Consider the following 114,642-nt stretch of genomic DNA (forward strand, 5'->3'; position numbering starts at 1 on the left):
GGATGGCCTCGGTGCTGCACGTCTCCGCGGCCGACTGTCCGCCGACGCTGTCGCCCTGGGAATTGCGCACGTACGAGAGCACCCAGAGTGCCTTGCACCGTTCCTTGCTGGGGCTGGGGTTGGCCTCGAGCGCCCGCTCCAAATACAGGCGCCCTTCGCGGGCGAACCCGCAGCAGACCCACATGAACCACAACGACGACAGCAGGACCAGCGCCAGCGGCTCCTTGCCCGGGGTCTTGAGCGCGTATTCCAGGGCCACCCTGACGTTGTCGTGCTCCTGGCGCATGCGGACGAACCAGTAGATCTGCCGTGGCCCTGACCAGGCGTCCTCGCCGCGCTGGGCCAGGCTCAGGTAGTAGTCGAGATGGCGTTGCCGCATCTGTTCGGCCTGCCCGAGTTTGTCGAGCCATTCCTCGCCGTATTCGGCCAGGGTGTCGATCAGCTTGTAGCGGACGCCGGCGTGGTTGCTCCTGATCAGCAGGATCGACTTCTCGACCAGCCCGGTGACCAGGTCCGTGATGTCCTCCGACGGCAGCCGCTCGTCGGAGCAGACGAACCGGGCCGCGTCGAGCTCGAAGTCGCCGGCGAAGACCGACAGCCGCGCCCACAGCAGGCGCTCGGCCGGCTCGCACAGCTCGTGGCTCCAGCCGATGGCCGCCCGCAGGGTCTGGTGGCGGGGCAGGGCCGTGCGGCTCGCCCCGGCCAGCAGGCTGAAGCGGTCGGTCAGCAGGCCGAGGATCTGCTTCACCGAGAGGGCGCGCAGCCGTACCGCGGCCAGCTCGATGGCCAGCGGGATGCCGTCGAGCCGCCGGCAGAGCTCGGCCACGGCTTCGATGTTGTCCTCGTCGAGCTGGAAGTCGGGCACGCTGGCCCCGGCCCTGACCGCGAACAGCTGCACCGACTCGTTGGTGAACAGGCTCTCGGCCGGGTCGTCGCCGGGCACCTGAAGCGGCGGCACGGGCACCACGTGCTCGTACGGCAGGTGCAGCGACTGCCGGCTGGTGGCCAGCACCTTCAGGTTGGGAGCGGCCTCCAGCAGCTCGTGCACCAGCTCGGCGCACCCCTGCACCAGATGCTCGCACGTGTCGATGATGAGCAGCATGTCGCGCTCGCCCACCCATTCCGACAGCGACTCCGACTCCGCCCGCGAGGACTGGTCGGCGATGCCGAGGGCGGAGGAGATCGTGTGCTTGACCATGCCCGCGTCCTGCAGCCTGGCCAGGTCGGCGAACCACACTCCGTCGGGATAGTGGGCGCGCACCTGGTGCGCCAGCCGCAGCACCGTGCGCGACTTGCCGACACCCCCGATGCCCGTGACGGTCACCAGGCGCGACTCGGCGAGGTGCCGTTTGAGGTTGGCAAGCAGGCGCGTGCGGCCGATGAAGCTGGTGAGCTCCGCCGGCAGATTGCCTTCTCGCCGCCATCCTGTCGGGGTGGCCATGGGCAGCCTCACGGGGGGTAGGCGACACCTGCACTGGCATCGTACCGCCGTGCCTGCGGCCTGTCCTGGAGCCGGTGGACACGTCGGGTAAGGCTTTGTATGCCTAGGTAGCATGTTGGGCGTGAAAGATTTCCTACCTGAGCAGACGGCGGACGACACGGACGAGGGCTGGGGCGAGTGGCGCTCCGACGACCCCGACGCGTTCTATCTCGACAACAGGCCGCCGCACTGGGGCTAGCCTCCGGATCAGCACATGACAGGACACGCGCTGCGCGCCGCGACCCCCGGCGACTACGACGCCATCGCGGCCGTCGTCGATGACTGGTGGGGGCGGCCCGTCCTGCCCTCGTTGCCCAGGTTGTTCCTCGACCATTTCCACGGGACGAGCCTGATCGCCGAGGGCCCCGAGGGCCCCGGAGACATGGCGGGGTTCCTGATCGGCTTCGTCTCGCCGTCGCAGCCCGGCGAGGCGTACATCCACTTCGTCGGCGTCGCGCCCGGCGCCAGAGAGAGCGGGGTCGCCCGCTCGATGTACGAACGCTTCTTCGGCATCGCCCGCGACCACGGCCGGCACGTCGTCAGGGCCATCACCGCGCCGGTCAACGAGCGCTCCATCGCCTTCCACCGCCGGATGGGCTTCGAGGCCGGCGATCCCGTCCCCGGCTACAACGGCCCGGGCACGAGCCTGGTCACCTTCGTACGCACGCTCTGATCCGAGACGGCGCCCACCGCGCGTCCGTCCAGGCCGCCGCCCGTTCCTCACTTAATGTTATGTGTCATATACAGCCCGTATGCATTGCCTGATTACGGGAATGGCACACAACGGGTACGCGAGAGGAAGGGGATGGCCGTGGCCGGGCGTCTCGACCGCAGAGGGCTGGCCGGCGAGCTGCTCGCCGAGTTCGCCGGGACAGCGGTGCTCATTCTGTTCGGCTGCGGCGTGGTCGCCTCGGTCGTCGCCGCGGAGGTCGGCGATCACGACAGCATCGCCTGGGCCTGGGGGCTCGGGGTGGTGCTCGGCGTCTACACCGCGGCCAGGACCTCGGGCGCGCACATCAACCCCGCGGTCACGCTGGGGTTCGCCGCCTTCCAGGGCTTTCCGTGGTGGAAGGTCCTGCCGTACGTCCTGGCGCAGACCGTGGGGGCCTTCGTCGCCGCACTGATCGTGCGCTGGAACTTCACCGAGATCCTGGCGATGGCGGACCCGGGGCACACGCTCAAGACCCAGATCGTCTTCTCGACCCTGCCGGGCAACGGCACCCTGCCGGTGGGCTTGTGGGGCGGGTTCCGCGACCAGGTCATCGGCACCGCGATCCTGCTCTTCCTCGTCTTCGCGCTGATCGACACGAGAAACATGGCGCCCGACGCCAACATGGGGCCCTTCGTCATCGGCCTGATCGTCGTCGCGATCGGCATGGCGTTCGGCACCAACGCCGGTTACGCGATCAACCCCGCGCGCGACTTCGGGCCGCGCCTGGCGAGCTGGCTCACCGGATACCACGACGCGTGGCGAGATCAGTACGGCAATCTCTACTTCTGGGTGCCCATCGTCGGCCCCCTGATCGGCGGCCTCATCGGCGCGGGGCTCTACCAGGCGCTCATCTCCAGGTTCCTGCCGAGGCCCGAAGATCGTGACATCGTCAGACCGGCGGACCCTGACAAACGCGAAGGAGAATGACATGCCCGATTTCGTCGGCGCGGTGGACCAGGGCACGACGAGCACCCGCTTCATGGTCTTCGATCACGACGGTGGCGAGGTCGCCAAGTTCCAGCTCGAACACGAGCAGATCCTGCCCAGGGCGGGCTGGGTCGAGCACAACCCCATCGAGATCAGGACGCGGACCGCGGCCGTCATCCAGAGCACCCTTCAGCGCGCCGGGCTGCAGCCCACCGACCTCGCCGCGATCGGCATCACGAACCAGCGCGAGACCACGGTCGTGTGGAACCGGCGCACCGGCCGTCCCTACCACAACGCGATCGTCTGGCAGGACACGCGCACCGACAAGATCGCCGCCGCGCTGGAGCGCGACGGCCGCGGCCAGGTCATCCGCGACCGGACGGGGCTGCACCCGGACGCGTACTTCTCCGGCGGCAAGATCCAGTGGATCCTGGAGAACGTGGACGGCGTCCGCGAGGCGGTCGACCGGGGTGAGGCCGTCTTCGGCACCACCGACACCTGGACCCTGTGGAACCTGACCGGGGGCGTCGACGGCGGCGTGCACGCCACCGACGTGACCAACGCCAGCCGTACGATGCTCATGGACCTGGACACCCTCGACTGGGACGACGAGCTCCTGTCCTTCTTCGGCATCCCGCGCCAGATGTTGCCGGAGATCCGGCCGTCGTCCGATCCCGCCGCCTACGGCGTCACGACCCCGTTCGGACCGGCCGCGGGGGAGGTGCCGATCGCCGCGATCCTGGGCGACCAGCAGGCCGCCACCGTCGGGCAGGTCTGCTTCTCACCGGGCGAGGCCAAGAACACCTACGGCACCGGCAACTTCCTGCTGCTCAACACCGGCACCGAACGGGTGCGCTCGCAGAGCGGGCTGCTCACCACGGTCGCCTACAAGTTCGGCGACCAGCCCGCCGTGTTCGCGCTCGAAGGCTCGATCGCCGTGACGGGCTCGGCGGTGCAGTGGCTGCGCGACCAGCTGCACATCATCACCTCCGCGCCGCAGAGCGAGACCCTGGCCAGGCAGGTGGACGACTCGGGAGGCATGTACTTCGTGCCCGCCTTCTCCGGCCTGTTCGCCCCCTACTGGCGGGCCGACGCCCGCGGCGCCATCGTCGGCATGTCGCGCTTCAACACCGACGCCCACCTCGCCCGCGCCACGCTGGAGGCCATCTGCTACCAGAGCAGGGACGTGGTGGAGGCCATGCAGCAGGACTCCGGCGTGGTCCTCGACGTGCTGCGGGTGGACGGCGGCGTCACGGCCAACGACCTGTGCATGCAGCTCCAGTCGGACATCCTCGGCGTGCCGGTCAGCCGGCCGGTCGTCGCCGAGACCACCGCGCTCGGCGCCGCCTACGCCGCGGGGCTCGCGGTGGGCTTCTGGCAGGACACCGACGAGCTGCGCGCCCACTGGGCGGAGGACCGCCGCTGGGAGCCCGGCTGGAACGAGGAGAAGCGCGAGAAGGGGTACGCGGGCTGGAAGAAGGCCGTGACCAAGGCGTTCGACTGGGCGGAGACCGGCTGACGCCCGAGCCCGCGACCGGCTGACGCTCAGCTGACGACGTCCTTGCGGCGGAACCGGCGGAAGGCCACGGCGATGAGGATCGCCGCGTACGTGATCGACACCGAGGCGCCCTTGATCATGCCGCTCCATTCGAGCTCGGGCGCGAGCGCGTCGAGCCAGGCGTTGTTCCAGAACGTCGGCAGGAACTCGCGCAGCACGCCCAGCGCCTCGACGGCCTGCAGGATGGTGCAGACGATCCACAGGCCGACCGCCCCGCCGACCGCTCCGAGCGGGGAGTCGGTCATGGTGGAGACGAGGAAGGCCAGGGCGGCCACGACGAGCTGGCTGACCAGCGCGTACGCGATCACGATGCCGAAGCGCGGCAACACGTCGAGCGCCGGGATGGTCTCGCCCGTGCCGGGCACCTGGATGTCGTTCCAGCCGAACGCCAGCGTGCCCGCCACCAGCGCCATCACGGGCAGGCAGATCACGGCCGCCGCCGAGTAGCCCAGCGCCACGATCAGCTTCTGCCGCAGCAGCCGGTCGCGGGGCACCGGCGCGGCCAGCAGGTAGCGCAGGGAGGACCAGTTGGCCTCGCTGGCCACGGTGTCGCCGCAGAACAGCGCCACCGCGACCACCAGCAGGAAGCTGGCCGACACGGACAGCGCGAAGGCGGCGAAGTTGAGGCCGCTCTCCGTCGCCAGGTCGGAGATGCGCAGCGACTGGTCACGGTCGCCGCCCTGCGGCCCGAACTGGAACGCGATCACGAGGATCCACGGCAGCGCCAGCAGCAGCCCGAACATCGCGATCGTGCGGCGCCGCTTGAACTGCCGGACGATCTCCACCCGCAGCGGCAGCGTACGGCGGGGCGCGTAGCCAGGCGCGGCGGTCATGCCTTGTCTCCGATGAGGTCGAGGAACACGTCTTCCAGGCGCGTGCCGTTCCCGTTGCCGGCGCGGGCCGCCCGGGGAGCCGAGCTGAGCAGCAGCGACACCGGGCCGGCGGAGACCAGCTTGCCGCGGTGCATGACCACGACGTGGCTGCAGGTCTGCTCGACCTCGGCCAGCAGGTGGCTCGAGACGATCACGGTACGGCCGTCGCGCGCGTAGCGCTTGAGCACCTCGCGCATCTCCCGGATCTGGGGCGGGTCGAGCCCGTTCGTGGGCTCGTCGAGCACGAGCAGGTCGGGCAGCCCGAGCATGGCCTGGGCGATGGCGAGCCGCTGGCGCATGCCCTGGGAGTAGGTGCGTACGGCACGTTCGAGGGCCTTGCCGAGGCCGGCGATCTCCAGCGCCTCGTCGAAATGGGCGTCGGCGACGGGCCGTCCGGTGGCGGCCCAGTAGAGCTCGATGTTGTCCCGGCCTGACAGGTGCGGAAGGAATCCCGGCCCTTCGACGAACGACCCGAGCCTGGACAGCACGGGGGCGCCCGGCGTCACCCGTTCGCCGAAGATGCGGATCTCGCCGCCGTCGGGCTGGATGAGGCCCATCATCATCCGCATGGTGGTCGTCTTTCCGGCGCCGTTCGGCCCGAGCAGGCCCAGCACCTGGCCCTGCTCGACGCGGAACGACAGGTTGTCGACGGCGAGCTCGCCGTTCCTGTAGGCCTTGGCCAGCCCGCTGATCTCCAGCGGCACGGCCGGATCGGGCGCGGGCGCCTCGGCCGCGGTCCCGTCGGCGGTGAGGGGGGCGGCGGGTTCGGGGCCGGGGCGGGTGCCCGTACGGCGGCGGTCCCGGGCGCGGCCGGTCACCAGCAGCGCGGCCGCGACCACCACGGCGGCCAGCGGCATCGCCCACACCCACCACGCCACCCCGCCCGGGGCGGCGGCAAGCGTGCCGACCGTCGGGACGGTCAGCGTGGGGGAGACGAGCGAGACCTGGTACGTGGCGGGCTCGGCGGGCGTCGCGAACCCCATGTCCGTCGTCGTCAGCACCAGCCGCAGCCGGTGGCCGGCGGCGAAGGCGTGGTCGACGGCGGGCAGCGTGATCGTGGCCTCCGCGCTGGTCGCGCCCTCGGGGATGGCCACCCGGATCGGCGCCACCAGCCCGGCGGGCAGGGTGGGCGGCTGCATGCTGTCGGCCACGTCGTAGAGCTTGGCGAACAGGGTGGCCTCGGTCCCGCCCTGGCCCGACACCCTGATCGTGGCCGTCGAGCTGCCGGTGAGCTGCAGCGGGGCGGTGAGCGGCCGGGACTCGAACGCGGCGCTCTGGCCCGGCATGTCGATCGCGACGCCGGGGCTGTTCTGGCCGCCGAGCAGGCCGCCGATGCCGGGCACCGACGAGATCGAGGCGGGCGCGCCGCCGGGCGGGTTGGCGATGTTCTGGGCGGGGCCCGCCAACTCGACGGTGCTGGTGGCGGTGCCTCCGAGGCCCGGGTAGGAGCCGGTCTCGGGGTGCAGGCGGATGCGCTGGCGGGTGCCGGGGTCGCGACCGCCGTCGCGGGTCACCGTGAACGCGCTGACCGGCGGCGCCGTCTCCCCGTCACCCTCGCCCTTCAGATAGCGGGCGAACCAGGCCGACGACTGCTCGAACACCCAGTCGCTCTCGCCGTCGCCGCCGTCGTGCCCGCCGTCGAACCAGGCGAGGCTGACGGGCGTGCCCCCGGCGGCGATGGCCCTGGCGTTGGCGTCGGCGTGGCTGAGCGGGAACAGCGAGTCGCGCTGGCCCTGGATGAGCAGGGTCGGCGCCTTGATCTGGCCCGCCACGGTGATCGGGCTCGACTTGCGCAGCAGGTCGACGGCCTGCTGGGTGGGCCTGCCCGTCTTGGCGACCTCTTCGTAGACGGCGCAGATCTCGGGACGGAACCTGCCGCACCTGGCCTGCTGCGGCGTGAGCGGCCGGGCGGCCTCGGGCCGTCCCCGCAGCGCGAGGCTGTCGAGCGAGACGCCCTGGCCGAAGAAGATGCCCGCCCACATGCGCTTGAACACGCCGTTCTCCGCCTCGGGCAGGCTGCCCGCGGCGGAGCTCTGGCCGGCGTCGCCGACCGCGGAGAGCGGGGCAACCGTGTTGGGGAAGAGCGCGTCGGCCAGGTCCGACCAGGTGATCCGCGGGACGATGGCGTCGACACGCTGGTCATGCGCCGCCGTCATCAGCGCGATGGCGCCGCCGTACGAGCCGCCCGCGATGCCCACGCGCGGGTCGTCGGAGGCGTCGAGCAGGACCTCGGGACGCTTGGCCAGCCAGTCGATGAGCTGCTTGACGTCCTTGACCTCGTAGTCGGGCGAGTTGAGCGCGATCTCGCCCGTCGAGCGGCCGAACCCGCGCGCCGACCAGGTCAGCACGGCGTAGCCGTCCTGGGCGATGCGGATCGCCTCGTCCCTGACGCTCTGCTTGCTGCCGCCGAAACCGTGGCCGAGCAGCACGGCAGGCGCCTTCCCTCCGCCCGGCGGCGGGAAGAACGTCGTGTCGAGCTCGACCCGCTGATCGCCGGCCGGCCCGTCCACGACGGTGATGGTCTGGTCCTGTCCCCGCACCTCGGCACCCGACGGCCACACCAGCCACGTCGTCACGGTGAGGAGGGCGAGCGCCGCCGCCGACGCGGCCACACGCTTCATGGCGGTGAGCCTACTGACCGCACCTGAGAGATCGCTGAGACGCGCCGCCCGTGCCTAGGCTCTGACACCATGGACTATCTGGAGATCAACAGGGCCAACTGGAACTCCCGCGTGCCCATCCATGTCGGCAGCGACTTCTACGACGTCGACGGCTTCGTCGCGGGCCGGAGCCCGCTGCGGCCGTTCGAGCTGGAGGAGGTCGGCGACGTGTCCGGCCGCCGCCTGGCCCACCTCCAGTGCCACATCGGCCTCGACACCCTCGCCTGGGCCCGGCTCGGGGCGGAGGTGACCGGCCTCGACTTCTCCGGCGCCGCCGTCGCCCAGGCGGAGACCATCGCCGCCGCGTGCGGCCTGCCGGCGAGGTTCGTCACGGCCGACGTGTACGACGCGGCCGAGGCGCTGGGCCGGGCCGCGTACGACATCGTCTACACCGGTGTGGGGGCGCTGGTCTGGCTGCCCGACCTGACGCGGTGGGCGCGGACGGTCGCCGCGCTGCTCAAGCCGGGCGGCTTCCTCTATCTCGCCGAGTTCCATCCCTTCCCCGACATCCTGGACGAAGCCACGGGCACCACCGTCACGCACGACTACTTCGACCGCGAGCCGCAGGTCTGGGTCGAGCCGCACACCTACACCGGCGGGGAGGCCCTCGAACACCAGACGTCCGTGCAGTTCCTGCACGGCCTCGGCGAGGTCGTGAGCGCGGTGGGCGCGGCGGGGTTGCGGGTGGAGTTCCTCCACGAGCACGACTTCACCCTCTTCCAGCGCTTCGCCACGCTGGAGGTCGCCGACGGCCGCTACCGTGTCCCCGGCGGCGCCCCCAAGCTCCCCCTCATGTACTCCCTGCGCGCCTCGGCCGGCGGGTGACCGGCGCCCACTCCCGGCCGACGTCCTGGAGGGGTGACCGTAAGATTCTCTTCCGTGAAGTCTCCAGCATCGATCAAGAAGGCCGCCGAGTGGGCCTTGCCCTACTGGACCAGAGGCCAGGCGGGGCGCGAGACGCCGCACGACCTGTTCAGGGTGCTCTATTTCGGATGGCTGGTGGCGTTCACGCTCAAGCTGCTCGGCTCGGCATGGGACGTCTCGTGGCACTTCAAGTGGCTGCGTGACGACCTCGCCCCGCCCCACCTGCTCAACTCCGCGGGCACGGCACTCGCCCTGGCCCTGACCGTCATCCACGGCTACACCGGCTACGGCGTCGACAAGGCCGCGCTGCGGCTGATCCAGTGGGGCACCGGGATCTTCCTCGTCGCGGTCCCGCTCGACCTGATCAACCACCGCGTCAACGGGCTCGACATCACCTCGTGGAGCCCGTCGCACATCATGCTCTACCTTGGAACGTTCTTCATGATCGCGGGCGTGGTCAGGGGCTGGTTCATGGGCGCGCCGCCCGGCAGGGAGCGGGTGGTCGTGCTCGGCGCGTTCCTCGCGTTCTTCCTGGAGAACGTGCACTTCCCCGAGCAGCACCAGGAATACGGCATCCTGTCGATCGGCGCCTGGGACAACGGCGTCGTCTACGCCGAGCCGATCCTGCTGCAGTTCGCGGCCGACCAGATGGGGCGGCCGATCGACCGTACGATGATGACCGGGTTCGCGCTGCCCGTGCCCGACTTCCTCTACCCCGTCTACGCGGTGGTCGTCGGCGTGGCGGTGCTGGTGGTGGCCAGGATGCTGATCGGCAGGTTCGGCGCGGCCACGCTGGTGGCGGCCTCCTACGTGGGGGTCCGCACGCTGATCTGGCCGCTGCTGACGTACACCGGGTTCCCGCCGTCGGCGGTGCCGTTCTTCCTGGTGGCCGCCGGGCTGCTGGTGGACGTCGCGTTCCTGGTACGGATCCCCGCCGTACGCGCCCTGCTGGGGGCCGCGGGTGCGACGGCCGGCGCGTACGCCGCGCTGACGGCCCAGAACGCGGTCATGGGCGGCGTGTACGACCTGCTCAAGGGCCAGGAGGGGCTGCTCGGGGCGCCCCCGCCGGTCATGTCGTCGGCCGTCTGGGCCGGGCTCGGCCTGCTGGCCGCCTGGCTGGCGGTGGAGTGGGTCGCCGGCAGGCGCCGCCCGCGACCGGCCACGGCCACCGCGCCCGTGATCGCGCCCGCCACCCCGTAGCGCCGGCCGGCCCCACCCGTTCCCGTGGCCCGGGGGCGCCTCGGCGCGGCCGTCAGACGATCGAGGCGCGGGTGATCGCCACCGCCACGCCGTACGCCAGCCCCATCACGCCGACCTCGGCCGCCGCCCATCCCACGAGGGCGGTGGCCCGGCCCTTGCGGACGGCGGGCAGCAGGCGGAAGCGGATGTGCGCCGCCAGCGGCAACAGCAGGGTCACCAGCGTCGCCTTGGCCACGACCAGGAGCCCGTAGTCGCTGGTCAGGAGCGCGTCGGGCAGTGTCACCCCGGGAGTGAGCGCCATCGTGCCGAGCCCTGTGATCAGCCCGGACAGCGCCACCGTGAGGAGGCACACCGAGGCGATCCTGGAGAACTTGGGCAGCGCCATGGCCAGCAGGCCCGGGTGGGGTGCGACGAAGATCGCGGTCACCAGCAGCCCGCCCGCCCACGCCGCCGCCCCCATCACGTGGATCTCCATCGAGATCATGATCGGGTCGTGCCAGACGGAGTTGACCGCGTGCCCGGTGACCGGGATGGGGAGCAGCCCGAAGAGCGCGACGATCACGCGCAGCTCCGCCGGCACCTTCTCGCCGAACCGCACCGCCATCAGCCCGATGCCGGCCGCCGCCAGCGCGCACGCCGCGCTGAACAGCAGCCCCTGGCCCGTGCCGACGGTCCCGACATAGTCCGCGATCATCCCGAACGTCGGCACGGCCCCTGGGTTGAGCTCGGCCGCCTGGAACACGATCGTGAGCAGCGCGCAGATCGCCCACGCCCAGGCCGCGATCACCGCAAGGGGCCGGACGCGGACCATCACCGGCTCGGTGTACTCGGGCCGGTCGAACCCGAGCAGCTTGGCCACCAGGCTGAGCCCCACCAGGGCGACGGCGGACACGTCGAGCAGGGCCCGCACGACGGGCAGCCCGACCGACACCAGCGGCCCCGGCATGGGGATGCCGGGCACGGCCTCCTGCTCGGCGAACGAGCTGGCGGCCACGGCGGCGACGACGGCGCACACGGGGAACGCGCCGGCGACGAGCCGTCCGCCGACGCGTCGCCCGGAGAGAGGGGGAGCAGGGGGAGCGGTGACGGTCACGCCTTCGTCTCCTCGGCCGCGGAACCCGCCACCCCGCCGCCCGCGGGACCCGCCGCGGGACCCGTGGTGGCGCCGGGCGCGGGGTCCGTGGTGGGGTCGGGCGTGGCGCCGGGCGAGGGGTCGGGCGTGGTGCCGGTGGCGGGTGCGGGATCGGTTGGGGTGCCGGGCGTGGCGGTGGCGGGCGGGCTGGTCAGGGCGGTTTCCTCAGCGGGTTTCGCGCGGCGGAGGGCCACGGCGGTGCCCAGGGCGAGGAGCAGCAGCGCCCCCACGATCCACACCACGGCCATCCCGGCCCCGCCGTTGGCCGCGGCCTCGGCGGCATCGGGGTCGGCCGCGGCCTCGGCGGCATCGGGGTCGGCCGCGGCCTCGGCGGCATCGGGGTCGGCCGCGGCTTCGGCGGCATCGGGGTCGGCCGGGGCTTCGGCGGGGTCGGCGTTCGTGCCCTGGTCGGCGGTGGCGTCCGCGGCCAGGCTGAAGCCGATCTTCCCGGTGACCGGGTGCCCGTCGGCCGACAGGATGCGGTAGCCCACGACGTACGAGCCGCCCGCCGCCAGCGGCTTGACCTTGACCGACACCCGTTCGGCGGCGATCTCGGCGGCCCCGTCGGCCCAGGCTGACCCGTCGGCCCCGGTGACGCCCACCTGCGCGTATCCCTGGCGTACCGGCTGGTCGAACACCAGGGTCACCCGCGCGGGGGAGGACGTCAGCGTGGCTCCGTCCTCGGGGTCGCTGCCGATCAGCACGTTGTGCGCCTCGGCTGGGGAGAGGGCGATCCCGGCCGCCGCGAAGGCGAGCAGCAGGACCGTGAGTAGCCGCCTCACAGGGGAAACCTTCCATCGTCGCGTCTCGAACCTGTATATGGTCCCATCCATGGCGGACCTGTTCGGCGGCGCGGCTCCCTACTACGCCAGATACCGGGCCGGTCACGGTGAGCCGGCCATCGAGCACCTGGCTATGACGTTCGGTGACGACTGCACGGTGCTGGACCTCGGCTGCGGTCCCGGCACGGTGGCGATCCCCCTCGCGCGGCGCGTGCGGGGGGTCCTGGCCGTCGATCCCGACGCGGAGATGCTGGCGGAGGGCCGCCGGCTGGCGGCGGGGGCGGGCAACATCCGCTGGTTGAGCGGTGATTCGACGCGGTTGCGGGAGTTGCCCGGGTTCGACCATGTCGTCATGGGCAGGTCGTTCCACTGGATGGACCGCCGCGCGGTGCTGCTGGAACTGGACGGGCTGCTGCCTCCGCACGGCGTCGTGGCGCTCGTCGGACCGTCCCGCGCGAGTGAGGAGCTGCCGTGGGAGCCGGCCATGCGGCGGGTGCGCGACGAGTTCGGCGTCAACACCTTCACGGCCACCAACTCCTACCAGGCCACGGGGGAGCACCACGACGACGTGCTCGCCGCCTCGCCGTTCAGCGACCTCGACGCGACCGCGTACGAACACCGCCAGGTGTACGACCTGGAGGCGGTGATCGGCCTGCAGCTGTCCTACTCCTACACCTCTTCCGCCAGGCTCGGCGACCGGGTGGAGTCCTTCACCCGGTCGGCCAGGCGCGCCCTGCTCGCGCACAACCCGCGGGGCACGTGGGAGCAGGTGACGGTGACCGAGGTCCTGGTCGCCAGGCGGCCGCCCGCCTAGGCGCGCCCTGGCTCCGCCCAGATGCCCATGAGCCGCCAGATCCGCCGGGTCAGCGGGTTGACCAGGCCGATCTCGGCGCACAGCTCCCGCGTCTTGCCGATGGAGTCGCGGATCTCCTGCCTGGCCGCCGGGTTGCGCAGGTAGATCTCCGACACGACGCTGAGGGGGATCTTGAAGTGCCTGATGAGCGCTCCGGGGGGCGCCAGCATGATGCGGGCCATCACGCCGAGGATGATCGGGGAGGCGATGCCGAGCAGGAGCCGCCGGTGCGCCGGCATCCGCGGCACCCGGTTGCGCAGGTAGTGGCGGGCGAAGGAGATGTGCCTGGCCTCTTCCGCGATGTGGATCCGCATGATCGTCTCTTCGAGCGGATGGTGCGCCCTGTCGTCCTTGAGCACCTTGCGCTGCACGTGGTCGATCGGGTCCTCGCCGCCCAGCACGAACACGAAGAACAGCTCGGTCGAGATCAGCGGGATCAGGGGCGCCGCCTGCGCGATCGCCGAGAGCGGGCCGGGCATGCCACGCACGGGCAGCTTTGTACGGTTCACGAACTCCTGGAACATCATCCCGTGATGTCCCTCTTCGATGGTCTCGTGGTAGACGTACCGGAACTCGGGGGCGCCGTTCGGCAGCCGGTAGGCGTAGTTGAGCAGCCCGCGCTTGAGCAGGTTCTCGAACTGCAGGCCGATCTTCATGGCGGTGGCCACCCGCCACAGCCCGATCGCCGCCCGCGTCTCCGGGGGCAGGCCGCGGTACCACGGGTGGCCGCCCAGCTTGTCGACCGTGGGCAGCTCCCAGCGCGGGTCGGCCGGGTCCACCTGGAACTCGGGGTCGTCCCAGGGAATGTCTCGATAGGGCTCCCAGTGCTTGTCGACCGACGCCTTCGAGAGGCGTTCGATGACCGCTTCGTAGGCCTTCCTGTTCGCGACCTGCTCGTCGCGTTCCCTGGCGGCGGTAGAGCTCGGTGCCTGTGTCATCGCGTGCGCTCCTCTCCTCGCCCGTTATTGTACGAAGCATCCAATAGCGCGGGAAGGTCAGGACCGCAGGTTTCGTCACAGCTTTTCCGGGGCGACTCCGATCTCGTTGGCGGCGGCCGTGCGGATGAGCGTGCCGGCCCGGCGCCGCGACAGGGCCCTGGGGTGCACGTGCATCTGGACCGCGAGCCCGTCGACCAGCGCCAGGATCCGCCACGTCGCCCCTTCGGGGTCGGCGCACGTGAACTCGCCGGATGCCACGCCGGCCTCGATGATCTCGCGGAGGAGGAGCCGGCCCTGGGCGTCGATGCGGCGCGAGATGTCCTCCAGCTGGGAGCTGCGCATCGCCTCGGACCACGCGTCGATCCACAACCTCCAGCCCTCGGTGGGGACCGCGGGGGAGCAGAGCCGCAGGAGGGTGCGCAGTCGTTCGAGCGGCGTGCCGGGGGATCGCCCGATGTCGTTCAGCGCGTCGAGGTGCAGGCGGGCCACGTAGGTGAAGGCCTGGGCGAACAGCTGGTCCTTGGTCTCGAAGTGGTAGAAGAGCAGCGCCTGGCTGACGCCGGCGGCCCTGGCGATGTCGATGGTCCTGGTATGCCCGAACCCCTGTTCGGCGATCACCTCGCAGGCCGTCTTCAGAAGATCCTCGCGCCGTAATCGGCTGAAACCAGATGCCACAGCAGGTAACTCTAATTTCTCGCTATAAGGGTTTTTATTGGACAAACTGGGCGCGCGCCGTCTGTTCTGTCATCTCGCGGTGATCATGGTACTGGTGGATCTCCGGGCGTTCTAGGCAGGGGGTCGAAAACCATTACTACCCACCTTTACTCCTCCCTTACCGGCATCCGTAGGACGAATCGGGCACCGGCGTGGGAATCCTCGATCCTCAGCGTGCCGCCGTGCGTGCGCGCGATCTCGCGGGCGATCGGCAGGCCGAGCCCCGTCCCGCCCGCGTCGCGGCTGCGCGAGGCGTCCAGCCGGGTGAAGCGCCTGAAGACCATCTCGCGGTGCTCGGGCGCGATGCCCGCCCCGTCATCGAGCACCTCCAGCACGGCCTCGCCGTCGCGGCGCACGATCACGGCGACCGCACGCTCCGCGTGGCGCTCGGCGTTGTCCAGGAGGTTGGTCAGCAGGCGGGCCAGCCTCAGCCGGTCGCCCGTCACGACCACGCCGGGTTGCACCGAGACCCGGACGTCCTTCGTGCGCGGCCTGGCGACCTCGGCCGTGACCAGTTCGCTCAGGTCGACCGGTCCGAGCCGGGCGGGGGCGCCCGCGTCGAGCTTGGCCAGCGTGAGCAGGTCGGTGACGATGTTCTGCAGCCGGTCGAGGCTGGTGAGCAGCTTGCCGCCGACCTCCTGCCAGTCGGACTCGCCGGGGGCGAGCAGGGCCTCCTCGACCTCGGCGCGCATCGCCGTGATCGGGCTGCGCAGATCGTGCGAGGCGTCGGAGGCGAACCTGCGCTGCTGCTCCATCGCGTCCTCCAGCCGCGCGAGCGTGCGGTTCGCGGTCTCCGCGAGCGCCCGGATCTCGTCGGCGTTCTCGGGCACGGGAACGCGCATCCCCCCGCCGCCGGCGGTGATCTCGGCCAGCTTGCCCGTGATGCGGTTGACGGGTGCGAGCGTCTTGGCCACCACGTGCGAGACGCCGTACCAGGTCAGCACGACCAGTGCCCCGGAAGCGAGGACGAGGAAGGCGATCGCGCCGGGCGAGGCGTACCAGGGCGGACGGGGGCGGAAGGCGTAGACGAGCCAGTCGCCGTCCGGCTGGTACACGCGGTAGATCGCCACGATGTGGCAGCCGCCGGAGAGGTACGGCAGGTCGCAGGCGTGGACGACGCGGTTCATGGTGCCCGGCGGAGGTGCCGCGGTGGTGAGCCGCGGCCCGCCCGCCAGATCGGCCGTGGCGGACACCACCTGCCCGTGCGGGTCGACGACCTGGACGCCTCGCACGTCGAGATGTGCCAGGAGCGCCAGCTCGGATTCCCTGACCAGGTGGGCCACCGTCAGGGTGGTGCCGGCCGCGTCCTGGGTGTGGATGTCGACGGTCGTGTTGTAGACCATCCACAGCAGCGCGGAACTCGTCGTCAGGCAGAGCAGGGCCATGGCGACACTGGCGAACAATGCCAGCCGCGCGCGTATGGAACGGCCCAGCCGTGCGATCACACCTTCCCCCCGTAGTCAGGTGATCACACCAAGTGCCTCTTACTCTAATTTACGGAGATTCCGCCGTTGATTCGAGTTGAGCCCGTACAGAGCAATGCTCTGTACGGGCTCCGGCGCCCTGGCTAGAGTAAGTGAACACTGATGCCAAGGAGTCGATGTGAACCTCGCTGACTACCGGCGTGCCGCCAGGGCGTGGCTGCAGGAGAACGCCCCCCACAACGACGCGCAGGACGACTCTCAGGAAACGGACGCGGTCACCCGGGCCAAGGACTTCATGGCCAGGCTTCACGACGCCGGCTACTCCGGCATCACGTGGCCGCGCCGGTGGGGCGGCCAGGGGCTGACCCAGGCGGAGGAGCGCGCGTTCGCCGAGGAGGCGCGCGACTACGCCCTGCCCACCTACGTCTTCTCGATCGGCCTCGGCATGACCGGCCCGACCCTGGTCGACCGGGGCACCGACGCGCAGCGCGAGCGCTTCGTCCGGCCCCTGCTGCGCGGCGAGGAGATCTGGTGCCAGCTCTTCTCCGAGCCCGGCGCCGGCAGCGACGTGGCCAGCCTGCAGACCAGGGCGGTGCGCGACGGAGCCCGCGGTGACCAGTGGATCGTCAACGGGCAGAAGGTCTGGACCTCGGTCGCCCACCACGCCGACTGGGGCCTGCTGCTGGCCCGCACCGACGTCGACGTGCCCAAGCACCAGGGCCTGACCATGTTCGTGGTCGACATGCACCACCCGGGCGTGACGGTCAGGCCGCTGAAGGACATGTCGGGCAGGGCCAACTTCAACGAGATCTTCTTCGACGACGTGACCATCCCCGACGAGCACCGCGTGGGCGAGGTCAACGACGGCTGGAGCGTGGCCGTCACGACGCTGCTGCACGAGCGGCTGTCGATCTCGGCGGGCGTCGGCATGGGTGGCCGGCGCGACCACCCCGCCTCGGTCGAGGCGCTGCGCCGGTCCGTCGACACCGGTGACCCGCTGGTCCGCGACCAGCTCGTCGAGCTGCACATCCGCACCCGCGCGCTGGCGCTGTTCAACCAGCGGCTGGCCCAGGAGACCAGGGCCGGCATCTTCCCCGGGGCGCGGGGCAGCGCGGCCAAGCTGCTGCTCGCCGAGCTGACGATGTTCCAGGCCGACCTCGCCACGCAGCTGGTCGGCCCCGAGGCCGCGCTGGCCGGCCACCCGCTGGCGCAGGCGATCTCGATGGCCCCGGGCATGGCGCTGGGCGGCGGCACGAACGAGATCATGCGCAACATCGTCGGCGAGCGCGTGCTCGGCCTGCCGCCCGAGCCCCGCGTGGACAAGACCGTGCCGTTCAAGGATCTGAAGGTGGGGACCCAGGCGTGAAACTCGTACTCAGCGAGGAGCAACAGCAGCTGCGCGAGGCCGTACGCGCCTTCCTGCGCGCCGCGTCCCCGCTGCCCAAGGTCCGCGAGGGTTACGACCCGCAGGTGTACGCCCGGCTCAACGGCGAGCTCGGCCTGTCCGGGCTGATCGTCCCCGAGGAGTACGGCGGCGCGGGCGCCGGCATGACCGAGCTGGCCGTCGTGCTGGAGGAGACGGGCGCGGCCCTGCTGCCGGGGCCGTTCCTGGCCACGGCCTTCACCACCGTCGCGCTGGCGCGGGTGCCCGACAAGGAGCTGCTGACCGGCATCGCCGAAGGCCGCGTCCTGGCGGCGCTCGCAGAGCCGGCCGGCGAGGCCGTCCTGGCCTACGACGGTTCGGCGGTGCGCGGCACGCTGGCGCAGGTGATCAGCGGCATGGAGGCCGGCGTGCTGGTGGCGCCCGCGCAGGGCGGGGACGGCGTGGTCCTCGTCGCCGTCGACCTGGCGGGGCCCGGCGTGACCAGGACCCCGCTGGACACGCTCGACCCCACCCGCGGCCAGGCCCGCGTGGAGCTGGACGGCGCGCCCGCGCGGGTGCTGGGGCCGCGCCAGGACGTCGGCGACCTGCTGTGCGTGGCGCTGGCGGCCGAGCAGCTGGGCGTGATGCGGGCCGCGCTGGACAACATCGTCGCCTACGCCAAGGTCCGCGTCGCCTTCGGCCGCTACATCGGCTCCTACCAAGGGGTCAAGCACAAGCTCGCCGACATGCACGCCAAGCTCGAACAGGCCGAGTCCATCGTCCGCTACGCCGCCTGGGCGGCCGACGGGTCGCCGGACGAGCTGCCGGAGGCCGCCGCCCTCGCCCAGGCGTACGTCGGCCGCGCCTGCTTCGAGGTGGCCCGCGACCACCTGCTGCTGCACGGCGGCATCGGCTACACCTGGGAGCACGACGCCCACCTGTTCTACAAGCGGGCCAAGGCGGACGAAGTGCTGATGGGGCCCCCGCGCATCCACCGTGCCCGCCTCGCCGCACTGCTGGAGTTGTGATGGACGTCAGCACGATGCCCGGCTTCTACACCATCGCCGCCGCCGACCCCGGCCGCCTGGCGCTGATCGACGCCGACGGCGCCCGCACGTCGTACGGCGAGCTGCTCGCCCTGGTCAACCAGGTGTCCCACGGGCTGCGGGCCCGCGGCCTGCGCGCCGGCGACGTGGTCGCGGGCGTGCTGCCCAACGGGATCGACCAGGTCGTCATGGTCATGGCCACCTGGCAGATCGGGCTCTACTACGTGCCGATCAACTGGCATCTGACCGCGTCCGAGGTGGCGTACATCCTGGCCGACTGCGACGCCAAGGTGGTCGTCACCGGGCCCGCGCACGCCGTGCCCGGCGGGGAGATCGGCGCGGCGGGACTGGCCGAAGGGCAGCCGGCCGGCGCGCCCGCTGAGCGGACCGCCGGGGCTGTGATGTGGTACACGTCCGGCACCACCGGCGTCCCCAAGGGCGTGCAGCGGCCGCTGCCCGGCGCCGAGCCGGAGGCCATCGTGCCGCTGTACGTGTGGTTCCTCGGCGAGGTCGTCGACCTCCGGCCGGGCGCGGAGACCCATCTCGTGACCTCGCCGATGTACCACTCCGCGCCGTGCGCGCACACGCAGTTCGCGCTGCACCTCGGGCACACCCTGGTGATCGCGCCCAAGTTCGACCCCGAGGTCATCCTCGAGCTCATCGACCGGCACCGGGTCTCCAACGCGATGATGGTGCCGACCATGTTCCACCGCATGCTGCGCCTGCCCGAGGAGGTCAGGGGCCGCTATGACCTGTCGAGCCTGCGCCAGGTCATCCACACCGCCGCCGCCTGCCCCGTCACGGTCAAGCAGCAGATCATGGACTGGTGGGGGCCGGTGCTCTACGAGTACTACGGCTCCACGGAGTCCACGATCGCCTTCTCCGTCAAACCGCACGACTGGCTGGCCAGGCCGGGCACCGTGGGCCGGCCCGCGCCCACGTTCGAAGCCAAGATCTTCGACGACAAGGGCGTGGAGCTGCCGCCGGGCGAGCCGGGCCTGGTCTACGTCAAGTCCGCCATGGGCTCCTTCGAATACCGCAAGGACCCGGCGAAGACGGCCGCCAGCATGCTGGGGGAGTGGTACGCGCCGGGCGACATCGGGTTCATGGACGACGACGGCTACCTGTTCCTGTGCGACCGGCGTACCGACCTGATCGTCTCCGGCGGGGTGAACATCTACCCCGCCGAGATCGAGGCCGCCCTGCTCGACCATCCGGCGGTGGCCGACGTGGCCGTCATCGGGGTGCCCGACGAGGAGTGGGGTCACAGCGTGGTGGCCCTGGTCCAGCCGTCCGACGGGGCCACGCCCGGCTCCGGGCTCACCGCCGAGCTGCTGGCGCACTGCGGGCCGCGCATCGCCAGGTTCAAGCATCCGAAGGTGATCGAATACCGTTCCGAGCTGCCGCGCACTCCCACGGGGAAGTTGTCGCGGTCGAAGGTGCGCGAGGCCTATCTCGCCGCGGCGGGGAACACCAGCTCCTCCGAATAGCGGCCGTCGCCCAGGTAGAAGCGGGTCGACAACGTCCGGTCCGCGGTGTCGAAGACGGTGCTCCACAACGTGCGGAACGGCACGGCCGGATCCTCGGCCGGCCGGACCGCCCGCAGGCTGTCGCGCAGATCCTGCGGTGACAGGGTGACGCCCTTGCTGCGCTCGTACAACGTGCGCAGCCGCTCGTACGTGCCGAAGCTGGCCTCGGTGTCGCCGGGCAGGTTCATCGGGTCGGGGTTGCGGTGCAGCAGGTGGTTGGTGACGCAGAGCGGCCCGTCACCGAACTCGATGATGTGCTCCCTGCCGTCCAGGCCCCGCTCCCACACGAACGCCTGCCCGTGGGCGTCGGCCACCAGGTAGTGCAGGGGCGTGCCGTGGTCGTACTGCTTGGCCAGCAGCAGCGCCTGCTTGGCCTGGTCGGCGTTCTCGCAGGTGTCGACCAGGAACCGGGGCAGCTGCACGCTGCCCACCCCGACCTGCGGCGAGACGTGCTCCGGCGGCTCGGCGCTCTCGAAGTCGGCGATCAGCAGCATGACCGCGAGCCCCGCCGAATTGATGGCGTCCATGCAGCCGTCGAGGTCCGACATGGTGATGACGGTCGAGGACAGCCCTTCGTCGGGGATCGTGGTGATCACGTAGGGGCGCGAGGCCATGGGCAGCTCGCCGGGCTCCGGCGCCGAGCCCATGACCTCGCTGGTGGTGAGGCGGAAGAAGTCGTAGTTGCGGCCCACCCGGCCGTGACCGTCGGTGGATGCCTGCGGCGGTACCCACAGGGCCGAGCAGCCGGAGCCCGCGGGGACCACGTCGAGGCCGTCGAGGGCCAGCTCGTCCTGGTCGGGGTCGAGGCCGAGGGCGGCCGCGGCGCCGTCCATGCGGGCGTTGTGCTGCGGCCAGTGCCGCTCGAACCAGATCCTGCGGGCCCGGTTGACCTCCGGCGAGGCCGGCGTGGGGGACCAGCCGAGCCTGCGGGCCTCCTCGGTGAGGGCTCTGCCGATCTCGAACTGGCTTCCTGCGAGGGTGAGGTGGCGGACCAGCTGGAAGTCGCCGGCGCCGCCCGCGACCTGCGTCAAGTTCTTCATGACGGCAGCCTCGCCGCGCCTTCTGACGGCCCGCTGACCGCGACCTTACCGACCGCTGACGGCGCGCCCGTAGCGCTCGGACAACCGCAGCACCTGCTCGGCCAGCTCGGGCGGGTCGAGCACCTCGAAGTCCACCCCGAGGAACCCGATCCACGCCGCCATCCCCTGCGGGTCGTCGCCGCGCAACTCGATCCTGCAGGTCGTCTCGCCGACCGGCTCGACTTCCACGCCAAGCCGCATGGCCTCGATCTGCCCGGCGGGCGCGTGCAGCAGCACCGTCGCGCGGAAGCGCGCCATGGCCGTGCTGACGCCCTTCTCCACGTACGCCGCCACGTCGCCGCCCTCCGGCATCTCGCGCGGGGTGAACCGGGGCCCGCCTGGCGTGCGCGGGCGCATCCGGTCGACCCGGAACGTACGCCAGTCCTGCCGCTCGACGTCGTAGGCCACGAGATACCAGCGACCCCGCCGGTGCACCAGGCGGTGCGGCTCCACGTCGCGCACGCTGGAGGAGCCGTCGTGCCCGGTGTAGTCGAAACGCAGCCGCTCGTGGTCGCGGGCCGCGCCGGCGATCGTGGTGAGCACCTCGGGGGAGACCATCGCCCGCGTGACGCCGGGAATCTGCACGGTGTAGGCGTTGAGGGTGCCGACCCGGCGGCGCAGCCGGGACGGCAGCACCTGCTCCAGCTTGGCGAGGGCGCGCACCGAGCTCTCCTCGATGCCCTCCACGCCGCCGCCGGCCGCCCTGCCGAGCCCCACCGCGACGGCCACGGCCTCGTCGTCGTCGAGCAGCAGCGGCGGCAGCGCGGCCCCCGCGCCCAGCCGGTAGCCGCCGGCCACCCCGGGCCGGGCGTGCACCGGGTAGCCGAGCGTGCGCAGGCGCTCGATGTCGTTGCGGATCGTTCTGGTCGAGACCCCGAGCCTGGCGGACAACTCGGGGCCCGACCACTCCTTGTGCGCCTGGAGCAGGGACAGGAGCCTGAGCAGCCGCGCCGAGGTTTCCAGCATGCGCCCAGTGTGCCCGCCATCGCGGAAGGCGCGCTTCCGCGATGGCTCCCTAACCGCCGAAGATCTTCTGCGCCTGCTGGATGACGACCAGCACGGTCAGCGTCCCGAAGAAGGCGACCGACCAGATCAGCGCCCCCAGCCGGTAGGAGCGGACCTTGATGGCGTCGGGCAGCGCCCGCCGGTTGAGCACGATCAGCAGGATGGAGTAGACGAACATCATCACGGCGGCGAAGCAGGCCGAGAACACCAGCAGAATGAGCGGCTGGTCGAAGCCCAGCAGCAGGATGACGGTGCCGATCAGCGCGATCGCCCAGACGGTGATGAAGTAGACCTTGTTCTCCGAGATGGACGACTTTTTCAGGTAGACGGTCTTGAGCGTGTCGGACGCCAGCCGCGAGGTGTAGTCGACGATTCCCATCGCCGCCGCGAACAGGGCCAGCGCCCCGATCACCCAGAACAGCACGCCGAACCAGGTGCCCACGGTCTCCTGCAGCACCTGACCCTCGACGCGCAGGAACTCGATGCTGTTCTCCAGGCCCGGCCGCCCGAAGACGGTGGAGTAGGCCAGCATCGACATGAGCGCGATCGTCACGAACGTCACCAGGCCGAACGTCCACGCCTGCTCGAGGTTGGCGAACCGCCACCACCGCTGCCACCGCGCGAGGTTCTCCTTGGTGGGCGCGAACTGGAAGCCCGTCGACGCGGCCGCCTCCTCCTGCCCGGTGACCGGGCTGACCAGGCGGGGCACGTAGAGGCCCATGCCGAAGCCCTTGTCGCGGATCCAGTTGCTCTGGCACAGGTTCTGGCCGCCGCCGGCGCCGGCGTAGGCGATGGCGCCCATCAGGACGGCGAAGTCGAGCGGGGGCACCGGGAACTGGGCGCCGACGGTCAGGCCCTTGCCCAGCTGCAGCCAGCTGTCGGCGGTGATCGCGACCACGATCGCCACCCCGATCAGGATCGCCACCAGGGCGACCTTCACGAAGATCACCCGTTCGAGCGCGATGTAGATCACCGGGGCCAGCGTCAGCCCGAAGGCGATCAGGAGCAGCATGCCGATGGCGATCCAGCGTACGGACCCCTCGCCGGCTCCGGTCAGATAGGTCACCATGGTCGCGGACGTGGTGACCCAGCCCGGCCAGAGGTTCGAGGCGAGCGTCATCAGCACGAACACCAGGCCCCAGTGTTTCCACATCCGGCTGAATCCGGTCAGCGCGGTCTCGCCGGTGGCCAGGGTGTAGCGCTCGATCTCCATGTTCAGGAACCACTGCGTGATGATCCCGATGGCCGCTCCCCAGATGAAGACGAGCCCGACCTGGGAGGCGATGTACGGCCAGAGGATGAACTCGCCCGATGCCAGCCCGACTCCGGCGCCGACCAGTCCCGGGCCGATGAAACGCCAGGTCGCTCGGGGAGGCTCGGGCAGGTCGCGGACGGTGACGGGTGGTAGGACTCGCGCAGGAACGGTGGGGGTGAATTCCGTCATGCGGATCTCCTTTTCGGCGTGCTTACGTGCCACATTACAGAGCGGCGAAACCCCGGTGGAATAGCCGACGAACAGTCACCACATACTTTCCATGATTCGTCAATGTCACGACATGCCCGCCTGCCTCCATCAGCCCGCCGAGCACCTCGCGCATGGCCGCCCGCCAGGTCCGTGCCGCCGCCGGATCCTCCCGTCGCAACCGTTCGATGTCGGGTGGTGTGCCCACCAGAACGACGTCGCCCTCGGCCTTCCTGACGACGGGCCACCCGTCATCGCCCGCCTCCAGCAACACGGGGAGGTTCGCGAGACCGGGTACGGGGGAGGCGGTGACGGATTCTCGTATGCGCCAGACGGCCAGCACACGGTCGGAGGCGTCCCCCTCGTTGATGGCGTCGGCCATTTCCCCGTAAAAGTCAGGCAAATATTTTTCAGGCAGCGCACCTAGCTTTAGCAGGTTGAAGCGCGCATTTCGCCGTACGAGCGGATCGAACGTCCAGGTGATCGTGTCGAGACCGTTCCTCCTGCACCATTCCCGCTGATGGGTCTTGAGCGCGTAGCCGATGCCCCGACCCGGCACGGCGGCGCCGGTCACGTGCGAGTGCAGCGACCGCCCACCGCCGCGGAACCCCACGGAGGCGCCCACCAGCCGCTCTCCCTCGAACGCCCCGGCCACGTAGTTGCCGGTGTGCGCGAAGCCGATCATCAGCTCCACGGGCATGGGCACGTTACGCGGCCCGGGGTGCCAGATGCCCTCGAAGAGCGCGTAGACCTGCTCGAACTCCGGGACCTCGCGCAGCTCTCTGATCACCACGCCGGTCCTCGCCTCGCCGTGTCCGGTCACCTCCCCATTCAGCCACGACGCCCCCGCGCCGCGGCAAGCCGGGGTCCATCGCCGGGCGCCGAGGCGTCGAGTTGCTGGCGGGGCCGCGGGCTAGTACTCCAGTGACACTTCGCGATCTTGAGGCGTTGGGGTCACATGGCGACGGCCACCGCGTGATCATTCAGAGTTTGTGAGGACTACAAAAGATCGTGCGGTGGCCGCGAGCCACAGCGTAGACCCTGATGGCTGGATGGTCATCTTCAACGAGCTGATGGCCCGGATCGCCTCTCGGTTCGGCCGGGTCGAACCGCGTCACGCTGCTGGGGCTTACGTGCGCGGGCTGTTGGCCGACATCGACCGCAAGAACTGCTGGAACTTGGCCGAACATGCCGCGCTGATCGGCCCGCAGAGGCTGCAGCGGCTGCTGCGCACCGCCCGCTGGGACGCCGACGCCGTACGCGATGACGTGCGTGCTTTCGCCGTCGACCGGCTCGGCCCCGGCGGTGTGCTGATCGTGGATGAGACAGGGTTCGTCAAGAAAGGCGTTCGCTCGGCCGGGGTGCAGCGGCAATACAGCGGGACAGCGGGCCGGATCGAGAATTGCCAGGTCGGGGTGTTTCTGGCCTATGCCACCCCGGCCGGGCGGGCGCTGCTAGACCGAAGGCTCTACCTGCCCGAGCACACCTGGCTGGCCGACCCCGGCCGCTGCCAGGCCGCCGGTGTCCCGGACGAGAGCGCCTTCGCCACCAAGCCCGCCCTGGCCACGGCGATGCTTGTGGCCGCGCTGGAGGCCGGCGTGCAGGCGGCCTGGGCGACAGGTGATGAGGTCTACGGCCAGGACCCGCGTCTTCGTGCCGCACTGGAAGCGCGCCGGACGGGCTATGTGCTGGCCATCGCCGGTAACCGGCGCGTCGAACTGCAAGGCGTTGTTCTGAGCGCGGCTGAGGTCGCGGTGCGGGTGGCCGATCGGCACTGGCACCGCTATCGCGCAGGTCAGGGAGCCAAGGGACCGCGCTGGTATGCCTGGGCCTGGGCCCGCATCGACGAAGGCCAGGCCGACGGTTACCGGTGGCTGCTGATCCGACGCAACCTGACCACCGGTGAACTGGCGTTCTACCGCTGCTACGCCCCCGACCGGCAGCCGCTCATGGCCCTGGTCAAGATCGCGGGTATCCGGTGGGCGGTGGAGGAGTCCTTCCAAGCCGCCAAGGGACAGGTCGGCCTGGACCACTACCAAGTACGCGGCTGGACGCCCTGGCACCGGCACATCACTCTGGCCATGCTCGCCCTGGCCCTGCTGGCCGCCATCGCTGCCGTCCAGCCACCCACCACCGACGACCGCATCCCGCTCACCATGCCCGAGATCCGCCGGCTCCTGGCCTCACTCGTCCTGACCCGGCGCCCCTCAACCACGCACGTTCTGCGCTGGTCAGACTGGCGCCGCCGCCACCAAGCAACAGCCCGACACTGCCACTACCAGCGCAGATCCATACCATGATCGCAAAGTGTCACTGGAGTACTAGCGGACCGCCTCGATCAGCGCCCGCAGCAGCGCGGCACGCCGGGGCATCTCGGCGACGGCGACGTGCTCGTGGTCGGCGTGCGCCCCGCCGCCCACCGCGCCCAGCCCGTCGAGCGTGGGACAGCCCACACCCGCCGTGAAGTTGCCGTCGGAGGCGCCGCCCACCGACGCCGAGCTCAGCGGGCCCACCCCGAGGTCCGCCGCCAGCTTCTGGGCCAGCGCGTAGAGCGAGGCCGACATCGCGCTCTCGAGAGGTGGCCGGTTGGGCCCGCCGAGGATCTCCAGGCGGGTGCCGGGCACGGCCGGCGCGAGCGCGCGTACGGCGGCGTCGACCCGCTCCTGCTCGGCGACCTCGGCCACCCGTACGTCCACCCCGACGGAGGCCTGCGCCGGGACGGTGTTGAGTGACGTGCCGCCCGACAGCACCGTCGGCGTGACCGTGGTGGCGCCCGCGCCCATACCGGCGACGGCCAGGATCTGGTGGGCGAGCTCGATTCCGGCGTTCGCCCCCTTCTCCGGCTCCAGCCCGGCGTGCGCCGCCCTGCCGTGCACGTGCACGGTGTAGAGCGAGGTGCCCTTGCGGGCGGTCTTCAGCGCCCCTCCGTCGGCGCTGGCTTCCATGACGAAGGTGGCGGCCAGGCCGCGCGCGGTCTCCTCGATCAGCCGGGACGAGGTGAGCGAGCCGACCTCCTCGTCCCCGGTGACCAGCAGCGTGACGCCGTCGAGCGAGCCGAGCCCGGCCAGCGCGTGGAACGTCTGCACCAGCCCCGCCTTCATGTCGAACACCCCGGGCCCGCGTGCCACGCCGTCCACCACCGACCACGGGTGGGTGGCGAGCGAGCCGATCGGCCAGACGGTGTCGTGGTGGCCAAGGAGCAGCACCTTGGGGGTGCCGAACGTCCAGCGCAGGTGTGTGACGCCGTCGATGACCAGGAACTCCGGCTCGGCGCCGAGGTGGCGGGTCCCCATGGCGGCCACGACCTCGGCGCTGCGGGCGACGGCGGCCAGGTCGCTGGAGAACGACTCGCACAGGACGAGCTCCTCGAGGTCCGCGATCATGCCAGCAGCTCCCCGAGGAACCGGTGCACGTTGCCACCGATGATCTTCGTGACGTCCTTCTCCGGCAGGCCGCGGGCGAGCAGGCCCTCGGTGACCATGGGCAGCCCCGACGGCCCCTCCAGACCGGGGATCGCGGACTTGGGGTCGACGCCGCGGTAGTTGAGGCCCTCGCAGCACGGCCGCGTCAGGTCGGACATGACCTCGTGGATGAAGTCGGGGCCGAGGCCGACGTGGTCGACGCCGGCGACCGCCGCGATGTGCTCGACGTGGTCGAGCAGGCGGTCGAGCGTCATGTCCCCGGGGCGTTCCGCCAGGAAGGGCGCGAAGAAGTTGACGCAGATCACGCCGCCGGTGGCGGCCACGGCGCGGAGCTGGTCGTCGGTGAGGTTGCGGTGGTGGTCGCGCAGGGCGCGGGCGGAGGAATGGGTGGCGAGCAGGGGCTTGGTGGCCAGCTCCAGCACGTGCGCGACGCCGGAGGCCCCGAGATGGGAGACGTCGAAGACCATGCCGAGCCGCTCCATCTCGCGCAGGGCGGCGACGCCGTGGGAGGTCAGCCCGCTGCCGGTGGCGTCCTCGCCGCTGCCGTCGGCCAGGGGCGTGCGGCCGAAGTGCGCGATCGAGGCCACCCGCACGCCCAGGCGGTGCATGGTCGAGATCAGCTCGACGTCGGCGTCGAGGCCGGGCATGCTCTCCAGCGCGAGCACGAGGGCGATCGTGCCGTCGTCGAGCGCCCGGTCGATCTCGGCAGCGTCACGACATATCCGTACATGCTGTTGGTTGCCCTCGGCCAGCACGTGCGCACACTCGATCATCCGCAACGTCTGGCGCAGCGCGCCCTCAGGACGGTGGTCGTCCTCGATGAAGACCGGCAGGATCTGCAGGTTGACGCCGCCCTCGATCAGCTGCGGCAACCACCGCTCGCGGAAGAAGGCCGCCCACTGCTCGGGCGGGCGGGCCGCGACGGCCATGAGCAGGTCGTTGTGCGTGTCGGCCACGACAGCGCGCTGGTGCAGGGAAGACGTCATATTCCGGACGCTATCGTGCGAGCCGGGCCGCTCCAATGTGCCAGTGTCCGAACGGCGAGCTCGTCGTTCGTGCGTCACCATCATGCGCAGGCCCGCTTCTTGACCTTCTCGTTACGTCAACTTCTACCGTGGTGAACGAGCCGGGAAAGCACCGGCTCGGCGATGGGTGAGGACGGGTGGGCCGGTCATGGCATGGTCGATCGCACAGGTGGCCCGGATGTCGGGAGTGACGTCCCGGACGCTGCGCCACTACGACGAGATCGGGCTGCTGCCGCCCGCACACGTCGGCGCGAACGGCTACCGCTACTACGAGGAGAGCCAACTGCTGCGCCTGCAGCAGGTCCTGGTACTGCGTGAGCTGGGCCTCGGCCTGCCCGAGGTCAAGGAGATCGTCGAGCGGCACACCGACCCCGTCGCAGCGCTGCGGGAGCACCACCAGCGGCTGCTGACGGAGCGTGACCGGCTGAACGAGGTCGCCCGCATGGTCGAGCGCACCATCGCCGAACTGCAGGAGAACGAAGGGAAGACGACCATGTCCAAGATCAGCAGACCGGAGAACCTGTTCGAGGGTTTCGACAGCGCACGCTACGAGGCCGACGCCCGCGAGCGGTGGCAGGAGCACTGGCAGCGGAGCGGGCAGCAGGAGGTGCTGGCCGGTCGCACTCCACAGGAATTGAAGCAGATGCAGCGGGAGGCGACCGCGGGGATGATACGGATGGCCGAGCACATGCTCGCCGGCGCCCCCGTCGACGCTCCGCAGGTCTTCGCCGAGCTCGACCTCCACTACCGGCATCTGAACGAGTCCTGGGCGCCGACCAAGGCGCAGTATCTCCATCTCGCCCGGATGCAGGCGCAGGAGGAGCAGTTCCGGACGAACTACGAGCAGGTCGCCGAAGGCCTGGCCGAGTACATGCGCGACGCCATGATCGCCTACGCGCACGCCCGGCTGAGCTGAACGTGTGATCGCGATTTCCGGGGGGCAGGAGGGCCGCACCTGGCCGGCGGGCAGGCGCAGGCCGGTGACGGCGCGTGGCCCTAGGGCGATCCGGCGGGCCGGTAAGCGGGGATCGGGGGTCTCGCCGTCAGCCTGCGGTAGAGCGTTGTGGGGCCGGGCCAGTTGTTCGTGACGCGGCCTTCAGCGGTTTTGTACCAGCTCTGGCAGCCGCCGCCCCACACCATCCGCTCCATCGCCGCGTCGAGCCGCCCCCGCCACGCGGCCATCGCCTCGGGCCGCACCTCGATCGGGCCGTTCAGCGAGAGGTGCGCCAGGCAGGCCATGATGTGCTCCACCTGGCACTCGAGCATGAAGACGATGGAGTTGTGCCCGAGATTGGTGTTGGGGCCGTACAGGAGGAACATGTTCGGGAAGTTCGGCACGGAGATGCCCAGATACGCTTCTGCGCCGTTCTTCCACTGCTCCTCCAGCGAACGCCCGTCGCGCCCGCTGATCTCCATCGGCGCGAGGAACTCGGTGCTTGCGAAGCCGGTGGCGTAGACGATGGTGTCGGCCTCGCGCAGACCCTCGGCGGTCTCGACGCCCTTCGGCGTGACCCGGACGATCGTGTCCGTCACCACGTCGACGTTCGGCCTGGTCAGCGCCGGATAGAAGGAGCTGTCGATGATCATCCGCTTGCAGCCGGGAGGGTAGGCGGGGGTCAGCTTGGCGCGCAGCGCCGGGTCGGGCACCTGGTCGCGCAGGTGGCGCAGCGCCCGCTTCCTGAGCAGGTCGGCGCTCCAGCCCTGGGCGAGCGCCGGGTAGAGGGTGGCCTCGGCGTAGCGGTAGATCCACTCGCGGTAGGCCCGCTGCAGGCCCGGGACCAGGCGGAAGGCCAGCCGGGCAGGCGGGCCGAACGCGGCGTCCGGCTTGGGGATCACCCAGTTGGGGGTGCGCTGGAAGACGTCGAGGTGCTCGGCCTGCTCGGCCACGCGCGGGATGAGCTGCGCGGCCGACGAGCCGTTGCCGATGACCGCGACCCGCCGGCCGGTGAGATCGTGGTCGTGGTTCCAGCGGGCGGAGTGGAAGGAGACACCTTCGAAGTCCGCCATGCCGGGAAGGCCGGGCAAGCGCGGGCGGTTGAGCTGGCCGACGCTGACGACGACCACGTCGAACGCCTCGGTGTGCTCGCCGCCCTCCGGGAGGGCCGTGGTGACCTGCCATCTCGCGTCGTCGAAGGTGGCTCTGCGGACCTCGCTGTTGAAGCGGATTTTTCGCCTGACGTCGTATTTATCGGCGCAATGCTCTAAATAGGCGAGGATTTCGGGTTGTTCGGGGTAGCGGCGGGTCCAGCTCGCGTACTTCTCGAACGAGTACGAATACAGGTGCGAGGGGATGTCGCAGCCCGCACCCGGATAGGTGTTGTCCCGCCAGGTGCCGCCCAGGCCGGCGGCCTTTTCGAAGACCGTGTAGGAGCGGATGCCGGCCCGTTCGAGCTGGATGGCCATGCACAGTCCGCCGAAGCCCGCCCCTATGATCGCGACGCTTGGTGCCATGCCGTCCTCCGCAGGTCAGGATTCACTTACATTACGCCCGGCCTGCGTTCCCGCGACAGCCCTTGTCACGTGCGCCGCCACCCCGCCGGTCACCGGTAGTCTGCGCAGGTGGCTGCTGTGACGTTGACGAACGTGATCGAGGTGCTCGAGGCGGCCTACCCGCCCGCCCGAGCCGAATCCTGGGACGCGGTGGGGCTGGTCAGCGGCGACCCGGCCCAGCCGGTGCGGCGGGTGCTGCTCGCGGTCGATCCCGTCGCCGCCGTGGCCGAGGAGGCCCTGGAGTGGCAGGCCGACCTGATCGTCACCCACCACCCGCTCTACCTGCGCGGCACCACCAGCGTGGCCACGACCACGCCGAAGGGCCGCCTGATCCACACCCTGATCAAGAACGACATCGCCCTCTACACCGCGCACACCAACGCCGACGTCGCCAACCCCGGCGTGTCCGACGCTCTGGCCAGAGCCGTCGGGCTCGCCGGCGACCTGGTGCCGCTCCAGCCGTTCCCCGACGACCCCTGGCGCGGGCTGGGCCGCATCGGCGAGACGGCGGAGGAGACGACGCTGGAGGACTTCGCGGCGAGGGCGGCCAAGGGCCTGCCGCGCACGTCGTGGGGGATCCGGGTCGCGGGCGATCCGTCGCGCCGGGTCAAGCGCGTGGCGGTCAGCGGGGGAGCGGGCGACTCCCTCCTCGGCGCGGCGAGGGCCGCGGGCGTCGACGTGTTCCTGACGGCGGATCTACGCCACCATCCGGCCAGCGAGTTCATGGAGACGGGCGGCCCCGCGCTCATCGACGCCGCGCACTGGGCTACCGAGTGGCCCTGGCTCGACAGCGCGGCGTCCATCCTGCACGCGAGTGGCGTTACCGTTGAAACACGTGTCTCCGCCACGGTCACCGATGCTTGGACAAGAGGATATTGATCATGAAAGCAGCCCCTGAGGCCCAGAAGCGACTGCTCGACCTGGCAGAGCTCGACTCCGTGATCGACCGGCTGGCGCACCGCCGGCGCACCCTGCCCGAGCTCGCCGAGATCGACGAGCGTTCCAAGCTGTACGCCCGGCTCTCGACCCAGGTGATCGAGGCCGAGACCGAGGCGGGCGACCTGACCCGCGAGCAGACCAAGGCGGAGGCCGACGTCGACGCCGTGCGCACGCGTGCCGAGCGCGACCAGAAGCGTCTCGACTCCGGCGCCGTCTCCTCGCCGCGCGATCTGGCCGGCCTCCAGTCCGAGATCGCCTCGCTGCAGAAGCGCCAGGGTGACCTCGAGGAGATCGTGCTGGAGATCATGGAGCGCAAGGAGGCCGCCGACACCAAGGTCGCCGACCTGGTGAGGCAGCGCGACGAGGTCGCCGCCGAGCTCTCTGCCGCCGAGGGCCGCCGCGACAGCGCGCTCGGTGAGATCGACAAGGAGGCGGCCGAGGTCCAGGGCCGCCGCGCCGCCGTCTCCGGCGAGATCCCCGCCGACCTGCTGGCCCTCTACGAGAAGCTGAAGGACCAATACTCCGTGGGCGCGGCCATGCTGCGCGGCGGCCGGTGCCAGGGATGCAAGGTGGCCCTGTCCATCGCCGAGATGAACAGCATCAAGGCCGCCCCGCACGACGAGGTGATCCGCTGCGACGAGTGCCGCCGCATCCTCGTCCGCACACCAGAGTCCGGCCTGTGACGTCCTACATCGTCGAGGCCGACGGCGGCTCGCGCGGCAACCCGGGACCGGCGGGCTACGGCGCGGTCGTCAAGGACGCCTCCGACGGCCAGGTGCTGGCGGAGGCGGCAGAAGCGATCGGCGTCGCCACCAACAACGTCGCCGAATACCGCGGATTGATCGCCGGGCTCACGGCGGTGCTGGAGCTGGCCGGCGACGGGGCCTCGGTGGCCGTGCGCATGGACTCGAAGCTGGTCATCGAGCAGATGGCGGGCCGCTGGAAGATCAAGAACGAAGGGCTGCGCCCGCTGGCCCTTGAGGCGGGGGCGCTGGTCAGGCGGCTGCGGGTGTCGGAGTGGACCTGGATCCCCCGCGAACGCAACAAACACGCCGACCGCCTGGCCAACGAGGCCATGGACGCCGCAGCCAAGGGCCTGACCTGGAAGGCGGGCGGCACCACCCCACCGGAGCCGTCCTCCGGGTGGCGGGAGCCGGACGGCGCGGACCTGACGGACGCGGGAGATCCCTCCGACGCGAGCCGGAAGGCGGGCTCGCGGGCTCGGGCCTCGGCGCCGCCGGTGGCGAGGCAGACGGATCTCCTCGACGTCAGCGACATCTCCGAAATGTCGGCCCCCACTGCCTCCATCGCCACCGCCCAGCGGCTCGGCAAGAACGCCGGTTGGGTCTCGTCCACCAAGGTGGCGACCTCGCTGCTCCTCCTCCGGCACGGCGAGACCGAAATGTCCCTGGAGCGCAGGTTCTCAGGTCGCGGCGACGCCGAGCTCACACCCAACGGCCTGGCCCAGGCGTCGGCGGCGGCCGATCGGCTGTCGCGCGAGCCGTACCGGCTGGACGTGATCGTCACCTCCCCGCTCAAGCGCGCCAGGCAGACCGCGGAGGTGGTCGCCCAGCGCACCGGCCGCGATGTCGAGGTGGACGAAGACCTCAGGGAAGCCGATTTCGGCGTCTGGGAGGGGCACACGTTCACCGAGGTGCAGCGCCGCTGGCCCGCCGAACTGGCCGCCTGGCTCGCCGACCCCACGGTCGCCCCGCCCGGCGGCGAGAGCTTCGCCGTGGCCGCGCTCCGCGTGCAGGCGGCGGGTGAACGCCTGGTCGAACGGTACGAAGGCAAGACCGTGCTGGCAGTCTCGCACGTCACCCCGATCAAGATGCTCCTGCGACTCGCCCTCATGGCGCCGCTGGAGTCCCTCTACCGCATGCATCTCGACCTGGCCTGCCTGTCGCTCATCGACTACTACGCGGACGGGCCCGCCGTGGTGAAGTCGTTCAACGACATCTCCCACCTGCGCTGATGAGCGTGTGCCGGGCCGGATGCCGCCAGAACACCCGGCACGGCACGTCACCTCCGCACGGGCGACGACCAGCCTCGTTCCACCGGGACGATCTCGCCACGGGGCTGGGAACGCGGGAGATTTGGTAACCTCATTCCGACGAGTCGGCCGGGCGGCCGCGTCGGGCTTTCGGGCCCGCCGAGGAAGGTCCGGGCTCCACAGGGCAGGGTGGTCGGTAACGCCGACCCGGGGTGACCCGCGGGAAAGTGCCACAGAAAGCAGACCGCCTCCCGGTCAGCCGGGAGGTAAGGGTGAAAGGGTGGTGTAAGAGACCACCAGCGCCCACGGTGACGTGGGCGGCTCGGTAAACCCCACCCGGAGCAAGGTCAAGAAGGGCGCTCCCCGGAGCGCCCGCGCGCGACGTTCGAGGGCTGTCCGCCCGAGCCGCGCGGGTAGACCGCTTGAGGCCGCCGGCAACGGCGGTCCTAGATGGATGGCCGCCCCTTCGCACGAAGGACAGAACCCGGCCTACAGGCCGGCTCGTCACTCTCCGCCCTCGTGACCAGGGGCCGGACCATGGTGGGAGCGACGTCAAGGAGCTCTCGGAGTCCGGGACGAGGTTGGCCGTACAGGTCAGGGGTGGGCAGTGCTGCCGGCGTTCGAGGCGTGCTCGGGCCCCGGGTGCCGGACAGGCGTGGTCGCGGCGGCGATGGCGGCGGGATCCCAGTAGAACGGCCGGCATTCGAGCATGCGCCCGTGCCGTACCCGGATCAGCTGCATGATCTGCGTGTCGATCTCCTGGCCGGTCGCGCGAGAGCGGAACCGTACGCGGTTTCGCACCACCACCGTGTCCCTGTCGCCCCAGTGTTCCTGCTCCAGGAACTCCATGGATGCCCAGGTCTGGCTGAAAGCGGCCAGGAACCGCTCCATCCCGTCATGTCCTCGCCACGTGCCGGTCCCCGTGAAGGGCAGGCCGGGAGCCTGGTACAGGACGACGTCGGGGTCCAGATACGCGGCTACCTCGTCATAACGGGCGTTGCCGAACCCGCCCGCGGCGACGTACGCGGCCTCGGCCCGGTAGAAGTTCTCCATGACCGCCCAGGCGTCCTGCGATCGCTCCTCCGAGGGGGAGCGGTCAGTCTGCCTCTCGGTCGTGTTCGCTGTGCTCATGACTCCAGTGTCACGGAGGGTGAAGGGACGCGCTGGCGGTCATCGGACGACGCGGCGAGAGCGGTGGTGTCCGAGCTGGCGACATCGGGTTGCCCGCCGGAAGTTCGGCGATCATGGCAGGCCCGTGAGGCGTGACGTCACCGCCGGGCGGAGGCTCTGGCGAGGGCCTGGGTGACGAGCCTGCTCACCCGCTCGATCGCCTTGATCCCCACCCCCATCGAGCTGTTACGCCGGGAGATGACCGCGATGAGAAAGGTGTGACCGCGATCCCGCACCCTGCCGATGCTGTTGACCGTCCACCGCCCTCCGTCCCGTTGCCTGGGCAGCCAGCCGTTCTTCAGCGCGACGTCGGCCTCGCCGCGCCCGGCCGCGCTGACGCCCCACGCCTGCTCCGGAACCACGTTCCGCATCAGGCCCAGCACGTAGCGGCGGTGTTTAGCGGACAAGGGGCTGGTGGTGGACGAGAGCGCCTTGAGCAGCCGGACCTGGTCGGCGGCGCTGGTCGTGGTCGAGCCCCATGCGCCGCCAGGACCGGGACGGGTGTGGCGCAGGCCGAGTTCCTTGTTGGCGGCGGCCAGCCCGGACGACCCGCCGATGGCCGCCCAGAGCGCGGACGCGGCGGCGTTGTCGCTGACCTTGATGGCCTGAGCCGCCGAGCGCCGCTCCCAGGCCGTCAGGCCGCGTCCCTGGCGCTGGGCCCTGAGGAGGAGCGCGATCACGATGTCCACCTTGACGATGCTGGCCGCGGCCGCCCTGAGCCCCCGGTTGTAGGAGTAGGACAGGCCGGTCGGAAGATCCAGTACGGACACCGCGAGCTCACCCGAGACGTCGTCCAGGTAACGGTCCAGCGACCTGGTGAGCGGCTTCCGGTTGGCCGTCGGCGACGGTTCCCTGTCCGGCGCTTCGCTCTCCGGGCGGTCCCTGTCCGGAGGTTCCCTTTCCGGGTGGTTCTGCTCCGGAGCTTCGGCAGGCGGCGACCCCACCGTCACGGAGGCGGGCGTGAGGGTGACGGGCGTGGCGCGTACGCCGCTCGCCGTGAGCACGGCCGGCAGGGCGAGCGCGGCGAGGAGGGGGAGGACGCGGCGGCGCGGCGACGCCCCGGGCTTCGCGGGCACGGCTGCCTACGCGAGAACCGGCGGAAACGACGGTGGGGAAGGGGAAGCGCGGAGAACCATGAGAGGCAGCGTCCCGGAGCAGGTGTTTCCACCGCGTTTGCGATCCGGTCACAGCCTGACAGGCAGGGAACCTCCCGTCCGGGGAGCCAGGGCCGGTGCCGCAAGGCCCGGTGCGAACCTCGCCGGCACCGCCGCGACCCCTGACCCCGGCAGGCCGTCCCGTCAGCGCGGGATCACGCAGAACGGGCCGCCCACGCGGCGAGGATGGCGGCCTCCTTCTCCGGCGCCATCCCGTGCGGGGTCATCTTGCCGTAGGTGCGCTGGTCCTCGGGGATCTCGCGCAACCACGCCCACGTGTCCCGCACGGTCTCGGCCACGGGACGCGTACGCAGCCCGGCCGCCTCCGCCTTGGCCGTCGGCACGGTCCAGAAGTGGCTCGTCTCCGGCGACGGCGGCCCGACCCACAGCGGGAGCTCCACGAACACCCCCGCCCCCTGCTCCACCAGGAATTCGCTGTCCACCCAGACGAACTCCGCGTCGGACCCCGTCGCCTCCTTGCACAACCCCAGCCACTCGCCGAAGGTGGTGTTGCCCGCCGGCCCCGTCACCGTGAACAGAGCCGGCGCGCCGGCCTCGGCCCGGTCGAGGGTGAACGCCGCCACGTCGCGAGCGTCCACCAGCTGCATCGGCGACCCGGGGTCGCCGGGGGCGAGGACCCGCCCGCCGTGCGAGATCCTGGTCAGCCACCACGGCAGCCTGGCCACGTCTTCGTGCGGCCCCAGGATCAGACCCGGCCTGATGATCAGCACGGCGCCGTCGAAGCCCTGCTCGACCGCCCGCTCGCAGCCCGCCTTCAGCTCGCCGTACTCGCCGTCGTCGGGCCCGGCGCCGGGCTCGCACGGCCATCTCGCGGAGTCTTCGGCCGGCCCTGCGGGAAAGCCCTCGGCGGCCGAGATCGTGGACACGAACACGTACGTCCCCGCCCGTCCCGACAGCGCCCGGACCGACTCGCCCACGACCCGCGGCACGTAGCCGGACGTGTCGATGACGGCGTCCCACGACCGTCCGCTCGTCAGCCGTTCGAGGTCGGCGCCCACATCCCTGTCGCCGTGCACGGCCTCGACGCCGGGCACGTCGGCCCCGCTGCGGCCTCTGTTGAACGTCGTGACCTGATGTCCACGGGCCAGCGCCGCCTCCACGACGGCCCGCCCGAGGAACTTCGAACCACCCAGGACCAGAAGTTTCATGGGGTCAATCTTCGCGCGCCATCACCACGTCGCCGGACGTCTTCACGGAGAGCGCAGGACGCAGCGGCGGCACCATGTGCACCCTGGCCGAGCCGATGTCGAAGAAGAGCCCCACCAGTTCGAGTTTCCCGGCCCGCACCTGCTCGTCGACCTTCCGGTACGTCCGCAGGTTCTCCAGCTGCTGCTGCACGTTGACCCGGCACAAGACGTCCAGCGCCCCGCTGTGCAGCCGGTCTCCCTCTCGTTCGATGAACGCGGCCAGGCTGTGGTTGCCGTGCCGCAGCCACCTGCGCAGCCCGGGCAGGCTGCCCGCCTGTACGCCGCCGCTCAGCAGTCCCGCCATCGCGCCGCAGCCCGAATGGCCGCACACCGTGATCGTGTGCACTCCCAGCACCTGCGTGGCGTACTCGATGGCGGCCACCACCGAGTCGTCGTGCGGCTCCGTGCCCCTGCGCGGCACCAGGTTGCCGATGTTGCGCACCGTGAACAGGTCTCCTGGGCCGCTCGCCGTGATCAGCGAGGGCACGATCCTGGAGTCGGCGCACGTGATGAACAGGTGCGACGGCTGCTGCTTGCGGGCCAGCTCGGTGAAGATGGGCCGCACCAGCGGAGCCGTACGCCGGTGGTACTCGCGCGCGCCCTCCGTGAGCCGGCACTCCGACGGTTCGGACGCGTCGGACGGCGACACGGTGGGCAGCCCGGGACGGCTCCGGTGCGCCCATGGCAGCCACCACCGGTCAGGCGCCTTGGGGGGCGACTTGACGGGGAACATCCGCGCGCCGCTGGCCGCCAGCGCGTACCACTCGTCGTGCAGCTCGTCGATGTGGACCGTGCCGCCCATGCGCTCGTGGTCGAGCCGCCAGGAGTGGATGGCCTCGAAGGCTCCGTTGTCCATGAAGTCGATGTTCAGGTCGAGGTCGACGTCCGTGCCCGCGGGGATCGCCCGCAGCTCGTGCGTCAGCCTGGGGACGCCGAGGAACGTGAGCGAGCCCGAGATCGTCACGTGCAGCCGCCCCGGGCGATCCTCGCGCTTGAGCACGGTGACCCATGTCAGCCGGCGCAGCGCTAGCAGCGCGGCCAGCGCGAGCCCTGCCAGCACGCCCTCGGCCAGGCCGAGCAGGATCACCGCGACCATGGTCACGAGGTAGACCGGCACCTCGCCGTGGCCGTGCACCTTCTTGATGTGACCGAGGTTCACCATCTGCACGCCGATGAACACCAGCAGCGCCGCCAGCGCCTCCAGCGGGATCAACCGGATCGACCAGCCGAACCCGAGCGCGAAGACGAGCACCCACACCCCGTGCAGGATCGTCGAGCAGCGAGTACGCGCGCCCGCCCGCACGTTGGTGGTGCTGCGCACGATCACCCCGGCGACGGGCAGGCCGCCGAGCGCGCCCGTGACCATGTTGGCCACGCCCTGGCCGGTCAGCTCCTGGTCGAGGTCGGCGCGCTTGCCTCCGTGCATCTTGTCGGCCGCGACGGAGCACAGCAGCGACTCGCAGCCGGCCAGCAGCGCCACCAGCAGCACCGCCGCCACGACCAGGTGCCAGTCGCCCTGCGGCAGCACGGGGAAGGCCCACTCGCCGACGCTCTCGGACAGGTCGACGCGGGTGACGTCCCAGCCGAAGGCCCAGGCGGTGCCCGCCGCCGCGAGCAGCGCGGCCAGCGGCGCGGGGACCGCCTTGACCGGCCCCGGCAGACGGGTCCACAACGCCAGCACCGTGATGGTGAGCAGGCCGACCGCCACCTTGTGCCCGTGCAGGTCGGCGATCTGGCCGGGCAACTCGATGATGTTGGCCACGGCCGAGCTCTGTGACGTGCCGCCCAGCACCACGTGGAGCTGGGCGAGGGCGATGATCACGCCGACCGCCGCCAGCATGCCGTGGATGACGGCCGGTGACACCGCCAGCGCGGCCCTGGCCGCCTTGAAGATGCCGAGCACGAGCTGGACGGCGCCCGCCAGCAGAGTGATCATGCAGGTGGCCCGCCATCCGTACGTGTGCACGAGATCGAGGACCACCAGGGACAGGCCGGCGGCGGGCCCGCTGACCTGTACGGAGGAGCCGCCCAGTGTGCCTCCCACGATCCCGCCCACCACGGCGGCGATCAGCCCGGAGACCAGGGGGGCTCCGGAGGCCATCGCGATGCCCAGCGAGAGGGGCACCGCGACGAGGAAGACCACGAGCGACGCCGGCACGTCATGCCGGAGCGTGCTCAGCCGGATACGGTGCGTGTCGCGGATCATGGAGCAAACCCTATTGCTCCGTCGACCGCGCTTTAGGCGTGTCTCACGTGGGTTTTACCCATTAATGAGGGCTGCCATCACCGGTAATAGTCGTGCGGGTAGTCCTGTTCCGGGCTCTTCCTGCGGTGGCTGCCTCGGCCGTTGCCCGGGGTGGCCTGGGGTCGTGCTTGCGCGTCGCCGCCGAACGCCTGCCACGTGGTGTCGGAGCCGGCGGCGCCGCCCGCCGGCGGCTCCGGCCATGCCCCTGCGGCGGGGCTCGTGGTGATGTCGCCCGTCTCGTACGCGAACGAGGACGGCTGCGGAGCAGGGGCGGGTGTGGGCGTGGGAGCGGCGAGCACGTCGTCGTAGGCCGAGACCGTCCTGCCGGGCGCCGTCGGGGTGCCGGTGGCGGGGGAGGGACCGGTGAGGGGGGCGGAGTCGTCGGCCACGGCCCAGCCCGCGCTCACTTCGTAGGAGGCGGGGTAGGCGGCACGCTCGGCGGGCTGATCGAACGCCGGCCACGAGCCGACAGCGCCGAACGAGGTCGCCGGGGAGGGGCCGTCGAGGACGTCGGGCGTGGACGCCGGCCACGAGCCCGACGACGGGCCGGATGACGGGCCGGTCGCGGGCGGGTTGGTCCAGGTGGTGTCGAGCGGGTCGGCCACGCCGTTGTAGGCGGGGAACGGGTCGCTCGTCGGCGCGCCGTGGATGGGGGTGGGCTGCGCGGCCGGGAAGTTGCCGCTCGAGGTGGGGCTGACGGCGGGGAACGAGCCGCTGCCACCGGCCGGGGTCGCGGGGAACGAGCCGCTGCCCAGGGGGCCGCCGCTGTTGGTGGAGAGCGAGCCGTTGCCGCCGGTCGCGGGGAACGAGCCGCTGGTGGTGGGCGCCGGATAGGTGGTGTTGGACGACACCGGGACCGGGGACGTGGAGGGAGCGGGGTCGGCGGGCCGGGCGGGGGGAGGCACCGGCTGGGCGCCCGGGGCGAGGATGCTCATCACGTCGCCTGGAGGCGCCGAGAAGGTCACGGTGCGCTGGTCGGCCAGCTCGGCCTGCGCAGGGACGGCTGGCTTGGCCGGTTCGACCAGGTCGGCGAGGCCGGAGGGGTGATGGGAGGAGTGGTTGGAGGCGGCCGGCTGGCGCTGCGGCAGCGGGCCCTGGACGGTGGTCGCGTCGGGGTCGACGGAGGCCGCCACGGGCCGCGGCTTGGCGGCGCGCTTGCCTGGACGCTCCGAGCGGCGCTCGGCGGGCCGGCTCGCCTGCCGCTCCGCGGGACGCTCGCCCCCGGACGCGGCGGGACGCTCGGCGCGGCGCTCTGCCCGGCGCCCGGTGGGACGCCCGGTCGGATTCCCGGTTGGATGCTCAGCTGGATGCCCGGTGGGGTGCTCGGTGGGGTGCCCGGTGGGGTGCCCGGTGGGGTGCCCGGTGGGGTGCTCGGTGGGACGCTCGCGTTCGACGGGGCGGGAGGCGCCCTTCCTGGCCGCCACGGTGCCACCCGCGCCGAAGCCGCCCTCCTCCGCGTCGCTGCGGATGTTGGCCCAGAACTCCTCGTCCTCGTCGTCGGACGTCGGGTTGCCCCATTCGTCGACGCCACGCCGGCCACGCTGACCGGTGCGCACCGGTTTCGGCGCCTTCGGCTGGTCGATCGGGCTGAAGTCGGGGCTGAAGTTGTTCATCCGCGGTTCGTGCGCGGCGAACTCGTCCGTGGACCGAGCGTGGGTCGACTCCTCCTTCTCGGCCATCTCCTTCAGCCGTTCCGGAGGAAGCGAGCTCTCCCGGCGGTTCATCGAACGCATGCCCAGTGCCACGACGACGAGCACGAGGAGCACGACAGCGACCAAGCTCACTACGACCGCGATCATTGCACCACCCTCAAAGCCATGGCCTCCCTTTGGCACCGATGAGATCGCGCGGCCATCGACGCGATCTGCCCCCTTTGATCACCAGTGCCTAACGATTGGATCTGATTCTGTCGGACCACTATGAGCGTTGTCACACCCTACGTGAAGAATTGGTACATCAGTGCTACACGTCGTGTTCGACCCCTTACTGAAGGTCGACCGCGGTGAGCCGCCCCCGGGCTATGGTCTGGTCCGCGATCTGCTTCAAGATCTCGGGAAGGTCGAGGGGAGGGGCTCCCTCCCGCCTTTTGACCTTGCCGTTCAGCGTGTAGACGGTGAAGCGGTAGCTGCCCGCATCGCAGGGGGGATCGTAGCCCGCCTTCCCACTCGGCAAGGGCGCCTGCCCGACCCCTTCCGGGGGCTCTTCGGCGGCGTTGGGGCCCAGCTCCGTCGTGGTCGCCGGGATGTTGTAAAGCACCCAGTGCACGGTGGACGTCGATGATGTATGGCTGTCGACCACGATCGCGATCGACTTCGCCTTGGACAGCGGCTGGCTCGACCAGCGCAGCGGCGGGCTGCCCTGGGTGCCCTTGCAGGAGTAATCGCGCGGCAGCGGCTCGCCCTCGCGCAACTCCGGGCTCGAGACATTGACCTCCGCGATGTCCTCGGCCTGTGATCTGCCGATGAGGCTGCTGCAGCCCGACAGCGCGAACGCGACGGTCACCGCTGTCACACTGACAACGATGCGGCGCACGCGTGTCGCCGTGTTACACAGCCCCATGACGGACGATGCTACGCGGGTCTCGGCGGTGTGCAGACCGTTTCCCGATGGTCGGTGGCCGGTAAAGGATCCGAAACCGGTCAGAATCACGGCATCCCGGCCGTGAGGTTGGACACAAGGACGCCCCTCCACTTCTGGAGGGAACCGAATCGGGCTACCCTGCGGGACCCTTTCTGGCCTGCTGGTTCACTGTGACGGGACTTGGGGTGCAATCTCGTACGGTGATCCGACAAGACGGACATCGTGCCGGTTGCCGCCCACGTGGAAAAATCAGGTGCGCCAGATCGTTCCTGACGGTAAAGAGAAGGGCGATCAGGCGTCGCGGTGCGGGCGCGAACGGCGGCCGCCACGTGCGTGAGGGCGCTCGCGCTGAGGTGCGGTCCTGCGCTCGCCGGACCTGGCTGGCACGTACGTGGCGCCGCCGACGTGGCCAGGCTCGACAGCCTGCGGCCGGCCGCCACCGAGCATGGCACCTGCCCATGAAGGCCGTCGGCAGACACGCCGGGACGGCCGGTCGATCTTTACCGCCCGCGAGCCGATCTCCATGCCTGATTCGCGCCCTAAGCTGGTCTTGTGACCTCATCAGGCCCGATCCGCGATCCGGCGAATCGCGTTTCGCCCAAGGCCATCCGCCTGTGGCTGTTCGAGTCGTTGATCGCGTTCGTGTTCTTCCTCGGCGGCTCGCTCCTGGTGTCCGGGTGGCTCGACGGCAGCCAGTGGTGGTGGGTCCCCGGCTGGTACGCCGACAACTCCTGGCTGCTGCCGACCGCGGTGGTGGTGCTGCTCCTGCCGTTCCTGGTGGCCGAGCCGTTCGTACGGTACGCCGTGCACCGCTGGGAGCTCTCAGGCGACGTCGTCTACGCCAGGTCGGGTTTCCTGACCAGGGAGTGGGTGTTCGTGCCCGTGAGCCGCATCCAGACGGTCGACAAGGGGCAAGGGTGGCTGGAGCGGATGCTCGGTCTGGCCACGCTGGAGATCCGCACCGCGTCCCATGCCGGCTCCTCGACGATCAAGGGTCTCGACCACGGCGTGGCGGCCGGGCTCGCGGAGCAGCTCGCGCACCGGGCGGAGCAGCTCAGGGACGACGCCACATGACCGTGCCCGGACGGCCAGAGGAGATGCGATGACCGGCCACGGCGCGCCTCACGACGGTCCCGAGCCCTCGCCCGGCGGCCCGCCTCCGCCGGACGAGGCCACAGCGCCGGACGCGCAGGGCCGGCCCGCGCCCGAAGGCGGCGTCCACCCCCGACCGGCGTCCTCCCGGCCCTGGGCCGAGGGGCCGCACCCGGAAGACGGTCCTCCCGCGGCCTCTGGCGGCGGTCCTCGGCCCCCGGCCCGCGCGCCGCTGCGGCTGAGCCCCAAGGTGCTGCTCATCGATCCGGTGCGCATGCTGCCCTCCCTCCTGCTCCCCCTGGTCGGCGTCCTGTTCGTGGGCGGCTTCTCGGCCCGCTCGTACGGATGGGCGGCCATGGGCGTGGTCGGCACCGTGGTGTTCGCGATCATCAGGTGGGCCACCTTCACGTACGAGATCGTCGGTGACCGCCTGGAAACGAAACGTGCATTGATCAGCCGGTCCGTCCGTACCATCCCGCTGGAGCGGATCCGCGGCGTCGACGTGTCCACACCGCCCATGCACCGGCTGCTCGGCCTGTCCGTACTGAAGATCGACACAGGGGCGAGCGGCGGCGACGAGGAGGCCGAGCTCAACGGGGTCTCCCTGGCGGAGGCCGAACGGCTCAAAGCGGTTCTCCTGCGCCGCGCGGCCCGCCCCGTCGGCCGCGAGCCCGGCGTCCAGGAGGCGGAGCAGGCCGAACGGGAGATCATCCGCATCCCGCGCAGGTGGCTGCTGTACGGGCCGCTGTCCGGCGCGTACCTGCTCACGCCCTTCGCGCTCCTCGGCGGTGCGGTGGGGCTGGCGTTCCAGTGGGGGGACGACCTGGGATTCGGCCGGGACGCCGCCCTGACCGTCGGGGAGTGGTTCTGGCAACGCCCCTACCTGCTGCTCGTCGCGGCGCTGCTGCTGGTGCTGGCGATGCCGTTCGTGGGCGGGCTGATGTACGCCGTCTTCAACTGGGACTTCTCCCTCAAACGGCGCGGTCGCCACCTCGTGGCCGAGCGAGGGCTGATCAACCGGCGGAGCGTGTCGCTGGAGTCGGCGCGCGTACGCGGCTACGAGATCGTCGACGGCCTCGCCGAGCGGTGGGCCCGCGTCGTACGCGCCTGGGCCATCGTGACCGGGCTCGGCGACTCGGAGACCCGCGGGCAGCTCCTGCCCGACGTTCCCCGCGCCGTGGCCTTCCAGGTGACCGGCGACGCGATCGGCCCCTTCCGCGCCCGGCTGCGCCCCCACCCGCCCGTGGCCCGCCGGCGGCGCCTCTTCCGCGCCGTCGCCCCCTGGCTCCTGCTGGTGGCGGTGAGCCTCGCAGGCATCTGGGCGACCGGCTCGGTGGTGTGGCAGATCCTTCTGGTGCTGGCGTTTCTGCTGGCCGCCGCGGGGGTTCCCCTCGGGCTCGACCGGTACGCGTCGCTCGGGCACGGCTACGACGGGGCGCGCCTGTCGGTGCGTTCAGGATCGCTGCGGCGCTCCCAGGCCGTGGTCGAACGCCGGGCGGTGGTGGGCTGGCGGCTGCGCCAGACGTGGTTCCAGCGGCGAGCCGGCGTCCTCACGCTGATCGCCGGGGTGGGAGCGGGCAAGGGCGGTTACTCGGCGCTCGACGTGTCGGAGGCGCAAGGGGCCGGTTTCCCCGCCGAGGTGACGCCGGAATGGCTCGCGCCCTTCCTCGAACCACCACCCCCACCCACCCGCTGACCGCCACCCACCCGCTGACCGCCACCTGCTCGCTGGCCGCCGGCGTGCCCACCCGCGCGCGGCCTGATCAGTCCTGGCGGCGGGCGCCGAACATGATCTCGTCCCAGCTCGGGACCGAAGCCCTGCGGCCCCTGGAGCCCTTACGCGCCGGGCGGGCGGCCGGAGCCGGGGGCGGGGACGGTATCGGCACGGCCGGCTCGTCCTTGCCCTTGCCCTTGTCGGTGTCCTTGCCCGCGCGGGCCGCCGGCACCGACGGCTTCGGCTTGGGGCTCGGAGCGGGTTTCGGCTTGGGCGCCGGAGGCTTCGCCTCCCTGGCGGCCTCCTCGGCCTCGTCCGTCCTTCCCTCGGCCTCGTCCGTCCTTCCCTCGGCCTCCTCGGTCCGGGCCTCGGCCTCGGTCGCGGTCCCGGTCTCAGGGGCGGCGGGCTGAGCACTCGACGAGCGAGCATCCGCCGACCCCGATTCCTCGACCTCCGCCTGGGCGTCGGCCTGGACACTTGCCTCAGTGCCGGCCTGGGTCTCCGGCCGGGTGCCGCTCTGCGGGTCGGCGGCCTTGGCGCCGGTGGCTTCGGTGGTGGTGGGCTCGGTGGTGGTGGGCTCGGCGTCTCCGCTGCCGGGCGTCTCGGTCTCGGCGACCGCCGGCCCTTGGGCATCCGAGGTCGTGGTGTCGGTCGTGCCGGGCGTCGCGGTCGTGTCGGCGTTCGATGTTGTGGCAGCGGTGGCGCCGGAGGTCGTGGCTTCCGTGGTGTCAGGCGTTTCGGCTTCCGCGACGCGCGGCGTCTCAGCCATCGTGGTTGCGCGCGTCCCGGCTTCCGTGGTGCCTGGTGTCTCAGCCTCCGCGGTGCGGGGCGTCTCGGTCTCCGTCGCGGCCTTCGCGGCGTCGGTGGGCGTCGCGTCCGAGCCGCTGGGTGTTTCAGCCGGGGTTTCGGCAGGCTCCGCGGCGTCCGCGGCGGTCGCCCTGTCCGCGGCGGCGGTCGCCGCGGCCGGGCCTGCCGGGATCGTCGGGTCGGCCGGGCCCGCCGGGCTCGTCGGGTCCGTCGGGTCCGTCGGGATCGTCGGGTCCGTCGGGATCGTCGTATCCGTGGCGGCCGTCGGGTCGGCCGGGTCCGTCAGGTTGGTCGTGTCCGTGGCGGTCGGTGCGGACGTCGTGTCCGCGCCGGACGGTGCCGTTTCGGCAGGTGCGGGAGCCTCCTCGGCGGCGACGGACGGTGCTGTGGCCGTTGCCGCCACGGTGCTCGGCTGGACGGTTTCCTCTGTGAGGGCCGACTTGTCGGACCCGGCGGCCGGTGAAGGCGTGGCGCCGGACTCCACGGTGGCGGCCGGTGCGGTGCCCGGCTCCGTCGTGGCGGCCGGCGCGGCGCTCGGCTCCGGCGCGGCGGCCGGTGCCGTGGCCGAACCCGGTGCGGTGGCCGAACCCGGAGTCGGTGCGCTGGCCGGCGGGGATGCCGGTTCGGCGGCCCGCTCTGGCGCAGGGACGTGCGTGACGGCCCCGTCCTGGGCCGCTGCGGGCCGGTCGGCAACCGTCGTCTCGCCGGGCCCGGCAGGAGACGCCGTCTCCGCCTCCTGAACCGCCGTCTCCGCCTCCTGAACCGCCGTCTCCGCCTCCTGAACCGGCGTCGCCGTCTCCGCCGGCGGAACCGCCGCTTCCTGGGCGGCCTGCGGGAACGCTTCCTGGGTGGGCTGCGGGGCCGCTTCTGGGCGGGCACTCCGCTCCGGGGAGGTCTCGGCCTCGACGGAGGCAACCGTCTCCGCGGAGGGCCGGGTCTCCGCAACCGGCCGGGCGGACGGTTGCGCCTCCCAGGTCGGCTGGGTGGCGGGCTCGTCCGGGGAGACCGGCTGGGCCGTCGCCTCTTCGGCGACCTCCGGGTGCGGGGACGCCGGTGGTGGCGTGGCGGAAGCGGGCGCGGCGGGTGCGTAGATGGCGTCGGTGTCACGCTCACCCGCGCGCCCGGGGCCGAAGTCGGGCCGCCACGTCGAAGACCCGCCGCGGCGGGAGGAGGTGTCGCCGGGGCGGGTGTGGCCGGTCTCGCGAGCGGGAGGCTCGGGACGGAAGGACTCCCGAGACGGGGGCTCCTGGCGGTGGCCTGGGTCCCGCAACGGAGGACGGCCGGGCTCGGGCGACGGCTCCCGCCGAGGGCTCGCCTGCCCGGCGGGGTCGTGGCCGAAGGCGGGCTCGCGCGAGGGCGGGGCCTGGCGGTGGCCGGGGTCGTGGGCCGGTTCGTGGCGATGGGCCGTCCCGCCCGGCGGATCGTGACGGGAGGAGGAGCCGTGGGTGTCGGACGGCTCCCACACCGGGGCAGGCTCGCGCGGAGGAGCGGCCCGGTCGAAGGGCGTCCCGGGCGGGGGCGCCTCACGGGACGCGGCGTCGCGCGACGCCGTGCCACGGGAAGGCGTCTCGCGGGACTGCGGCTCCGAAGGCCGCGCGTACGCCGTCTCGGACGACCTCGGCGGCGGGTTGTAGCCGACCGCGGGCTCCTCCGGCTCGCGCCGCGACACTGGGGGGAACGGCAGCGCGTCGGAGGACAGTGGCGGCACCGGCTGCAGCTTGGCCACCCGCGGCGCGAACGGCGTCACCGTGGTGTCCTCGACCACGGTCGGCTCGGGGTCGAAGTCGGCGGACGACAGGCGCAGGGCCTCGTCGTCGTGGGGGGTCACGTGGCGCTTGCGCGGGTCGAAGAGCCATTCGGCGTGACGGGTGTGACCGTTCCACACGTAGCCGAGCTTGACCCGCCACAGGCCGTCGTCGCGCTTGGCGGAATCCCAGTCGATCTCGTCGGTGGGCACGCCGCGCCTGGTCAGGCGCTCGGCGACGAGGTCGCCGAGGGTCGGGCCGGGCGAGGACTCGCCGGGCATGCGCACGGACACCCGCTGCGCCTGCTGGGCGACGTATTCGCGCTCCTGCAGCACCGGCCCCTCGAACCAGCGGACTCGCTCGACCGGGATCCCGGCGGTCGCGGCTATCTCCTCCGCCGTCTCTCCGGCGCGGATGCGGGCCTGGATCTCCTTGGGGCGCAACGGACTCTCCACTTCGATCTCGTACTGGCCGAGACGGGAGAAGTTGCCGCGGACGGCAGCACGGAGCCGGTCGTCCACGGGAAGCGTGAAGCGCGTACCCCGCCCGGCAGTAGCCAGCACGAGATAGGTGCCGTCCTCACTCACCGCGACGAGTCGGAGCTCCTGCATGCGAGTCCTTTCGTCAGCGTCGCCATTCTTCCCCCGGACCCTTGAGTCTCTCGCGTGTGCCGGTTGCCTGCCAGCACCGTACCCGGCATGTCCGAACATCGCCTTCCTGGGATAGTCCCGAGGCGATGTGACGCCGGTCACATTCGTGGAATCCATCCCTCTAGAACCCGCCGTCGCGCATGAGGAGGTTAGAGGCCCTCGAGGGATTCTGGCGAATCTCGCCGCGCGCCGGAGCGCACTTGAGCCAAGAGGCCACAACGGACGGGTGGACGGCCGGATGGACGTGCAGGTGCCGGGCGGCGGCTCCGGCGATGTACGGAGCGTAGGCGGAGTACGCGACTCCGGCCTTGGTGACCTGACAGGTCCGGGAATGCCCTGTTCCGACGACGAACACGCCCGATCGCACCAGAGCGCGTACGGCGGCGCGGAGAGCGGGGGAGTCGGCGCCGTCGATGGACAGGTTCGCGACGGAGGGCCCGCGCGCGTGCCTGCGGATCCAGTCGAGCCCCGCCAGCGCGTCGGCCAGCGTGCCCGAGCCGCCGCAGCCGAGCACGCGTACGGAGGCGATGCGGGCCCTGGGGGCGACGGCGTGGACGCGGCCCGCGGTGCGCGTGCCGTTGCCGGCGCAGTCGTGCCCGGTGCCGCCGGTGGCGTCGAAGGCCCGCCACGTCCGGTCGCCGAACTCGGGCCGTCCGGGGTCGAGGCCGCTGTCCACGACGTACACGGTGGTGCCCGCGCCGGTGGCCGCTGCGACTGCCGGGCCGGCCGGAGGGGGCTCGGCCCTCCTGCTCGTCATGGGATGGATCTGCCGGTCGGCCTCGATCGCGCGTACCCGCGGGTCGGCCCGGAGCCCGGCCAGTTCGGCGGCGGTGAGGAACGTGGCGAATCCCGGCAGCGCCGCGGTGTAGTAGCGGCGCACCCGCCACCGCGCCTCGCCGACGAGGGCGCGGGCGGCGCCTCGGCCGCGGGCGGTGACGATGTAGGGCCGGACGGGTTCGGTCACGGCGGGGCGCAGGGCGGTTCCCGAGGCGGGCGTCATGGCCAGCGGGATGGCGGTCGCGGCGGCCGTGGCCACAGCCGCGGCGAGGTAAACGGAGGGCAGGCCGAGTCGTCGGGGCACGAGCTACGAGGGTGCCTGTCGCGCACGTCACAAGAACATCGGGACACGCCGTCGCGTCTATTCCCGGGAAAGTTTTTACCGAACAACAACATGAGGGGACTGATCCGGGGGATGAGCGGCGAGCAGCGGACTTTTGAGCTGACCGTCCCACAGATCATGGGGAGCGCCCTGGCCGCGGTGACCGCGGCCGTGGCCGCCTCCTATCTCGGCGTCGCAGGGACAGTGATCGGCGCCGCGGTCGTCAGCGTGGCCAGCACGATCGCGGGCGCCGTCTACACGCACTATCTCGCGCGTACGTCAGACCGGGTCAGGCAGCGCACGCTGGTCGGGCGGAAGGTCGAGGGCGAGCCCGCAGGAGACGGGCCCGCCGGGCACGAGCCCGCGCAAGAGGCGGGCGACGAGGGGTCCACGCTCGTCATGCCGGCCGTCGGACCGGTCTGGCGCCTGCCGTCGTGGACGCGGTTAGGGGCGGCCTCGGCCGTGGTGTTCGCCCTCAGCATGGGCGGCATCCTGGTCTATCAGGCGGTGACCCGGCAGACGGTGCACGAACAGGTCACCGGCAAGCAGCCGAAGGGCGCGGACGAACGCCACGCGCCGATCGACCAGCGAGAGGAGGAGGACCGGCCCACCCGGGAGCCCGCGTACCAGCGCAGCAGGGTGACCCGCGAGCCCGCCACGCCGACGCCCACGCGGACACCCACGAGAACCCCGTCCCGGCGGCCCGAGCCCACGAAGACGGTCACGGTGAAGCCGTCCCCCACGGCCTCCACCACCACGCCGCCCGCGGTGGACGACCAGCCCGGCGTGGAGGCGCCGTCCGACGAGCCGCCGCTGACCCCGCCGGCGCTGGAAGAGGGCCCGGAACGCCCCGATCAGGCCGACCAGGTGGACACGCCCTCCGGCTATCCGAGCACGACGTCCAGGTAGGCGTTGCCGAACAGGCGCCGCGGGTCGAGCCGGTCGCGCAGCGCCTGGAAGTCCGCGAAGCGGGGGTAGGCCCCGGCCAGGGAGGCGGCGTCCCTGGTGTGCAGCTTGCCCCAGTGCGGCCGCCCGTCCAGCCGGGTCATGATCTCTTCGACGCCCGCGAAGTACGCCGGGTTGGGCGTCGGACGGTAGACGTGGCAGGCGACGTACGCCGACGGGCGGCCGTACGCGGTGGACAGCCAGGCGTCGCTGGGCGGCGTGACCCGCACCTCCACCGGGAAGGTGATCTTCCAGTCCATGCGTTCGACGAGGTCACGCGTCTCGCGCAGGGCCTGGGCCAGGCGCTCGCGGGGCACCGCGTACTCCATCTCGAGGAAGCGCACGTCGCGCCGCGCGGTGAAGATCTTGTACGACGTGTCCACCGACTCCGAGTCGCCCAGGACGGCCGCGCTGACCTCGTTGATGCGCGGGATGAGACGGGGGACACGGGCCCCGAGCGCGCAGGCCGCGCCGAAGACGGTGTTCTCCAGGAACACGTTGTCCAGCCACCACCTGACGGCGCCGGGCGGCCGGGCCGGGCCCGCGTCCCTGTTGCCCGTCTTGACCAGGCAGGCGTCGGTGTGCGGCAGCCAGAAGAAGTCGAGGTGCTCGTTCGCGGAGGTGAGCGCGTCGAGCGAGCCGAGGATCTCGCTGAGCGGTAGCTTGCGCCGCCGGTGGCGCAGCAGGAACGCGGGCTCCGCCCGGAAGGTCACGGCGGTCAGCACCCCGAGGGCGCCCAGCCCCACCCGGGCGGCGTCGAACAGGTCGTCGCCGGGCGAGACGGTCGCGACCGAGCCGTCGGCGAGCACCAGCTCCAGCTCGGCGACCTGGTCGGCGAGCCCGCCGCTGTCACGTCCCGTGCCGTGGGTGCCGGTCTGGATGGCGCCCGCGACGGTCTGCTCGGTGATGTCGCCCATGTTCGCGAGGGCGAGGCCGCGTTCGTCGAGGAGTTCGTTCAGCACCCGCAGCGGCGTGCCCGCCAGCACGGTGACGCGGTCGCCCGCGCATGACCTGATCCCGGTCAGCGCGGCCGGGCGCAGCATGATGCCGTCGGTGAGGGCCACTCCGGTGAAGGAGTGGCCCGTGCCGACCATGCGGACCCGCCGCCCGGAGGCGGCGGCGTCACGCACCGCGCGTACGACGTCCGCGACGGAGGCCGGCGTACGCACTTCCGCGGGGGTGCCCGACTGGTTGCGCGCCCAGTTCACGAAGGTCACGAGCACCCCTTCACCGTCTCGCCGGGTCAGTCGCGGGCGGGACTCACTTGTTCTCCCAGCCCGCGGGGACGGGGAAGACGTCGCCGGGCTCGAGCTTCACGTCCTGGCCCTTGAGCACCTCGGACACCGTCACGAGATGGTAGCCCTTCTTCTGCAGCGACTTGACGATCGCCGGCATCGAGTCGACGGTCTGCTTCACCCAGTCGTGCATGAGGACGATGCTGCCCGGCTTGGCCACCTCCATCGACTTCTTCTTGATGGCGGTCGCGTTCTTGGAGCTCCAGTCCTCGTTGCCGCCGGTCCACAGGATGATCGGCATGCCGAACTCGACGGCCACGTCGGAGACCGTCAGGTCGACCATGCCGTACGGCGGCCGCAGCAGCTTGGGCTCGACGCCCGCCGCCTTCTTCACCGCCTCCTGGGTCTTCTTGATCTCGGCCCTGACGTCCCACTTCTCGACCTTGCGGAAGTCGGGGTGGGTGTAGCTGTGGTTGCCGAGCTCGTGGCCCTCGGCGACCATGCGCTTGACGTAGGACGGGCGGCTCTTCACGTATTGGCCCTCAAGGAAGAACGTCGCCTTCGCGTCGTACTTCTTGAGCGTGTCGAGCAGCTTGCCCGCGTACTTGCCCGGTCCGTCGTCGAAGGTCAGGGCGACGCACTTGACCTGCGAGCAGTCGACCTCCTTCTTGGGGGCCTGGGCCAGTGCGGGCGTCGGTGCGAGGGTGACGCAGACAGCCGCGATAGCTAGCAGTGAACTGATTTGTCGGGACATAACTCGTAGCTTCCAGTGTGATGGGTGTTGCGAGGGATGTCCCGACGGTAGCGGATCAGCTCTTCGCGGGTGAAGGAGCCTCGGGAATTCTCAGCAGACCCGAACCTCCCATTCCCACGAGCGCGGCCAGAGCCGCCGCCCCCAGGGCGAAGCCGTAGGCGTTGGACGCGCCGTACGCCTCGGTGAGCCGCCCGCCCGCCCACGCGCCGACCGCCACGCCGAACCCGATGGAGGTCGAGACCCACGCCATACCCTCGGTGAGCAGCGACGGAGGCACCAGCCGTTGGGTGAGCGAGAAACCAGTGATGATCGTCGGCGAGATGGCGAAGCCGGCCAGGAACAGCGCGACCCCCATGATCCACGCGTTGCCGATGAACATGATCGGTGTCAGGCCCAGCACCAGCAGCCCGAGGGCGCTCACGAACCGTCCGCGCAGCGAGATCCTCCAGCTGCGCGACCCGAACCAGAGCGCCGACACCATCGACCCGCCCGCGAACGCCCCGACCAGGAACCCCGCGGCCGCCTTCACCCCGTGCTCCTCCGCGAAGGCCACCGTGACCAGGTCGACCGACCCGAACACCGCGCCCATCCCCAGGTAGACGCAGGACAGCAGGGCGATGCCGGGGATCAGGATGGGCGTGCCCGACGATGATGCGAGCCGCTGCACGGGCGGCTGGGTGTGCCGCTGCGCCGCCAGCGCCAGGCAGCCGAAGAGCATGCAGAGCAGGGCCACGGTCAGCCCGGCGAACGGGTTGACGCCCGTGGCGAGCATCGTGACGAGCACGGGGCCCGTGACGAACGTGACCTCGTCGACGACGGACTCGAACGCGAACGCGGTGTGCAGCTTGCCGGAGCCGCCGTGGATCAACGACCAGCGGGCCCGCACCATCGAGCCGATGGACAGCGAGGTGGCCCCGACCAGCAGGCCCGTGACGTAGAGGGTCCAGTGGGGCAGCCCGTAACCGGCGCACACCATGAGGCCGGCCAGCGCGAGGGCGTTGACGAGGGCGAACGGCGGGATCACCCGGTTCTGGCCGAACCTGTCGACGAGGCGGCCGGACAGCGGGGCGGCGATCGCGAACGACACGTTGGTGGTGGCTGCCACGGCGCCCGCGACGGCGTACGAGCCTGTCAGGGTCTGGACCAGCAGCACGACCCCGATGCCGAGCATCGACATCGGCATCCGCCCGACGAACCCCGCCAGCACGAACCCTGCGGTGCCGGGCCTCTCGAACAATCCTCTGTAAGGCCCGACCACGCCGTTTCCCCCTTACTTCAAGGACCTAACCATTGCGCACCGAGTGTCCGGACGGCAAGTGATATTTCCGGCGGGTGGGTTAACGTGTGCCGAGTGTCCGGTCTTCCCTCGTTCCGCGCGGTCATGCTCATGGTCATCGCCGTGCTCGTGGTCACCGTCGCGGCGGGTGGAGTCGTGGTGATCCTCGGCGACGACCTCGTCAGCACCAGTGGTCCGGCCGGCGAGCCCGGACGCGGCCCGCGCCCGCAGCAGCCCCGCCCCACATCCTCGCCCACGCCCCGCCTCGACCAGATCGTGCCCTCGGCCGAGCCGGTCAAGGACTTCGGCGAGGGAGGCCCGAGCGTCACGCCGACCCCGCCGCGCGTGCTGGCGATCACCCCGGCCGCCGTGCCCAAGCAGACGCGGTTCCGCCTCGGCGAGCTCGCGCACGTGCAGAAGGTGATCGTGGTGGACGCGGGCGCGGTCAAGGTGTCGGGCACCGGGCTGAACCTGCTCGCCGTCGACCCCTCCCACTTCCGCTCGTGGACGCCGGAGCCCGTCGCCGACCAGCCGGGCGTCTGGAGCGCGCTGACCAGGGGAGAGCTGGTGGCCGACGCCGGCACGATGCGCAAGTACGGGATGGTCCTCGGCGCCATGTACCAGGTGGACGGCGGCCCGAGGCTGCGCGTCGCCGCCTCGGCCACGCTCGGGCTCAAGGGCGTGGACGGGCTGGTGAGCGCCGATCTGGGCAGGTCGCTGGGATTCGCGCCCGGCGTGGCCGTGCTGCTGCACGGCAAGCCGGGCAAGATCAGCGAGTCGGGCGTGCGCAGGCTGCTCGGCAAGGACGCCCAGATCGTCCTGCTGGACGCCGCCGACCGCACCGCGAAGAAGCGGGTCCCCGAGCAGCAGCAGCCGAAGAGCGTCAACGTGGGCAGGCCCGGCAGCTACCTCGAGCTCTACAAGGCCTCCGCCACCCGCTGCCCCGGCCTGTCCTGGACGGTGCTGGCCGCGATCGGCCAGGTGGAGAGCAGCCACGGCCGCAACAACGGCCCGTCGAGCGCGGGCGCGCTCGGGCCCATGCAGTTCATGCCCGCCACCTGGAAGCACTACGGCGTCGACGGCGACGGCGACGGCAAGGCCGACATCTGGAGCCCGTACGACGCGGTGCCCGGCGCCGCCAACTACCTGTGCGCCAACGGGGCGGGCAAGGGCGGCGAGAAGTTGCGCAAGGCGATCTGGTTCTACAACCACTCGTGGGACTACGTGAACAAGGTCATGGGCATCGCCGAGGCCTACGCCCGCACCTACGCCTGAGGCCTGCGGCGGGGCGGCGGGCAGCAGGTCAGGGGACAGGGCTGCGGCTCCGGCTCGTCCATCAGCTCGCGCACCATCCAGACGAACCGCGGATGCGTGCCGGCCGTCGCCGCCCGCTCCATCGGCAGGCCCCGCTCGGCGGCCACCTGCCTGGCCTCCGTGTCGAGGTCGTAGACGACCTCCATGTGGTCGGAGACGAACCCGATCGGCACGAGCACCACGGACGGCGCGTCGGTCTTGCGCAGGAAGTCGCAGACGTCCGGCTCCAGCCACGGCACCTGCGGCGGGCCGCTGCGCGACTGCCACACCAGGTCCCACGGCTGGGTGCGGCCGAGCGCCTGGCTGACCAGTTCGGCGCTTCTGCGCAGCTGCGCTTCGTACAGGCCGCCGGACGGGCCGGCGGTCTCGGCCATCGAGACCGGGATGCTGTGGGCGGTGAACACCAGCCTGGCGTCGTCGTGGCCGCGGAGCCCGAGCCGCTCCAGCGCCGCGCGCGTGTGGCCGGCCATCGCGGCCACGAACCCCGGGTGCTCGCCGTAGTGGCGCATCTTGACCAGCTCGGGGCCGCCGTCGACGGAGATCCTGGCGATGTCCTCGTAGTATTGGCGGCAGCTCGAATAACCCGCGAACGCCGACGTGGCGAAGACCGCCGCCTTCTCGACCCCGTCGGCCTTCATCTGCCGCACGACGTCCTCGCCGAAGGGGCGCCAGTTGCGGTTGCCCCAGTAGACCGGCACGCCGGCGACCGGGCGCAGCGCCTCGACCAGGTCGCGGTTCTGCTGGTTGATCGGGCTGATGCCGCCGAAGCTCTGGTAGTGCTCGGCCACCTCGAGCAGCCGCTCGCGCGGCACGCCGCGCCCGCGCACCACGTTCTCCAGGAACGGCAGCACGTCGTCAGGACCTTCTGGACCGCCGAACGACAGGACCAGCAGGGCGTCGTAGTCTCCCACGAGACAACCCTATGAGGAGATGCCGCCGGTCCCCTCTTCAACCCGCGAGGGAGCGCCGTTGCCTGGACTGAGGAGCGGCGGGAGCGCAGCGACCAGAGCGACGAGGGAAGGCAACGGATATCAGCGACCGAGCCGCCTCACGCAGTGAGGCCATGGAAACGGACATCGGCGAGCGAGCCGCCTCACGCGGTGAGGCCATGGACAGGTAGGTTCGATCGGGTGAGCGCATTTAACGACATACGTGACTATGTGGCTATCCCTCGGGTTCTCTCGCTGCGGCTCTCGCCCGACGGCTCCAGGCTGATCTCCGCGGTCCAGTCCCTGAACGCCGACGGCAAGTCGTACGGCACCGCGCTCTGGGCGATCCCCGTCGACGGGGAGCCGCACCGCCTGACCCGCTCCGCGAAGGGCGAGTCCGGCGCCGTCTTCACCGACGCGGGCGACGTGCTGTTCACCTCGGCCCGCCCCGACCCCACCGTCAAGGACTCCACCGACGAGGTCGCCTCGTTGTGGCTGCTGCCCCGCGCGGGCGGCGAGGCCCGCCAGGTCGCCACCCGGCCCGGCGGCATCGCCGCGGTGCGCACGGCGGGCGACGTCGTCGTGTTCGCCGCCGACGTGCTGGACGGCGAGGCGGCCACCGAGGAGGAGCGGCGCAAGGCCCGCAAGGACGCCGGGATCAGCGCCGTCCTGTTCGAGAGCTACCCGGTCCGCTACTGGGACCACGACCTCGGCCCCGGGCGCACGCGCCTGTTCGCGGCCCGGCTCGGCGACGACCGGCTGGAGGACGTACGCGACCTGACCCCCGACGCGGGCGAGGCGCTGCGCGAGTGCGGCTTCGAGCTGACCCCCGACGGCGCCACCGTGATCTCCACCTGGCGCACCTACCTGCCGAAGGGGGAGTGGCGCACCGACCTCGTGGCCATCGATGTCGCCACGGGTGAGCGGCGGGTGCTGGTCAGCGAGGACCGTCACGACTTCGCCGGCCCGCTCGCGATCTCGCCCGACGGCCGCCGGATCGCCTGCTCCCGCGAGCGGTTCACCGGCCTGGAGGTCTCGGCGCGCAGCGAGTTGTGGATCGCCGACCTCGCCACCGGGCAGGGCCGCGCGTACGCGCCCGACCTGTTCCCCTCGGCCGTCGAGTGGGCGCCCGACTCCTCGGCCGTCTACCTCGCCGCCGACCACCAGGGACGCCGGCCGGTCTTCCGCGTCCCCGCGGCCGAGCCCGGTGCCGTGGTCAGGCTGACCGAGGACGACGCCTCCTACTCGAATCTGACCGTCTCCGCCGACGGCCACGCCGTCTACGCGCTGCGCAGCGGCGTCGGCATCGCGCCCGGCCCTGCCAGGATCGACGTGGCCACCGGCGAGATCGCCGACCTGCCCTCGCCCGCGCCGCGCCCCGAGGTGCCCGGCACGCTGACCGAGATCTCCGCCACCGCCGACGACGGCACCACGATCCGCGGCTGGCTCGTGCTGCCGGAGGGCGCCTCGGCCGACGCGCCCGCGCCGTTCCTGCTGTGGATCCACGGCGGTCCGGTCGCCTCCTGGAACGACTGGCAGTGGCGCTGGCAGGCGTGGATCATGGCCGCGCACGGATACGCCGTCCTCATGCCGGACCCGTGCCTGTCCACCGGCTACGGCCAGGAGATGATCGACCGCGGCTGGGGCAACTGGGGACCGCGCACCCAGGCCGACCTCGACGCGATCGTCGACGTGGCCCTGGCCAGGGACGACATCGACGCCGAGCGCATCGGCGCGATGGGCGGCTCGTACGGCGGCTACATGGCCAACTGGCTGGCCGGCCACAGCGACCGCTACCAGGCCATCGTCACCCACGCCTCCCTCTGGAACCTCGACCAGTTCGCCGGCACCACCGACGCCGCCATGTACTGGCAGCGCGAGTTCGGCGAGCCCGGCTCCGAGCGTTACTCGCTGCTGTCGCCGCACAACTCGCTCGACAAGATCACCACTCCGCTGCTCGTCATCCACGGCGACAAGGACTACCGCGTGCCCATCGGAGAGGGCCTGCGGCTCTGGTGGGACCTGCGGCGTACGGAGGTGGACGCGAAGTTCCTGTACTTCCCCGACGAGAACCACTGGATCCTCAAGCCGGGCAACGCCGTCGCCTGGTACGAGACGGTGCTCGCCTTCCTGTCCCAGCACGTGCTGGGACAGGAGTGGAAGCGTCCGGACTCGGTGGCCTGATGACCGACTTCCTGCGGCTGGCCGAGGACATCGCCCGCGAGGCGGGCGACATGCTCCTCGCCAAACGGCCCACCATGTCCGGAGAGATCGAGACCAAGTCCAGCCCCACCGATGTCGTCACCATCCTGGACAAGGCCTCGGAAGAGCTCATCCGCGAGCGCGTCCTGGCCGCCAGGCCGGACGACCGCATCCTGGGGGAGGAGGGCGGCGAGGCGCCCGGGGAGTCCGACGTGCGCTGGATCGTCGACCCGATCGACGGCACCGTCAACTTCCTGTACGGGCTGCCCGACTGGGCGGTGTCGATCGCCGTCGAGGTCAACGGCCAGGTCGTGGCCGGGGTCGTCAACGCGGCGCAGCGCGGCGAGGTCTACACCGCCGCGCTCGGCGAGGGCGCCTGGCTCGGCGGCGAGCGGCTGCGCTGCACCACGGGGGTGCCGCTCGCGCAGGCGCTGGTGGCGACCGGCTTCGGCTACTCGGTGAGCAGGCGCGCCGTCCAGGGCGAGGTGGTGGCCGCGGTGCTGCCGCGCGTGCGTGACATCAGGCGCGGCGGCTCGTGCGCGATCGACCTGTGCTCGCTGGCCGCCGGCCGCCTCGACGCGTACTACGAGCGCGGCATCAACCACTGGGACTTCGCCGCGGCCGGCCTGGTGGCGACGGAGTCGGGGGCCAGGCTCGGCGGGCTGCACGGCAGGCCCGTGAGCCCGGACTTCGCGCTGTGCGCCGCGCCCGGCCTGTTCGAGGAGTTGCACGACCTGCTCGCGCCGCTCGACCCCGAGCGGGATGCCTGAACGACAGGGGCGGGACGGGCCAGGGAACGACGAAACGGCCGGAGCGAAAGGCTCCGGCCGTTTTCGATCGGGTCAACGGGGCAAGGGAATGCCATGATCGTCGGCCAGCCGGCGCAGATCCTCGATCTCGGCGGTGAGCGTGTCGGCGAGGTAGTCGTCGCCGACGCTGCGGGCCTCACGGAGGCCCTCGTAAGCCTGGTCGAGGCGGTGTTCGATCGTGGTCGTGAACTCGCCCATCTCACCTACTCTCTAGGGGTTCGACTCGTGTGGGAGCGACGCACGCCCATTGCCGGTTGATGTCCGGGCGATGGGTGTCCCGCAGGCATACCCCGGGTCATCCTCCCCCGAAACATGAATTTCGCCGTGCTCTGCCTCACCCTGGCGTCACCAACCCCTTGACATGCCTTACCGTGCGCTTATCGACGCTGTGGACAGAATGTGGGACCGGATCCGGAAAGAGGTGTGCCAGGCGTGCGGGTGCTGGTGGTTGAGGACGAGCGTGTGCTCGCCGACGCGATCGCGACAGGGCTCAGGCGCGAGGCCATGGCGGTGGACGTGGCCTATGACGGCGGGGGCGCGCTGGAACGCACCTCGTACATCGACTACGACGTGATCGTGCTCGACCGTGACCTGCCGGTCGTGCACGGTGACGAGGTGTGCCGGCGGCTGGTGGAGCAGCGGAGCGCCTCGCGCATCCTCATGCTGACCGCGTCGGGCGACGTGGACGACAAGGTGGAGGGGCTCGGCCTGGGGGCCGACGACTACCTCGCCAAGCCGTTCGTGTTCGTCGAGCTGGTCGCCAGGGTGCGCGCGCTCGGCCGCCGCTCCGCGCCCGCGCTGCCCCCCGTCCTCGATCGGGCCGGGATCCGGCTCGACCCGGGCAAGCGGCTCGTGCAGCGCGACGGCAAGGAGATCGTGCTGACCAAGAAGGAGTTCGCGGTCCTCGAGGAGCTGATGCGCGCCGAGGGCGCCGTGGTCAGCCAGGAGGACCTGCTGGACAAGGCATGGGACGAGAACATCGACCCGTTCACCAACGTGGTCCGCGTGACCATGATGACGTTGAGGAAGAAGCTGGGCGAGCCTCAGGTGATCGAGACCGTCCCAGGGGTGGGGTACAAGTTGTGACTGAACGGCCAGAGCGGCAGGCGGGGCCGACGCATCCGATGATCAGCCCGCACTCCGCCAGGAAGGCGACACGCGTGCAGGAGGCGCCGCCGCCCAGCGGGCCGCCGTCCTGGGACGGCCCGCCCCCGCCGGCGCAGAGACCGGTGCAGCGCACGCCGATGGAGCGGATGAGGGACCTGCCGGGCAGGGTCAGCATCCGGTGGCGGCTGACGCTCACCTACGGCGCGCTCGTCTTCGTGGCCGCCGCCGTGCTGCTGCTCTCGGTCTATGTCATCGTCGGCTCGGCGATCGACTACGCCTGGCCCTCCATCGAATGGGGGCTCAATCCCGTCCAGAACGCCCAGCTCGACGCCGCGTGGCAGGAGTCACAGCGGCAGGCGGTGCAGGACGCCCGCGACGCCCTGTTCGGCAGCGCCTTCCTCGCGCTGCTCGGCGTCGGCATCCTCGCGCTCATCATCGGCTATTTCGTCGCCGACCGGGCGCTGCGGCCGGTGGCGCAGATGACCGGCACGGCGCGCAAGCTCTCCGAGAGCACCCTGGCCCACCAGCGCATCGCCCTGGAGGGCCCCAACGACGAGCTGAAGGAGCTGGCCGACACCTTCGACGCCATGCTCACCAGGCTCAACATCGCCTTCGACACCCAGCGCAGATTCGTGGCCAACGCCTCCCACGAACTGCGCACGCCGCTCACGATCAACCGGACGGTCCTGGAGATCGCCCTGTCGGATCCCGAGGCGTCGGAGGACCTCAAAGCGCTCGGCCGTACCCTCCTCGAAGTCAACGCGCGTAACGAGAAGCTCATCGAAGGCCTCCTGCTGCTCGCCAGGAGCGAGCGGGAGCTCGCGGTGCGCAAGCCGCTGGACGTTCAGGAAGTCGCTCAGACGGCCGTGGAACAGGTCGTGCCCTTCGCCCAGGAACACGGGGTCACCGTGACGACCGAACTGGTCAGCGCGCCTACCATAGGCGACCCGGTGCTGCTGGAACGCTCCGTCAGCAACCTGCTCGAGAACGCCGTGAAGTACAACATTCCCGAAAACGGAAAAGTATGGATCCGGACGGGAATGGCGGACGGTGGCTTGGTTGTTCAGGTGGCCAACACGGGACAGCACGTCCCGGCGTACGAGGTGAACAGCCTGTTCGAGCCGTTCAGGAGGCTCCACTCCGACCGGGTGGATTCGGCCAAGGGATCGGGTCTCGGGCTGTCCATCGTCCGTGCGGTCGTACAGGCCCACGGCGGAAACGTGACCGCCGTGCCGCGTGATGGTGGAGGGCTGGTCGTGACCATTCGGCTTCCGAGACGCTGACCCGCGCGTCGCCGCGTCGCGTTCGTGCGCGTGTTGAGGAGCGGGGGGCGTCTCATTGGTGCCGCACATGTGGTTGGATGTGCCGTCGAACACGGTGGTGCATGACGCCAAGGCTGTGGGTTTCGCCATATTTGGCTAACCATTGCCCTCGGCAGCAGGCCCTGACGTGTTGGGAGGTTCGTTGTCCGTTTCCTCGGGGTACCGATGGGAAATCTCTCCGGCGGAACGGGCACAAGACGGGCCTCCCGGACGTTAGAAGACGCGCGACGAGCGCGAAGACATATGGATGAGGGGGATGGAGTAAGCACAATGGCTACCGACTACGACAGCCCGCGCAAGACAGACGACGACCTGGGGGAGGACAGCCTCCAGGAGCTCCAGGCGCGGCGCACCGACAAGTCGTCCGGCAGCATCGACATCGACGAGACCGACCTGGCCGAGTCGCTGGAACTGCCCGGTGCCGACCTGTCGAACGAAGAGCTGTCCCTGAGGGTGATCCCCCGCCAGGCGGACGAGTTCACCTGCTCGCGCTGCTTCCTGGTGCACCACCGAAGCCAGCTGGCCTCCGAGAGGAACGGCCAGCAGGTCTGCCGGGAGTGCGCCGCCTAGTCAGAGGAGGCATCGCGTGGCCGAGACCGAGAGAGAACATCATGAGGGCAACGAGATCGCCGACCCCGATCGCGAGGTCGGCGAGCTCGTAGGCAAGCTCACCAGGCCGGGTGAGCTCGAGCCGGCCGAGCGGCGCAGGTTGCTCGGCCGTCTAGCCCAGGCCCTGTCCTCCGGGGCGAAGCGGGCACGCGTGACCGGCGCGGGCCGTGGCCGCTGGCTGGCGGACGTCTTCCTCAACATCGCGCCCCGCATCCCGATCAGAGACCTGCACACCCTCTCCGACCACCACCACGGCCTCACCGGCGAGGAACTCGCCGACGACCTCGTACGCACCGCCCAGAAGGCCACGATGACCGTCGGCGCCATCGGCGGGGCGCTCGCGGCGGCCGAGTTCGCAGCACCACCTCTCCTGCTCTCCGCCCCCGCCCAGCTCGTCGCCGAGACCATCGTCGTCGCCGCCGTCGAGGTCAAGCTCCTGGCCGAGCTGCACGAGGTCTACGGCGTTCACGTCCAGGGCACAGGAGCACAGCGCGCGGTCGCCTTCACGGCCGCCTGGGCCAAGCAGCGTGGCATCGACCCCCTCACTCCCGCCTCCGTCTCGATCGCCCTCGGCGCCGCCACGAAGACCGCCCTGCGCAACCGCCTGCTCCGCACGCTCGGCCGCCACCTGACCACGCTGGGCCCGTTCCTCACCGGAGCGGTCGCCGGCGGCGCGCTCAACCGCATGGCGACCAAGAAACTCGGCCAGGCCGTACGCGACGACCTGCGCGTCAAGCGGACGTTACCCGCAGGCGAGCAGCCCGAGCTCCGCAAGCCCCACGAGCTCCGCGAGCTCGGCCACGGCAAGCGCGACGAGCTAGACCCTTAACCCGGTGAACGCCATCGTGAGCAGGGCGTCGGCCACGTCGTCCGACGAGGCCCCGCGCGACGGCTGATACCAGTCGGCGATCGAGTTGACCGTCCCGAACAACAGCCGCGTCACGAGCCCCGGATCCAGGTCCGGCCTGATGCTCCCCTCCGCCGCCGCCTCCTTGACCAGGCGGCTGATGAAGGCGTCGAACTCCCGCCGCCGCTCCAGCGCCACCTGCTCCGTCCGGCTGTTGCCGCGCACCCTCAGCAGCAGCGTCACGTAGGGCAGCCGGTCAACCAGGATGCGCACGCTCTGCCGCACGACCCACTCCAGGCGCTCGATCGCGGGGCCGGAGGTGGCCCGCTCGTCGGCGACCATCTCGGACAGCCCGTCGAGAGCCCGGTCGAGAGCCCGGCCGAGCAGCTGCTCCTTGCCGGGCACGTGGTAATAGATGGCCGACTTGGTGACGCCGAGCGCTCTGGCCAGATCTTCCATGCTCGTCCCGTCGTAGCCGCGCTCGTTGAAGACGCTCACGGCGATGGAGAGCACGGACTCGGGGTCGTGCCCCCGCCGGCGCTGGCGGGTGGGGGTCGGGATGGCCATGTCGTTAATTATCGCTGGTTATCCGCTGGTCAATGACGCGTTTGAGTTTGCCGGCCGACCGCTCCAGCGTCTCAGGGTCCACCACCTCGACCTCCACGCTCACGCCAACGGTCGCCTTGACCAGGTGGCGCAGCGCCTCGCCCGCCTCCGGCCCGCCCGCGAAACCGGGGCGGGCCTCGACCCTGACCGTCATCACGTCGAGCCGTCCCGGGCGGGTCAGGTGGAGCTGGAAGTGCGGGGACAGGCCGGGCGTGCGCAGCACCAGCTCCTCGATCTGGGTGGGGAACACGTTCACGCCCCGCAGGATGATCAGGTCGTCGGTGCGTCCGGTCACCTTCTCCATGCGGCGGAAGGCCGGCCGGGCGGTGCCCGGCAGCAGCCTGGTCAGGTCCCGGGTGCGGTAGCGGATGACGGGCATGGCCTCCTTGGTCAGGCTGGTGAGGACCAGCTCGCCCGACTCGGCCTGCTCGCCGGTGTGGGGATCGACCGTCTCGGGGTAGAAGTGGTCCTCCCAGACGTGCAGGCCGTCCTTGCTCTCCACGCACTCGTTGGCCACGCCGGGCCCCATCACCTCCGACAGCCCGTAGATGTCGACGGCGTGCAGGTCGAAGCGGTCCTCGATCTCCTCGCGCATCCGCTCGGTCCACGGCTCGGCGCCGAAGATCCCGATCCGCAGGGAGGACTCTCGCGGGTCCAGCCCTCGCGCCTCGAACTCGTCCAGCAGGGCCAGCATGTACGACGGCGTGACCATGACGATGCCGGGCCGGAAGTCGGTGATGAGCTGGACCTGCCGCGCCGTCATCCCGCCGGAGACCGGCACCACGGTGCAGCCCAGCCGCTCGGCGCCGTAGTGCGCGCCCAGGCCTCCGGTGAACAGGCCGTACCCGTAGGCCACGTGCACGATGTCGCCGGGCCGCCCGCCGGAGGCGCGGATCGAACGGGCCATGACCTCGGCCCACACGTCGATGTCGTTCCTGGTGTAGCCCACCACGGTCGGCCGGCCGGTGGTGCCGCTGGAGGCGTGGATCCTGACCACCTGCTCCCGCGGCACGGCGAACATGCCGAACGGGTAGCAGTCGCGCAGGTCCTGCTTCGTGGTGAAGGGGAACCGGCCCAGGTCGGCGAGCTCCACGCAGTCGTCGGGGTGCACGCCCGCCTCGTCGAACTTCCTCCGGTAGAGGGGGACGTTGCGGTAGGCGTGGTGGAGGGCGCCGCGCAGCCGTTCGAGCTGGAGCGCCATGAGCTCGTCGCGCGAGACCCGCTCGACAGGGTCGAGCTCGTCCTGGCCGGGGGGATCTCCTCGTCTCACGTCAACTCCCGGCTCCGGCCGCGGAACTCCGCGACCACCTGACCGTCCGGCCTGCTCACGGTGATGTCGTAGATGCCGCTGCGGCCGTAGCGGGTGCGTTCCGCGGCCGCGGCCACCAGCTCGTCGCCCGCGCGGGCGGGGGAGACGAACGTGATCTCCGCGCCCGCCGCCACCGTCACCGGGCCGTGGCTGTTGCACGCGCAGGCGAACGCCGTGTCGGCGAGCAGGAACACGTATCCGCCGTGGCACAGGTCGTGCCCGTTGATCATCTGGCCGGTCACGGTCATGCGGCACACCGCGCGTCCCTCGCCCAGCTCCATCAGCTCGATGCCCAGGGCGGCGGAGGCGGTGTCGGCGTCCATCATGCGACGCGCGCTCTCCAACGCAGGTCTCCCTTGTCAACTGACCGAATGTTCGGTAAACACTTCACCGTCCGGACGATCGCTGTCAAGAGGGTGAGCACCATGTTCGAACAGCACCGCGAGACCCTGGAGAAAGCCCTTTCCGCGATCGCCGGACGCGGTTACTGGAGTGCCTACCCCGAGTCGCCCAGTCCGCGCGTCTACGGCGAGGGCGCGGCCGAGCGCGGCAAGGAGGCCTTCGAGTCGTACCTCGGCAAACCCTTCCCCCTCGACCAGCCGGGCACCGGGGCCTGGATCGGCGCGGAACGTTCGCCGTACGGGATCGACCTCGGCGTCACCTACCCGGAGCCGGTCGCCGGCGATCTGATCGAGGCCGCGAAGGCGGCGCTGCCCGCCTGGCGCGACGCCGGGCCCGAGGCGCGTGCGCTGGCCTGCGTCGAGATCGTCGACCGGATCAACAAGCGCGGGTTCGAGCTGGCCAACGCGGTGCAGCACACCACCGGGCAGGCGTTCGTGATGGCCTTCCAGGCGGGTGGGCCGCACGCGCAGGACCGCGCGCTTGAGGCCGTCGCCTACGCCTACGCCGCCATGACCTCCTCGGCCGCCGCCGCCCGCTGGGAGAAGCCCGCCAAGGGCGAGCCGCTGGTGATGGAGAAACGCTTCACCGTCGTGCCCAGGGGCGTCGCGCTCGTGATCGGCTGCAACACGTTCCCGACGTGGAACGCCTACCCGGGGCTGTTCGCCTCGCTCGCCACCGGCAATCCGGTGATCGTCAAGCCGCACCCGCGCGCCGTGCTGCCGCTCGCGATCACGGTCCAGATCGCCCGCGAGGTGCTGGCCGAGGCCGGGTACGACCCCGCGCTCGTCACGCTGGCCGCCGAGGAGGGCAACGGCCTGGCCAGGACGCTGGCGACGCACCCCGACATCCGCATCGTGGACTTCACCGGGTCGACGGAGTTCGGCGACTGGCTGGAGCGGAACGCCACGCAGGCGCTCGTGCACACGGAGAAGGCCGGGGTCAACACGGTGGTCATCGACTCCACCGATTCCTGGAAGGGCATGCTGGGCAACCTGGCGTTCTCGTTGTCGCTCTACAGCGGCCAGATGTGCACGGCGCCCCAGAACATCCTCGTCCCCTCGGGAGGCATCGAGACCGACGAGGGGCACAAGAGCTTCGACGAGGTCGCCGCCGGGCTCGCCGCCGCCGTCGGGAGGCTGCTCGGCGACGACGCCCGCGCGGTCGAGCTGACCGGCGCGCTCGTCAACCCCGACGTGCTGGCCAGGGTGGAGGCGGCGCCGTCGCTCGGCGAGGTGGTGCTGGAGTCGCGGGCGCCCGCGCATCCCGCGTTCCCCGACGCCGTGATCAGGACGCCGGTGATCGTCCGGGTCGATCCCGATCGGCCGGACGTCTACGGGCACGAGCACTTCGGCCCCGTCTCGTTCGTCATCCCCACGGGCTCGACGCGGGAGAGCCTCGACGTGCTGCGCCGCACGATCAAGGCCCGCGGCGCGCTCACCGCCTCCGCCTACTCCACCTCCTCCGACGTGCTCGACCAGGCCGAGCGCGCGGCCCTCGACGCCGGCGTCAACCTGTCGTGCAACCTGACCGGCGGCGTCTTCGTCAACCAGTCGGCCGCGTTCAGCGACTACCACGGCAGCGGCGCCAACCCGGCGGCCACGGCCTCGCTCACCGACCCCGGTTACGTCGCGGGCCGCTTCCATGTGGTGCAATCCAGGCGACCGGCATAATCCCCGTGCGCGAGGAGTGACATGACTGAGGTGTACCTGGTCGGTGGCGTGCGCACCCCCATGGGAAGGTACGGCGGCGCGCTGGCCGGCGTCCGCCCCGACGACCTGGCGGCGCTGGTCGTCGGCGAGGCGGTGCGCCGCAGCGGCGCCGATCCGGAGGCGTTCGACGAGGTGATCCTGGGCGCCGCCAACCAGGCGGGCGAGGACAACAGGAACGTCGCCCGCATGGCCACCCTGCTGGCCGGGCTGCCCGCGACGACGCCCGCGTACACCGTCAACCGGCTCTGCGCCAGCGGCCTGACCGCGATCGTCTCGGCCGCGCAGGCCGTGCGCGCGGGCGAGGCGGACCTCGTGGTGGCCGGCGGCGTCGAGTCCATGACCCGGGCTCCCTGGGTGATGGCCAAGCCGGGCACCCCCTGGGCGAAACCGGGCGAGGTGGCCGACACCTCGCTCGGGTGGCGCTTCGCCAACCCGCACTTCGACACGCGCGTCACGATGTCGATGGGCGAGACCGCCGAGGAGGTGGCCGCGCTCGACGGCATCACGAGGGAGGAGTCCGACGCCTGGGCGCTGCGCAGCCACACCCGGGCGGTGGCGGCAGCCAAGGAGGGCCGCTTCGCCGCCGACGTCGTCCCCGTCGGCGAGGTCACCGCCGACGAGGGCCCGCGCCCCGACACCTCGATGGAGCGCCTGGCGAAACTCAGGACGATCTTCCGTGCGGGCGGCGTCGTCACGGCGGGCTCGTCGTCCCCGCTCTCCGACGGCGCGGCGGCCGTGGTGGTCGCCGGCGAGGAGGCCGTACGCCGGCACGGACTGACGCCGCGGGCGAGGATCGTCGCCGGCGCGTCCGCGGGCGTGGAGCCACACCTGATGGGGCTGGGCCCGGTCCCGTCGACGAAGAAGGCCCTGGCCCGCGCCGGCTGGGAGTCCGCCGACACCGTCGAGATCAACGAGGCGTTCGCGCCGCAACTGCTCGCCTGCGTCCGCCGGCTCGGCCTGGACCCCGAGACGGTCAACGCCGACGGCGGCGCCATCGCGCTCGGCCATCCTCTGGGCTGCTCGGGCGCCCGCCTGGTCGTCACGCTGCTCGGCCGGATGGAGCGCGAGTCCGGCCGGCGCGGGCTGGCCAGCCTCTGCGTGGGCGTGGGCCAGGGCGTCGCGATGCTGGTGGAGGCCCCGTGAACGTGGCCGTGATCGGCGGCGGGCGGATGGGCGCGGGCATCGCGCAGGTCTTCCTGGCCGCGGGCGACCACGTCACCGTACGGGAGCCGCAGGCCGAGGCGGCCAGGCGGCGCATCGCCGAGGGCCTGGCCATCGCCGAGTCCAAGGGTTCGGTGGAGGACAAGGACGAGGCGCTGGCCCGCCTGGCCATGGCCGAGGTGCCCGCGGACGCCGACCTGGTGATCGAGGCGGTGCCCGAGGACGCGGCGCTCAAGGTCGAGGTGCTGGCCGAGGCCGAGGCCAAGGCCGGGGACGACGCCGTGCTGGCCACCAACACCAGCTCGCTGTCCATCGCCGAGCTCGCCGCCGCCCTCGACCGCCCCGAACGCCTGATCGGCCTGCACTTCTTCAACCCCGTCCCGGTCCAGCGGCTGGTCGAGATCGTCGTCACCGGATCCACCCCGGCCGCCGTGCTCGGCCGGGCGAGGGGGCACGTCGAGCGCATCGGCAAGACCGGCGTGGTGGTCAACGACTCGCCGGGGTTCGCCACCAGCAGGCTGGGGGTGCTGCTCGGGCTGGAGGCCATCCGCATGGTGGAGGAGGGCGTCGCCTCGGCCGAGGACATCGACACCGCGATGACGCTCGGCTACGGCCATCCGATGGGGCCGCTCAGGCTGAGCGACCTGGTGGGCCTGGACGTGCGGCTGGCCATCGCCGGCTATCTGCACGCCCGGCTCGGACCCCGCTTCGGGCCGCCCGCGCTGCTGCGGGAGAAGGTGGCCGCCGGTGAGCTGGGCCGCAAGACCGGGAAGGGCTTCTACCAGTGGTGATGTGATCGCGGAGAGTCAGGAGGGTGGGCGATGGCCAAGCCGTTCGCCTCGTCGGCGGATCTCGGTGAGAAGCGGCAGTCCCTGGAGACCCTGGCCGAGGGCGTCTACGCGCTCACGGCCGAGGGCGACCCCAACGTGGGCGCCGTCGAGGGGGAGGACTTCCTGGTCTGCTTCGAGGCCCTCGCGACGCCGGTGGCGGCCCGCGCGTGGCTGGCAAGGCTGCGCGAGCACACGGACAAGCCGATCCGCTACCTGGTGCTGTCGCACTACCACGCGGTGAGAGTGCTGGGCGCCTCCGCGTTCGGCGCCGACGTGATCGTGACGCACGAGAAGACCCGCGAGCTGATCGCCGAGCGCGGCGAGCAGGACTGGGCCAGCGAGTACGCCAGGATGCCCCGCCTGTTCAAGGAACCGGCCTCGATCCCGGGGCTGACCTGGCCGACGGCGACGTTCAGCGACAGGTTCACCATCGACCTGGGCGGCGACCGCGGCGACCTAGTGCTGCACTACTGCGGCCGCGGCCACACCGAGGGAGACCTGGTGGCGTGGCTGCCCCGGCAGCGCATCCTGTTCGCGGGCGACCTGGTCGAGTCGCAGGCGGCCCTCTACACCGGCGACGCCTTCCACCGCGACTGGGCGTCGTCCACCCTCGACCGCGTGGCGTCGTTCGGGGCCGAGACGCTGGTCGGAGGCAGGGGAGCGGTGGCGCGCGGCGCGGGGGAGGTCGAGGCGGCCGTCGGCCAGACGCGCGACTTCCTCGCCGTCATGCTGCGCGAGGTGAGCGCGGCGGGCACGCTGAAGGAGGCGTTCGAGCGTGCCCACCGGGCCCTGGAGCCCCGCTACGGCTCCTGGCCGATCTTCGAGCACTGCCTGCCGTTCAACGTCTCCAGGCTCTGGGACGAGCTGCACGGCGTCGAGCGCCCGCGCGTGTGGACCGCGGAGCGCGACCGCGAGGTCTGGGACGAGCTCCAGTCATGAACGCCGGAAGGTCGCCGGGACGCGAAACGTCCCCGCAGGTCGTGGGATCTCTTCCTCTGTCCGGGGTGTGCGGGGCATCCCCGCAGGACGAGGCGGCCCCGCAGGTGATCGTCATCGGGGCGGGTCCGGTCGGGCTGAGCGCCGCGCTGCTGCTGGCCCGCTGGGGTGTCCGGGTGCTCGTGCTCGACCAGCGCGCGGAGCGGGGGCGGGGCGGATCGAAGTCGATCTGCCAGCAGCGCGACGTGCTGGACATCTGGTGCGCCGCCGGCGCGGGCCAGGTGGCCGAGGAGGGCCTGGCCTGGACCACCGCCCGCACCTACTACCGGGGCCGCGAGCTGTTCTCGTGGTCGTTCGAGCGCGAGGGCCCGCTGCCGGCCTGCGTGAACATCTCCCAGACCCGCACCGAGCAGATCCTCGACGCGGCGGTGGCCGCGCAGCCGCTCATCGAGGTGCGCTGGAACCACGAGGTCACCGGCATCACCCAGGACGCCTGCGGCGTCACCGTGCACTGCGGAGGACGGCTGCTGCGCGCGCCCTACGCGGTGGCCTGCGCGGGCGCCAGGGCGCAGCGGGTACGCGAGGCGCTCGGGGTCACGTTCGACGGGGAGACGTACGACGACCAGTTCCTGATCTGCGACATCAGGGCCGACCTGCCCGGCTGGGAGAACGAGCGCCGCTTCTACTTCGACCCCGCGTGGAACCCGGGCCGGCAGGTGCTGATCCATCCGTGCCCCGGCGGGACGTTCAGGATCGACTGGCAGATCGCGCCCGACTTCATCCCGACGGACGAGGACAGGGCGCGGAACATCAGGAAGGTCGTGGGGGACCGGCCGTACGAGTTGTTGTGGCACAGCACGTACCGCTTCCACTCGCGGCTGGCCTCCCGCATGCGCGCGGGCCGCGTGCTGCTGGCGGGCGACTGCGCCCACCTGGTGGCGCCGTTCGGGGCGCGCGGGCTCAACTCCGGCGTTCCCGACGCCGAGAACGCGGCCTGGAAACTGGCGTTCGTGCTCAACGGCTGGGCAGGGGAGGAGCTGCTGGAGACGTACCACACCGAGCGGCACGCGGCCGCGCTGGAGAACCTGGAGGTGACCGCCGCCACCATGCGGTTCATCGCGCCGAGGACCGTGGAGGAGCGGATGCGCCGGCGGGCCGCGCTGGAGGGCGGGCTCGTCGCGGAGATCGACTCGGGCCGGTTCGCGGAGCCCTTCTGGTACGTGGATTCGCCGCTCACGACGCCGGATTCGGCCAGGCCGTTTCCCGGCAGGCCGCCTAAGGGTTCACGCTGCGTGCCCGCACCAGGGGTGATTCTTCCTGACGTGCCGTTGCCGGCGGGCAGGCTGCGGGAGTTCTGCCGGGACGGATTCCTGCTCCTCCTGGGTGAAATGTGCGATTCGCGTTTGTTTGTGCAGGTTATGGGCAAGGTCATTAAGGCACCGCTCGCCGTACGTGGGTTCGCGGAGATGGACGGGACAGGCTCGCTCGCCGAGAAGCTCGGCGCCGGGCCCGATGAGGCATGGCTCATCAGGCCCGATTCCCACATCGCCGCGATCATCCCCCATGCGGGTCCGGAGTCGGTGGCGGTCGCTCTGAGTCGCGCTCTTGGCGACTCTCCCGACATTTGACCCCTAGAGGAGGACTGCGTGACTGGCCGTAGCTCGTTTCTGATCGTCGCGAACCGGTTGCCGGTGGACCGCACGATCGAGCCTGACGGAACGGCCTCGTGGCGCAGGAGTCCTGGCGGGCTCGTCACCGCGATCGCACCGGTGATGAAACGCCGCCACGGAGCCTGGGCCGGCTGGCACGGGGCGCCCGACGAGAAGCTGGAGCCGTTCGAGCAGGACGGCATGAACCTCGTCCCGATCCCGCTGTCCGCCAGCGAAGTCGAGCTGTACTACGAGGGCTTCTCCAACGCCACCCTGTGGCCGCTGTACCACGACGTCGTGGCGCCGCCGGTCTACCACCGGGAGATGTGGGAGGCCTACCGCTCGGTCAACGAGCGGTTCGCCGCCGCTGCCGCCGACGCCGCCGAGCAGGGCGCGGTCGTGTGGGTGCAGGACTACCAGTTGCAACTGGTGCCCGCGATGCTCCGCAGACTGCGGCCCGACCTGCGGATCGGGTTCTTCCTGCACATCCCGTTCCCGCCGACGGAGCTGTTCTGGCGGCTGCCGTGGCGCAAGGAACTGGTCGAAGGGCTGCTCGGGGCCGATCTGGTGGGCTTCCAGCTGCCCGGTGGCGCCTCCAACTTCCGCAGGTTGTGCCGGCGGCTGCTCGGGCTGCCGTACAAGGGGAACGAGATCTTCCTCGACGACCGCATCGTGACCACCCAGGCGTTCCCGATCTCCGTGGACTTCGCGCACCTCGACTCGCTCGTGCGCGAGCCGCACATCGCGGCGCGGGCCAAGGAGATCAGGGTCGAGCTGGGCGACCCCGAGCACGTGCTGCTCGGCGTCGACCGCCTCGACTACACCAAGGGCATCGGACAGCGGCTGGAAGCGTTCGGCGAGCTGCTCAAGGACGGGCGGCTGCGGCCGAACGAGGCGGTGTTCGTGCAGATCGCCACGCCGAGCAGGGAACGGGTGGAGGAATATCGGCGCCTGCGTGACGACATCGAACTGCAGGTGGGCCGGATCAACGGCGAGCACGCGCAGCTCGGCTACCAGCCCGTGCAGTATTTCCACCAGTCGTACGACCAGGAGGAGCTGGCCGCGCTCTATCTCGCCGCCGACGTCATGGTGGTCACCCCGCTGCGTGACGGGATGAACCTGGTGGCCAAGGAGTACGTCTCCTGCCACCACGACCTGAACGGCGCGCTGGTGCTCAGCGAGTTCACCGGGGCGGCGGACGAGCTGCGCCAGGCGTACCTGGTCAACCCGTACGACGTGGAGGACGTCAAGCGCCAGATGATGGCGGCGATGCGGGCCACGCCGCACGAGCTGGCCCGGCGGATGCGCACCATGCGCCGCCGGGTGGCCACCTACGACGTGGACCGCTGGGCGAACGAGTTTCTCAATGCCCTGGAGTCACCTGCTTCACAGCCTTCCACGCGTCGTAACGCTTCTTGGCGGTCCGGTTGACCACGATCTGGGCCACGGACATGCCGACGCCCATCAGGACGGCGTAGCCGATGGCCTCGCCCAGGCTGACCTCGGGTGAGTCGGTGTCGACAGGAGGCTCCTTGCCGGTCGCCTTCACCCAGACGAACCCGAGGAGCTTCCTGGCCGCCCAGGCCGTCACGAGCCCCACCAAGCCGCCGATGACCCGCCAGGCCACGTCTGGCTTGTCCTCCGCCATACCGATCTCCCTTCCCGTTGGTAACGAACACTAGTCTGTACCGCTTGCCGTGCGCCGAAGCCGTAGCATAAGGAGGCATGACTCAACAGCGACCAGGCCATGCCTCCATGCCGGAAAAGCCGACTCTCGATGGCTTGGAGCAGGTATGGGTAGCTCGCTGGGACGCTGAGGGCACCTACCGCTTCGACAGGTCCGTGCCGCGCGAGCGGGTCTACTCCATCGACACGCCGCCGCCGACCGTGTCGGGCTCGCTGCACATCGGGCACGTCTTCTCCTACACCCACGCCGACATCATGGCCCGCTACCAGCGGATGACCGGAAAATCGGTGTTCTACCCCATCGGCTGGGACGACAACGGCCTGCCCACCGAGCGCCGGGTGCAGAACGTCTACGGCGTGCGCTGCGACCCGTCGCTGCCCTACGACCCTGACTTCGTCCCGCCGGACAAGCCGGGCAAGCGCGAACTCCCCGTCTCGCGGCGCAACTTCGTGGAGCTGTGCCACAAGCTGACCGCACTCGACGAGCGGGCGTTCGAGGAGGTGTGGCGGCGGGTCGGCCTGTCGGTCGACTGGTCGCTGCTCTACACCACGATCAGCGACGAGTCCCGGGCGGTCTCCCAGCGGGCGTTCCTGCGCAACCTGAGGCGCGGCGAGGCCTACCTCGCCGAGGCGCCCACGCTGTGGGACGTCACCTTCCGCACCGCCGTCGCGCAGGCCGAGCTGGAAGACCGCGAATGGCCCGGCGCCTTTCACCGGATCTCCTTCTACGGCGAGCGGGGTCCGGTCTGGATCGAGACGACCAGGCCCGAGCTGATCCCGGCGTGCGTGGCGCTGGTCGCGCACCCCGACGACGAGCGTTACCAGCCGCTGTTCGGCACGTCGGTGCTGACGCCGCTGTTCGGCGTCGAGGTGCCGGTGCTGGCACACCGCCTGGCCGAGCCCGACAAGGGCACCGGCATCGCGATGATCTGCACGTTCGGCGACGTCACCGACGTGACCTGGTGGCGCGAGCTGCGGCTGCCGACCCGGCCGGTCATCGGCTGGGACGGCCGGCTGCTGCCGGAGCCGCCCGAGGGCGTCGACGCCGAGCCGTACAAGGAGCTGGCGGGCAAGACCGTCCACAGCGCGCGCGAGCGCATCGTGGAGCTGCTGCGCGAGTCCGGCGACCTGGAGGGCGAGCCCCGTCCTGTGCAGCGCACGGTGAAGTTCTACGAGCGCGGCGACAGGCCGCTGGAGATCGTCACCACCCGCCAGTGGTACATCCGCAACGGCGGCCGCGACGAGGAGCTGCGCGAGCGGCTGCTGCAGCGGGGCGGCGAGCTGGCGTGGCACCCGCCGCACATGCGCGTGCGCTACGACAACTGGGTGCAGGGGCTCACCAGCGACTGGCTGATCTCCCGCCAGCGCTTCTTCGGCGTGCCCTTCCCGGTCTGGTATCCGGTCGACGAGTCCGGGCAGCCCGTCCACGACGCGCCGATCCTGCCGGCCGAGGACGCCCTGCCGGTCGACCCGTCCTCCGACGTTCCGCCCGGCTACACCGAGGACCGGCGCGGCGCGCCCGGCGGGTTCGTGGCCGACCCCGACGTCATGGACACCTGGGCCACCTCGTCGCTGACACCGCAGATCGCCGGCCGCTGGGAGAGCGACGACGACCTGTTCAGGCGGGTCTTCCCGGCCGACCTGCGGCCGCAGGCGCACGAGATCATCCGCACCTGGCTGTTCTCGACCGTGGTCAGGTCGCACTACGAGTTCGGCGGGCTGCCGTGGAGCGACGTGGCGATCTCGGGGTGGATCCTCGACCCCGACCGCAAGAAGATGTCCAAGTCCAAGGGCAACGCCGTCGTCACCCCGCTCGACCTGCTGGACAAGCACGGCTCCGACGCCGTGCGCTACTGGGCGGCCAACGGGCGCTACGGCGTCGACACCGCCTTCGACGCCGGGCAGCTCAAGATCGGCCGGCGGCTGGCGATCAAGATCCTCAACGCCTCGAAGTTCGTGCTCGGGCTGGCCGGCAGCGAGGGCGACGTCACCGAGCCGCTCGACCTGTCGATGCTGGCGGCCCTGTCCGACGCCGTACGCGAGGCGGGGCAAGGGCTCGCCGCCTACGACCACACCAGGGCGCTGGAGGCCGTCGAGCGCTTCTTCTGGGCGTTCTGCGACGACTACCTCGAGCTGGTCAAGGCCCGCGCCTACGAGTCCGGCCCCGCCGCGGCCTCCGCGCACGCGGCGCTGCGGCAGGCCCTCGACGTGCTGCTGCGGCTGTTCGCGCCGTTCCTCCCCTTCGTGACCGAGGAGGTGTGGTCGTGGTGGCGCGAGGGCTCGGTCCACCGCGCGCCGTGGCCCCAGGCCGAACGCGGCGACGGTGACCCGGCGGTGCTGGCCGTGGCCTCAGAGGTGCTCGGGCGGGTGCGCAAGGCCAAGTCGGAGGCCAGGCTGTCGATGCGGGCCGAGGTCAGCAGGCTGACCGTCACGGGCCCTGAGACCGCGCTCGTGCGGCAGGCCCAGGACGACCTGTGCGCGGCGGGCAACGTCGAGGAGTTCGTCCTGGAGCACGGTGACGCGCTGCGAGTCGAGGTCCGTCTCGGCTGACGCCCGCACGCCGGGCGCCCCATGGCGGGCGCCCGGCGTCAGCGGCCCCTGCTGACGTCCTTGCGCAGGGCGAAGACGAGCGAGTTCCGGCGCCGGCCGGGCACGACCAGCGGCGCGCGCCGGGCACGACGGCGTCAGGGCAGCCCGCGGGCGATCACGCCGGGGTGATAACCGCGCGCATCCGCCGCCGGGACGTGCCAGTCTTGAACCGTGCTTCCCGACCGCCCAACCAATCTCGTGCCGCCCGTCCTGGCCAAGATGGCCGCATGGTGCGGGTGCCTGATCCTCGTCGGCGTGGTCGTCTACTACTTCGTCCAGGTCATCGCCGGGCTCACGTTCGTGGCGCTGCCCGTGGCGATCGCGCTGCTGCTGACCGCGCTGCTGTTCCCGCTGACCAACGCCCTGCGCCGCGCCGGCATGCGGCCCATCTACGCCACCTGGCTCACCATGCTGGTGGCGCTGGCCGTGCTGGCCGGCACCGGCTGGCTCGTCGGGGCGCGGGCCAGCGAGGAGTTCCCCAACCTCGTCCGGCAGGTCCAGGAGACCGCCAGGTCCGTGCAGGAATGGCTGATCAGCGGCCCGCTGCAGCTGGAAGAGGCGCAGATCATCGGCTACGTCGACGAGGTCGTCGACATGGTCAACGCGCAGCGCACGGCCATCACCGGCACCGTCCTGTCGGCCGGCGCGGTGGCCTTCGAGGTGCTCGCGTCCATCGTGCTGCTGCTCTTCGTGACGTTCTTCCTGCTCAAGGACGGCGACCGCATCTGGGCGTGGTTCCTCAAGGCGTTCGGCGGCGTGGCTCCGCGCGTCGACCGTGCGGGGCGGGCCGCGTGGACCACGCTCTCCCACTACGTTCAGGGCACCGTGGCCGTGGCCGCCGTACACGGCCTGATCATGGGGTTCGTGCTGGCCGGCATGGGGGTGCCGCTGTGGGCGCCGCTTGCCGTGCTGATCTTCTTCGCCAGTTTCATCCCCATCGTCGGCATCTTCTTCGCGGGCACCGTCGCCACGCTCGTCACGCTGGGCGCCAAGGGCCTCATCTTCGCGCTGATCTTCCTCGGCATCCTCGTCATCGAGCAGCAGCTCGAGAACCACGTGCTCCAGCCGCTGATCGTGGGCCGGGCGCTCAACTTCCACCCGCTCGCCATCATCCTGGTGCTGGCCGTCGGGGGCATCCTCGCGGGCATCGCGGGGGCCGCCGTGGCGGTGCCGGTGGCGGCGGTGATCTACCGGGCGCTCCCGGAGCTGCGTTCGAGCCGTCCCGCTCTGCCACCACCGGACCACACGTCCCCCGCCCCCGCCGAACCCGAGCCGGCCACGCCCGGTGACATCCCCGGCCCTCGTCCGGCCGCCGGCTCGGGTGAGACCGGAGACGTCCCCCGGCCCAGGGACGGCGACGCCGGTGAGCACACGGACGGCACGGAGGCGCGCTCCGAGGCCGCCGCTCCGCAGGATCGCACCGCCGCCAGTCCGCGGGGTGACGGTCCCGAGCAGGGCGGGGACGACGCCGATCCACGTCCATAGGCCGCTTGACCGCCGAGAAGCCCGGGCACCCCGCCGCGTCGTGTGAACAGTGCGGCGACGACGGGCGGCCGGGCTGGGCGGGTGGCGAAACGGGGTGAGTGGGGCTGGAAGGTGCGTGGTCGGCTGGCCGGGAAGGTGTGCGGTCGAAGGGCCGGTGGGAGGTGGGAGGGGGAAGACGGACGGCGGGTGCGCGGACACGGAGTAACCTCGTCACCCGTGACGCGTTCCTCCGTGACCGGCCCGCGCCTCCCCGTCCCCGTGGGCACGACACTCCACCTGCGTGCCTGGTGCAACGGCAACGCGGGCAGGAAGGCGTACCTTGAGGCTGAGGGGCGAATCGGCGCCATCGGCGGCTCGGTCGCCGTCCGCGCGGCGGCCCCGTGCATCGAGGTGAACATGGAACACTTCGCCAAGCACGGCGATCGGTCAGGCATCGCCGCCGAACACGACTACGAGGTGAACCCTTGACCAACGCAGGTGCGGGCCCCGAGGTCCTCATCCAGCGGCTCGACGCCGAGCTGCCGATGCCGTCCTACGCCCACCCCGGTGACGCGGGCGCCGACCTCTACGCGGTCGAGGACGTCGAGCTGATGCCCGGCGAGCGGACCGTCGTCGGCACGGGAGTGGCGATCGCCCTTCCCGACGGCTACGCCGCGTTCGTGCACCCGAGGTCGGGGCTGGCATCCCGGCACGGTGTCACCCTGGTCAACGCGCCCGGCACGGTCGACGCCGGATACCGCGGCGAGATCAGGGTGACGCTGATCAACACCGACGCCAAGGAGCCGTTCCGCCTCCGGCGGGGCGACCGGATGGCGCAGCTCGTGGTCCAGCGGGTGGAGCGCGCGGCCTTCTACGAGGTCCAGCGCCTGCCCGGTTCGGTGCGCGGCGCCAACGGATTCGGATCTACAGGACGCTGACCAGCGGGCCGCGCCCGCGGCCCTTCGACATGGCGGGCCGCCAGGCGGCCCGGTGAGCAAGGAGAGTGAGGAACGTGTTCCGACGTCGTCGTCGTGAGCAGCCGGAACAGGCGATCGAGCAGGAGTCTGCCGCGCCCACCCGAGAGTCCGGCCCGTGGGACGCCGACGAGCCCCACCCCGGCACCGACAGGATCGACCTCGGCGGCCTGCGGCTGCCGCACAATCCCGACTTCGACGTACGGCTGGCGTCGGTCGGCGACCAGCACGTCGGCGTCGTGGCTCTGTACGAAGACAGCTCGCTGCAGTTGCAGGCCCTGGCCGCGCCGCGCAGCTCGGGGTTGTGGGACGAGGTCAAGGCCAAGATCCTGGCCCAGGCCAAGCACCTGGAGGAGCGGGAGGGCCCGTTCGGCAGCGAGTTGACCGGCGAGATGAAGGCCGACGGCAACAGCAGGCCCGCCCGCTACCTCGGCATCGACGGGCCGCGCTGGTTCCTGCTCGCCGTGATCTCCGGCAAGGCGGCCGTCGACGAGACGGTCGCGACGGCGTACATCGACTTCATCAAGGACGTCGTGGTGGTGCGGGGTGACGAGCCGATGGCGCGCGAGGAGCCGATCCCGCTGCGCCGCCCCAACGAGCCGGGAGCCGAGCAGCAGCAGGAGCAGCAGGGGTTCAACCCGTTCAGGAGAGGGCCGGAGATCAGTGAGATTCGCTGACGGCTGACATCACATAGGCTGGCTCCATCATGAGTACGGCAGAGCCCCAGAAACGCAGGGGATTGCGCGGGTTCTTGAGTCGGCTGGCATCTTCCCAGTCCGAGATCGAGGCCCAGGAGCTGAGGGAAGACGCCGATGAGGTCGGCGCCACCCCGATCGCCTCGTGTGGCGGGCGCCGGCGCTTCTGCGTGGCGGGTACGCTACGTACAGTGACATTGCGCCCGAGGGGTGGTGCTCCCGCGCTTGAGGCCGAGCTCTATGACGGGTCAGACGTGATCGACCTGGTCTGGCTCGGCCGACGCAAGATCGTGGGCATCGAGCCCGGCCGCACGGTCAAGGCCGAGGGCCTGGTCAGCATGCAGGACGGGCGCAAGGTGATGTTCAATCCGCGTTACGAGCTGCGCCCAGGGAGTTGATCGAGTGAGTGCCGAGGCAGAAGAGGCCGCCCACGACACGGTTGAGGCGGCGGTGCGGGCCCAGCTCGCCAAGGCCTTCGGCGGCGTGCGCGGCATCATCGAGGCGGCGGTCCCCACGATCGCCTTCACGGTGTCCTGGATCACCACAGAGGACCTGAAGCTGTCCTTGATCATCAGTGTCGCCCTGTCGGTGGTGCTGCTGGCGGTCAGGATCGTGCAGCGGTCCACGCCGCAGTTCGTGATCAACAGCCTGATCGGCATCGCGATCGGCGCGTTCTTCGCCAGCCGCACGGGCGACGCGAAAGACTATTTCCTGCCCGGCATCCTCTGGAACGCCGCCTACATGCTCGCCATGCTGGTGTCGATCGTCACGCGCTGGCCGGTCGTCGGATTCCTGATCGGCTCGGTCACGGGCGATCCGACGGCCTGGCACAAGGACCAGGGCATCGTGCGGCTCTGCACCCGGCTGACGTGGCTGCTCCTGTTGCCGTGCGCGGTGCGGGTGGCCGTGCAGGGGCCCGTCTACCTGTTCGGAGGCGGCGACCAGGCGGTGGCGGCGCTCGGATTCGCCAAGATCGTGATGGGCTGGCCGCTCCAGGTGGCCGCGTTCGCCGCGATGTTGTGGGTGCTCGGCCGCGGCCGCACCCCCGCCAATCCGGCCGCGCCGGTCTGACCGTTCCGCGACGACGCCCGCCCCGCCCTTGCGCGTCCTGCGGCTGCGGAGGGCTCAGCGGTCGTCGTGGTCCGGGTCGAAGGCGGTGGGCTCGGCGGGAAGGGTGTAGCGCCTGCCGATGAGGTCCGCCACCCGCTGCCTGCTCTCCGCGGGCTGCGGCTCGTCCGCCCGCTCCAGCTCCGCCACCTCGTCGGCGAGGCCGGCGTCCCCGAGGCAGTCGCGGATCCACTGCGAGTAGTCGCCCCTGTGCAGGTGGTGCAGCCAGGTGTCGTCGTCCACGCCCTCGGCCAGCTCGACGAAGGTGTGCAGGTTGCGCGCCCGCAACCGCAGCCGCTCGCCGGGTCCGGTGAAGTAGAAGCTCTTGTCCTTGGCCATGGTGCCCGCCGCGTACTTGCGGCGGTGCCGGGTGCGTTCGACGGTCGCGGGCGTGAGGGTGAGGTGCCGGGCCGTCTCGTCTCCGCGCTGCCACAGCGCGATGTCGCCATCGGCGACCGGGTCGAGCGAGGGCGTCTCCTGGCCGAGGGCGCCGGCGAACGCGGCGAGCGTGCTTTCGGGCTCTTTGCCCACCGCGATCGTGGTCGTCACCAGGCGCAGCGCCTCGGTGCTCACCGCCTCGGGATGCACGGTGATCATCAGCAACGATCCGAGGTCGGCGGCCTCGCCCAGCGGCACCCGCCGCACCTCGGCGGGCAGCAGGTGGTGGGCCTCGTCGACGACCACCCAGTGCGGGTGGCCGAGCTTGGCGCGCAAGCCGGTCAGCCGGGGCAGCAGCTCGGCGAAGTACGTGGGGCGGTCGCGCAGCTGCAGGCCGATCAGGTTGACCACGACGCTCTGCCGCGGCTGCTCCAGCACGTGCGCGACCTCCTCCACGCCGGGCACCCGGTCCGGGTCGCCGAGCACGGTGATACCCGGGTAGTCGGCGTAGTCGCCCTCAGGGTCCACGATCACGCACTGGTAGCCGTCGCCGACGAGCCGCTCCAGCAGCGCCGTCGTCACCGTGGACTTGCCGCTGCCCGAGGGGCCCGCCACCAGGAGCCCGGAGCCGTACGGCCGCAGCCGCACCTCCTCGTTGCCGCGATGGCCGAGCAGGACGTGACGGCGCGGCACGTCCACCGCGTCCAGGTCGCCCGAGAGCATCATCCCGGCCAGTTCGCCCACCCCGTCGCCGGCCTCACCCGCCAGGGGCAGGTCGCACGAGTCCCTGAGCGCGGGCAGCGCGTTGGCGACGGCGGCGCCGCACTCGGCGGCGGTCAGGAACGCGTGGTCGTTCTCCCCGTCGCCGACCGCGACCGTGCTGTGCGCCGACAGCGACAGCCGGTCGAGGGCGGCGGCCAGGCCGCTCGCCTTGTTCACGCCCGGCGGCAGCACCATGACGGCGCCCTTGTTGTAGATCACCTGCAGCTCCAGCCCGAGGTCCCGGATGGCCGCCAGGACGCGCACGTCGTGCGGTTCGCGCGTGGCGACCACCACCTGCCCCACGCCGAGCGGGCTGACCCCTTCGCCGCGCAGCCGGTCGGCCAGCGCGGCGGGCGGAGGCGTGGCCAGGGCGTCGCGGGTGCGCTGCCCCGGGTCGTACAGCAGGCCGCCGTTCTCGGCGACGATCAGGTCGAACAGGCCGGGGTGCGGGAACACGGTGAGCAGGTCGTCGAGCTCGCGCCCGGTGACCAGCACGAGTTTGATGCCGGCGCGGGAGAGCCGTTCCAGCGCCTCGATCGTCGTCTCGGTCACGTGGCCCGCGCGGGCCAGGGTCCCGTCATAGTCACAAGCCAGCACGTTGTGGCGCATGGGCTCCCCCTACCCGCCGATCGCGGGACATCCAGCCGGGGCGCCGAAAGTCGCAGACGTTAAAGACCTCGGGAAGTAACCCTTAAGTACGCGATCCGCTACGGAGGGTAAGAAAGCCGGTGGAATTGCCCGCTCACTCGTACGGGAGCCATCATGCTCAGAAGCGTTGTCGCCGCCCTTGCCCTGACCACCACGGCCCTGCTGCTCGCGGCCGTGCCCGCCATCGCCGATGACGACACCGACCCGCAGAACCTGACGTGCGGCAAGAACATCAGCAGCGAGACATACGTCGACATTCCCTACCAGTCGCCGCGTAGCCACAGATTCTGCGCCGACAAGGACGACCCCAACCGGTTCAACGAGTTCGTCTGGGAGTCCTGAAAGGCGGCGCGACCCCCTCGCACGCCGCTCGCGAGGGGGCCTTCCGTCAGTGCTGCGACAGCAGGTGGGCCAGCTCCTGCTCGACCTCCTGGTTGGCCACGAAGAGCAACTCGTCGCCCGCCTCCAGCGGATCGTCGGCCGTGGGGACGAGCACCCTCCCCTCGCGCAGGATCGCCACCAGGGCGGCGTCCACGGGCCACGGCACCGAGCCGGCCCGATGGCCCACAACGGGGGCGTCGTCGGCGAGGGTGAGCTCGACCAGGTTGGCCTGCCCCTGGCGGAACGTCATCAGGCGCACCAGATCACCGACGCTCACCGCCTCCTCCACCAGCGCGCTCAGCAGGCGCGGGGTCGAGACGGCCACGTCGACGCCCCACGACTCGTTGAACAGCCACTCGTTGTTGGGGTGGTTGATGCGGGCGACCACGCGCGGCACGCCGTATTCGGTCTTGGCCAGCAGCGACACCACCAGGTTGACCTTGTCGTCGCCGGTGGAGGCCACCACGACGTGGCAGTTGTTGAGCCCGGCCTCGTCGAGGGAGGCGATCTCGCAGGCGTCGGCGAGCAGCCACTCCGCGCGCGGCACGCTGTCGATCTTGATGGCGCCGGGGTCGACGTCGATGAGCAGCACGTCGTGGCCGTTCTCCAGGAGCTCGGCCGCGATGGAGCGGCCCACGGCGCCCGCTCCGGCGATGGCGACGCGCATCAGTCTTCCTCTTCCGGTGCCGCGGCCAGCACCTTGTTGATCCGGTCCATGTCGCTCTCGGCGGCGATGACGTGCAGCACGTCGCCCTCCTGCACCACCGTGTCGGGCCCGATGGTCACGGCCTCGCCCATGCGGTTGATGAAGGCGACGCGAGCCCGCGCCCGCTCCTCGAGCTCGACGACGCGGGTGCCGATCCAGGCCGGGTGCGCGGCCGTCTCGGCCAGGACGACGGTGCCGGTGGGGTCGCGCCAGAGCGGCTCGGCGCCCTCGGGGAGGATGCGGCGCATGATCTGGTCGGCGGTCCAGCGTACGGTCGCCACCGTCGGGATGCCCAGCCGCTGGTAGACCTCGGCCCGGCGGGGGTCGTAGATGCGGGCCACCACGTTGTCGACGCCGAACGTCTCACGCGCCACGCGGGCGGAGATGATGTTGGAGTTGTCGCCGCTGGAGACCGCCACGAACGCGGTCGCGGACTCGACGCCCGCCTCGGTGAGCACGTCGCGATCGAAGCCCACACCCGTCACCCGCCGCCCGCGGAACCCGGCCCGCAGCCGCCGGAACGCCTGCGGGTCGCGGTCGATGATGGCGACGGAATGACCGCCGTCTTCGAGGATGTGCGCGAGGGTCGAACCCACCCGGCCACATCCCATGATCACAATATGCATTTCCCCCCGCATGTTCGCGGTCGGCAGGTTGCTCGACACCAGTATGGCCCGATGGGGGCTGCCGCGTTCGATCCCCCTGGCAGAGGACTAGCATCTCGTTACGTGTCGAAGGTGACGGATCTCGTCAAACGCGTGCTCGTGGGACGTGCCTTGCGTAGCGGGCAGCTCCACGAGCAGCTCCTGCGAAAACGCATCGCCCTGCCCGTCTTCGCGAGTGACGCCCTCTCGTCCGTGGCGTACGCGCCCCAGGAGATCCTCGTCATCCTCTCGCTCGCGGGAGCCTCCTTCTACGCCTACAGCCCGTGGGTGGCGCTCGCCGTCGTGGTCGTCATGCTCACGGTCGTGGCGTCGTACCGGCAGAACGTGCACGCCTACCCCAGCGGCGGCGGCGACTACGAGATCGCGACCACCAACCTCGGCAGCAACGCCGGGCTCACCGTGGCCAGCGCTCTCATGGTCGACTACGTGCTGACCGTCGCGGTGTCCGTCGCCAACGGCGTCGACTACGTCGGCGCCACGATCCCGTTCGTCGGCCAGCACAAGACCGCCGTCGCCGTCGTCATCGTCGTCCTGCTGACCGTGGTCAACCTGCGCGGCATCCGCGAGTCGGGCGCCGCGTTCGCCGTCCCGACGTACGCGTTCATGGTCGCCGTCCTGGGGCTGATCGCCTGGGGCGGGTTCCGGCTGCTGATCCTGGACGAGCAGATCCAGGCGCCCAGCGCCCACTTCACCATCGAGCCCGAGCAGACCAACCTCACGGCCTTCGCCGCGGCGTTCCTGATCCTGCGCGCGTTCTCCTCCGGCTGCGCGGCCCTGACCGGCGTCGAGGCCATCAGCAACGGCGTGCCCGCGTTCAGGAAGCCCAAGAGCAAGAACGCCGCCACCACGCTGCTGATGATGGGGCTGGTGGCGATCAGCATGTTCAGCGGCATCATCGCCCTCGGCCTCGCGTCAGGGGTGAAGGTGGCCGAGCCGTCGGTGGTCGCCGAGGACCTGCTCAGGCCGGACGGCACCCCCGTCGGCCCCGGCTACTACCAGCAGCCGATCATCTCCCAGGTGGCCGACGCGGTGTTCGGGGGCGGGTCGATGCCGTTCATCGTCGTCTCGGCGGTGACGGCGCTGATCCTCTTCCTGGCCGCCAACACGGCCTTCAACGGCTTCCCCGTGCTCGGCTCGATCCTGGCCCAGGACCGCTACCTGCCGCGCCAGCTGCACACCCGCGGCGACCGGCTGGCCTTCTCCAACGGTATCGTCATTCTGGCGCTCGGCGCGTGCCTGCTCCTCTGGGGGTTCGACGCGGACGTCAGCCGCCTGCTCAACCTCTACATCGTCGGGGTCTTCGTCTCGTTCACGCTGAGCCAGACCGGCATGGTCATCCACTGGACCCGCCATCTGAAGACCGAGACCGAGCCCAGGATCCGGCACCAGATGTACCGCTCCCGCGCGATCAACTTCTTCGGGGCGATCATGACGGGGCTGGTGCTCATCGTGGTGCTGCTGACGAAGTTCCTGGTCGGGGCGTGGATCGTGGTGATCGTGATGCCGATCCTGTTCCTCATGATGAAAGGCATCAGGCGCCACTACGACAACGTGGCGGCCGAGCTGGAGATCACCGAGGACTACGAGCCGGCCATGCTGCCCGCGCGCAACCACGCGATCGTGCTGGTCTCGAAGATCCACAAGCCGACCATGCGCGCCCTCGCGTACGCCCGCGTCACCCGGCCGTCCACGCTGGAGGCCGTCACCGTGGGCGTCGAAGGGGAGGACGCGCGCAGGCTGCAGGAGGAGTGGGAGCGCCTCGGCATCCCGGTGCCGCTCAAGATGCTCGACTCGCCCTACCGCGAGATCACCCAGCCCGTCCTCGACTACGTCAAGACGCTGCGCAGGCGCTCACCGCGCGACGTGGTGACCGTGTTCATCCCCGAATACGTGGTCGGCCACTGGTGGGAGCACCTGCTGCACAACCAGAGCGCGCTCCGGCTGAAGGCGCGCCTGCTGTTCAAACCGGGAGTCATGGTGACCAGCGTGCCCTGGCAGCTGCACTCCTCCGACCGGCTCAAGGGCAGGCCCGAGCCGTTCGCGCCCGGCGCGGTACGGCGTCCCGCGCAGCAGAGCGACGACGAGGGGCGGGTCAGTTCCCGCTGATCAGCGCGCGCAACCTGCCGGTGTCGTCGGCGCTCCAACCCGGCGGCGGGGCCACGGCGGCCCACCCGTCCACGATGTCGGAGTTGTAGCGGTGCCCGTGCCCGGGCGGCACCGACAACGCGGCCGTCATGTCCACCAGCACCTGCCAGAACGTCACCAGCGGGAACCAGTTCATCTGCGGGTTCATGCCCGGCGCCCGCGGCTCCTCCAGCCAGGCCGGCCTGCGGTAGATCAGCTCCGGCGTCCACCACACCACCGGGTCGGAGGCGTTCTGCAGGTAGACCACGCGAGGGTGCGGCCACGGGCCGGGCGGGCGGCTCAGGTCGGCGGGGCGCTGGGCGAACCTGGCCGTCCTGCCGCCGTCGTAGACCGGCCGCCACACGGGGCTGCCGGGCTCGCGGCCCTCGGTGAGCCGCCGCCAGATCGGGTCGGCGTTCGGCGGCCCGACGAACAGCGCACCGTCCGTCCTGGCCGCCATGTCGTCCAGGTCGCTGAACGCCCGCTCCAGCTCGTACGAGCCCAGGCTCTCCCCCGACACCACCAGCCGCGGCCGGTCGTCGGGCGGCAGCAGGGCCAGCCGGGCGTGCACCGCCTCGAACAACGCCTTGCCCGCGGCCGCCGCCCTGCCCCTGTCGACCAGGAACGACACCCAGCTCGGCAGGTAGGAGTACTGCACCGCCACCATGGCGGAGCGGCCGTTGTACATGTACTCGAGCGCGTCGGCGACGTGCTCGTCCACCCAGCCGGTGCCGGTCGTGCCGAGCACGGCGATGATCGACCGGTCGAACGCGCCGGTGCGCTCCAGCTCGCGCACGGCAAGCGCCGCCTGCGCCTCGGGGGTGGCCGCGGCTTCGAGGCCGACGTACACCCTGATGGGCTCGGCGGCCGGACGGCCGGAGAAGGCGGTCAGCAGGGAGGGGGTGACGGCGCTGCCGGCGAAACTGCGGCCCTCCCTGCCCAGCGACTCCCAGCTCACCAGCGAGCCCGGGCCGCCCGACAGGGAACGCGACACGGGCGGGCGCACGCCCGGATCGGTGCCCTTGTTGGCGACCGACGAGACGTCGCTCACCCTGGCCACGAACCCGGAGAACAGCACGTCGTTCGCCAGCACCCCCACCAGGACGGCGATGACCAGCACGCCGATGGCGTGCCCTGCGAACGACGGCACGTACCGGTCCAGCCAGCCGATCAGCTTGCGGCCGCCCAGGCGTACCAGCCTGCACAGGAACAGGATCACGGCGAACAGGCCGAGGGCCACGGCGAGGATCACCGGAGGGAACCAGGTGATCCGCGTGTCCATGCCCATGAGGGCCCGCAGGTCGCGCTGCCAGTCGTAGCTGTACCAGAGCGTGATCGCGCCCACCGCGGCGCAGCCCGCGATCAGGACCTGCCAGGCGATCCACCGTGCCCGCTCGGACGGCCGGTAGCGGATCATCGAACGCGCCAGCGCGCCCAGCGCCGCTCCTGCCGCGTAGCCGATGATCCCGGTGACGGCGCCCATGACCCCCTGCAGGAGCCACGTGCGGGGCAACAACGACGGCGTCAGCGAGGCGCAGGCGAACAGCACGGCCAGCAGCGTCCCCCCGAATCCGAGCCGCCGCCGCACCACCCGCCCCTCGTTCACGATCACCTAGGGTAACGGCCCGCCCGTAGCGGACGGCGCCTCCCCCGCCCGTGACAGCCCGCCGCGCCCGCGCACATAGGGTGTCGGTGTGGAACAGGCATCTCTCGAGTTGACGGTAGGTCCGGTCGCCCATGGCGGCTGGTGCGTGGCACGCCACGAAGGGCGCGTGGTCTTCGTCCGCCACGCCTTGCCCGGCGAGCGGGTGATCGCCGACGTCACCGAGGAGACCACCCGGTTCCTGCGGGCCGACGCCGTGGAGATCCTCGAGCCGTCGCCCGACCGCGTCGTCCCGCCCTGCCCCTACGCCGGTCCGGGGCGCTGCGGCGGCTGCGACTGGCAGCACGCCACGCCCGAGGCGCAGCGGCGGCTCAAGGCGCAGGTCGTGACCGAGCAACTGGAGCGGCTGGCGGGCATCCGGCGCGAGGTCGTGGTGGAGGAGGTGCCGGGGGCCGAAGACGGTCTCGGCTGGCGCACGCGGGTGCAGTTCGCCGCGCTGCCCTCCGGCGAGCTGGGCTTCCGCCGCCACCGCTCCCACCAGATCGAGGTCGTCGACGCCTGCCTGATCGCCCACCCCGAGGTCGAGGCGGTCGCCGCCGAGGAGCACACCTGGCCTGGCGCGTCGAGCATCGAGGTCATCGCCTCGTCCGGCGGCGACCGGGCCGTGGTCGTCACGCCCAGGCCCCGGCGCAGCGTCACGGTGCCCGACCTCGAAGCGCCCGCCTCCGTCCTGCTCGACCAGGGCAAGGGCCGCACGGTGCCGCGGCGCGGTTCAGGCGTGCTGCACGAGCGGGCGGGCGAGCGCCGGTTCCGGGTGGCGGGCAGCGGCTTCTGGCAGGTGCACCCCGGGGCCGCCGAGACGCTGCTGGACGCGGTGCTGGCGTACGCCGCCCCCGAACCGGGGGAGTGGGCGCTCGACCTCTACTGCGGCGTGGGCCTGTTCGCGGCCGGCCTGGCGGAGGCCGTGGGGCCCGAGGGCGCGGTGTTCGGGGTGGAGTCGGAGGAGTCCGCGGTCCGTGACGCCCGCGCCAACCTCCGCGACCTGCCGCAGGCGCGGGTGGAGAGGGGGCGCGTCGAGGACGCCCTCGACCGGCACCAGATCGAGCGGGCCGACCTCGTCGTGGTCGACCCGCCGAGGGCGGGGCTGGGGCGCGAGGTGGTGACGCGCATCGCGTCGCTGGACGCCCTGCGGATCGTGTACGTGTCGTGCGACCCGGCCACCCTCGCCCGCGACCTGGCCTGGCTGGCGGAGCGCGGCTACACCCTGTCGGAGCTGCGGGCGTTCGACGCGTTCCCGATGACCCATCACGTGGAGTGCGTCGCGCTGCTCGTCCGGGCGTAGACCGGGCCCTGCTTGGACCGGGCGGCCCTGCGTAGACCGGGTGGTGTGCGCGGGCCGGGTGGTGCCGTGGCGGGCGGACCTCAGAGCCAGCCCATGCGCTGCGCCGTGCGGATGGCCTCCAGGCGGTTCTGCGCGTTGAGCTTGGTCATGGCGCTGGACAGATAGTTGCGTACGGTGCCCTCGGTCAGGTGCAGCTCTCCGGCGATCCTCGAGATCGTGGCCCCGTCGCCGGCCAGGCGGAGCGCGTCGCGCTCGCGCTCGGTCAGCGGGCTGTCGCCGGCGGCCATCGCAGCGGCGGCCAGTTCGGCGTCGAGGTAGCGCCCGCCCGACTGGACCTTGCGGATGGCCATCGCCAGCTCCTCCGCGGAGGCGTCCTTGCCGAGGAAGCCGCTCACGCCCGCCGCCATGGCCCGGCGCAGGTAGCCGGGACGGCCCAGGCTGGTCAGGATGACGATCTTGCATTGGGAGCTGATCTGCTCGGCCGCGCTCAGGCCGTCCATGCCCGGCATCTCGATGTCGAGGACGGCCACGTCGGGCCGGTGCTCGGCCACCGCGGGCACGACCTCGTCGCCCCGGCCCACCTGGGCCACGACCTCGATGCCGTCCTCCAGGTCGAGCAGGGCCGCGATGGCGCCCCTGACGAGGTGCTCGTCGTCGGCGAGCAGCACGCGTGTGGTCATGCGGGCACCGCCGCGCGCAGGAGGTAGCGGCCCTCGCGGGTCGGCTCGGCCTCCAGGATGCCGCCCGCCGCACGCACGCGCTGGGCCAGCCCCGCCAGGCCGTTCGGCGCGTGCTCGCCCACCGGCCCGTTCACCCCGTCGTTGGACATCTCCAGCACTCCGTCCTGGATCGTGATCGTGCAGCGTTCGGCCTTGCTGTGCTTGAGCACGTTCGTCGCGCCCTCGCGCACGACCGTGGCCAGCAGCGTGCGCGTCTCGGGCGACAGCGAGGCGGTCTCCGCGCGCACGGTGCAGCGCACGTTCGCCGCCTCCAGCACCGCCCGGACGCTGGCGAGGACCTCGTCGAGATCGATCGCCCGGTAGTTCTGGACGACGTTGCGCACCTCGCGCAGCGACTGCCTGGCCAGGTCGCGCACCTCGAACATCTCGGCCGCCGCCGCCTCCTGCCCGGAGCGCAGGGTCTGCTCGGCGCGGGCGGTCCTGGACGCGATGTCGGTGAGGCTCTGCCCGAGCAGGTCGTTGAGGTCGCGGGCGAAGCGCAGCCGCTCCTCCGACACCGCCAGCCTGGACAGCGCCTCCTGCCCTTCGTGCGCCTCCTTGGTCAGGTGCCAGAGCCGCAGGTTGGCCCACACCGCGCCGACGGTGATGGTGGTCATCACCGTCTGTACGAGCACCAGCTCGGGAGCGAAGGAGCTGACCAGCGTCACGTACACGTTGATGACCACGATCGACGCGACCGACAGGGCGATGACGGTCGTTCTCCGGGCGAACGCCGTGATCAGCCCCAGCCACACCGGGATCACCCAGATGAGCGGGAACACGGCCAGGAGGAGGACGATCACCCCGGTGACCGCGAGGATCGCCGTGGGCCGTTTCCCGCCCCTGACGGCGATCCTGAACGGCCGCGTGCTCAGCACGGCGAAGACCAGCAGCAACGCCGCGGCGGTCGCGACCACCGGCCAGGGCATGCCCAGCTGCCAGCGGACGTACAGGTCGAAGAATCCGACGGTGGACAGCAGCAGGAGAAGGTCCGCGGACCAGACGATCAGCCAGCGGGCCTTGTCGAACTTCGTCGCGTTCCGTACGCGGGAGATCAGCCTCACGGCGGCACCCCCGCGCGCAGCAGGAACTCGCCCGACCTGGTGGGCGCCGCGGAGAACGAGCCGCCCGCAGCGACCAGCCGCTCCGACAGCCCGCGCAGGCCGTTGCCGGGCGTGCCCGGCTGCCCGTTCACGCCGTCGTTGACCATTTCGAGCACGCCCCCGTCGATGGTGATGGCGCAGCGGGTGGCCCTGCTGTGCTTGAGCACGTTGGTGCCGCCCTCGCGCACCGCCCACGCCAGCAGCGTCCGCGACTCCGGCGGCAGCCCGTCGGCCCTGGCCTCGATCACGCAGCGGGCGCCCGTGGCCTCCAGCGCGACGCGTACGCCGTCGAGCTCCTCCTCCAGGTCGAGCATCTGGTAGCCGTGAACGGCCTGCTGCACCTCGGCCAGCGACTCGCCGGCCAGCTCGCGTACGGCGGCCATCTCGGCGGCCGCCCTCGCGGTGTCCTTGGTGGCCAGCTTGGCGGCCAGCTCGCTCTTCAGCGTGATCACCGCGAGGCTGTGGCCGAGCAGGTCGTGCAGGTCACGGGCGAAGCGCAGCCGCTCCTCCGCGACGGCCAATCTGGCCTTCGCCTCCCGGCTCTTGTGCGCGTCCCTGATCATCCACCAGAGCCAGCGCCACAGCAGCATGGCTCCGATCATGACGACGGCCGCGGCCGACTCGCTGAGCAGCACGCTCGGCCACGTCTGGCCGCTCACGCGGACGACGAACACGGTGGACAGGGCGATCGTGACCGCGGTCAGGCAGGCCGTCGCCCGCAGCGACAGGTAGAGGGCGGCGGCCGACAACCACAGAGGGATGCTCTCCCAGCGCAGGCCGGCGATGTTGCCGCTGTGCGGCATGAGCAGCAGCACGCCCGCCGCCAGGACCGCCGCGAGCGCGAGTTTCGGCGTGGGCTTCGGCTGGTGGTCGAAGGCCTGCCTGAGGAGGAAGGGGTAGAGCCCGAAGAAGCCGAGCAGGCACGCGAGGACGGCCGCCGTGCGGGGTGCGGAGATCGTGCCGGCCGCCATTTCCGCGACGGTGACCCCGGCGAACATCAGGGCCATGAGGGCCGTCGCGGCGTCCATCCAGTAGATGAGGAGCTTTCTGGCCGTGTCGGGACGTGCCACCATCACGCCCTCCCATGCCGACAGAAACCTCACCGCTCCCCGGAATCCTATATTCAGGACAGCGCCCGCCAGAGAATCCGTGAGACGCCCTGCGGTGGATCGGCTCCACGCAGCGACAGCCAGGCCAGCCGGTGGCGGGTGGCGTACGCGGCCAGCGTGCGCGCGTCCGACGCGCCCAGATCGGAGCCGCCGGCCAGCACCGGGGTCAGCGCGATGCGCTCCCACGCCTCTTCGGGATCGTCCAGGCCCTGCGCCCGCGCGACCTGGGCGCGGGCCGCCCGCACGGCCGTCGCCACCCTGCCCAGCCGGCTGCGGTGTGCCGTGCGCGGCCCGAGAGCGGCCAGCAGGTTGACGGTCTCGATGTCCGCGCCCGCCCGGCGGGTGGTCCGCAACATCGCCGCGTCGGCCGGGCTCAGCCCGCCGGGTCTCAACGGCAGGGTGAAGCTCACGCGCAGGTCGCGCTCCTGCTGCAGGGCGTGGATGGCGCGCGCCCTGCGCAGCACGGCGGTCCTGTCGGCGCTGTCGCGGACCTCGAAGTCGATGGCGGTGGCGCCGTAGGCTCCGACGATCCGGCGGTAGGCGGTGGCGAGCTCGCCGGGCCGGGTGCACGTCGTGGCCAGCGCGCGCCCGCCCCGCCCGCCGAACACGAGTACGGCGTCGCCGCCCAGCGCCCTGAGCCGGCCGATCGGCTCGCCGGGAGCGGGGGAGCCCGTCCAGGCCGGCACGCAGCCGTCGCCGCCCGCGACGAGGTGGCCGAGCGCGTACCGGCGGACGCCGGTGCGGCGGTACCGCGCGGGGAGGTCGAACGCGGGCTCGCGGGCGGAGTCGACGAACGCCACGTACGCCGTCGGCGGAGGCTCCTCGGAGACCACGGGCGAGAGCGAAGGCGAGGGCCGCGCGAGCGGTGGGGGCGCCGCCGGCGCAGGCCGGCCGTCCGCCGGGAGCAGGCGGATCGCCGTGCCGGTGCCCGCGACGAGCGCGAGCGCGCCCAGGATCGCCAGAGGACGTGGGAGCAGGCCGGGCTCCCTGGTGTGCCGCGGCATAGGCCACCCCGTGTGTTCGGTCGGCTACGTACAGCGCTGGCTGGTGCACGCTACCAACCGCGGGCGGCACGGCGCGGCCCTTTGCAGGTTCGCGTCCGTTGTGTGCGGATAATGTGGGCATGAAGCTGCGGATCTTCACTGAGCCCCAGCAGGGCGCGACATATGACGACCTGCTCTCCGTCGCACAGGCTGCCGAACGCCTGGGTTTCGACGCTTTCTTCCGGTCTGACCACTACCAGCGCATCGGCGCCGGCGACCCGGGCCCCGGCTCGACCGACGCCTGGATCACGCTTGCCGGCCTGGCCAGGGAGACCTCAAGGATCCGGCTGGGCACGCTGGTGAGCCCGGCCACGTTCCGGCTGCCGGGGCCGCTGGCGATCAGCGTGGCCCAGGTCGACCAGATGAGCGGCGGCCGGGCCGAGCTGGGCTTCGGCACCGGCTGGTACGACGGAGAGCACGCCGCGTACGGAATCCCCTTCCCGCCGACGGGCGAGCGTTTCGCGCGCTTCGAGGAGCAGCTCGAGATCATCACGGGCCTGTGGACGGCGGAGAAGGGCTACTCCTTCGAGGGCAGCTACTACCGGCTCGCCGACTCGCCCGCCCTGCCCAAGCCCGTCCAGCGGCCCAGGCCGCCGGTCATCATCGGCGGGTTCGGCGCGAAGCGCACGCCCCGGCTGGCGGCGACGTACGCGGACGAGTACAACGTGCCGTTCCGCACCCTGCCGGAGGTCGGGGAGGCCTTCGGCCGGGTGCGCGCGGCGTGCGAGAGCACCGGGCGCACCGTGCTGCTGTCGACGGCGCACACCACGGTCGTGGGAGCCGACCGGGCGGAGGTCGAGCGGCGTGCGGCGGCCGTCGGCGAGAACCCGGACACCCTGCGCGAGCGGGGCCTGGCCGGCACGCCCGCCGAGGTGACCGAGAAGCTCGCCGAGCTCGCCGAGCTCGGCGCGGAGCATGTCTACCTGCAGATCCTCGACCTGGCCGACCTGGAACACCTGGAGCTGATCGCCGCCGAGGTGCTTCCGCACGTGGCGTAATCGATTGGCGGCGCTTCGCGTGTTTACGGCACACTTGTGCGGGTGCTGTTGACGATCACGACCACCGCGCGGCCCGCCACCGATCTCGGCTTTCTCCTGCACAAGCATCCCGAGCGTGTGCAGGAGTTCGGCCAGTCGTTCGGCACGGCCACGGTGTTCTACCCCGAGGCCGGCGACGAGCGCTGCACGGCGGCGCTCATGCTCGAGGTCGACCCGATCGCGCTGGTCAGGTCGCGTGGCAAGGGCTCGCCCGACTTCAGCCTGTCGCAGTACGTCAACGACCGCCCCTACGCCGCCTCCTCGCTGCTGGCCGTGGCGCTGGCCGACGTGTTCCGCACCGCGCGGGCCGGCCGGTGCAGGGCCAGGCCCGAACTGCCGCGCACGCCGCTGCCGCTGGAGCTGCGGCTGCCCGCGCTGCCCTGCCGGGGCGGGCCCGACCTGGCGCGGCGGCTGTTCGAGCCGCTCGGCTGGGAGGTGGCCGCGCAGCCGATCGTGCTCGACGACGGCTTCCCTGAGTGGGGGGAGTCGCGCTACGTCCGGCTCACCCTGAGCGGGTCCGCCCGCCTGGCCGACGCCCTCAACCACCTGTACGTGCTGCTGCCGGTGCTCGACGACGGCAAGCACTACTGGATCGCGCCCGACGAGGTCGACAAGCTCATCAGGGCGGGGGAGGGATGGCTGCACGGCCACCCGGAGCGCGGCCTGATCACCCGGCGCTACCTGGGGCGGCGCTCGAAGCTGGCCCGCACCGCGCTGGCGCGCCTGGCGGAGCTGGGCGACGAGACCGAGGAGCAGCTGGAGCCCGCGGTCGAGGAGGACGCGCCCGCCGACGAGGCCGCCACGGATGCGGAGACCGCAGAGCCGGAGGCCACGGGGGCCGGCGCCACGACCGGCGAAACCGCAGAACCACCGACAGACCTCGAACCGGCACGGAACGCCGCAGCCCAGGACGCCGCAGCCCAGGACGCCGAGGCGCGCGAGGGCGCGGGCGGTGGCGCGCCCAAGGGCAGGTCGCTCAGCGTGCGGCGGCGCGAGACCGTGCTCGCCAAGCTGGAACAGCTCGGCGCGGCCAGCGTGATCGACCTCGGGTGCGGTCAGGGCGAGCTGGTCGGCGCGCTGCTCGCCAGGCCCCGGTTCGCCAGGGTCGGCGGCATGGACGTCTCGTCGATGGCCCTCACCATCGCCGCCCGCAAGCTGCGTCTCGACCGCATGCCGGACACCAAGCGGGCCCGGCTCACCCTGTTCCAGGGCGCGCTCACCTACACGGACAAGCGGCTGTCCGGCTACGACGCCGCCGTGCTCATGGAGGTGATCGAGCACGTCGACCCGCCCCGGCTGGCCGCGCTCGAACGGGTCGTGTTCGCCCACGCCAGACCCGGGCACGTGCTCGTCACCACGCCCAACATCGAGCACAACGTCCGCTACGAGTTCCTGACCGGGCTGCGCCACCCCGACCACCGTTTCGAGTGGACCCGCGCCGAGTTCGCCGCCTGGGCCACCCGGGTGGCCGGGCAGCACGGCTACCAGGTGGCGTTCGAACCGGTCGGCGACGACGACCCCGAGGCCGGCCCGCCCACCCAGATGGGAGTGTTCACCCGTGATCAGCGTTCCTGAGCTCTCCCTCGTGGTGCTCGTCGGGGTCTCCGGCAGCGGCAAGTCCACGTTCGCGGCCCGGCACTTCGGGCCCACGCAGGTCATCTCCTCCGACTTCTGCCGGGGCCTGGTCTCCGACGACGAGAACGACCAGTCGGCCACGTCGGCGGCGTTCGACCTGCTGCACCACATCGTCGGCGTGCGCCTGGCCAGGGGGCTGCTCACCGTCGTCGACGCCACCAACGTCCAGTACGCCGCCCGCAAGAGCCTCATCGACCTCGCCAGGAAGCACGACGTGCTGGCCGACGCGATCGTGCTCGACGTGCCGGAGGAGGTGGCGATCGAGCGCAACGCCGCCCGCCCCGACCGCGACTTCGGCCCCGGCGTGGTGATCAGGCAGCGCAAGGACCTGCGCCGCTCCCTCGGCAAGATCTCGCGCGACGGCTTCAGGAAGGTCCACGTGCTGCGGGGCCTGGACGAGATCGACGCCGCCACGGTCGGCTACGAGAAGGCGTGGTCGGACAAGACGGAGCTGACCGGGCCGTTCGACATCATCGGCGACGTCCACGGCTGCCGTTCGGAGCTGGAGACCCTGCTCGGGAAGCTCGGCTGGCAGCGCGGCCCGCGGGGGCACACGCACCCGGAGGGCCGTACCGCGGTGTTCGTCGGCGACCTGGTGGACCGCGGGCCCGACACGCCGGGCGTGCTGCGCCTGGTCATGGACATGGTCGAGGCCGGCACGGCGGTCTGCGTGATGGGCAACCACGAGCAGAAGCTGGTGCGCGCGCTCAACGGACGCAAGGTCAGGGTCGCGCACGGCCTGCAGGAGTCGCTCGACCAGCTCGCCGCGCAGCCGCCCGGGTTCGCCGAGCGGGCCAGGACGTTCATGGACGGCCTGCTCAGCCACTACCGCCTCGACGGCGGCCGGCTCGTCGTCGCGCACGCGGGGCTGAAGGAGGCCTACCACGGCCGCGCCTCGGGCCGGGTGCGCGCGTTCGCCCTGTACGGCGACACGACCGGCGAGACCGACGAGTACGGCCTGCCGGTCCGCTACCCGTGGGCCGACGAGTACCGGGGCCGGGCCATGGTCGTCTACGGTCACACGCCCACGGTCGCCCCCGAGTGGGTGAACAACACGATCTGCCTCGACACGGGCTGCGTGTTCGGCGGCCACCTGACCGCGCTGCGCTATCCGGAGCGCGAACTCGTCCAGGTTCCCGCCGAGAAGGTGTGGTACGAGCCGGCGAAGCCGCTCGGCGCCGCCCAGGTGCGCGATCCCGGCATGCTCGACATCAACGATGTGATCGGCACCCGGCACGTCGAGACCAGGTTCGGCGCCCGCGTCAAGGTCATGGAGGAGAACGCGGCCGCCGCGCTGGAGGTCATGAGCCGGTTCGCGGTCGATCCGCGCTGGCTGGTCTACCTGCCGCCCACCATGGCGCCGCCGGAGACCTCCACGCTCGACGGCTACCTGGAGCACCCGCACGAGGCGTTCGAGGAGTTCGCCGCCGCCGGGGTGCGCGAGGTGGTGTGCGAGGAGAAGCACATGGGCTCGCGGGCCGTCGCCGTGCTGGCCAGGACGCCGGAGGTGGCCGCCGCCCGGTTCGGCGTGAGCGACGGCGGCGCGGGCGCGGTGTTCACGCGCACCGGGCGGCCGTTCTTCGCCGACACCGCGCCCCTGGTGGCACGGCTGCGCGAGGCCTGCGAGCCGCTCTGGGCGGAGCTGGGCTCCGACTGGGTGGTGCTCGACTGCGAGCTGCTGCCCTGGTCGGCGAAGGCGGGTGAGCTGATCAGGTCGCAGTACGCCTCCGTCGGGGCGGCCGCCCGCGCCGCGCTGCCCGAGGCGATCGCGGCCCTGGAGGCGGCGGCCGGTCGCGGGCTGGAGGTCGGCGACCTGCTCGGCCGCACCCGGCGCCGCTCCGGCAACGCCGCCCTGTTCCGCGACGCGTACGCGCGGTACTGCTGGCCCGTCGACGGGCTGGAGGGGATCCGGGTGGCGCCGTTCCAGATCCTGGCCTGCGAGGGGAGGGCCACGGCGCTGGAGCCGCACGCCTGGCACCTGTCCACGTTGGGGCTGCTGGAATCCCCGCTGATCGCCAGGACCGAGCACGTCTTCGTGACGCTCGGCTCGCCCGGGTCCAGGGCCGCGGCCACCGCCTGGTGGGAGTCGATGACGGCGGCGGGCGGCGAGGGCATGGTGGTCAAGCCGGCCGCCTACGCGCCGGGCCGCGTGCAGCCGGGGGTCAAGGTGCGGGGGCGCGAATACCTGCGGATCATCTACGGCCCCGACTACACCGAGTCGCTCGACGTGCTGCGCAGGCGCTTCCTCGGCAAGAAGCGCTCGCTGGCGCTGCGCGAGTACGCGCTGGGGCTGGAGGCGCTGTCGCGGCTGGCCGACGGCGAGCCGGGATGGCGCGTCCACGAGCCGGTCTTCGCGGTGCTGGCCCTCGAGTCGGAGCCGGTCGACCCCCGCCTGTGACGGGCATACGTGCGTGATCCGCGGGTAGTTCCCCGGCCTGGGGGAAGGACCTGCATGGCTACTCAGCACACCCATAAAGAGCACTTGAGTCACGTCGTGTTCATCACGGCGGCGGCGGCTGTCGGCGGGTTCCTGTTCGGCTACGACAGCTCCGTCATCAACGGCGCGGTCGTCGGGATCCAGAACCACTTCCGCGTGGGGCCGGTGGTGATCGGGTTCGTGGTGGCGATCGCGTTGCTCGGGTCCGCCCTGGGAGCCTGGATGGGCGGCCGGCTGGCCGACCGGCTGGGCCGCACCCGGTCCATGCAGGTGGCGGCGGCGCTGTTCGCGGTCAGCTCGATCGGGCAGATGTTGCCGTTCGCCGTCTGGGATCTGGGGTTCTGGCGGGTGGTCGCGGGTTTCGCCATCGGCATGGCGTCGGTGCTCGGGCCCGCCTACATCGCCGAGGTGGCGCCGCCCGCCTACCGGGGGCGGCTGGGCTCGTTCCAGCAGCTGGCCATCGTGCTCGGCATCGCGGTCTCCCAGCTGGTCAACTATGTGATCGCCAGCATCGCCGGTGGCAACGTCAACTATCACCTGGGGCCGCTGCAGGCCTGGCAGTGGATGCTCGGGGCGTGCGTCGTGCCCGCCCTGCTCTATCTGCTGTTCGCCTCGGTCATCCCGGAGTCCCCGCGTTACCTGATCATGTCGGGGCGGAGCAGGAAGGCCCGCGAGGTGCTGGCCGAGGTCGAGGGCGAGGACATCGACCTCGACGCACGGGTGGCGGAGATCCAGCACGTGCTGCGCACCGAGAAGGTGCCGGGGCTGAAGGACCTGCGCGGCCCCGCGCTCGGGTTGCTGCCGATCGTCTGGATCGGCATCGTCCTGTCGGCCTTCCAGCAACTCGTCGGCATCAATGTGATCTTCTACTACTCGTCCGTGTTGTGGCAGTCGGTCGGCATCAACCAGGCCGACTCGTTGCTGATCAGCTTCTCCAGCTCGATCATCAACATCATCGGCACGTTCATCGCCATCTCGCTGGTGGACAAGATCGGCCGGCGGCCACTGCTCATGATCGGGTCGGCCGGGATGGCGGTCTCGCTGGCCACCGCGGCGTGGGCGTTCAGCGCGGCGCGGATGGTGGAGGGGACGGTGTCCCTGCCCAACCCGCAAGGGGCGATCGCGCTCGTGGCGGCGAACGTGTTCGTGTTGTTCTTCGCGCTGTCCTGGGGTGTGGTGGTCTGGGTGCTGCTCGGCGAGATGTTCCCCAACCGCCTCCGCGCCGCCGCCCTGGGCGTCGCAGCGGGGGCGCAGTGGATCGCCAACTGGCTGATCACGGTGTCGTTCCCGGCGCTGTCGGAGTGGAACCTGTCGCTCACGTACGCCGCGTACGCGGGCTTCGCCGTCCTTTCCTTCCTGTTCGTCGCCAAGTGGGTCAGGGAGACCAAGGGGCGCAAGCTTGAGGAGATGGGCTGAGACGGCCGGGGGGGGGGGGGGGGGGGGGCGCCCCCCCCCCCCCCCCCCCCCCCCCCACCCCCCCCCCCCCCCCCCCCCCCGCGACCCCCCCCCCCCCCCCCCCCCCCCCCCCCCCCCCCCCCCCCCCCCCCACCCCCCCACCCCCCCCCCCCCCCCCCCCCCCCCCCCCCCCGCCCCGCGTGCCGGCTCCGCACCATGAGCCGCACGGGGTGCGGCCGCCGAGATGGCCGCCGGGGCCGCCAGAGGGCCGCCAGGGGCCGCCGTCAGCCTCGCAGGCGCGCCAGCGCGGCGCGCAGGCGCTCCTGGCTGCGCGCGCGGCCGAGCACCTCGATCGACTCGAACAGCGGCAGGCCCACCGTCCGGCCCGTGATCGCCACGCGCACGGGAGCCTGGGCCTTGCCCAGCTTGAGCCCGACGGCCGCGCCGACCTCCTCCAGCGCCTGCTTCAGCGACTCAGGGTCCCAGCTCACCGAGTCGAGGCGGTCGAGGTAGCCGGTGAGGATCTCCAGCGGGGAGTTCTTCATCGCCTTGTCCCAGGACGCCTGGTCGAAGACCGGCTCTTCGAGGAAGAGGAAGTCGACGTTCTGCCGGATCTCCGACAACACCGCGATGCGGGTCTGCGCCAGCGTGGCGACCTTGCTGAACAGCTCGCGGTCCCACGACGGGTCGAGGAAGGGCGCGCAGCGCTCCTCGAAGACCTCCAGCGGCAGCGCCCGGATGTATTCGCCGTTGAACGCCCGCAGCTTCTTCTCGTCGAAGAACGCGTTGGACGGGTTGACGTCCTCCAGCCTGAACAGCTGCACCATCTCCGACCACGGCATGATCTCGCGGTCGTCACCCGGGCCCCAGCCGAGCAGCATGAGGTAGTTGACCATGGCCTCGGCGAGGTAGCCCTCCTGGCGGTAATCCTCCAGGGCCACCTTGTCGCGGCGCTTGGAGAGCTTCTTCCGCTGCTCGTTGACGATGACCGGCAGGTGCGCCCAGACCGGCGGCGTCGCGCCGAGAGCCGGCCACAGCAGCTCCTGCCGGGCCGCGTTGGGCAGGTGCTCCTCGCCGCGGGCGACGTGGGTGATGGACTGCGTGATGTCGTCGACGGCGTTGGCCAGCACGTAGAGGGGCGAACCGTCGCTGCGCGCGATCACGAAGTCTTCCTGGGCCTTGTTGGGGAACTCGACCCTGCCCCTGACGAGGTCGTCGACCACCGTGACGCCCTCGTCGGGGGTGCGGAAGCGGACCGCGCCGGCGGACAGCCCGCGCTCGCGGCAGTGGCCGTCATAGCCCTTGTCTTGCGAGCCGGTGCGCTCCTGCACCTGCTCGCGGGTGCAGTCGCAGTAGTAGGCCTTGCCGTCGGCCAGCAGCTTGGCCACCGCCTCGCGGTGCTGCGGCTGGTTGGCCGACTGGAAGTAGGGGCCCTCGAACACCGGGTTGGTGCCGTTGATGCCGATCCAGTCGAGCGCCGCGATGATGCCCTCGGTCCACTCGGGCCGGTTGCGGGAGGCGTCGGTGTCCTCGATCCGCAGGACGAACCGCCCCTGGGAGCGTTCGGCGAGCGCCCAGTTGAACAGCGCCGCGCGGGCGCTGCCCACATGGAACATGCCGGTAGGGGAAGGGGCGAACCGCACCCGTACGTCAGTCACGGGAGACCACCTTGTTCGTGAGTGTGCCGATGCCTTCGATGCCGACGCTGACCTCGTCGCCGATCTCGAGCGGGCCGACGCCGGCCGGGGTGCCGGTCAGGATGACGTCGCCGGGGATCAGCGTCATGACCGCGCTGACGTAGGCCACCAGCGCCGGGATGTCGTGGATGAGCTGGCTGGTGCGCCCGCTCTGCCGGATCTCGCCGTTGACCGTGGTCGTCAGCGCGAGGTCGGCCGCGTCAATGTCGGTCTGGATCCACGGCCCGAGCGGGCAGAACGTGTCGAAGCCCTTGGCCCTGGTGAACTGCACGTCCTTCTTCTGCAGGTCGCGGGCAGTGACGTCGTTGGCGCAGGTGTAGCCGAAGATGACGTCCTTGACCCGCTCGACCGGCACCTCGCGGCAGAGCCGGCCGATCACCACGGCCAGCTCGCCTTCGTAGTCGACGCGGTCGGACAACGTCGTCGGGTAGGCGATGTCCTCGCCGTGGCCGATCACGGAGGTGGACGGCTTCATGAAGATGAGCGGCTCATCGGGCACCTGGTTGCCCAGCTCAGCCGCGTGCTCGGCGTAGTTTCTGCCGATGGCGACCACTTTGCTCGGCAGCATCGGGGCCAGCAGCTTCGCCTGGGACAGCGGGAACCGCTCTCCGGTGAACTGCACCTGGCCGAACGGATGGCCGGCGACCATGGAGACGAACTCCTCGCCCGGACCGCCTTCGACCACGCCGAACGACACGCCTTCGCCTGTGGAGAACCTCGCTATACGCACCTGACAAGGCTATCGCCGCCGCCGGTGGAGTCCGCCCATCCCGGCCGTCCGCCACCAGGCACAGGCCAGGATTCACCGTCAAATAAGCCAAAAGTCCGTTTTGGTACGTATCGGTCGAGCGCTGTGGGTTAGCTGCCCCTAATAGCGACACATCGGGGGCGACAGATGGACACGGTGTCAAACACAGGAACGGGTGCCGTACCACGGGCGCGTGCTCATGAGGGCGGCTCGGCCACCTCATTGGTCACGGACAAGGGCACCACGAGCATCGACGACGGGGTGGTCGCCAAGATCGCCGGACTCGCGGCGCGCGAGGTGTCCGGCGTGCACGCCATGGGCGCGGGCGCGGCGCGGGCCCTCGGCAGCATGAAGGGGATCGTCGGCGGGGACGTCAGCGTGTCCCAGGGCGTGTCGGTCGAGGTCGGCGAGCGGCAGGCCGCGGTGGACCTGGATCTGGTGGCCGAGTACGGCACCGCGATCCCGGACCTGGCCGCGGCCGTGCGGCGGAACGTGATCGCGGCGATCGAGCGGATGTGCGGGCTGGAGGTGACCGAGGTCAACATCCGTGTCGACGACGTCCACCTGCCCGGCCAGGACCGGGCCAGGGACCGGGACACCGGCGAGCAGCGGGACGCGGAGCAGGAACCCAGGGTTCAATGACCGCGCCGGAGGACGGCCCCGCGCACGGCCCCGACGACGGCCCGAGACGCCAGGGGAAGCCCGTCGCCGCCACCGGCCCCGGTCACCGAACCGCTGCCGGGCCGGCCGAACCCGGGTCCACCGGTGCCGGGCCGGCCGGAGCTGGGCCGACCGGTGCCGGATCGACCGGTACCGGATCGACCGGTGCCGGGTCAGCCCGTACCGGGGCGGCAGGGGGCGATGGCGGCGATCGGGACGGGGGCGGCGAGGCGCGGGTGATCGCTCAGCGGGTGCGGGCGTGTTCCGGCGTGATCAGGCTGTCCGGGGGGCCGTTCGGGACGGTGGCCACGTACATGCCCGGCGAGCGGCTCCTGGGCGTGTCGGTCAACGACCGCGAGGTGGAGATCGCCGTCGTCGCCAGGATGGACCGCCCGCTGCCGGAGACCGCCGACGAGGTACGGCGGGCCGTGACGGATCTGGCCGGCGGCCGCCGGGTAAACGTGCGTATCGACGACATCGTGGAGGAACCATGAACAACGCCCACTGGCCGACGCTGGTCGGCCTGGCCGTCGGCATCATCCTGGGCCTGACGGCGGCGTTCGGCGGGCTGACCGCGTTCCTGCTCGTCCTCGTGCTCGGCGCGGCCGGCTTCGTCGTCGGCCGGATCGTCGAGACCGGCGAGGTGAACCTGTCGAGCCTGTCCACGAGGCGGAGATGACCGACGTCACGCCGGCGGAGGGCGCGGCCACCGTGACGGTGCCCCCGCAGCGCCGCCCTCCGCAACCGCCGCCGGAGGCGCGGGGCCGCACCGAGGTCGCCGACCAGGTGGTGCTCAAGATCGCGTGCCTGGCGGCCGCGGAGGTTCCCGAAGTGCGCGAGGTGCACTCCAGGACCGCGCCGTGGAGCCGCCCCCCGGACGCCGGTGCGGCGGCGCGACGGGGAGGTACGCCGGGCGGGAAGGCCGCGCCCTGGCGGCGTTCGTCGAGCGCCGAGGTGCGGGGCGGCCGGGCCACCATCCGCCTGCACGTGAGTGTCGCCTACCCGGCGCCGCTCCGCGGGGTGGCCGCCCGGCTGCGGGAGCACGTGAGCCGCCGCGTCGCCGTCCAGACCGGGCTGGAGGTCAGCCGCCTCGACGTGGTCGTGACCGATCTGGCCGGTGAACCGCGATGACCGCTCAGGAGATGTGCACCGTACCTCCCGACGACGAGGGAGGCGCGCACCGGGCCGGCCCGCCGAAGGGGGCCAGAACAGGTGACAGGACAGCTGACAGGGCGGCGGTGCGCGCGTTCCGGCCGCGGCGCAGGATCCCCGCCATCGTGGTGAGCGTCCTGCTGGCGCTGCTCGGTCTGCTCGTCGCCGCCGAGACGATCTCAGGGCTCGTCGGCCGGCCGCTGCGCCTGGTGCCCTACGACGGGATGCTCTCGTGGGCGTCGGCGACGTCGTGGTCGGATCCGCTGGTCCTGCTCTCCTCGGCCGTGGTGACGCTGCTCGGGCTGGTCCTGCTGGCCGTCGCGCTGGTGCCTGGGCGGCCCAGCATGGTGCCCGCGCGCAGCGGCGACCCCGGTCTCGTCATCGGCCTGCGGACCAGGACCGTCGCCAAGGCCCTCGCCCACGCGGCCGAGGAGGTGCCCGGCGTGCACGCGGCGCGCGCCAGGATGCGCGGGCACGCGGTCGTCGTCACGGCGGCCACGTCCGGGTGGGACAAGGAACGTTTCGGCGAGGAGGTGCGCGACGCCGTGCTGACCCGGCTCGCGGCGCTGGATCCCGTGGAGCCGTACCGGGTGGTCGTGAACGTCAAGGAGCCGAGATGAGCGGGAACATCGGCCGGGTCAACCGGTGGGGGCTGGCGCTGGTCGGGCTGGTGCTGACGGTGCTGGGCGGTCTCGCGCTGGCCCGCGGCCTGGGCGCGTTCGGCATGGCCGGCACTCCGATCGTCGACGGCGGCGCGCGCGGGTTCTTCGCGCGTACCAGCCCGTGGATCTGGTGGGTCGTCGCGCTCGTGGCGCTCGCCGTCGCGCTGCTGGCGCTGTGGTGGCTGCTCGCGCAGGCGCGCGGGGAGCCGCACGGCCCGCTGCGCGTCGAGTCGGGGCCGACGGGGGTGACCGAGGTGGCGCCCGGCGGCATGGCGCAGGCGGTGGCCGACGACGTCGTGTCGGGCCCGTCCGTGCTGAGCGCCCGCGCCGACCTCGTGGACGCGCGCGGCAGCCCGTCCGTACGGCTGCGCGTGGTCGCCGACGAGTCGGCCCCGCTGTACGAGCTCAGCCGGCACCTGTCCACGGTGGTGCTGCGGCATGTGCGCGACGCGCTGGAGCGGGATCAGGTGCCGGCGATCGCCCGCGTTAGCCTGGAGCCCTCACCTTCGCCGCACCGGGTGGTGCGCTGACGAGAGGGGTTCTGTGGTGTCCGTCGTGAAGATCAACGTGCTGACCGTGCCCGCCGACATGCGTACGGAGCTGGAACAACGGTTCTCGAAGCGGGCCGGGATGGTGGAGTCGGCCGACGGGTTCGAGTGGTTCGAGTTGCTCAGGCCGGTGGAGGGCACCGAGCGCTATCTCGTCTACACCCGGTGGCGCAGCGAGGAGGACTTCCAGAACTGGCAGCAGGGCCAGGCGTTCCAGCGCGGCCACGCACAGGCAGCGCAGGGTCAGGGTCAGGGGCAGGGCCACGGCCACGGCCAGGGCCCCGCGGCGACCGGCTCGGAGCTGTGGTCGTTCGAGGTGGCGGAGAGCGCCGGCCCGAAGGGCTGAGCGCTCTCAGGCGTCGAGCGGGTTGCGCGCGATGCGGTCGAGGATGCCGTCGCGGACGAGCCCGCCGGCGAAGCTCGACGGTTTGCGCGCGCCCTGGTCGGCGATGCACGCACCGAACTCCTTGGCGATCTCCAGCCGCGGATGGCGCGCCAGCACCTCGGCGCGCACCTCCTCGGGGATCTCGTCGGTGCGCCGGCCCGAGATGTCCATGCCGGTCGAGAGCTCCAGCAGGTGGCCCTCGGGGTCGTCCGCCACCGGCACCTCGGCCCACATGTGCCGGATGATCACCTCGGCCGCGCGTTCCCTGCGCTCCGGCGACCAGCCGGCGCCGGCGCAGAAGGCCCAGGCCACGTGCCCGCCCGCCTCTTCGTACGGCACCGTGTGGCTGTCGTACCCGGCGACCAGGCCGATGTCGTGCAGCATGGCCGCCACGTACAGCAGCTCGGCGTCGAAGGCGATGGAGTGCGCCTGCCCGTGGGCGGCGGCGAACAGGTAGGCCCGGATCGAGTGGTTGAGCAGCGAGGGCGTGTGGTAGCGCGTGGCCACTTCGAGCGCTCCGCGGCAGGCGGGCGTGTCGGGGATCATCAGGTCGTCGAATCTCACGGCTCCAGCATCTCCTTCCCCGCGCCGGCTCCGCCAGCCGGAGCACCGGCGCCACATCGAGCGGCTAACGAATCGGACACTCGGCTTGACCCGGTGATCGCGAGAGCGAAAGCATGTGCCGCCCTCACTGTTCTGTCCCGGAAGGACCTGGCGTGCGCCGGTTTGCGTTACCTCTTGCCCTCACGCTCGCCCTCGGCGGGTTGGCCGGCCCCGCTCAGGCCGGCTCCCAGGCCGACGGGGTGACCCGCACCGCGGAGTGCCAAGGCGACTGGCTGCCCGGCACGCCCACGGTCACCGACGTCATGAAAGGCGAGATCTCGCTGGTCGGGTTGCCGGCGTACAAGATCGGCAAAAAGATCGACTGGTCGGCCAGCCCGTACAAGAACCGCTCGTGGGAGTACGTGTTCCAGTCGCTGCGCTGGATGGGCACGCTGGTCGTCGAGTACGAGAACACCGGCGAGCAACGCTACCTGGATCGTGCCACCGAGATCACCAAGGACTGGGTGGCGAAGAACAGGCGAGGGGCGCGCGGCACCAAGCCGTACGTGTGGAAGGACCATCCGGTCTCGCTGCGCACGCAGCCGCTGCTCTGCCTGAGCCGGCACGTCAACGCCGGCTGGCTGAAGGACAGCCTGGCCGACCACGCCAAGCTCCTGTCGGACCCCCGGCTGTACAAGAAGGGCCACAATCACGGCATCGACCAGGACATCGCGCTCCTCGGCATCGGCTGCAGGTACGGCCGTAAGGACTGGGCGAACCTGGCCTCCCGCCGGCTGACCGGCACCGTGAAGCTCGACGTCGACAACCAGGGCGCGCTCATGGAGCAGGCCCCGCGCTACGCGGTCTACGTGTACGGCCGGCTCCAGGTCGCGATGACCGGCATGAAGGCGTGCAAGCGGAAGGTGCCCGGTGAGATCACCAGGCGGGCCGAGGCGCTGAAGGACTTCATCGCCCACGCGACCATGCCCAACGGCTACATGGTGCCCATCGGTGACGGCAGCGCCGACACCGAGCCGAAGATGGAGACGGGGACGCCGAAGCAGGAGGTCAGGACCTACCGCGCCGGGTACGTGTTCGGCCGCACGGCCTGGGGCGAGAAGGAGTCGGCGTACTACTCGATCCGGTTCGGGCCCGGCATGAAGTACCACGGCCACGAGGACCACCTCGGCGTGACGTACTACGCGAAGGGGCGCGACATCCTGGTGGACGGCGGTTTCCACTCGTACGAGAAGAGCGCCTACCGCTACTGGACGCTCTCCCCCGAGGCGCACAACGTGCCCACGGTGGCGGGCGGCAAGTTCCGGCCCCGCACGCCGAGCAAGCTCGCCAAGACGTCCTACGGCAAGGGGCGGCAGGCGTTCAGGCTGACGGACAAGGCGTACGGCGCGAGCCGCACCAGGTCGGTGCTGGTGAACCACGGCGACGACCTGATGGCGGTGCTGGACACCGCCTCCGGCGGCAAGAAGGTCAGGAACGTGTGGCGTTTCGACCCGTCGCTGAAGCTGGTCTCGAAGGGCGGCGGCAAGGTGGTGCTGGGCGACGGGGACTTCAAGGTCACGCTGCTGCAGCTGTCGTCGTGCGACCGGGTCGGCGGGCAGAAGGTGGAGCGCGGCGGCAAGCTGGGCTGGGTGTCGCCGACGTACCTGTCGAAGAAGCGCACGAACGTCGTGGTCTCGCCGTCGGCCAGATCGCTCCTGACGGTGATCGTGCCGGGGACCGACTCGCCGAAGGTGTCGTGCTCCGGCGGGAAGGTCACGGTCGAGGGCGTGTCGTTCGCCTCCCGCCTGCTCTAGCGACCGGGCGCAGGGGGCTCCGGGCCCCCTGCGCCGTTCAGGCCGTCAGGAGACGTCCCGCCCCGCGCGGAGCAGGCCGTACGTCACCGCCTGCTCCAGAGCCTGCCACGAGGCGTCGATGATGTTCTCGGCCACCCCGACCGTGGCCCATTCGGAGGTCTCGTCGCTGGAGGTGATGAGGACCCGCGTGATGGCGTCGGTGCCGTGGGTGCCTTCGAGGATGCGGACCTTGTAGTCGACCAGTTCCAGCTTCGCCAGCTCGGGGTAGAGCTGCTCCAGGCCCAGGCGCACCGCCTTGTCGAGGGCGTTGACGGGGCCGTTGCCCTCGCCGGTGGCGACGATGCGCTCGCCCTTGGCGTGCAGCTTGACGGTGGCCTCGCTGACCAGCTCGCCACCCTTCGTGCGCTCGACGATGACGCGCCAGGACTCGACCTCGAAGTGCCGCCTGCGGGAGCCGTGCAGGGTGTCGCGCAGCAGCAGTTCGAACGACGCGTCGGCGGCCTCGAACGTGAAGCCCTTGGACTCGAGGTCCTTGACCCGCTCGACGAGGGTCTTGGTGGTGTCGGGGGTCAGCTCGTAGCCCAGCTCCCTGCCCTTGAGCTCGACCGAGGCCCGGCCCGCCATGTCGGAGACGAGCATGCGCATGTCGTTGCCGACGGCGGCGGGGTCGATGTGCTGGTAGAGGTTGGGGTCGACCTTGATGGCGCTGGCGTGCAGGCCCGCCTTGTGGGCGAAGGCGGACGTGCCGACGTAGGGGGCGTGGGAGTTGGGCGTGACGTTGGTGACCTCGGTGATCGCGTGGGCGATGCGGGTCATGTCGGCCAGCGCCTCCCGAGGCACCAGGTCGAAGCCGCGTTTGAGCTGCAGGTTGGCCACGACGGTGAAGAGGTTGGCGTTGCCGGAGCGCTCGCCGTAGCCGTTGGCGCAGCCCTGCACGTGGGTGGCGCCGGCCTTGACCGCGGCCAGGGTGTTGGCGACGGCGCAGCCCGTGTCGTCGTGGCAGTGGATGCCGACGCGGGCGCTGGTCTGGACGGCCTCGTGAACGATCTCGGCGAGCTCGTCGGGGAGCATGCCGCCGTTGGTGTCGCACAGGGCGATGACGTCGGCGCCGGCTTCGGCGGCGGTCCTGAGAACCTCCAGCGCGTAGGCTGGGTTGGAGGTGTAACCGTCGAAGAAGTGCTCGGCGTCGAGGAAGACTCGCTGTCCCTCCGCACGAAGGTGAGAGACCGTGTCGCGGATCATCGCGAGGTTCTCCTGGAGAGTCGTGCGGAGGGCCAGCTCCACGTGCCGGTCGTGGCTCTTGGCGACAAGGGTCACGACCGGCGCGCCGGATTCGCGCAAAGCGGCCACCAAGGGGTCGTCGGCTGCCTTCACACCGGGCCGGCGGGTCGCGCCGAACGCGGCTAGTTGCGCGTGTTTCAGGTCGAGCTCTGTTCGAGCCTGCCTGAAGAACTCTGTGTCCTTGGGATTGGCGCCCGGCCAGCCCCCTTCGATGAAACCCACGCCCAGGCCGTCCAGCTGCCGCGCGACGGTGATCTTGTCGGCGACGGTGAGGTTGAGCCCCTCCTGTTGCGCGCCGTCACGCAGCGTCGTGTCGTATACGTGGAAGCGGTCGTCGGCCATGGGTGATCTCTTCTCTCCGGAAGGCTCGCACTGGGTGTGGTCTTTTCTGGAAAACAAAAAGACCCCTCACGGACGTGAGAGGTCTGCGCGCTGGCGGTGTCCTTTGTCAGCCAGCGCGCCTGCCGATAATGAGCAGACCGTAGAACATGATGCTCACCAGTCTGCCATACGGATTCACCATCTGGCACGCGGGTCTCACCGAGTGGACACTCGTGTCGTGCGGGGCGTCACACGGCGACGCCGTCACCGCCGGTGATGGCGCGTTCGAGCGCGGCCGCGTCGAACACCTCGTTGCCGAGCATCCGGCCGTCGAGCAGCACGGTCGGCGTGCCCTGGATGCCCGCCTTCGCCGTCTGCTCCAGGTGCGCCTTCGCGTACGACTGCGACCGGACGCACTCGTCCACCACCGCGCCCGCCTTCCTGGCCGCCCCGGCCAGCTCCTCGACGGTGAACCCCGAGGCCACGCCGTGCGGCGCGGGCTGCATGGCGTACAGCCGGCTTCTGAAGGCCAGCCAGTTGTCCTCGGGGACGCAGCGGGCGGCCGCGGCGGCGCGGATGGAGTTGGAGCGCATGGGCTCGGCCCTGAAGATTGTCACCGGACGGAAAACGATCTTCACCTTGCCCTCCCTGGCCAACCGCTGCAGCGTGCCGTCCACGGCGTCGTGCATCTGCTTGCACACGGGACAGTCGAAGTCTTCGTACAGGTCGAGCACGGGAGCCCGGCTCGACCGGTCCGCCAGGACCATGGACCCGTCCGCCTGCCGGGTCAGCCGCACCTCGCCGGACGACTCGCCCGGCTCCGCGAACGCCAGCACCCCGATAACGGCGATCACCGCGCACGCGACCGCCACCGCCACCAACCGCTTCACCATGCCACTCTCATCTCGTTGATCGCGCAGACCCTATCGGAAACCGAAACAACGGCGGCATGAAGACATGCCTCCTTGACGCTGACATCGCGCGATACGTATGCGAGCACGGCACGCCGCCCGTCGCGGACGGGATGATCATGATCAGGAGGAGAGAGAGCCATACCACCGAATCGGCGCCCGGCGCGGGCGCCAGGCCCTACTCTTGGTGATCCCGTGACTACAAGAGGACGGCGGCATGGTCAGGCCACTCGAAGAGCGTTTCCGTACGGCCCGCGACTTGTTTCCCGAATATCGGGTGGAGACGGTCAAGGGCCGCATCGTGGTGAACGAGTCCGGCACCTGGCAGCACAACACGATTCTCTTCCGGCTGCTGCTGCAGCTGGTCGGCGCGGCGGCCGGGCAGGGCTGGGAGATCTGGCCCAACATCACCGTCTATCTCGGCGAGCACGCCGACCGGTACGTCCCCGACCTGACCGTGGTGCCGGCCTCCCCGCGGATGCACGAGGAGCACGCCGTGCACGGCGACGCGACGCTGCTGCTGGCCGACGTCGTCTCGGCCGGCAGCGGCTACGACGACTATTACGTCAAGCCCTGCGGCTACGCCCCCGCAGGGGTGCCGCTCTACCTGGTGATCGACCCGTTCCAGCGATCGGTCAAGCTCTTCTGCGACCCCTCCCGCGGGACCTACGCCACGGAGATCGTGGTTGCCGCGGGCGAGCCGCTGGCGTTGCCCGATCCGTGGGGGCTCGCCGTCGACACGGCGCGACTGATGTGACCCCCGGGAGCGCCGCCCCCGGGGATCGATCACCCGGCTAGACGATCTTGTGCACCCAGTGGTGGGAGTCGGGGCGGGAGCCGTACTGGATGCCGACCAGTTCGTCGCGCACCCGCATGGTGACCGGCCCGGGGGCGCCGTCGGCCACCGTCCAGGAACGGTCGGCGCCCTTGACGGTGCCGACCGGCGTCACCACGGCCGCCGTCCCGCACGCGAACACCTCCGTGAGCTCGCCCGACTCGCAGCCCGCCTGCCACTCCTCGACCGACACGAGCCGCTCCTCGGTCTCCAGGCCGAGGTCGCCGGCCAGTTGCAGGATCGAGTCACGGGTGATGCCGGGCAGCAGGGTGCCGGTCAGCGCGGGCGTGACGAGCTTGTCGCCGAAGACGAAGAACAGGTTCATTCCGCCCATCTCCTCGACGTACCTGTGCTCGTGGGCGTCCAGCCACACCACCTGGTCGCAGCCGTTCTCCACCGCCTGCCGCTGCGCCACGAACGCGGCCGCGTAGTTGCCGCCGCACTTGGCGAAGCCGGTGCCGCCGGGGGCGGCGCGAGTGTACTCGGTCGAGAGCCAGACCGAGACGGGCTTGAGCCCGCCGGTGAAGTAGGAGGCCGCGGGAGAGGCGATGACCATGTACTTGTAGGACTTGGACGGGTAGTTGACGCCGAGCCCCGCCTGCGTGGCGATCATGAAGGGCCGCAGGTAGAGGCTGTGCCCCTCGGTCGTCGGCACCCATTCCCTGTCGGTCTGCACGATCAGCTCCAGCGATTCGACGAACGTCTCCTCGGGCAGCTCGGGCATGGCCATGCGGGCCGCGGAGCGGTTGAAGCGGCCCGCGTTCGCGTAGGGGCGGAAGGTCACGATCGAGCCCGTGGTCTGCCGGTAGGCCTTGAGCCCCTCGAACAGCTCCTGGGCGTAGTGGAAGACCGACGTGGCCGGGTCGAGGGAGAGCGGCCCGTACGGCATGAGCCGGGCGTCGTGCCAGCCCTCACCCTCGGTGTAGTCGATCGAGATCATGTGGTCGGTGAAGGTCTGCCCGAAACCCGGGTTCGCCAGTACCTGCTCCCGCTCGGCCGCGGTGCGAGCGTGGTCGGATAGCTGCACGTCGAAGCTGAGCTTCTGAGCGATGGTCATGACGGCGGTCCTTCTCTCTGCGAATCTACGAACGGGGGCCGCTGAAGTGCGGTGTCGAGCAGTGCCGCCCTGAAAAAGAGCAGCCCGTACTTCCTATTGTCTCGCTATATGGGATGGCAAGCGGCCGTTGGGGTGGTCAGGCCGTTGACACGCCAAAAAGCGCCTGGCGGTCCGTGTCGGATCGCCAGGCGCTCGCGGGGCTAGGCGGTCCTAGCCGGATACTCGCGCGGTGATGTCGTCACCGATCTCGTGGGTGCCGCGGCCGGGACGCCGCTCGGCGATGTCGGCGGCGACCGCCTGCTCGACCCTCGCCGCCTCCGCGTGCAGGCCGAGGTGGTCGAGGAGCATGGCGACGGACAGGATGGTCGCGGTCGGGTCGGCCTTGCCCTGTCCGGCGATGTCGGGGGCGCTGCCGTGCACCGGCTCGAACATGCTGGGCGCGGTGCGCTCGGGGTTGATGTTGCCGCTGGCCGCCAGGCCGATGCCGCCGGCGATGGCCGCGCCGAGGTCGGTGATGATGTCGCCGAACAGGTTGTCGGTGACGACCACGTCGAAGCGCTCGGGCTGGCTCACGAAGAACATCGAGGCCGCGTCGATGTGGGCGTAGTCGGTGGCGACCTCGGGATAGTCGCCGGCCACGCGGTCGACCGTGCGCTGCCACAGGTCGCCGGCGTAGGTGAGGACGTTGGTCTTGTGGACCAGGGTGAGCTTCTTGCGCGGCCGGGACCGGGCCTTCTCGAACGCGTAGCGCACCACGCGCTCGACGCCGTGGGCGGTGTTGAGCGACTCCTGCGTAGCGATCTCGTGGGGCGTGCCGCGCCGCATGACGCCGCCGGTGCCGGCGTAGAGGCCTTCGGTGCCCTCACGGACCACGATCATGTCGATGTCGTCGGCCGACGAGCCGGCCAGCGGCGTCCGCACGCCGGGGAACAGCTTGACCGGGCGGAGGTTGACGTAGTGGTCGAACGCGAAGCGGAGCCGCAGCAGCAGGTCGCGCTCGAGGACGCCGGGCGGCACGCTGGGGTCGCCGACCGCGCCGAGCAGGATCGCGTCGTAGCCGCGCAACTCCTCGAGCACCGCGTCGGGGAGAGTCTCTCCGGTGCGGTGATAGCGGGCTGCCCCCAGGTCGTAGTGGGTGGGCTCGATCTTGGTGCCCACGGCCTCCAGGACCTTGAGTCCTTCGGCCACGACCTCGGCGCCGATGCCGTCACCCGGGATGACGGCCAAGCGGATGTTACGCGACTCCATGGGTGGTTACCTTACCGGCTCGTCTCGACTGACGAACACATCATCTCAGCTTGCGGACGGTTCGGTGACCTGGGCACGCGGGAGCGCCCAGGCCACGTCCTGAGCTAGCGGCCGGAACCCTGCGGGGCGCCGCCGTTGTCCCTGCGGTCGAGCGCGGTCTGCACGGCCTCGGCGGCCTCGTCGTCGTGTTCTTCCGCACGGTTCCAGGCATACATCTCGTACATGCGACTCATCTCATTTCGCGGAAACGATCCGATGGAAAACCGGACTCCGGTCACGAATCCGGGCGAGCCTGCTCTCGTGGTCCGGGTCACGGACCGGGAGGAAGGGGCTGACGGCCGACGCAGCGCCACTCACCGCGGCGAGTCGTCGACCTGCCCTAACAGGCCTCGCCGCGGCAGGTAATAAGTACGAGCACCTGGCGCATCTCCGCCACAGTACCTCAGCCGTCTCGTTGGACGTCCTAGTATCTTGCATGCTGAGACGCGAAAGGCCGCCGCCCCCCGCGGGACGGCGGCCTCGTACGACCGGGGAGGGTCAGTCCTCCAGGTCCACCGAGCGGCCGCTCTCGGCGCCGATCTCGGCCACGATCTGGTCGACCACGTCGGCCGGGATCGCGGTGTCGACGGTCAGCGCGATGAGCGCCTTGCCACCCTTGACCGACCTGGCCACCTGCATCGAGGCGATGTTGATGCCGTGCTCGCCGAGGAGGCGGCCGACCACGCCCACGATGCCGGGGCGGTCGGTGTAGGTGAAGAACGACAGGTGGGCCGTCGGCTCGATCTCCATCTCGTAGCCGTTGACCTCGACGATCTTCGTGATCTGGCGAGGGCCGGAGAGCGTGCCCGACACCGAGACGTGGCGGCCGTCGGCCAGCACACCCCGCACGGTCACCACGTTGCGCCAGTCAGGGCTCTCCGAGCTGGTCACCAGCTCGACGTTCATGCCGCGGTCCTTGGCCAGCAGCGGCGCGTTGACGTACGTGACCTGCTCCTCGATCACGTCGGCGAACACGCCCTTCAGCGCGGCCAGCTCGATCACCCGGACGTCCTGCGCGGCGATCTCCCCGCGCACCTCGACGTCGAGCTTGGTCGCGACCTCGCCGGCCAGCGCCGTGAACACCCGGCCGAGCTTCTCGGCCAGCGGCAGGCCCGGCTTGACGTCCTCGGCCACCACACCGCCCTGGACGTTGACGGCGTCGGGGACGAACTCGCCCGCCAGTGCCAGCTTCACGCTCCGCGCGACCTGGGTGCCGGCCTTCTCCTGGGCCTCGTGCGTGGAGGCGCCCAGGTGCGGCGTGGCGACGACCTGGTCGAGCTCGAACAGCGGGCTGTCGGTGCACGGCTCCTTGGCGTACACGTCGAGGCCCGCCCCCGCGACCCGCCCCTCCTTGATGGCCGAGTAGAGGGCCGCCTCGTCGACGATGCCGCCGCGGGCGACGTTGACGATGCGCACGTTGGGCTTGACCCTGTGCAACTCGTCGTCGCCGATGAGCCCGACCGTCTCCTTCGACTTCGGCAGGTGCACGGTGATGAAGTCGGCCTGCGTGAGCACCTCGTCGAGGGACAGCAGCTTGACGCCCATCTGCGCGGCGCGGGCCGGCGGCAGGTAGGGGTCGTAGGCGATCAGTTCGACGCCGAACGGCTGCAGGCGCTGGGCCACGAGCTGGCCGATCTTGCCGAGGCCGAGGATGCCGACGACCTTCTCGTCGAGCTCGACACCGGTGTACTTCGACCGCTTCCACTCGCCGTTCTTCAGCGCGGCGTGCGCCTGGGCCGTGTTGCGCGCGCTGGCCAGGATGAGCGCGAGGGTCTGCTCGGCGGCGCTGGTGATGTTGGAGGTCGGCGCGTTGACGACCATGACACCGGCCTTGGTGGCGGCCTCGACGTCGACGTTGTCGAGGCCGACGCCGGCGCGGGCGACCACGCGCAGCTTGGGCGCGGCGGCGATGGCCTCGGCGTCGACCTGCGTGGCGGAGCGGACGATCAGCGCGTCCACGCCGGCGAGTGCGGGCAGCAGCTGGGAACGGTCGGCGCCGTCGGTGTGGCGGACCTCGAAATCAGCGCCGAGCACGGCGAGGCCGGCCTCGGACAGCTCCTCTGCGACCAGAACGACGGGCTTGTTCACGGGTGTGGATCCTCCGGGACAGGCGGGCTTCGGGGGACTCGTCACACGTCCGGCCCCCCGACGGTCCCACAGAGTCTAACGGTCGCTTGTGAACGCGTTCACGAGGGACCCACGATGTGGGACAGGGGCGGCCGTACCCACCGGGCGGCAAACTCATCCATATCGCG

General features: G+C 71.3%; 101 protein-coding genes and 1 other RNA gene (1 of these 102 only partly in view). 54 read left to right on the forward strand and 48 right to left on the reverse strand.

Features of this window, described 5'->3' with window-relative positions; genetic code table 11:
• Positions 1-1,453, reverse strand: partial view of an ATP-binding protein gene (locus ACZ6SA_RS29250; RefSeq protein WP_347646886.1) — the 5' portion only. Its footprint begins 668 nt before the window's first position; 1,453 of the gene's 2,121 nt are visible here — the first part of the coding sequence; the start codon lies at positions 1,451-1,453; the stop codon falls past the left edge of the window.
• A 241-nt stretch (positions 1,454-1,694) separates the two neighbouring features.
• On the opposite strand from ACZ6SA_RS29250, the gene ACZ6SA_RS29255 reads away from it, so the two are divergent.
• From ACZ6SA_RS29255 to glpK, 3 genes are all read left to right on the forward strand, one after another.
• The gene (locus ACZ6SA_RS29255) at positions 1,695-2,153 is read left to right on the forward strand and encodes a GNAT family N-acetyltransferase (RefSeq protein WP_347646885.1); all 459 of its coding nucleotides are present in this window, start codon (positions 1,695-1,697) and stop codon (positions 2,151-2,153) included.
• Between the two features lie 138 nt (positions 2,154-2,291).
• Positions 2,292-3,119, forward strand: a complete 828-nt coding sequence (locus tag ACZ6SA_RS29260; RefSeq protein ID WP_347646884.1) for an MIP/aquaporin family protein — start codon at positions 2,292-2,294, stop codon at positions 3,117-3,119.
• A gap of 1 nt (position 3,120) precedes the next feature.
• Positions 3,121-4,638: a glycerol kinase GlpK gene (gene glpK, locus ACZ6SA_RS29265; RefSeq protein WP_347646883.1), complete on the forward strand. Its 1,518-nt coding sequence runs from the start codon at positions 3,121-3,123 to the stop codon at positions 4,636-4,638.
• Positions 4,639-4,664: 26 nt separating this feature from the next.
• On the opposite strand, the gene ACZ6SA_RS29270 is transcribed toward glpK, so the two are convergent.
• Positions 4,665-5,510, reverse strand: coding sequence for an ABC transporter permease (locus ACZ6SA_RS29270; protein ID WP_347646882.1), 846 nt, complete (start codon positions 5,508-5,510; stop codon positions 4,665-4,667).
• Complete coding sequence (locus ACZ6SA_RS29275; protein ID WP_347646881.1) at positions 5,507-8,170, reverse strand: CocE/NonD family hydrolase; 2,664 nt, start codon at positions 8,168-8,170, stop codon at positions 5,507-5,509. The genes ACZ6SA_RS29270 and ACZ6SA_RS29275 overlap by 4 nt, the downstream gene beginning before the upstream one ends.
• A gap of 69 nt (positions 8,171-8,239) precedes the next feature.
• Here ACZ6SA_RS29275 and ACZ6SA_RS29280 point away from each other — a divergent pair, with 69 nt between their 5' ends.
• Together ACZ6SA_RS29280 and ACZ6SA_RS29285 are read left to right on the forward strand one after the other, a co-directional pair.
• Positions 8,240-9,034 carry a class I SAM-dependent methyltransferase gene (locus ACZ6SA_RS29280; RefSeq protein WP_443151106.1) on the forward strand — a complete coding sequence of 265 codons (795 nt, stop codon included), beginning with the start codon at positions 8,240-8,242 and terminating at the stop codon, positions 9,032-9,034.
• A 54-nt stretch (positions 9,035-9,088) separates the two neighbouring features.
• A complete protein-coding gene (locus ACZ6SA_RS29285; RefSeq protein WP_347646879.1) occupies positions 9,089-10,273 on the forward strand; it encodes a hypothetical protein in 1,185 nt (394 codons plus the stop codon).
• A 52-nt stretch (positions 10,274-10,325) separates the two neighbouring features.
• Here ACZ6SA_RS29285 and ACZ6SA_RS29290 read toward each other — a convergent pair whose 3' ends face one another.
• Both ACZ6SA_RS29290 and ACZ6SA_RS29295 read right to left on the reverse strand, forming a co-directional pair.
• Complete coding sequence (locus ACZ6SA_RS29290; RefSeq protein ID WP_347646878.1) at positions 10,326-11,366, reverse strand: copper resistance D family protein; 1,041 nt, start codon at positions 11,364-11,366, stop codon at positions 10,326-10,328.
• The gene (locus ACZ6SA_RS29295) at positions 11,363-12,187 is read right to left on the reverse strand and encodes a copper resistance CopC family protein (protein WP_465831684.1); all 825 of its coding nucleotides are present in this window, start codon (positions 12,185-12,187) and stop codon (positions 11,363-11,365) included. The genes ACZ6SA_RS29290 and ACZ6SA_RS29295 overlap by 4 nt, the downstream gene beginning before the upstream one ends.
• A gap of 49 nt (positions 12,188-12,236) precedes the next feature.
• Here ACZ6SA_RS29295 and ACZ6SA_RS29300 point away from each other — a divergent pair, with 49 nt between their 5' ends.
• Positions 12,237-13,001 (forward strand): class I SAM-dependent methyltransferase, encoded by a 765-nt coding sequence (locus ACZ6SA_RS29300; protein WP_465831686.1) that lies wholly within the window; start codon positions 12,237-12,239, stop codon positions 12,999-13,001.
• On the opposite strand, the gene ACZ6SA_RS29305 is transcribed toward ACZ6SA_RS29300, so the two are convergent.
• The 3 genes from ACZ6SA_RS29305 to ACZ6SA_RS29315 all read right to left on the reverse strand — a co-directional run bounded on the left by ACZ6SA_RS29305 (position 12,998) and on the right by ACZ6SA_RS29315 (position 16,137).
• Positions 12,998-13,978, reverse strand: a complete 981-nt coding sequence (locus tag ACZ6SA_RS29305; protein ID WP_347646875.1) for an AurF N-oxygenase family protein — start codon at positions 13,976-13,978, stop codon at positions 12,998-13,000. The two genes, ACZ6SA_RS29300 and ACZ6SA_RS29305, sit on opposite strands and share 4 nt — an antisense overlap.
• 75 nt (positions 13,979-14,053) lie before the next feature.
• Positions 14,054-14,653: a TetR/AcrR family transcriptional regulator gene (locus ACZ6SA_RS29310; protein ID WP_347646874.1), complete on the reverse strand. Its 600-nt coding sequence runs from the start codon at positions 14,651-14,653 to the stop codon at positions 14,054-14,056.
• Positions 14,654-14,799: 146 nt separating this feature from the next.
• A complete protein-coding gene (locus ACZ6SA_RS29315) occupies positions 14,800-16,137 on the reverse strand; it encodes a sensor histidine kinase (RefSeq protein WP_465831689.1) in 1,338 nt (445 codons plus the stop codon).
• Between the two features lie 157 nt (positions 16,138-16,294).
• Between ACZ6SA_RS29315 and ACZ6SA_RS29320 the strand changes: the two genes are divergently transcribed.
• From ACZ6SA_RS29320 to ACZ6SA_RS29330, 3 genes are read left to right on the forward strand one after another with little or no spacing between them, the layout of a single operon-like run.
• On the forward strand, positions 16,295-17,482 hold the full coding sequence (locus tag ACZ6SA_RS29320; protein ID WP_465831691.1) for an acyl-CoA dehydrogenase family protein: 1,188 nt from the start codon (positions 16,295-16,297) through the stop codon (positions 17,480-17,482).
• Complete coding sequence (locus ACZ6SA_RS29325) at positions 17,479-18,507, forward strand: acyl-CoA dehydrogenase family protein (RefSeq protein WP_465831693.1); 1,029 nt, start codon at positions 17,479-17,481, stop codon at positions 18,505-18,507. Before ACZ6SA_RS29320 ends, ACZ6SA_RS29325 begins: the two co-directional genes overlap by 4 nt.
• Entirely contained in the window at positions 18,507-20,015 is a 1,509-nt protein-coding gene (locus tag ACZ6SA_RS29330; protein ID WP_465831695.1) for an AMP-binding protein, read from the forward strand. Before ACZ6SA_RS29325 ends, ACZ6SA_RS29330 begins: the two co-directional genes overlap by 1 nt.
• On the opposite strand, the gene ACZ6SA_RS29335 is transcribed toward ACZ6SA_RS29330, so the two are convergent.
• Genes ACZ6SA_RS29335 through ACZ6SA_RS29350 form a run of 4 tightly spaced genes read right to left on the reverse strand, consistent with a single transcriptional unit; the run spans position 19,976 to position 24,423 of the window.
• Positions 19,976-21,094, reverse strand: coding sequence for a C45 family autoproteolytic acyltransferase/hydolase (locus ACZ6SA_RS29335; protein ID WP_465831697.1), 1,119 nt, complete (start codon positions 21,092-21,094; stop codon positions 19,976-19,978). The two genes, ACZ6SA_RS29330 and ACZ6SA_RS29335, sit on opposite strands and share 40 nt — an antisense overlap.
• A gap of 45 nt (positions 21,095-21,139) precedes the next feature.
• Positions 21,140-22,099 carry a helix-turn-helix transcriptional regulator gene (locus ACZ6SA_RS29340; protein ID WP_465831699.1) on the reverse strand — a complete coding sequence of 320 codons (960 nt, stop codon included), beginning with the start codon at positions 22,097-22,099 and terminating at the stop codon, positions 21,140-21,142.
• A gap of 49 nt (positions 22,100-22,148) precedes the next feature.
• Positions 22,149-23,582 carry an Nramp family divalent metal transporter gene (locus tag ACZ6SA_RS29345; RefSeq protein WP_465831701.1) on the reverse strand — a complete coding sequence of 478 codons (1,434 nt, stop codon included), beginning with the start codon at positions 23,580-23,582 and terminating at the stop codon, positions 22,149-22,151.
• A 34-nt stretch (positions 23,583-23,616) separates the two neighbouring features.
• The gene (locus tag ACZ6SA_RS29350) at positions 23,617-24,423 is read right to left on the reverse strand and encodes a GNAT family N-acetyltransferase (RefSeq protein ID WP_347646866.1); all 807 of its coding nucleotides are present in this window, start codon (positions 24,421-24,423) and stop codon (positions 23,617-23,619) included.
• A 250-nt stretch (positions 24,424-24,673) separates the two neighbouring features.
• Here ACZ6SA_RS29350 and ACZ6SA_RS29355 point away from each other — a divergent pair, with 250 nt between their 5' ends.
• Positions 24,674-25,900, forward strand: coding sequence for an IS701 family transposase (locus tag ACZ6SA_RS29355; protein WP_465831899.1), 1,227 nt, complete (start codon positions 24,674-24,676; stop codon positions 25,898-25,900).
• Positions 25,901-25,921: 21 nt separating this feature from the next.
• On the opposite strand, the gene ACZ6SA_RS29360 is transcribed toward ACZ6SA_RS29355, so the two are convergent.
• Positions 25,922-26,983: a M20 family metallopeptidase gene (locus tag ACZ6SA_RS29360; RefSeq protein WP_347646865.1), complete on the reverse strand. Its 1,062-nt coding sequence runs from the start codon at positions 26,981-26,983 to the stop codon at positions 25,922-25,924.
• Positions 26,980-28,008, reverse strand: coding sequence for a dipeptidase (locus ACZ6SA_RS29365; protein ID WP_465831704.1), 1,029 nt, complete (start codon positions 28,006-28,008; stop codon positions 26,980-26,982). The genes ACZ6SA_RS29360 and ACZ6SA_RS29365 overlap by 4 nt, the downstream gene beginning before the upstream one ends.
• Before the next feature lie 187 nt (positions 28,009-28,195).
• Between ACZ6SA_RS29365 and ACZ6SA_RS29370 the strand changes: the two genes are divergently transcribed.
• Positions 28,196-28,963 carry a MerR family transcriptional regulator gene (locus ACZ6SA_RS29370; protein WP_465831706.1) on the forward strand — a complete coding sequence of 256 codons (768 nt, stop codon included), beginning with the start codon at positions 28,196-28,198 and terminating at the stop codon, positions 28,961-28,963.
• An 80-nt stretch (positions 28,964-29,043) separates the two neighbouring features.
• Here ACZ6SA_RS29370 and ACZ6SA_RS29375 read toward each other — a convergent pair whose 3' ends face one another.
• Positions 29,044-30,498, reverse strand: coding sequence for a flavin-containing monooxygenase (locus tag ACZ6SA_RS29375; RefSeq protein WP_465831708.1), 1,455 nt, complete (start codon positions 30,496-30,498; stop codon positions 29,044-29,046).
• Positions 30,499-30,615: 117 nt separating this feature from the next.
• Here ACZ6SA_RS29375 and ACZ6SA_RS29380 point away from each other — a divergent pair, with 117 nt between their 5' ends.
• The 4 genes from ACZ6SA_RS29380 (at position 30,616) to rnpB (ending at position 33,977) form a co-directional block, all read left to right on the forward strand.
• Positions 30,616-31,416 carry a Nif3-like dinuclear metal center hexameric protein gene (locus ACZ6SA_RS29380; RefSeq protein WP_465831710.1) on the forward strand — a complete coding sequence of 267 codons (801 nt, stop codon included), beginning with the start codon at positions 30,616-30,618 and terminating at the stop codon, positions 31,414-31,416.
• Positions 31,417-31,418: 2 nt separating this feature from the next.
• Positions 31,419-32,159: a zinc ribbon domain-containing protein gene (locus ACZ6SA_RS29385; protein WP_443151123.1), complete on the forward strand. Its 741-nt coding sequence runs from the start codon at positions 31,419-31,421 to the stop codon at positions 32,157-32,159.
• Complete coding sequence (locus ACZ6SA_RS29390; protein WP_347646859.1) at positions 32,156-33,451, forward strand: bifunctional RNase H/acid phosphatase; 1,296 nt, start codon at positions 32,156-32,158, stop codon at positions 33,449-33,451. Before ACZ6SA_RS29385 ends, ACZ6SA_RS29390 begins: the two co-directional genes overlap by 4 nt.
• Positions 33,452-33,590: 139 nt before the next feature.
• Positions 33,591-33,977, forward strand: an RNA gene (gene rnpB, locus ACZ6SA_RS29395) — RNase P RNA component class A.
• Between the two features lie 86 nt (positions 33,978-34,063).
• Here the strand turns inward: rnpB and ACZ6SA_RS29400 are convergent.
• The 6 genes from ACZ6SA_RS29400 to ACZ6SA_RS29425 all read right to left on the reverse strand — a co-directional run bounded on the left by ACZ6SA_RS29400 (position 34,064) and on the right by ACZ6SA_RS29425 (position 41,748).
• The gene (locus ACZ6SA_RS29400; protein WP_347646858.1) at positions 34,064-34,600 is read right to left on the reverse strand and encodes a nuclear transport factor 2 family protein; all 537 of its coding nucleotides are present in this window, start codon (positions 34,598-34,600) and stop codon (positions 34,064-34,066) included.
• A gap of 137 nt (positions 34,601-34,737) precedes the next feature.
• Positions 34,738-35,715 carry a serine hydrolase gene (locus ACZ6SA_RS29405; protein ID WP_347646857.1) on the reverse strand — a complete coding sequence of 326 codons (978 nt, stop codon included), beginning with the start codon at positions 35,713-35,715 and terminating at the stop codon, positions 34,738-34,740.
• Between the two features lie 233 nt (positions 35,716-35,948).
• A complete protein-coding gene (locus ACZ6SA_RS29410) occupies positions 35,949-36,962 on the reverse strand; it encodes an NAD-dependent epimerase/dehydratase family protein (RefSeq protein WP_347646856.1) in 1,014 nt (337 codons plus the stop codon).
• A 4-nt stretch (positions 36,963-36,966) separates the two neighbouring features.
• The gene (locus ACZ6SA_RS29415; protein ID WP_347646855.1) at positions 36,967-39,207 is read right to left on the reverse strand and encodes a SulP family inorganic anion transporter; all 2,241 of its coding nucleotides are present in this window, start codon (positions 39,205-39,207) and stop codon (positions 36,967-36,969) included.
• A gap of 77 nt (positions 39,208-39,284) precedes the next feature.
• Positions 39,285-41,045, reverse strand: coding sequence for a hypothetical protein (locus ACZ6SA_RS29420; RefSeq protein ID WP_465831714.1), 1,761 nt, complete (start codon positions 41,043-41,045; stop codon positions 39,285-39,287).
• Positions 41,046-41,229: 184 nt separating this feature from the next.
• On the reverse strand, positions 41,230-41,748 hold the full coding sequence (locus ACZ6SA_RS29425; RefSeq protein WP_465831716.1) for a YbhB/YbcL family Raf kinase inhibitor-like protein: 519 nt from the start codon (positions 41,746-41,748) through the stop codon (positions 41,230-41,232).
• Positions 41,749-42,378: 630 nt separating this feature from the next.
• Here ACZ6SA_RS29425 and ACZ6SA_RS29430 point away from each other — a divergent pair.
• Both ACZ6SA_RS29430 and ACZ6SA_RS29435 read left to right on the forward strand, forming a co-directional pair.
• The gene (locus ACZ6SA_RS29430) at positions 42,379-42,900 is read left to right on the forward strand and encodes a PH domain-containing protein (protein WP_465831719.1); all 522 of its coding nucleotides are present in this window, start codon (positions 42,379-42,381) and stop codon (positions 42,898-42,900) included.
• Positions 42,901-42,928: 28 nt separating this feature from the next.
• Positions 42,929-44,614 (forward strand): PH domain-containing protein, encoded by a 1,686-nt coding sequence (locus ACZ6SA_RS29435; RefSeq protein WP_465831721.1) that lies wholly within the window; start codon positions 42,929-42,931, stop codon positions 44,612-44,614.
• 67 nt (positions 44,615-44,681) lie between these two features.
• Here ACZ6SA_RS29435 and sepH read toward each other — a convergent pair whose 3' ends face one another.
• Complete coding sequence (gene sepH, locus ACZ6SA_RS29440; RefSeq protein WP_465831723.1) at positions 44,682-47,795, reverse strand: septation protein SepH; 3,114 nt, start codon at positions 47,793-47,795, stop codon at positions 44,682-44,684.
• A gap of 160 nt (positions 47,796-47,955) precedes the next feature.
• The gene (locus tag ACZ6SA_RS29445; protein ID WP_465831725.1) at positions 47,956-48,915 is read right to left on the reverse strand and encodes a protease inhibitor I9 family protein; all 960 of its coding nucleotides are present in this window, start codon (positions 48,913-48,915) and stop codon (positions 47,956-47,958) included.
• Between the two features lie 90 nt (positions 48,916-49,005).
• Between ACZ6SA_RS29445 and ACZ6SA_RS29450 the strand changes: the two genes are divergently transcribed.
• Positions 49,006-49,842: a hypothetical protein gene (locus tag ACZ6SA_RS29450; RefSeq protein ID WP_465831727.1), complete on the forward strand. Its 837-nt coding sequence runs from the start codon at positions 49,006-49,008 to the stop codon at positions 49,840-49,842.
• Here the strand turns inward: ACZ6SA_RS29450 and ACZ6SA_RS29455 are convergent.
• Genes ACZ6SA_RS29455 through ACZ6SA_RS29465 form a run of 3 tightly spaced genes read right to left on the reverse strand, consistent with a single transcriptional unit; the run spans position 49,818 to position 53,125 of the window.
• On the reverse strand, positions 49,818-51,095 hold the full coding sequence (locus tag ACZ6SA_RS29455) for a D-arabinono-1,4-lactone oxidase (RefSeq protein ID WP_465831729.1): 1,278 nt from the start codon (positions 51,093-51,095) through the stop codon (positions 49,818-49,820). The two genes, ACZ6SA_RS29450 and ACZ6SA_RS29455, sit on opposite strands and share 25 nt — an antisense overlap.
• Positions 51,096-51,138: 43 nt before the next feature.
• Positions 51,139-51,867: a polysaccharide deacetylase family protein gene (locus ACZ6SA_RS29460; RefSeq protein WP_347646846.1), complete on the reverse strand. Its 729-nt coding sequence runs from the start codon at positions 51,865-51,867 to the stop codon at positions 51,139-51,141.
• 55 nt (positions 51,868-51,922) lie between these two features.
• Positions 51,923-53,125 carry an MFS transporter gene (locus ACZ6SA_RS29465; RefSeq protein ID WP_347646845.1) on the reverse strand — a complete coding sequence of 401 codons (1,203 nt, stop codon included), beginning with the start codon at positions 53,123-53,125 and terminating at the stop codon, positions 51,923-51,925.
• A 93-nt stretch (positions 53,126-53,218) separates the two neighbouring features.
• On the opposite strand from ACZ6SA_RS29465, the gene ACZ6SA_RS29470 reads away from it, so the two are divergent.
• Complete coding sequence (locus ACZ6SA_RS29470) at positions 53,219-54,418, forward strand: lytic transglycosylase domain-containing protein (protein WP_465831732.1); 1,200 nt, start codon at positions 53,219-53,221, stop codon at positions 54,416-54,418.
• Here ACZ6SA_RS29470 and ACZ6SA_RS29475 read toward each other — a convergent pair.
• Complete coding sequence (locus tag ACZ6SA_RS29475) at positions 54,409-55,368, reverse strand: ferrochelatase (RefSeq protein ID WP_465831734.1); 960 nt, start codon at positions 55,366-55,368, stop codon at positions 54,409-54,411. The genes ACZ6SA_RS29470 and ACZ6SA_RS29475 overlap by 10 nt on opposite strands.
• Positions 55,369-55,617: 249 nt before the next feature.
• Here ACZ6SA_RS29475 and ACZ6SA_RS29480 point away from each other — a divergent pair, with 249 nt between their 5' ends.
• The gene (locus ACZ6SA_RS29480; protein ID WP_465831736.1) at positions 55,618-57,570 is read left to right on the forward strand and encodes a S9 family peptidase; all 1,953 of its coding nucleotides are present in this window, start codon (positions 55,618-55,620) and stop codon (positions 57,568-57,570) included.
• Positions 57,570-58,358, forward strand: a complete 789-nt coding sequence (locus tag ACZ6SA_RS29485; RefSeq protein ID WP_347646841.1) for an inositol monophosphatase family protein — start codon at positions 57,570-57,572, stop codon at positions 58,356-58,358. The genes ACZ6SA_RS29480 and ACZ6SA_RS29485 overlap by 1 nt, the downstream gene beginning before the upstream one ends.
• Before the next feature lie 72 nt (positions 58,359-58,430).
• On the opposite strand, the gene ACZ6SA_RS29490 is transcribed toward ACZ6SA_RS29485, so the two are convergent.
• Positions 58,431-58,595: a hypothetical protein gene (locus ACZ6SA_RS29490; protein WP_397132510.1), complete on the reverse strand. Its 165-nt coding sequence runs from the start codon at positions 58,593-58,595 to the stop codon at positions 58,431-58,433.
• 234 nt (positions 58,596-58,829) lie between these two features.
• Here ACZ6SA_RS29490 and ACZ6SA_RS29495 point away from each other — a divergent pair, with 234 nt between their 5' ends.
• From ACZ6SA_RS29495 to ACZ6SA_RS29510, 4 genes are all read left to right on the forward strand, one after another.
• Entirely contained in the window at positions 58,830-59,483 is a 654-nt protein-coding gene (locus ACZ6SA_RS29495; protein ID WP_347646840.1) for a response regulator transcription factor, read from the forward strand.
• 38 nt (positions 59,484-59,521) lie between these two features.
• Positions 59,522-60,787, forward strand: coding sequence for a sensor histidine kinase (locus ACZ6SA_RS29500; protein ID WP_443151455.1), 1,266 nt, complete (start codon positions 59,522-59,524; stop codon positions 60,785-60,787).
• Positions 60,788-61,096: 309 nt separating this feature from the next.
• Complete coding sequence (locus ACZ6SA_RS29505; protein WP_090929286.1) at positions 61,097-61,396, forward strand: DUF4193 domain-containing protein; 300 nt, start codon at positions 61,097-61,099, stop codon at positions 61,394-61,396.
• Between the two features lie 16 nt (positions 61,397-61,412).
• Positions 61,413-62,264, forward strand: coding sequence for a hypothetical protein (locus ACZ6SA_RS29510; RefSeq protein ID WP_347646838.1), 852 nt, complete (start codon positions 61,413-61,415; stop codon positions 62,262-62,264).
• Here the strand turns inward: ACZ6SA_RS29510 and ACZ6SA_RS29515 are convergent.
• From ACZ6SA_RS29515 to paaI, 3 genes are read right to left on the reverse strand one after another with little or no spacing between them, the layout of a single operon-like run.
• A complete protein-coding gene (locus tag ACZ6SA_RS29515) occupies positions 62,253-62,849 on the reverse strand; it encodes a TetR/AcrR family transcriptional regulator (protein WP_443151140.1) in 597 nt (198 codons plus the stop codon). The genes ACZ6SA_RS29510 and ACZ6SA_RS29515 overlap by 12 nt on opposite strands.
• Positions 62,850-62,853: 4 nt before the next feature.
• Positions 62,854-64,158, reverse strand: coding sequence for a phenylacetate--CoA ligase PaaK (paaK, locus tag ACZ6SA_RS29520; protein ID WP_465831741.1), 1,305 nt, complete (start codon positions 64,156-64,158; stop codon positions 62,854-62,856).
• Positions 64,155-64,523, reverse strand: coding sequence for a hydroxyphenylacetyl-CoA thioesterase PaaI (gene paaI / locus ACZ6SA_RS29525; protein WP_347646996.1), 369 nt, complete (start codon positions 64,521-64,523; stop codon positions 64,155-64,157). Before paaI ends, paaK begins: the two co-directional genes overlap by 4 nt.
• A 99-nt stretch (positions 64,524-64,622) precedes the next feature.
• Between paaI and paaN the strand changes: the two genes are divergently transcribed.
• The 6 genes from paaN (at position 64,623) to ACZ6SA_RS29555 (ending at position 72,315) form a co-directional block, all read left to right on the forward strand.
• Positions 64,623-66,269 (forward strand): phenylacetic acid degradation protein PaaN, encoded by a 1,647-nt coding sequence (paaN, locus tag ACZ6SA_RS29530; protein ID WP_465831743.1) that lies wholly within the window; start codon positions 64,623-64,625, stop codon positions 66,267-66,269.
• Positions 66,270-66,290: 21 nt separating this feature from the next.
• Positions 66,291-67,451, forward strand: a complete 1,161-nt coding sequence (locus ACZ6SA_RS29535; RefSeq protein ID WP_347646834.1) for a thiolase family protein — start codon at positions 66,291-66,293, stop codon at positions 67,449-67,451.
• The gene (locus ACZ6SA_RS29540) at positions 67,448-68,260 is read left to right on the forward strand and encodes a 3-hydroxyacyl-CoA dehydrogenase family protein (protein WP_465831746.1); all 813 of its coding nucleotides are present in this window, start codon (positions 67,448-67,450) and stop codon (positions 68,258-68,260) included. Before ACZ6SA_RS29535 ends, ACZ6SA_RS29540 begins: the two co-directional genes overlap by 4 nt.
• A 30-nt stretch (positions 68,261-68,290) precedes the next feature.
• The gene (locus tag ACZ6SA_RS29545; RefSeq protein WP_465831748.1) at positions 68,291-69,238 is read left to right on the forward strand and encodes an MBL fold metallo-hydrolase; all 948 of its coding nucleotides are present in this window, start codon (positions 68,291-68,293) and stop codon (positions 69,236-69,238) included.
• Positions 69,239-69,303: 65 nt separating this feature from the next.
• Entirely contained in the window at positions 69,304-70,863 is a 1,560-nt protein-coding gene (locus ACZ6SA_RS29550; protein ID WP_465831750.1) for an FAD-dependent oxidoreductase, read from the forward strand.
• Between the two features lie 18 nt (positions 70,864-70,881).
• On the forward strand, positions 70,882-72,315 hold the full coding sequence (locus ACZ6SA_RS29555) for an alpha,alpha-trehalose-phosphate synthase (UDP-forming) (protein ID WP_347646830.1): 1,434 nt from the start codon (positions 70,882-70,884) through the stop codon (positions 72,313-72,315).
• On the opposite strand, the gene ACZ6SA_RS29560 is transcribed toward ACZ6SA_RS29555, so the two are convergent.
• Positions 72,248-72,532 (reverse strand): DUF4235 domain-containing protein, encoded by a 285-nt coding sequence (locus ACZ6SA_RS29560; RefSeq protein ID WP_347618039.1) that lies wholly within the window; start codon positions 72,530-72,532, stop codon positions 72,248-72,250. The genes ACZ6SA_RS29555 and ACZ6SA_RS29560 overlap by 68 nt on opposite strands.
• 107 nt (positions 72,533-72,639) lie before the next feature.
• Here ACZ6SA_RS29560 and valS point away from each other — a divergent pair, with 107 nt between their 5' ends.
• From valS to ACZ6SA_RS29595, 7 genes are all read left to right on the forward strand, one after another.
• Positions 72,640-75,120, forward strand: coding sequence for a valine--tRNA ligase (valS, locus tag ACZ6SA_RS29565; RefSeq protein ID WP_347646995.1), 2,481 nt, complete (start codon positions 72,640-72,642; stop codon positions 75,118-75,120).
• Between the two features lie 210 nt (positions 75,121-75,330).
• The gene (locus ACZ6SA_RS29570; protein WP_465831753.1) at positions 75,331-76,644 is read left to right on the forward strand and encodes an AI-2E family transporter; all 1,314 of its coding nucleotides are present in this window, start codon (positions 75,331-75,333) and stop codon (positions 76,642-76,644) included.
• A 216-nt stretch (positions 76,645-76,860) separates the two neighbouring features.
• Entirely contained in the window at positions 76,861-77,112 is a 252-nt protein-coding gene (locus tag ACZ6SA_RS29575) for a hypothetical protein (RefSeq protein WP_347646828.1), read from the forward strand.
• Positions 77,109-77,561: a dUTP diphosphatase gene (gene dut, locus ACZ6SA_RS29580; protein ID WP_347646827.1), complete on the forward strand. Its 453-nt coding sequence runs from the start codon at positions 77,109-77,111 to the stop codon at positions 77,559-77,561. Before ACZ6SA_RS29575 ends, dut begins: the two co-directional genes overlap by 4 nt.
• A gap of 74 nt (positions 77,562-77,635) precedes the next feature.
• Positions 77,636-78,274 (forward strand): DUF3710 domain-containing protein, encoded by a 639-nt coding sequence (locus ACZ6SA_RS29585; RefSeq protein ID WP_443151146.1) that lies wholly within the window; start codon positions 77,636-77,638, stop codon positions 78,272-78,274.
• A gap of 209 nt (positions 78,275-78,483) precedes the next feature.
• Entirely contained in the window at positions 78,484-78,690 is a 207-nt protein-coding gene (locus ACZ6SA_RS29590) for an OB-fold nucleic acid binding domain-containing protein (protein ID WP_443151147.1), read from the forward strand.
• Positions 78,691-78,694: 4 nt separating this feature from the next.
• Positions 78,695-79,363, forward strand: a complete 669-nt coding sequence (locus ACZ6SA_RS29595) for a DUF3159 domain-containing protein (RefSeq protein WP_347646824.1) — start codon at positions 78,695-78,697, stop codon at positions 79,361-79,363.
• A gap of 54 nt (positions 79,364-79,417) precedes the next feature.
• On the opposite strand, the gene ACZ6SA_RS29600 is transcribed toward ACZ6SA_RS29595, so the two are convergent.
• Entirely contained in the window at positions 79,418-81,148 is a 1,731-nt protein-coding gene (locus ACZ6SA_RS29600; RefSeq protein WP_465831757.1) for an HAD-IIB family hydrolase, read from the reverse strand.
• Between the two features lie 153 nt (positions 81,149-81,301).
• Here ACZ6SA_RS29600 and ACZ6SA_RS29605 point away from each other — a divergent pair, with 153 nt between their 5' ends.
• Positions 81,302-81,529 carry a hypothetical protein gene (locus ACZ6SA_RS29605; RefSeq protein ID WP_347646822.1) on the forward strand — a complete coding sequence of 76 codons (228 nt, stop codon included), beginning with the start codon at positions 81,302-81,304 and terminating at the stop codon, positions 81,527-81,529.
• Between the two features lie 46 nt (positions 81,530-81,575).
• Here the strand turns inward: ACZ6SA_RS29605 and ACZ6SA_RS29610 are convergent, their stop codons facing one another.
• Positions 81,576-82,235 (reverse strand): potassium channel family protein, encoded by a 660-nt coding sequence (locus ACZ6SA_RS29610; RefSeq protein ID WP_347646821.1) that lies wholly within the window; start codon positions 82,233-82,235, stop codon positions 81,576-81,578.
• Complete coding sequence (locus tag ACZ6SA_RS29615) at positions 82,235-82,900, reverse strand: potassium channel family protein (protein WP_347646820.1); 666 nt, start codon at positions 82,898-82,900, stop codon at positions 82,235-82,237. Before ACZ6SA_RS29615 ends, ACZ6SA_RS29610 begins: the two co-directional genes overlap by 1 nt.
• 102 nt (positions 82,901-83,002) lie before the next feature.
• Here ACZ6SA_RS29615 and ACZ6SA_RS29620 point away from each other — a divergent pair, with 102 nt between their 5' ends.
• Positions 83,003-85,045 (forward strand): APC family permease, encoded by a 2,043-nt coding sequence (locus ACZ6SA_RS29620; protein ID WP_347646819.1) that lies wholly within the window; start codon positions 83,003-83,005, stop codon positions 85,043-85,045.
• Here ACZ6SA_RS29620 and ACZ6SA_RS29625 read toward each other — a convergent pair.
• Positions 85,032-86,669, reverse strand: a complete 1,638-nt coding sequence (locus ACZ6SA_RS29625) for an alpha/beta hydrolase (RefSeq protein WP_347646818.1) — start codon at positions 86,667-86,669, stop codon at positions 85,032-85,034. The two genes, ACZ6SA_RS29620 and ACZ6SA_RS29625, sit on opposite strands and share 14 nt — an antisense overlap.
• An 88-nt stretch (positions 86,670-86,757) precedes the next feature.
• Here ACZ6SA_RS29625 and ACZ6SA_RS29630 point away from each other — a divergent pair, with 88 nt between their 5' ends.
• Complete coding sequence (locus tag ACZ6SA_RS29630) at positions 86,758-88,008, forward strand: class I SAM-dependent RNA methyltransferase (RefSeq protein ID WP_465831761.1); 1,251 nt, start codon at positions 86,758-86,760, stop codon at positions 88,006-88,008.
• A gap of 80 nt (positions 88,009-88,088) precedes the next feature.
• Here the strand turns inward: ACZ6SA_RS29630 and ACZ6SA_RS29635 are convergent, their stop codons facing one another.
• From ACZ6SA_RS29635 to ACZ6SA_RS29650, 4 genes are read right to left on the reverse strand one after another with little or no spacing between them, the layout of a single operon-like run.
• Positions 88,089-88,688: a response regulator transcription factor gene (locus ACZ6SA_RS29635; protein ID WP_347646817.1), complete on the reverse strand. Its 600-nt coding sequence runs from the start codon at positions 88,686-88,688 to the stop codon at positions 88,089-88,091.
• Positions 88,685-89,791: a sensor histidine kinase gene (locus ACZ6SA_RS29640; protein ID WP_465831764.1), complete on the reverse strand. Its 1,107-nt coding sequence runs from the start codon at positions 89,789-89,791 to the stop codon at positions 88,685-88,687. Before ACZ6SA_RS29640 ends, ACZ6SA_RS29635 begins: the two co-directional genes overlap by 4 nt.
• The gene (locus ACZ6SA_RS29645; RefSeq protein WP_465831766.1) at positions 89,788-90,903 is read right to left on the reverse strand and encodes a sensor histidine kinase; all 1,116 of its coding nucleotides are present in this window, start codon (positions 90,901-90,903) and stop codon (positions 89,788-89,790) included. Before ACZ6SA_RS29645 ends, ACZ6SA_RS29640 begins: the two co-directional genes overlap by 4 nt.
• Positions 90,904-90,953: 50 nt before the next feature.
• Positions 90,954-91,943: a glycoside hydrolase family 18 protein gene (locus ACZ6SA_RS29650; RefSeq protein ID WP_465831768.1), complete on the reverse strand. Its 990-nt coding sequence runs from the start codon at positions 91,941-91,943 to the stop codon at positions 90,954-90,956.
• Between the two features lie 119 nt (positions 91,944-92,062).
• Between ACZ6SA_RS29650 and ACZ6SA_RS29655 the strand changes: the two genes are divergently transcribed.
• From ACZ6SA_RS29655 to ACZ6SA_RS29670, 4 genes are read left to right on the forward strand one after another with little or no spacing between them, the layout of a single operon-like run.
• The gene (locus ACZ6SA_RS29655; RefSeq protein WP_347646813.1) at positions 92,063-92,980 is read left to right on the forward strand and encodes an LLM class F420-dependent oxidoreductase; all 918 of its coding nucleotides are present in this window, start codon (positions 92,063-92,065) and stop codon (positions 92,978-92,980) included.
• Between the two features lie 42 nt (positions 92,981-93,022).
• Positions 93,023-94,594: a 3' terminal RNA ribose 2'-O-methyltransferase Hen1 gene (locus ACZ6SA_RS29660; protein WP_465831770.1), complete on the forward strand. Its 1,572-nt coding sequence runs from the start codon at positions 93,023-93,025 to the stop codon at positions 94,592-94,594.
• The gene (locus ACZ6SA_RS29665; RefSeq protein ID WP_465831772.1) at positions 94,578-97,052 is read left to right on the forward strand and encodes a polynucleotide kinase-phosphatase; all 2,475 of its coding nucleotides are present in this window, start codon (positions 94,578-94,580) and stop codon (positions 97,050-97,052) included. Before ACZ6SA_RS29660 ends, ACZ6SA_RS29665 begins: the two co-directional genes overlap by 17 nt.
• Before the next feature lie 54 nt (positions 97,053-97,106).
• Positions 97,107-98,507, forward strand: coding sequence for a sugar porter family MFS transporter (locus ACZ6SA_RS29670; protein WP_347646810.1), 1,401 nt, complete (start codon positions 97,107-97,109; stop codon positions 98,505-98,507).
• Positions 98,508-98,770: 263 nt separating this feature from the next.
• Here ACZ6SA_RS29670 and gltX read toward each other — a convergent pair whose 3' ends face one another.
• Both gltX and ACZ6SA_RS29680 read right to left on the reverse strand, forming a co-directional pair.
• Positions 98,771-100,144 (reverse strand): glutamate--tRNA ligase, encoded by a 1,374-nt coding sequence (gltX, locus tag ACZ6SA_RS29675; protein ID WP_347645327.1) that lies wholly within the window; start codon positions 100,142-100,144, stop codon positions 98,771-98,773.
• The gene (locus ACZ6SA_RS29680) at positions 100,137-100,913 is read right to left on the reverse strand and encodes a fumarylacetoacetate hydrolase family protein (protein ID WP_347645329.1); all 777 of its coding nucleotides are present in this window, start codon (positions 100,911-100,913) and stop codon (positions 100,137-100,139) included. The genes gltX and ACZ6SA_RS29680 overlap by 8 nt, the downstream gene beginning before the upstream one ends.
• Positions 100,914-101,078: 165 nt before the next feature.
• Between ACZ6SA_RS29680 and ACZ6SA_RS29685 the strand changes: the two genes are divergently transcribed.
• The 7 genes from ACZ6SA_RS29685 (at position 101,079) to ACZ6SA_RS29715 (ending at position 104,299) form a co-directional block, all read left to right on the forward strand.
• The gene (locus tag ACZ6SA_RS29685; protein WP_443154793.1) at positions 101,079-101,573 is read left to right on the forward strand and encodes an Asp23/Gls24 family envelope stress response protein; all 495 of its coding nucleotides are present in this window, start codon (positions 101,079-101,081) and stop codon (positions 101,571-101,573) included.
• Between the two features lie 254 nt (positions 101,574-101,827).
• Entirely contained in the window at positions 101,828-102,085 is a 258-nt protein-coding gene (locus ACZ6SA_RS29690; RefSeq protein ID WP_347645332.1) for a hypothetical protein, read from the forward strand.
• A complete protein-coding gene (locus tag ACZ6SA_RS29695; RefSeq protein WP_347645334.1) occupies positions 102,082-102,270 on the forward strand; it encodes a DUF2273 domain-containing protein in 189 nt (62 codons plus the stop codon). The genes ACZ6SA_RS29690 and ACZ6SA_RS29695 overlap by 4 nt, the downstream gene beginning before the upstream one ends.
• Entirely contained in the window at positions 102,267-102,722 is a 456-nt protein-coding gene (locus ACZ6SA_RS29700) for an Asp23/Gls24 family envelope stress response protein (protein ID WP_465831776.1), read from the forward strand. The genes ACZ6SA_RS29695 and ACZ6SA_RS29700 overlap by 4 nt, the downstream gene beginning before the upstream one ends.
• Positions 102,719-103,363, forward strand: coding sequence for a DUF6286 domain-containing protein (locus tag ACZ6SA_RS29705; RefSeq protein ID WP_465831778.1), 645 nt, complete (start codon positions 102,719-102,721; stop codon positions 103,361-103,363). Before ACZ6SA_RS29700 ends, ACZ6SA_RS29705 begins: the two co-directional genes overlap by 4 nt.
• A complete protein-coding gene (locus tag ACZ6SA_RS29710; protein ID WP_347645339.1) occupies positions 103,360-103,935 on the forward strand; it encodes a hypothetical protein in 576 nt (191 codons plus the stop codon). Before ACZ6SA_RS29705 ends, ACZ6SA_RS29710 begins: the two co-directional genes overlap by 4 nt.
• Positions 103,936-103,951: 16 nt before the next feature.
• A complete protein-coding gene (locus tag ACZ6SA_RS29715) occupies positions 103,952-104,299 on the forward strand; it encodes an antibiotic biosynthesis monooxygenase family protein (RefSeq protein WP_465831780.1) in 348 nt (115 codons plus the stop codon).
• A 6-nt stretch (positions 104,300-104,305) separates the two neighbouring features.
• On the opposite strand, the gene ACZ6SA_RS29720 is transcribed toward ACZ6SA_RS29715, so the two are convergent.
• Positions 104,306-104,902 (reverse strand): HD domain-containing protein, encoded by a 597-nt coding sequence (locus ACZ6SA_RS29720; RefSeq protein WP_347645342.1) that lies wholly within the window; start codon positions 104,900-104,902, stop codon positions 104,306-104,308.
• Between the two features lie 152 nt (positions 104,903-105,054).
• On the opposite strand from ACZ6SA_RS29720, the gene ACZ6SA_RS29725 reads away from it, so the two are divergent.
• Positions 105,055-106,695: a heparinase II/III family protein gene (locus ACZ6SA_RS29725; RefSeq protein ID WP_465831782.1), complete on the forward strand. Its 1,641-nt coding sequence runs from the start codon at positions 105,055-105,057 to the stop codon at positions 106,693-106,695.
• A 45-nt stretch (positions 106,696-106,740) separates the two neighbouring features.
• Here the strand turns inward: ACZ6SA_RS29725 and cimA are convergent, their stop codons facing one another.
• Together cimA and ACZ6SA_RS29735 are read right to left on the reverse strand one after the other, a co-directional pair.
• On the reverse strand, positions 106,741-108,318 hold the full coding sequence (gene cimA, locus ACZ6SA_RS29730; protein WP_347645346.1) for a citramalate synthase: 1,578 nt from the start codon (positions 108,316-108,318) through the stop codon (positions 106,741-106,743).
• 227 nt (positions 108,319-108,545) lie between these two features.
• Positions 108,546-109,190, reverse strand: a complete 645-nt coding sequence (locus tag ACZ6SA_RS29735; protein WP_347645348.1) for a DsbA family protein — start codon at positions 109,188-109,190, stop codon at positions 108,546-108,548.
• Between the two features lie 235 nt (positions 109,191-109,425).
• Between ACZ6SA_RS29735 and ACZ6SA_RS29740 the strand changes: the two genes are divergently transcribed.
• A complete protein-coding gene (locus tag ACZ6SA_RS29740; protein ID WP_465831785.1) occupies positions 109,426-109,965 on the forward strand; it encodes a Uma2 family endonuclease in 540 nt (179 codons plus the stop codon).
• Between the two features lie 37 nt (positions 109,966-110,002).
• Here ACZ6SA_RS29740 and ACZ6SA_RS29745 read toward each other — a convergent pair whose 3' ends face one another.
• The 3 genes from ACZ6SA_RS29745 to serA form a co-directional block, all read right to left on the reverse strand.
• A complete protein-coding gene (locus ACZ6SA_RS29745; protein WP_347645350.1) occupies positions 110,003-111,100 on the reverse strand; it encodes a branched-chain amino acid aminotransferase in 1,098 nt (365 codons plus the stop codon).
• Positions 111,101-111,310: 210 nt separating this feature from the next.
• Positions 111,311-112,348, reverse strand: coding sequence for a 3-isopropylmalate dehydrogenase (locus tag ACZ6SA_RS29750; RefSeq protein ID WP_347645351.1), 1,038 nt, complete (start codon positions 112,346-112,348; stop codon positions 111,311-111,313).
• A 537-nt stretch (positions 112,349-112,885) separates the two neighbouring features.
• On the reverse strand, positions 112,886-114,475 hold the full coding sequence (gene serA, locus ACZ6SA_RS29755) for a phosphoglycerate dehydrogenase (RefSeq protein WP_347645353.1): 1,590 nt from the start codon (positions 114,473-114,475) through the stop codon (positions 112,886-112,888).
• Positions 114,476-114,642: the final 167 nt, after the last annotated feature.

It is taken from the genome of Nonomuraea sp. NPDC049378 (assembly GCF_055586745.1).

Coding starts and splice junctions, on each gene's coding strand:
- ACZ6SA_RS29545 (WP_465831748.1), top strand. CDS start 68,291: ATGGCCAAGCCGTTCGCCTCGTCGGCGGATCTCGGTGAGAAGCGGCAG.
- ACZ6SA_RS29400 (WP_347646858.1), bottom strand. CDS start 34,600: ATGAGCACAGCGAACACGACCGAGAGGCAGACTGACCGCTCCCCCTCG.
- sepH (WP_465831723.1), bottom strand. CDS start 47,795: ATGCAGGAGCTCCGACTCGTCGCGGTGAGTGAGGACGGCACCTATCTC.
- ACZ6SA_RS29435 (WP_465831721.1), top strand. CDS start 42,929: ATGACCGGCCACGGCGCGCCTCACGACGGTCCCGAGCCCTCGCCCGGC.
- ACZ6SA_RS29415 (WP_347646855.1), bottom strand. CDS start 39,207: ATGATCCGCGACACGCACCGTATCCGGCTGAGCACGCTCCGGCATGAC.
- ACZ6SA_RS29345 (WP_465831701.1), bottom strand. CDS start 23,582: ATGACGGAATTCACCCCCACCGTTCCTGCGCGAGTCCTACCACCCGTC.
- ACZ6SA_RS29275 (WP_347646881.1), bottom strand. CDS start 8,170: ATGAAGCGTGTGGCCGCGTCGGCGGCGGCGCTCGCCCTCCTCACCGTG.
- ACZ6SA_RS29700 (WP_465831776.1), top strand. CDS start 102,267: ATGACCGACGTCACGCCGGCGGAGGGCGCGGCCACCGTGACGGTGCCC.
- ACZ6SA_RS29490 (WP_397132510.1), bottom strand. CDS start 58,595: ATGGGCGAGTTCACGACCACGATCGAACACCGCCTCGACCAGGCTTAC.
- valS (WP_347646995.1), top strand. CDS start 72,640: ATGCCGGAAAAGCCGACTCTCGATGGCTTGGAGCAGGTATGGGTAGCT.
- ACZ6SA_RS29745 (WP_347645350.1), bottom strand. CDS start 111,100: ATGACCATCGCTCAGAAGCTCAGCTTCGACGTGCAGCTATCCGACCAC.
- ACZ6SA_RS29615 (WP_347646820.1), bottom strand. CDS start 82,900: ATGCATATTGTGATCATGGGATGTGGCCGGGTGGGTTCGACCCTCGCG.
- ACZ6SA_RS29670 (WP_347646810.1), top strand. CDS start 97,107: ATGGCTACTCAGCACACCCATAAAGAGCACTTGAGTCACGTCGTGTTC.
- ACZ6SA_RS29330 (WP_465831695.1), top strand. CDS start 18,507: ATGGACGTCAGCACGATGCCCGGCTTCTACACCATCGCCGCCGCCGAC.
- ACZ6SA_RS29375 (WP_465831708.1), bottom strand. CDS start 30,498: ATGGCACCAAGCGTCGCGATCATAGGGGCGGGCTTCGGCGGACTGTGC.
- ACZ6SA_RS29255 (WP_347646885.1), top strand. CDS start 1,695: ATGACAGGACACGCGCTGCGCGCCGCGACCCCCGGCGACTACGACGCC.
- ACZ6SA_RS29360 (WP_347646865.1), bottom strand. CDS start 26,983: ATGATCGCGGACCTCGAGGAGCTCGTCCTGTGCGAGTCGTTCTCCAGC.
- ACZ6SA_RS29500 (WP_443151455.1), top strand. CDS start 59,522: ATGATCAGCCCGCACTCCGCCAGGAAGGCGACACGCGTGCAGGAGGCG.
- ACZ6SA_RS29460 (WP_347646846.1), bottom strand. CDS start 51,867: ATGTCCCGACAAATCAGTTCACTGCTAGCTATCGCGGCTGTCTGCGTC.
- ACZ6SA_RS29685 (WP_443154793.1), top strand. CDS start 101,079: ATGGACACGGTGTCAAACACAGGAACGGGTGCCGTACCACGGGCGCGT.
- ACZ6SA_RS29695 (WP_347645334.1), top strand. CDS start 102,082: ATGAACAACGCCCACTGGCCGACGCTGGTCGGCCTGGCCGTCGGCATC.
- ACZ6SA_RS29335 (WP_465831697.1), bottom strand. CDS start 21,094: ATGAAGAACTTGACGCAGGTCGCGGGCGGCGCCGGCGACTTCCAGCTG.
- paaI (WP_347646996.1), bottom strand. CDS start 64,523: ATGATGGACGCCGACACCGCCTCCGCCGCCCTGGGCATCGAGCTGATG.
- ACZ6SA_RS29750 (WP_347645351.1), bottom strand. CDS start 112,348: ATGGAGTCGCGTAACATCCGCTTGGCCGTCATCCCGGGTGACGGCATC.
- ACZ6SA_RS29300 (WP_465831686.1), top strand. CDS start 12,237: ATGGCGGACCTGTTCGGCGGCGCGGCTCCCTACTACGCCAGATACCGG.
- ACZ6SA_RS29535 (WP_347646834.1), top strand. CDS start 66,291: ATGACTGAGGTGTACCTGGTCGGTGGCGTGCGCACCCCCATGGGAAGG.
- ACZ6SA_RS29710 (WP_347645339.1), top strand. CDS start 103,360: ATGAGCGGGAACATCGGCCGGGTCAACCGGTGGGGGCTGGCGCTGGTC.
- ACZ6SA_RS29485 (WP_347646841.1), top strand. CDS start 57,570: ATGACCGACTTCCTGCGGCTGGCCGAGGACATCGCCCGCGAGGCGGGC.
- ACZ6SA_RS29450 (WP_465831727.1), top strand. CDS start 49,006: ATGAGGGGACTGATCCGGGGGATGAGCGGCGAGCAGCGGACTTTTGAG.
- ACZ6SA_RS29340 (WP_465831699.1), bottom strand. CDS start 22,099: ATGCTGGAAACCTCGGCGCGGCTGCTCAGGCTCCTGTCCCTGCTCCAG.
- cimA (WP_347645346.1), bottom strand. CDS start 108,318: ATGGCCGACGACCGCTTCCACGTATACGACACGACGCTGCGTGACGGC.
- ACZ6SA_RS29740 (WP_465831785.1), top strand. CDS start 109,426: ATGGTCAGGCCACTCGAAGAGCGTTTCCGTACGGCCCGCGACTTGTTT.
- ACZ6SA_RS29645 (WP_465831766.1), bottom strand. CDS start 90,903: ATGGTGGCACGTCCCGACACGGCCAGAAAGCTCCTCATCTACTGGATG.
- ACZ6SA_RS29610 (WP_347646821.1), bottom strand. CDS start 82,235: ATGCGCGTCGCCATCGCCGGAGCGGGCGCCGTGGGCCGCTCCATCGCG.
- ACZ6SA_RS29560 (WP_347618039.1), bottom strand. CDS start 72,532: ATGGCGGAGGACAAGCCAGACGTGGCCTGGCGGGTCATCGGCGGCTTG.
- ACZ6SA_RS29355 (WP_465831899.1), top strand. CDS start 24,674: ATGGCCCGGATCGCCTCTCGGTTCGGCCGGGTCGAACCGCGTCACGCT.
- ACZ6SA_RS29635 (WP_347646817.1), bottom strand. CDS start 88,688: ATGACCACACGCGTGCTGCTCGCCGACGACGAGCACCTCGTCAGGGGC.
- ACZ6SA_RS29305 (WP_347646875.1), bottom strand. CDS start 13,978: ATGACACAGGCACCGAGCTCTACCGCCGCCAGGGAACGCGACGAGCAG.
- ACZ6SA_RS29650 (WP_465831768.1), bottom strand. CDS start 91,943: ATGCCGCGGCACACCAGGGAGCCCGGCCTGCTCCCACGTCCTCTGGCG.
- ACZ6SA_RS29280 (WP_443151106.1), top strand. CDS start 8,240: ATGGACTATCTGGAGATCAACAGGGCCAACTGGAACTCCCGCGTGCCC.
- paaN (WP_465831743.1), top strand. CDS start 64,623: ATGTTCGAACAGCACCGCGAGACCCTGGAGAAAGCCCTTTCCGCGATC.
- glpK (WP_347646883.1), top strand. CDS start 3,121: ATGCCCGATTTCGTCGGCGCGGTGGACCAGGGCACGACGAGCACCCGC.
- ACZ6SA_RS29605 (WP_347646822.1), top strand. CDS start 81,302: ATGCTCAGAAGCGTTGTCGCCGCCCTTGCCCTGACCACCACGGCCCTG.
- ACZ6SA_RS29270 (WP_347646882.1), bottom strand. CDS start 5,510: ATGACCGCCGCGCCTGGCTACGCGCCCCGCCGTACGCTGCCGCTGCGG.
- ACZ6SA_RS29420 (WP_465831714.1), bottom strand. CDS start 41,045: ATGATCGCGGTCGTAGTGAGCTTGGTCGCTGTCGTGCTCCTCGTGCTC.
- ACZ6SA_RS29505 (WP_090929286.1), top strand. CDS start 61,097: ATGGCTACCGACTACGACAGCCCGCGCAAGACAGACGACGACCTGGGG.
- ACZ6SA_RS29365 (WP_465831704.1), bottom strand. CDS start 28,008: ATGACGTCTTCCCTGCACCAGCGCGCTGTCGTGGCCGACACGCACAAC.
- ACZ6SA_RS29705 (WP_465831778.1), top strand. CDS start 102,719: ATGACCGCTCAGGAGATGTGCACCGTACCTCCCGACGACGAGGGAGGC.
- ACZ6SA_RS29600 (WP_465831757.1), bottom strand. CDS start 81,148: ATGCGCCACAACGTGCTGGCTTGTGACTATGACGGGACCCTGGCCCGC.
- ACZ6SA_RS29410 (WP_347646856.1), bottom strand. CDS start 36,962: ATGAAACTTCTGGTCCTGGGTGGTTCGAAGTTCCTCGGGCGGGCCGTC.
- ACZ6SA_RS29385 (WP_443151123.1), top strand. CDS start 31,419: ATGAAAGCAGCCCCTGAGGCCCAGAAGCGACTGCTCGACCTGGCAGAG.
- ACZ6SA_RS29655 (WP_347646813.1), top strand. CDS start 92,063: ATGAAGCTGCGGATCTTCACTGAGCCCCAGCAGGGCGCGACATATGAC.
- ACZ6SA_RS29735 (WP_347645348.1), bottom strand. CDS start 109,190: ATGGTGAAGCGGTTGGTGGCGGTGGCGGTCGCGTGCGCGGTGATCGCC.
- ACZ6SA_RS29370 (WP_465831706.1), top strand. CDS start 28,196: ATGGCATGGTCGATCGCACAGGTGGCCCGGATGTCGGGAGTGACGTCC.
- ACZ6SA_RS29515 (WP_443151140.1), bottom strand. CDS start 62,849: ATGGCCATCCCGACCCCCACCCGCCAGCGCCGGCGGGGGCACGACCCC.